The organism is Streptomyces sp. NBC_00989, assembly GCF_045162655.1.
Lineage (GTDB): Bacteria > Actinomycetota > Actinomycetes > Streptomycetales > Streptomycetaceae > Streptomyces.
Genome location: NZ_CP108728.1, coordinates 10,057,734 through 10,169,790 on the forward strand (window position 1 = coordinate 10,057,734; position 112,057 = coordinate 10,169,790).

109 protein-coding genes and 3 pseudogenes (1 of these 112 running past the window's edge) are annotated in these 112,057 nt (G+C 70.1%); 53 read left to right on the top strand and 59 right to left on the bottom strand.

Translation table 11 applies throughout. The annotated features are described in order from the left end of the window. Positions 1-51 precede the first annotated feature (51 nt). Positions 52-621 carry a hypothetical protein gene (locus tag OG714_RS45205; RefSeq protein WP_406129921.1) on the top strand — a complete coding sequence of 190 codons (570 nt, stop codon included), beginning with the start codon at positions 52-54 and terminating at the stop codon, positions 619-621. Between the two features lie 179 nt (positions 622-800). Then, on the top strand, positions 801-1,202 hold the full coding sequence (locus OG714_RS45210) for a hypothetical protein (RefSeq protein WP_406129923.1): 402 nt from the start codon (positions 801-803) through the stop codon (positions 1,200-1,202). A 19-nt stretch (positions 1,203-1,221) separates the two neighbouring features. Here OG714_RS45210 and OG714_RS45215 read toward each other — a convergent pair. From OG714_RS45215 to OG714_RS45225, 3 genes and pseudogenes are all read right to left on the bottom strand, one after another. Then, positions 1,222-2,014: pseudogene (locus OG714_RS45215) on the bottom strand (IS5 family transposase). Between the two features lie 152 nt (positions 2,015-2,166). Next, positions 2,167-2,556, bottom strand: a complete 390-nt coding sequence (locus tag OG714_RS45220; protein ID WP_406129924.1) for a hypothetical protein — start codon at positions 2,554-2,556, stop codon at positions 2,167-2,169. Continuing rightward, on the bottom strand, positions 2,553-2,804 hold the full coding sequence (locus OG714_RS45225; RefSeq protein WP_037756696.1) for a hypothetical protein: 252 nt from the start codon (positions 2,802-2,804) through the stop codon (positions 2,553-2,555). The genes OG714_RS45220 and OG714_RS45225 overlap by 4 nt, the downstream gene beginning before the upstream one ends. Positions 2,805-3,227: 423 nt before the next feature. On the opposite strand from OG714_RS45225, the gene OG714_RS45230 reads away from it, so the two are divergent. From OG714_RS45230 to OG714_RS45245, 4 genes and pseudogenes are all read left to right on the top strand, one after another. Beyond that, entirely contained in the window at positions 3,228-3,779 is a 552-nt protein-coding gene (locus OG714_RS45230) for a hypothetical protein (RefSeq protein ID WP_406129926.1), read from the top strand. A gap of 56 nt (positions 3,780-3,835) precedes the next feature. Continuing rightward, entirely contained in the window at positions 3,836-4,219 is a 384-nt protein-coding gene (locus tag OG714_RS45235) for a hypothetical protein (RefSeq protein ID WP_406129927.1), read from the top strand. A 293-nt stretch (positions 4,220-4,512) separates the two neighbouring features. Then, a pseudogene (locus tag OG714_RS45240) lies at positions 4,513-4,881 on the top strand (DDE-type integrase/transposase/recombinase); the annotation flags it as partial. Positions 4,882-4,946: 65 nt separating this feature from the next. After that, complete coding sequence (locus OG714_RS45245; protein ID WP_406132167.1) at positions 4,947-5,270, top strand: integrase core domain-containing protein; 324 nt, start codon at positions 4,947-4,949, stop codon at positions 5,268-5,270. Between the two features lie 273 nt (positions 5,271-5,543). On the opposite strand, the gene OG714_RS45250 is transcribed toward OG714_RS45245, so the two are convergent. Together OG714_RS45250 and OG714_RS45255 are read right to left on the bottom strand one after the other, a co-directional pair. Continuing rightward, a complete protein-coding gene (locus tag OG714_RS45250) occupies positions 5,544-6,338 on the bottom strand; it encodes a pectate lyase (RefSeq protein ID WP_406129929.1) in 795 nt (264 codons plus the stop codon). 32 nt (positions 6,339-6,370) lie between these two features. Next, positions 6,371-7,342 carry a polysaccharide lyase family 1 protein gene (locus tag OG714_RS45255; RefSeq protein ID WP_406129931.1) on the bottom strand — a complete coding sequence of 324 codons (972 nt, stop codon included), beginning with the start codon at positions 7,340-7,342 and terminating at the stop codon, positions 6,371-6,373. A 239-nt stretch (positions 7,343-7,581) separates the two neighbouring features. Between OG714_RS45255 and OG714_RS45260 the strand changes: the two genes are divergently transcribed. Next, positions 7,582-8,907 (top strand): PHB depolymerase family esterase, encoded by a 1,326-nt coding sequence (locus OG714_RS45260; RefSeq protein ID WP_406129933.1) that lies wholly within the window; start codon positions 7,582-7,584, stop codon positions 8,905-8,907. A gap of 76 nt (positions 8,908-8,983) precedes the next feature. After that, complete coding sequence (locus tag OG714_RS45265; protein ID WP_406129935.1) at positions 8,984-10,270, top strand: SGNH/GDSL hydrolase family protein; 1,287 nt, start codon at positions 8,984-8,986, stop codon at positions 10,268-10,270. A gap of 223 nt (positions 10,271-10,493) precedes the next feature. Here the strand turns inward: OG714_RS45265 and OG714_RS45270 are convergent, their stop codons facing one another. Continuing rightward, positions 10,494-11,861 carry a nucleobase:cation symporter-2 family protein gene (locus OG714_RS45270; protein ID WP_406129937.1) on the bottom strand — a complete coding sequence of 456 codons (1,368 nt, stop codon included), beginning with the start codon at positions 11,859-11,861 and terminating at the stop codon, positions 10,494-10,496. 137 nt (positions 11,862-11,998) lie between these two features. Further along, positions 11,999-13,345, bottom strand: coding sequence for an FAD-dependent oxidoreductase (locus OG714_RS45275; protein WP_406129939.1), 1,347 nt, complete (start codon positions 13,343-13,345; stop codon positions 11,999-12,001). Positions 13,346-13,572: 227 nt separating this feature from the next. Between OG714_RS45275 and OG714_RS45280 the strand changes: the two genes are divergently transcribed. Continuing rightward, on the top strand, positions 13,573-14,034 hold the full coding sequence (locus tag OG714_RS45280; RefSeq protein WP_406129941.1) for a DUF6214 family protein: 462 nt from the start codon (positions 13,573-13,575) through the stop codon (positions 14,032-14,034). A 9-nt stretch (positions 14,035-14,043) separates the two neighbouring features. Here OG714_RS45280 and OG714_RS45285 read toward each other — a convergent pair whose 3' ends face one another. Next, positions 14,044-14,787, bottom strand: a complete 744-nt coding sequence (locus OG714_RS45285; protein WP_406129942.1) for a TetR/AcrR family transcriptional regulator — start codon at positions 14,785-14,787, stop codon at positions 14,044-14,046. Between the two features lie 262 nt (positions 14,788-15,049). On the opposite strand from OG714_RS45285, the gene OG714_RS45290 reads away from it, so the two are divergent. Beyond that, the gene (locus OG714_RS45290) at positions 15,050-15,298 is read left to right on the top strand and encodes a DUF2630 family protein (protein ID WP_406129944.1); all 249 of its coding nucleotides are present in this window, start codon (positions 15,050-15,052) and stop codon (positions 15,296-15,298) included. Positions 15,299-15,440: 142 nt separating this feature from the next. On the opposite strand, the gene OG714_RS45295 is transcribed toward OG714_RS45290, so the two are convergent. From OG714_RS45295 to OG714_RS45320, 6 genes are all read right to left on the bottom strand, one after another. Beyond that, the gene (locus tag OG714_RS45295; protein WP_406129946.1) at positions 15,441-16,142 is read right to left on the bottom strand and encodes a Clp protease N-terminal domain-containing protein; all 702 of its coding nucleotides are present in this window, start codon (positions 16,140-16,142) and stop codon (positions 15,441-15,443) included. A gap of 105 nt (positions 16,143-16,247) precedes the next feature. Beyond that, positions 16,248-16,961, bottom strand: coding sequence for an HAD family hydrolase (locus tag OG714_RS45300; protein ID WP_406129948.1), 714 nt, complete (start codon positions 16,959-16,961; stop codon positions 16,248-16,250). Between the two features lie 9 nt (positions 16,962-16,970). Then, the gene (locus tag OG714_RS45305) at positions 16,971-17,495 is read right to left on the bottom strand and encodes a hypothetical protein (RefSeq protein WP_406129950.1); all 525 of its coding nucleotides are present in this window, start codon (positions 17,493-17,495) and stop codon (positions 16,971-16,973) included. Between the two features lie 45 nt (positions 17,496-17,540). Continuing rightward, a complete protein-coding gene (locus OG714_RS45310; RefSeq protein ID WP_406129951.1) occupies positions 17,541-18,185 on the bottom strand; it encodes a phosphatase PAP2 family protein in 645 nt (214 codons plus the stop codon). 92 nt (positions 18,186-18,277) lie between these two features. Further along, positions 18,278-19,213, bottom strand: a complete 936-nt coding sequence (locus OG714_RS45315; RefSeq protein WP_406129952.1) for a M56 family metallopeptidase — start codon at positions 19,211-19,213, stop codon at positions 18,278-18,280. Positions 19,214-19,307: 94 nt separating this feature from the next. Beyond that, complete coding sequence (locus tag OG714_RS45320; RefSeq protein WP_406129954.1) at positions 19,308-19,871, bottom strand: DUF5134 domain-containing protein; 564 nt, start codon at positions 19,869-19,871, stop codon at positions 19,308-19,310. A 219-nt stretch (positions 19,872-20,090) separates the two neighbouring features. Between OG714_RS45320 and OG714_RS45325 the strand changes: the two genes are divergently transcribed. The 3 genes from OG714_RS45325 to OG714_RS45335 all read left to right on the top strand — a co-directional run bounded on the left by OG714_RS45325 (position 20,091) and on the right by OG714_RS45335 (position 25,079). Beyond that, positions 20,091-21,806 carry an FUSC family protein gene (locus OG714_RS45325; protein WP_406129956.1) on the top strand — a complete coding sequence of 572 codons (1,716 nt, stop codon included), beginning with the start codon at positions 20,091-20,093 and terminating at the stop codon, positions 21,804-21,806. Next, positions 21,803-22,375 (top strand): MarR family winged helix-turn-helix transcriptional regulator, encoded by a 573-nt coding sequence (locus OG714_RS45330; RefSeq protein WP_406129958.1) that lies wholly within the window; start codon positions 21,803-21,805, stop codon positions 22,373-22,375. Before OG714_RS45325 ends, OG714_RS45330 begins: the two co-directional genes overlap by 4 nt. A 118-nt stretch (positions 22,376-22,493) precedes the next feature. Then, the gene (locus OG714_RS45335; protein ID WP_406129960.1) at positions 22,494-25,079 is read left to right on the top strand and encodes a cellulosome protein; all 2,586 of its coding nucleotides are present in this window, start codon (positions 22,494-22,496) and stop codon (positions 25,077-25,079) included. Between the two features lie 22 nt (positions 25,080-25,101). Here OG714_RS45335 and OG714_RS45340 read toward each other — a convergent pair whose 3' ends face one another. Both OG714_RS45340 and OG714_RS45345 read right to left on the bottom strand, forming a co-directional pair. Beyond that, entirely contained in the window at positions 25,102-25,869 is a 768-nt protein-coding gene (locus tag OG714_RS45340) for a VOC family protein (RefSeq protein WP_406129962.1), read from the bottom strand. A 108-nt stretch (positions 25,870-25,977) separates the two neighbouring features. Then, positions 25,978-26,370 (bottom strand): VOC family protein, encoded by a 393-nt coding sequence (locus tag OG714_RS45345; protein ID WP_406129964.1) that lies wholly within the window; start codon positions 26,368-26,370, stop codon positions 25,978-25,980. A gap of 76 nt (positions 26,371-26,446) precedes the next feature. Between OG714_RS45345 and OG714_RS45350 the strand changes: the two genes are divergently transcribed. Beyond that, positions 26,447-26,986, top strand: coding sequence for a GNAT family N-acetyltransferase (locus OG714_RS45350; protein WP_406129965.1), 540 nt, complete (start codon positions 26,447-26,449; stop codon positions 26,984-26,986). Positions 26,987-27,007: 21 nt separating this feature from the next. Here the strand turns inward: OG714_RS45350 and OG714_RS45355 are convergent, their stop codons facing one another. Then, positions 27,008-27,691, bottom strand: a complete 684-nt coding sequence (locus OG714_RS45355; protein WP_406129967.1) for a glycerophosphodiester phosphodiesterase — start codon at positions 27,689-27,691, stop codon at positions 27,008-27,010. Between the two features lie 406 nt (positions 27,692-28,097). Here OG714_RS45355 and OG714_RS45360 point away from each other — a divergent pair, with 406 nt between their 5' ends. From OG714_RS45360 to OG714_RS45380, 5 genes are all read left to right on the top strand, one after another. Next, the gene (locus OG714_RS45360; RefSeq protein WP_406129969.1) at positions 28,098-29,495 is read left to right on the top strand and encodes a DUF6421 family protein; all 1,398 of its coding nucleotides are present in this window, start codon (positions 28,098-28,100) and stop codon (positions 29,493-29,495) included. Positions 29,496-29,533: 38 nt separating this feature from the next. After that, positions 29,534-30,280: an SDR family NAD(P)-dependent oxidoreductase gene (locus tag OG714_RS45365; protein ID WP_406132168.1), complete on the top strand. Its 747-nt coding sequence runs from the start codon at positions 29,534-29,536 to the stop codon at positions 30,278-30,280. Then, complete coding sequence (locus tag OG714_RS45370) at positions 30,277-31,347, top strand: threonine aldolase family protein (protein ID WP_406129970.1); 1,071 nt, start codon at positions 30,277-30,279, stop codon at positions 31,345-31,347. Before OG714_RS45365 ends, OG714_RS45370 begins: the two co-directional genes overlap by 4 nt. Positions 31,348-31,444: 97 nt before the next feature. Next, positions 31,445-32,017: a transglutaminase domain-containing protein gene (locus tag OG714_RS45375; RefSeq protein WP_406129972.1), complete on the top strand. Its 573-nt coding sequence runs from the start codon at positions 31,445-31,447 to the stop codon at positions 32,015-32,017. A gap of 8 nt (positions 32,018-32,025) precedes the next feature. Then, a complete protein-coding gene (locus OG714_RS45380; RefSeq protein ID WP_406129974.1) occupies positions 32,026-32,718 on the top strand; it encodes a B3/4 domain-containing protein in 693 nt (230 codons plus the stop codon). Positions 32,719-32,722: 4 nt separating this feature from the next. Here the strand turns inward: OG714_RS45380 and OG714_RS45385 are convergent, their stop codons facing one another. After that, positions 32,723-33,451 carry a lysophospholipid acyltransferase family protein gene (locus OG714_RS45385; RefSeq protein ID WP_406129976.1) on the bottom strand — a complete coding sequence of 243 codons (729 nt, stop codon included), beginning with the start codon at positions 33,449-33,451 and terminating at the stop codon, positions 32,723-32,725. A gap of 186 nt (positions 33,452-33,637) precedes the next feature. Further along, positions 33,638-34,054 (bottom strand): DUF4395 domain-containing protein, encoded by a 417-nt coding sequence (locus OG714_RS45390; protein WP_399392548.1) that lies wholly within the window; start codon positions 34,052-34,054, stop codon positions 33,638-33,640. A 75-nt stretch (positions 34,055-34,129) separates the two neighbouring features. Here OG714_RS45390 and OG714_RS45395 point away from each other — a divergent pair, with 75 nt between their 5' ends. From OG714_RS45395 to OG714_RS45410, 4 genes are all read left to right on the top strand, one after another. Beyond that, entirely contained in the window at positions 34,130-34,543 is a 414-nt protein-coding gene (locus OG714_RS45395; RefSeq protein WP_318014728.1) for a thioredoxin family protein, read from the top strand. Positions 34,544-34,751: 208 nt separating this feature from the next. Next, positions 34,752-35,261, top strand: a complete 510-nt coding sequence (locus OG714_RS45400; RefSeq protein ID WP_406129978.1) for a flavin reductase family protein — start codon at positions 34,752-34,754, stop codon at positions 35,259-35,261. Positions 35,262-35,504: 243 nt separating this feature from the next. Continuing rightward, entirely contained in the window at positions 35,505-36,293 is a 789-nt protein-coding gene (locus OG714_RS45405) for an electron transfer flavoprotein subunit beta/FixA family protein (RefSeq protein ID WP_262062823.1), read from the top strand. A gap of 64 nt (positions 36,294-36,357) precedes the next feature. Then, positions 36,358-37,320, top strand: a complete 963-nt coding sequence (locus OG714_RS45410) for an electron transfer flavoprotein subunit alpha/FixB family protein (protein WP_406129980.1) — start codon at positions 36,358-36,360, stop codon at positions 37,318-37,320. Positions 37,321-37,385: 65 nt separating this feature from the next. Here the strand turns inward: OG714_RS45410 and OG714_RS45415 are convergent, their stop codons facing one another. Beyond that, positions 37,386-38,279, bottom strand: a complete 894-nt coding sequence (locus OG714_RS45415; protein ID WP_406129982.1) for an endonuclease/exonuclease/phosphatase family protein — start codon at positions 38,277-38,279, stop codon at positions 37,386-37,388. A 184-nt stretch (positions 38,280-38,463) separates the two neighbouring features. Here OG714_RS45415 and OG714_RS45420 point away from each other — a divergent pair, with 184 nt between their 5' ends. From OG714_RS45420 to OG714_RS45430, 3 genes are all read left to right on the top strand, one after another. Further along, positions 38,464-39,768 (top strand): DUF6986 family protein, encoded by a 1,305-nt coding sequence (locus OG714_RS45420; RefSeq protein WP_406129984.1) that lies wholly within the window; start codon positions 38,464-38,466, stop codon positions 39,766-39,768. 120 nt (positions 39,769-39,888) lie between these two features. Beyond that, positions 39,889-42,090 (top strand): serine/threonine-protein kinase, encoded by a 2,202-nt coding sequence (locus OG714_RS45425; RefSeq protein WP_406129986.1) that lies wholly within the window; start codon positions 39,889-39,891, stop codon positions 42,088-42,090. A gap of 56 nt (positions 42,091-42,146) precedes the next feature. Then, positions 42,147-42,617 (top strand): hypothetical protein, encoded by a 471-nt coding sequence (locus OG714_RS45430; protein WP_406129987.1) that lies wholly within the window; start codon positions 42,147-42,149, stop codon positions 42,615-42,617. A gap of 72 nt (positions 42,618-42,689) precedes the next feature. On the opposite strand, the gene OG714_RS45435 is transcribed toward OG714_RS45430, so the two are convergent. Together OG714_RS45435 and OG714_RS45440 are read right to left on the bottom strand one after the other, a co-directional pair. Further along, entirely contained in the window at positions 42,690-43,418 is a 729-nt protein-coding gene (locus OG714_RS45435; protein WP_406129989.1) for a hypothetical protein, read from the bottom strand. A gap of 7 nt (positions 43,419-43,425) precedes the next feature. Further along, positions 43,426-44,463, bottom strand: a complete 1,038-nt coding sequence (locus OG714_RS45440) for a LacI family DNA-binding transcriptional regulator (RefSeq protein ID WP_406132169.1) — start codon at positions 44,461-44,463, stop codon at positions 43,426-43,428. A gap of 206 nt (positions 44,464-44,669) precedes the next feature. Here OG714_RS45440 and OG714_RS45445 point away from each other — a divergent pair, with 206 nt between their 5' ends. Further along, complete coding sequence (locus OG714_RS45445; protein WP_406129991.1) at positions 44,670-45,623, top strand: ROK family protein; 954 nt, start codon at positions 44,670-44,672, stop codon at positions 45,621-45,623. 63 nt (positions 45,624-45,686) lie between these two features. On the opposite strand, the gene OG714_RS45450 is transcribed toward OG714_RS45445, so the two are convergent. Then, a complete protein-coding gene (locus tag OG714_RS45450) occupies positions 45,687-47,711 on the bottom strand; it encodes an NPCBM/NEW2 domain-containing protein (RefSeq protein WP_406129993.1) in 2,025 nt (674 codons plus the stop codon). Between the two features lie 194 nt (positions 47,712-47,905). Here OG714_RS45450 and OG714_RS45455 point away from each other — a divergent pair, with 194 nt between their 5' ends. The 8 genes from OG714_RS45455 to OG714_RS45490 all read left to right on the top strand — a co-directional run bounded on the left by OG714_RS45455 (position 47,906) and on the right by OG714_RS45490 (position 56,549). After that, positions 47,906-48,877, top strand: a complete 972-nt coding sequence (locus tag OG714_RS45455) for a TIGR01777 family oxidoreductase (protein WP_406129994.1) — start codon at positions 47,906-47,908, stop codon at positions 48,875-48,877. A 30-nt stretch (positions 48,878-48,907) separates the two neighbouring features. Then, entirely contained in the window at positions 48,908-49,102 is a 195-nt protein-coding gene (locus tag OG714_RS45460) for a hypothetical protein (protein ID WP_406129996.1), read from the top strand. Positions 49,103-49,245: 143 nt separating this feature from the next. Next, positions 49,246-50,286: an NUDIX domain-containing protein gene (locus OG714_RS45465; protein ID WP_406129997.1), complete on the top strand. Its 1,041-nt coding sequence runs from the start codon at positions 49,246-49,248 to the stop codon at positions 50,284-50,286. A gap of 250 nt (positions 50,287-50,536) precedes the next feature. Next, the gene (locus tag OG714_RS45470; protein ID WP_406129999.1) at positions 50,537-52,354 is read left to right on the top strand and encodes an ABC transporter family substrate-binding protein; all 1,818 of its coding nucleotides are present in this window, start codon (positions 50,537-50,539) and stop codon (positions 52,352-52,354) included. A 113-nt stretch (positions 52,355-52,467) separates the two neighbouring features. Continuing rightward, complete coding sequence (locus OG714_RS45475) at positions 52,468-53,454, top strand: ABC transporter permease (RefSeq protein WP_406130001.1); 987 nt, start codon at positions 52,468-52,470, stop codon at positions 53,452-53,454. Continuing rightward, positions 53,447-54,367 (top strand): ABC transporter permease, encoded by a 921-nt coding sequence (locus OG714_RS45480; RefSeq protein WP_406130003.1) that lies wholly within the window; start codon positions 53,447-53,449, stop codon positions 54,365-54,367. The genes OG714_RS45475 and OG714_RS45480 overlap by 8 nt, the downstream gene beginning before the upstream one ends. 32 nt (positions 54,368-54,399) lie before the next feature. Beyond that, positions 54,400-55,482 (top strand): ABC transporter ATP-binding protein, encoded by a 1,083-nt coding sequence (locus OG714_RS45485; RefSeq protein ID WP_406130004.1) that lies wholly within the window; start codon positions 54,400-54,402, stop codon positions 55,480-55,482. Continuing rightward, positions 55,479-56,549: an ABC transporter ATP-binding protein gene (locus OG714_RS45490; protein WP_406130006.1), complete on the top strand. Its 1,071-nt coding sequence runs from the start codon at positions 55,479-55,481 to the stop codon at positions 56,547-56,549. Before OG714_RS45485 ends, OG714_RS45490 begins: the two co-directional genes overlap by 4 nt. Here OG714_RS45490 and OG714_RS45495 read toward each other — a convergent pair. Genes OG714_RS45495 through OG714_RS45505 form a run of 3 tightly spaced genes read right to left on the bottom strand, consistent with a single transcriptional unit; the run spans position 56,522 to position 59,258 of the window. Beyond that, positions 56,522-57,577 (bottom strand): protein kinase family protein, encoded by a 1,056-nt coding sequence (locus OG714_RS45495; RefSeq protein WP_406130007.1) that lies wholly within the window; start codon positions 57,575-57,577, stop codon positions 56,522-56,524. The genes OG714_RS45490 and OG714_RS45495 overlap by 28 nt on opposite strands. 14 nt (positions 57,578-57,591) lie before the next feature. Then, positions 57,592-57,894 (bottom strand): DUF1905 domain-containing protein, encoded by a 303-nt coding sequence (locus OG714_RS45500; protein ID WP_406130009.1) that lies wholly within the window; start codon positions 57,892-57,894, stop codon positions 57,592-57,594. A gap of 8 nt (positions 57,895-57,902) precedes the next feature. Then, positions 57,903-59,258, bottom strand: a complete 1,356-nt coding sequence (locus OG714_RS45505; RefSeq protein ID WP_406130011.1) for a dipeptidase — start codon at positions 59,256-59,258, stop codon at positions 57,903-57,905. A 132-nt stretch (positions 59,259-59,390) separates the two neighbouring features. On the opposite strand from OG714_RS45505, the gene OG714_RS45510 reads away from it, so the two are divergent. Beyond that, a complete protein-coding gene (locus OG714_RS45510; protein WP_406130013.1) occupies positions 59,391-60,659 on the top strand; it encodes a geranylgeranyl reductase family protein in 1,269 nt (422 codons plus the stop codon). Here OG714_RS45510 and OG714_RS45515 read toward each other — a convergent pair. Further along, positions 60,649-61,098 (bottom strand): nitroreductase family deazaflavin-dependent oxidoreductase, encoded by a 450-nt coding sequence (locus OG714_RS45515; RefSeq protein ID WP_406130014.1) that lies wholly within the window; start codon positions 61,096-61,098, stop codon positions 60,649-60,651. The two genes, OG714_RS45510 and OG714_RS45515, sit on opposite strands and share 11 nt — an antisense overlap. A 180-nt stretch (positions 61,099-61,278) precedes the next feature. Between OG714_RS45515 and OG714_RS45520 the strand changes: the two genes are divergently transcribed. From OG714_RS45520 to OG714_RS45530, 3 genes are all read left to right on the top strand, one after another. Next, a complete protein-coding gene (locus OG714_RS45520) occupies positions 61,279-61,968 on the top strand; it encodes a TetR/AcrR family transcriptional regulator (RefSeq protein WP_406130016.1) in 690 nt (229 codons plus the stop codon). A 105-nt stretch (positions 61,969-62,073) separates the two neighbouring features. Next, positions 62,074-63,285 carry a sensor histidine kinase gene (locus OG714_RS45525; RefSeq protein ID WP_406130018.1) on the top strand — a complete coding sequence of 404 codons (1,212 nt, stop codon included), beginning with the start codon at positions 62,074-62,076 and terminating at the stop codon, positions 63,283-63,285. Next, positions 63,282-63,947: a response regulator gene (locus OG714_RS45530; protein ID WP_406130020.1), complete on the top strand. Its 666-nt coding sequence runs from the start codon at positions 63,282-63,284 to the stop codon at positions 63,945-63,947. Before OG714_RS45525 ends, OG714_RS45530 begins: the two co-directional genes overlap by 4 nt. Here OG714_RS45530 and OG714_RS45535 read toward each other — a convergent pair. Beyond that, the gene (locus OG714_RS45535; protein ID WP_406130022.1) at positions 63,908-64,195 is read right to left on the bottom strand and encodes a DUF6332 family protein; all 288 of its coding nucleotides are present in this window, start codon (positions 64,193-64,195) and stop codon (positions 63,908-63,910) included. The genes OG714_RS45530 and OG714_RS45535 overlap by 40 nt on opposite strands. 73 nt (positions 64,196-64,268) lie before the next feature. Then, positions 64,269-65,759 carry an MFS transporter gene (locus OG714_RS45540; protein WP_406130023.1) on the bottom strand — a complete coding sequence of 497 codons (1,491 nt, stop codon included), beginning with the start codon at positions 65,757-65,759 and terminating at the stop codon, positions 64,269-64,271. Positions 65,760-65,846: 87 nt separating this feature from the next. On the opposite strand from OG714_RS45540, the gene OG714_RS45545 reads away from it, so the two are divergent. After that, complete coding sequence (locus OG714_RS45545) at positions 65,847-66,224, top strand: MarR family winged helix-turn-helix transcriptional regulator (RefSeq protein ID WP_406130025.1); 378 nt, start codon at positions 65,847-65,849, stop codon at positions 66,222-66,224. A 39-nt stretch (positions 66,225-66,263) separates the two neighbouring features. Here the strand turns inward: OG714_RS45545 and OG714_RS45550 are convergent, their stop codons facing one another. After that, positions 66,264-67,004 (bottom strand): maleylpyruvate isomerase family mycothiol-dependent enzyme, encoded by a 741-nt coding sequence (locus OG714_RS45550; RefSeq protein WP_406130027.1) that lies wholly within the window; start codon positions 67,002-67,004, stop codon positions 66,264-66,266. A 20-nt stretch (positions 67,005-67,024) separates the two neighbouring features. Beyond that, entirely contained in the window at positions 67,025-67,993 is a 969-nt protein-coding gene (locus OG714_RS45555) for an alpha/beta hydrolase (protein ID WP_406130029.1), read from the bottom strand. A 211-nt stretch (positions 67,994-68,204) separates the two neighbouring features. Between OG714_RS45555 and OG714_RS45560 the strand changes: the two genes are divergently transcribed. Both OG714_RS45560 and OG714_RS45565 read left to right on the top strand, forming a co-directional pair. Beyond that, positions 68,205-68,660: a MarR family winged helix-turn-helix transcriptional regulator gene (locus tag OG714_RS45560; RefSeq protein WP_406130030.1), complete on the top strand. Its 456-nt coding sequence runs from the start codon at positions 68,205-68,207 to the stop codon at positions 68,658-68,660. A gap of 307 nt (positions 68,661-68,967) precedes the next feature. Then, positions 68,968-70,605, top strand: coding sequence for an MFS transporter (locus tag OG714_RS45565; protein ID WP_406130032.1), 1,638 nt, complete (start codon positions 68,968-68,970; stop codon positions 70,603-70,605). A gap of 125 nt (positions 70,606-70,730) precedes the next feature. Here the strand turns inward: OG714_RS45565 and OG714_RS45570 are convergent, their stop codons facing one another. After that, entirely contained in the window at positions 70,731-71,384 is a 654-nt protein-coding gene (locus OG714_RS45570) for a TetR/AcrR family transcriptional regulator (RefSeq protein ID WP_406130034.1), read from the bottom strand. A gap of 666 nt (positions 71,385-72,050) precedes the next feature. On the opposite strand from OG714_RS45570, the pseudogene OG714_RS45575 reads away from it, so the two are divergent. Then, positions 72,051-72,933, top strand: a pseudogene (locus OG714_RS45575) (beta-ketoacyl-[acyl-carrier-protein] synthase family protein); the annotation flags it as partial. A gap of 9 nt (positions 72,934-72,942) precedes the next feature. Here the strand turns inward: OG714_RS45575 and OG714_RS45580 are convergent. Genes OG714_RS45580 through OG714_RS45625 form a run of 10 tightly spaced genes read right to left on the bottom strand, consistent with a single transcriptional unit; the run spans position 72,943 to position 81,676 of the window. Then, the gene (locus OG714_RS45580; protein ID WP_406130036.1) at positions 72,943-73,551 is read right to left on the bottom strand and encodes a flavin reductase family protein; all 609 of its coding nucleotides are present in this window, start codon (positions 73,549-73,551) and stop codon (positions 72,943-72,945) included. A gap of 30 nt (positions 73,552-73,581) precedes the next feature. Continuing rightward, entirely contained in the window at positions 73,582-75,003 is a 1,422-nt protein-coding gene (gene hydA / locus OG714_RS45585; protein WP_406130037.1) for a dihydropyrimidinase, read from the bottom strand. Positions 75,004-75,026: 23 nt separating this feature from the next. After that, positions 75,027-75,407, bottom strand: coding sequence for a gamma-glutamylcyclotransferase (locus tag OG714_RS45590; protein ID WP_406130039.1), 381 nt, complete (start codon positions 75,405-75,407; stop codon positions 75,027-75,029). A 13-nt stretch (positions 75,408-75,420) separates the two neighbouring features. Continuing rightward, a complete protein-coding gene (locus tag OG714_RS45595) occupies positions 75,421-76,584 on the bottom strand; it encodes an NAD(P)/FAD-dependent oxidoreductase (RefSeq protein WP_406130041.1) in 1,164 nt (387 codons plus the stop codon). Beyond that, positions 76,581-77,954 carry an FAD-dependent oxidoreductase gene (locus tag OG714_RS45600; RefSeq protein ID WP_406130043.1) on the bottom strand — a complete coding sequence of 458 codons (1,374 nt, stop codon included), beginning with the start codon at positions 77,952-77,954 and terminating at the stop codon, positions 76,581-76,583. The genes OG714_RS45595 and OG714_RS45600 overlap by 4 nt, the downstream gene beginning before the upstream one ends. Further along, positions 77,947-78,240, bottom strand: coding sequence for a (2Fe-2S)-binding protein (locus tag OG714_RS45605; protein WP_406130044.1), 294 nt, complete (start codon positions 78,238-78,240; stop codon positions 77,947-77,949). Before OG714_RS45605 ends, OG714_RS45600 begins: the two co-directional genes overlap by 8 nt. Before the next feature lie 35 nt (positions 78,241-78,275). Further along, positions 78,276-79,043, bottom strand: coding sequence for an amino acid ABC transporter ATP-binding protein (locus tag OG714_RS45610; RefSeq protein WP_406130046.1), 768 nt, complete (start codon positions 79,041-79,043; stop codon positions 78,276-78,278). Continuing rightward, positions 79,040-79,768, bottom strand: a complete 729-nt coding sequence (locus OG714_RS45615; RefSeq protein WP_406130048.1) for an amino acid ABC transporter permease — start codon at positions 79,766-79,768, stop codon at positions 79,040-79,042. Before OG714_RS45615 ends, OG714_RS45610 begins: the two co-directional genes overlap by 4 nt. Positions 79,769-79,806: 38 nt before the next feature. Further along, the gene (locus OG714_RS45620; RefSeq protein WP_406130050.1) at positions 79,807-80,682 is read right to left on the bottom strand and encodes an ABC transporter substrate-binding protein; all 876 of its coding nucleotides are present in this window, start codon (positions 80,680-80,682) and stop codon (positions 79,807-79,809) included. Positions 80,683-80,689: 7 nt separating this feature from the next. Continuing rightward, positions 80,690-81,676: a dihydrodipicolinate synthase family protein gene (locus OG714_RS45625; RefSeq protein WP_406130052.1), complete on the bottom strand. Its 987-nt coding sequence runs from the start codon at positions 81,674-81,676 to the stop codon at positions 80,690-80,692. Positions 81,677-81,970: 294 nt separating this feature from the next. On the opposite strand from OG714_RS45625, the gene OG714_RS45630 reads away from it, so the two are divergent. Next, positions 81,971-83,008: a LacI family DNA-binding transcriptional regulator gene (locus OG714_RS45630; protein ID WP_406130054.1), complete on the top strand. Its 1,038-nt coding sequence runs from the start codon at positions 81,971-81,973 to the stop codon at positions 83,006-83,008. A 72-nt stretch (positions 83,009-83,080) separates the two neighbouring features. On the opposite strand, the gene OG714_RS45635 is transcribed toward OG714_RS45630, so the two are convergent. Further along, positions 83,081-83,626 (bottom strand): hypothetical protein, encoded by a 546-nt coding sequence (locus tag OG714_RS45635; protein WP_406130056.1) that lies wholly within the window; start codon positions 83,624-83,626, stop codon positions 83,081-83,083. A gap of 107 nt (positions 83,627-83,733) precedes the next feature. Beyond that, positions 83,734-84,366 carry a TetR/AcrR family transcriptional regulator gene (locus OG714_RS45640; RefSeq protein ID WP_406130058.1) on the bottom strand — a complete coding sequence of 211 codons (633 nt, stop codon included), beginning with the start codon at positions 84,364-84,366 and terminating at the stop codon, positions 83,734-83,736. Positions 84,367-84,471: 105 nt separating this feature from the next. Between OG714_RS45640 and OG714_RS45645 the strand changes: the two genes are divergently transcribed. The 4 genes from OG714_RS45645 (at position 84,472) to OG714_RS45660 (ending at position 88,500) form a co-directional block, all read left to right on the top strand. Then, positions 84,472-85,206: an SDR family NAD(P)-dependent oxidoreductase gene (locus tag OG714_RS45645; RefSeq protein ID WP_406130060.1), complete on the top strand. Its 735-nt coding sequence runs from the start codon at positions 84,472-84,474 to the stop codon at positions 85,204-85,206. Between the two features lie 50 nt (positions 85,207-85,256). Next, positions 85,257-85,880: an NADPH-dependent F420 reductase gene (locus tag OG714_RS45650; protein WP_406130062.1), complete on the top strand. Its 624-nt coding sequence runs from the start codon at positions 85,257-85,259 to the stop codon at positions 85,878-85,880. Between the two features lie 216 nt (positions 85,881-86,096). Beyond that, positions 86,097-87,671: an MFS transporter gene (locus OG714_RS45655; RefSeq protein WP_406130064.1), complete on the top strand. Its 1,575-nt coding sequence runs from the start codon at positions 86,097-86,099 to the stop codon at positions 87,669-87,671. A gap of 100 nt (positions 87,672-87,771) precedes the next feature. Further along, positions 87,772-88,500, top strand: a complete 729-nt coding sequence (locus OG714_RS45660; RefSeq protein WP_406130065.1) for a GntR family transcriptional regulator — start codon at positions 87,772-87,774, stop codon at positions 88,498-88,500. Between the two features lie 40 nt (positions 88,501-88,540). Here the strand turns inward: OG714_RS45660 and OG714_RS45665 are convergent, their stop codons facing one another. The 6 genes from OG714_RS45665 to OG714_RS45690 form a co-directional block, all read right to left on the bottom strand. Then, the gene (locus OG714_RS45665; RefSeq protein WP_406130067.1) at positions 88,541-88,864 is read right to left on the bottom strand and encodes an L-rhamnose mutarotase; all 324 of its coding nucleotides are present in this window, start codon (positions 88,862-88,864) and stop codon (positions 88,541-88,543) included. Next, positions 88,861-90,387: a sugar ABC transporter ATP-binding protein gene (locus OG714_RS45670; protein WP_406130069.1), complete on the bottom strand. Its 1,527-nt coding sequence runs from the start codon at positions 90,385-90,387 to the stop codon at positions 88,861-88,863. The genes OG714_RS45665 and OG714_RS45670 overlap by 4 nt, the downstream gene beginning before the upstream one ends. Continuing rightward, positions 90,384-91,427: an ABC transporter permease gene (locus OG714_RS45675; RefSeq protein ID WP_406130071.1), complete on the bottom strand. Its 1,044-nt coding sequence runs from the start codon at positions 91,425-91,427 to the stop codon at positions 90,384-90,386. The genes OG714_RS45670 and OG714_RS45675 overlap by 4 nt, the downstream gene beginning before the upstream one ends. Further along, positions 91,424-92,488 carry an ABC transporter permease gene (locus tag OG714_RS45680; protein WP_406130073.1) on the bottom strand — a complete coding sequence of 355 codons (1,065 nt, stop codon included), beginning with the start codon at positions 92,486-92,488 and terminating at the stop codon, positions 91,424-91,426. The genes OG714_RS45675 and OG714_RS45680 overlap by 4 nt, the downstream gene beginning before the upstream one ends. After that, positions 92,485-93,579, bottom strand: coding sequence for a mandelate racemase/muconate lactonizing enzyme family protein (locus tag OG714_RS45685; RefSeq protein ID WP_406130074.1), 1,095 nt, complete (start codon positions 93,577-93,579; stop codon positions 92,485-92,487). The genes OG714_RS45680 and OG714_RS45685 overlap by 4 nt, the downstream gene beginning before the upstream one ends. An 86-nt stretch (positions 93,580-93,665) precedes the next feature. Next, the gene (locus OG714_RS45690) at positions 93,666-94,757 is read right to left on the bottom strand and encodes a sugar ABC transporter substrate-binding protein (protein WP_406130076.1); all 1,092 of its coding nucleotides are present in this window, start codon (positions 94,755-94,757) and stop codon (positions 93,666-93,668) included. Positions 94,758-95,107: 350 nt separating this feature from the next. Here OG714_RS45690 and OG714_RS45695 point away from each other — a divergent pair, with 350 nt between their 5' ends. Next, positions 95,108-95,998, top strand: coding sequence for a helix-turn-helix domain-containing protein (locus tag OG714_RS45695; RefSeq protein ID WP_406130078.1), 891 nt, complete (start codon positions 95,108-95,110; stop codon positions 95,996-95,998). 15 nt (positions 95,999-96,013) lie between these two features. Here OG714_RS45695 and OG714_RS45700 read toward each other — a convergent pair whose 3' ends face one another. The 3 genes from OG714_RS45700 to OG714_RS45710 form a co-directional block, all read right to left on the bottom strand. Further along, on the bottom strand, positions 96,014-96,829 hold the full coding sequence (locus OG714_RS45700) for an SAM-dependent methyltransferase (protein WP_406130080.1): 816 nt from the start codon (positions 96,827-96,829) through the stop codon (positions 96,014-96,016). Positions 96,830-96,989: 160 nt separating this feature from the next. Next, a complete protein-coding gene (locus OG714_RS45705) occupies positions 96,990-98,177 on the bottom strand; it encodes an MFS transporter (RefSeq protein ID WP_406130081.1) in 1,188 nt (395 codons plus the stop codon). Positions 98,178-98,948: 771 nt separating this feature from the next. Next, a complete protein-coding gene (locus tag OG714_RS45710) occupies positions 98,949-100,730 on the bottom strand; it encodes a protein kinase domain-containing protein (RefSeq protein WP_406130083.1) in 1,782 nt (593 codons plus the stop codon). Positions 100,731-100,996: 266 nt separating this feature from the next. Here OG714_RS45710 and OG714_RS45715 point away from each other — a divergent pair, with 266 nt between their 5' ends. Then, positions 100,997-102,148, top strand: a complete 1,152-nt coding sequence (locus OG714_RS45715) for an acyl-CoA dehydrogenase family protein (RefSeq protein ID WP_033278440.1) — start codon at positions 100,997-100,999, stop codon at positions 102,146-102,148. Here the strand turns inward: OG714_RS45715 and OG714_RS45720 are convergent. From OG714_RS45720 to OG714_RS45745, 6 genes are all read right to left on the bottom strand, one after another. Continuing rightward, positions 102,142-102,672 carry a PaaI family thioesterase gene (locus OG714_RS45720; protein ID WP_406130085.1) on the bottom strand — a complete coding sequence of 177 codons (531 nt, stop codon included), beginning with the start codon at positions 102,670-102,672 and terminating at the stop codon, positions 102,142-102,144. The genes OG714_RS45715 and OG714_RS45720 overlap by 7 nt on opposite strands. Positions 102,673-102,688: 16 nt before the next feature. After that, positions 102,689-103,663, bottom strand: a complete 975-nt coding sequence (locus tag OG714_RS45725; protein WP_406130087.1) for an LLM class flavin-dependent oxidoreductase — start codon at positions 103,661-103,663, stop codon at positions 102,689-102,691. Further along, entirely contained in the window at positions 103,660-106,077 is a 2,418-nt protein-coding gene (locus OG714_RS45730; protein WP_406130089.1) for a GNAT family N-acetyltransferase, read from the bottom strand. Before OG714_RS45730 ends, OG714_RS45725 begins: the two co-directional genes overlap by 4 nt. Before the next feature lie 14 nt (positions 106,078-106,091). Beyond that, a complete protein-coding gene (locus OG714_RS45735) occupies positions 106,092-107,171 on the bottom strand; it encodes an amidohydrolase family protein (RefSeq protein ID WP_406130091.1) in 1,080 nt (359 codons plus the stop codon). An 85-nt stretch (positions 107,172-107,256) separates the two neighbouring features. Further along, positions 107,257-108,222 (bottom strand): electron transfer flavoprotein subunit alpha/FixB family protein, encoded by a 966-nt coding sequence (locus tag OG714_RS45740; protein ID WP_406130092.1) that lies wholly within the window; start codon positions 108,220-108,222, stop codon positions 107,257-107,259. A 56-nt stretch (positions 108,223-108,278) separates the two neighbouring features. Beyond that, the gene (locus OG714_RS45745) at positions 108,279-109,040 is read right to left on the bottom strand and encodes an electron transfer flavoprotein subunit beta/FixA family protein (protein WP_406130094.1); all 762 of its coding nucleotides are present in this window, start codon (positions 109,038-109,040) and stop codon (positions 108,279-108,281) included. Positions 109,041-109,203: 163 nt separating this feature from the next. Between OG714_RS45745 and OG714_RS45750 the strand changes: the two genes are divergently transcribed. The 3 genes in view from OG714_RS45750 to OG714_RS45760 are tightly spaced (at most 2 nt apart) and all read left to right on the top strand, a layout consistent with a single transcriptional unit that may run on beyond the window. Continuing rightward, positions 109,204-110,526 carry a phenylacetate--CoA ligase family protein gene (locus OG714_RS45750; RefSeq protein WP_406130096.1) on the top strand — a complete coding sequence of 441 codons (1,323 nt, stop codon included), beginning with the start codon at positions 109,204-109,206 and terminating at the stop codon, positions 110,524-110,526. Next, positions 110,526-111,257, top strand: coding sequence for a hypothetical protein (locus OG714_RS45755; protein WP_406130098.1), 732 nt, complete (start codon positions 110,526-110,528; stop codon positions 111,255-111,257). Before OG714_RS45750 ends, OG714_RS45755 begins: the two co-directional genes overlap by 1 nt. A gap of 2 nt (positions 111,258-111,259) precedes the next feature. After that, positions 111,260-112,057, top strand: the 5' portion of a protein-coding gene (locus OG714_RS45760) for an SDR family oxidoreductase (protein ID WP_406130100.1). The gene runs 114 nt beyond the window's last position; only the first 798 of its 912 coding nucleotides appear in the window; its start codon is at positions 111,260-111,262; the stop codon falls past the right edge of the window.

Here is a 112,057-nt window from a genome sequence, read left to right on the forward strand (position 1 = left end):
GCAGGTCAAAACCGCTCGGCCCGTCTGTGAGTGCCGTCTTATGGTTCCGGGATGAGTAACTCTGCTGCGGCTGCTGTCCTCACAACCGCCGACCTGCCTGAAGCGATACGTGCGGTGCGCGCCTTGCTGGACATCGCAGACATCGGTCAGGGAGAGGTCGACTTCGAAGCCGTGATCAGGTCGCCGGATGTCCTGTCACAAGTACGTCACGTACTGCCCGACCTCGAATGGTGGGCGTCGGTTGGCAAGGAGCACGGCTCGTCGGAGGCCGGCGACAACCCTGCAGACTGCCTGCCGATCCAAGTGTTCGACTGGGGTCGTCCGCTAGACCTCGCCGAGCCCTTCATCGCCGCTCTGGGGTCAGATCCCGCGGCTGTTCGGTGGGATCTAGACGCGTGGCCTGCGGTTCCCGAAGCGGGCCTGGAGGCGATCTCGCAGAAGTACGCATACCTCACGCTGACAGTGAATTCCCGGGACCTCTACCAGGATGAGCCGTCGCAGGACCACACCGTCCACGTGCACGCCCGGAACCGGAACGGTGACCAGACAGCCCGCGTCCATTGGCTCGCCAATCAAGTAGGCGGCCGGTTCACAGGCCGGGTGGAGTCGGCGTACCTGTAACCCCTCCGCAAACAGGCAATACCGCCGTCTCTATCTGCCTTTGTCACATGATCGGCCGGACAGCTCCTAAGAGCTCGTAACACGATCATGCGGCCCAGTCCCCGTAGTCGTGTCGTGGTGGAGCGTGGGAGCGTGGCCCTGGATCGTTGGTGGTGGCCTGTGTGGGGAGGAGGGGCTGGGTGAGCGTGGTGTGGGCGGCGACGTCGCCGGAATCGGGACTGTTTCATCCGGTTGAGAGACGTTCAGAGGTGGCAGATCTCTCAGACCGCTTCAACGACCTGCGTTCGCGTGGGCAGGGGTACGTCGAGGTTCGGTTGCCGAACAGGGAGTTCCCGGTGCTGACCCTGGCCTTCCGAGATGATCACGCGGTCGTCCATCTGATGAGTGACACCGAGCGGATGTCTCTGCTCATGGGCGACGGCACCGTGCCCTCGAGTGCCGAGGTCGAAGTCCCGATCATCGACGACCTCGCCGCGTTCACGGGCGACTTTGTCCTGGATACCGATCGGGCGTGGAACCTGGTGCACGACTTCACCCGGACGCGGGCGGCCGGCCCTCTGGGTGAGTGGTGTGAGCTGTAGCCAAAAGCTCGTGCCGCGATCATGACCGGTGCTTCTTCAGGCGCCTCCAGCAGATGAGGCCGCAGGCCAACGAGACGAAGGCGTCATGGAGTTCGGTCCGGCGTTCCCATCGCACGGCGAGACGCTCGAACTGGTGAAGCAGGGCGAAAGTCTGCTCCACGACGTAACGGAGCTTGCCCAGGCCCTTGATGTTCGGGGCGCGCCCTTGCGGGAGATGACCGGCAGGATCCGCCGCTTGCGCAGTTCCTCGCGGTGGGGGCTGGAGTCGTAGCCCTTGTCCCCGAGCAGCGCATCGGGGCGCCGGCGTGGCCGGCCGGGACGCCCGGCCACGGGCGGGATGCCGTCGACGAGGGCGAGGGTCTGGGTGACGTCGTTGACGTTGGCAGCGGTGGTGATGACCTTGAGCGGGGTGCCGCGCCCGTCACAGATCAAATGATGCTTGCTGCCCGTCTTCCGTCGGTCGACCGGCGACGGACCGGTGTCCGCTCCCCCTTTTTCGCACGGATGTGGGAGCCGTCCACACACGCGCGGGACCAGTCGAGTTCGCCGGCCGCATTCAGCTCGGCGAGCAGAATGCGGTGCAGCCGGTCGAAGACCCCGGCCTGCTGCCACCGCCCCAGGCGCCGCCAGCAAGTCTGTCCGGAGCCGAACCCCAGCTCCAGCGGCAGGAGTTGCCAGGCTATGTCGTTGTGGAGCACGTACAGGATGCCCTGCAGACACAGCCGGTCCGCCACCGGCCGAGGCCCCGGTGATCGCTCGGGCCAGGGCGGCAGCAGCGGCTCGATCAGCGCCCACAAGTCGTCATCCACCATCCACGGTCGAGTACTCACACTCTCCCGAACGGCCGAATCGTCACATCCGTCACGCCCGACCAGGGCACCTCAACAAGATCGTGTTACGAGCTCTTGGGGAAGTGCTGGGATCACATCCACGGGTGAAGTCCGCCCTGACCCGCGCGGACCGCTCAGGCAGAGAGGTCGAGCACCCGGACGTCGGCCCCGTCCCAGGCCTTGGGCTGGACGGTGGCGACGCGTGCCCCATCCAGGCGCTCGGGGCCGGGCATGGCCACATGGTGGGTGTGGCACCAGCCCAGAGACCGCTCGTGGCCCGAGGCAGCCAGGACGGCGGCGAGATCGAGCGGATGAAAAACCACCTGGTCCAGCATGCCGAGGTGGCCGGCGAGTCCGGTGCGTACCCGGTCCGCTTCGGCGAGTGCGGCCAGCGCGACATGGACGCGCCAGGCCCCGGTCTCGGCGGCCTGGTACAGAAGGCGGGAGGCCAGGACGTTGCCCGAGCCCAGAGCAAGCAGCGCGCTGTCGTCGAGGACTACATCGACAGGGGCGACAGGGTTCACGCGGCGCTGCCGAGCCGGCGCGTGAGCTCATCGTCCGCTGCGCGGTCCTGCTCGGGATCCGGGGCGTAGCCGGAGAGCGTGTGCAGGACTTCGAGGGTCTTCGCGACCTGCTCGTCCCGCTCGCTCTGCGTGAGGGTGTGGGTGGCGAATTCGCCGACGAGCCCCGCGATCGTGGTGTCCTTCTCGGCGGCCAGGATCGCCAGCCGGTCCCGGATGCTGCTCTCGACCTTGATCGTTGTGTGTGCCATGCCCGACAGAATACATCGGGTATACCCGCCCGGGGGAGGCGATTCAGGTAGCTGCTTGCGCCTCCTCGGTCGGGGGCCGAGGGGACAGCCGGTAGGTGTGTTTTCGCCGGCGAGAGCTCGGTGAGGAGTCGGTGGGGCGCACTGTTCACTGGCGCATGTGCTGACCTGCGAAGTCGTGAAATCCGTTCCGGGATTCAACCCTGTCCGTTTTGTGCGCCCGGGAGGGAAGCCCTCTGACCTGCGGCTACGGAGTTTTCTACAAGCCTCGCGGATGGTCGCCCGACACGCTGCCTTACCCGGCCAGGCCCGGCGAGCTTCATGGGCGCGTGCCCGCTCTGGACCGACCGCGCAGCGCCCGACCCGCAACCTCTGATCTGTGTCAAGTCCCCACCTCCTACCGGATGGTGATCCGACGATGAGGCCATGTCGCTCACACATCAGGTGACCGCAGGGGCGCGTATCCACTGGCGGCTGGTCATCCTCCCCGTCGGATTCACCCTCAATATCTGGGGAAACGCCCTCTTTGACACCTCGCCCGACGTCACCAACAGGGCTGCCAGCCTCCTCCTGTTCACCGTCGGACTGTTCCTCGCCCTGTACGGATGCCGGTTCTGGCGGAGCAGAGCAGAAAAGTGGTACGCCCTCCAGCGGGTGAGCCGCTGGATGTCCGGGAAGCGGAACGACACAGCGTGGCAGCATCGCTGGTGGCGCGTGAAAGTGACCGTGTGGGGCGTGGGCGTGTGCGGTGTCGTCCTGTACGCGGTGCGGCTCGTCAACGGTGTCGCCCAGCATCCTGACCAGGTGACTGAACATGCAGCCTCCGCCATGACGTTCATGTACGTGTGGGGTCTTCTCCCGATGTGGACGCAGGCGGTCGAACCGAAAGGCGCTTCCACACAGCAGCTGCTGGAGGACACGAGCAGGCGTGTCGGACGGGCAGCGATCGGCTGGACCCTCTCTGTCAGCCTTAGGTGAGACGCCCCGCTTTGTCGGGTTAGCCTGAGAAGGCATGACAGGAGAACCACCCCCTCATGACCAGCACCACGTCCGCCGGATCCGACCCGGCTCCCCGACCGAAGCGCCGCACTTTCAGCCCCGAGTACAAGCTGCGGATCGTGGCCGAGTACGACGCCGCCCCGAAGAACGAGAAGGGCGCAGTCCTGCGCCGCGAGCGCCTGTACCACTCGCACGTCAAGGAATGGCGGGCCGCGCGGGATGCCGGGGCCCTGGAGAAGCTGGTCGACCAGCGCACCAGTCCGGCGAGGCCGAAGAAGCCTGCCGACGAGGCGGAGAACGAGAAACTGCGCCGCCAGGTAGAACGGCTGGAGAAGGAACTGGCCCGGAACAAGGCCGCGTTGGAAGTCATGGGAAAAGCTTCCGCGCTCTTGGAAATGATCTCCGAGAGCGCGGACTGAACGCTGCCGCCGAACCGGTGGTCGACGACGCGTTCACCGGTGTCCAGGGCGAACTGGGCATCACGGCCGCGTGCCGGCTGACCGGCCGCTCCCGGGCCACCCACTACCGCCGGCTGCGGCCCCGGACCGAGCGAAAACCCAGAAAACCGCAGGTCCAGCCCTCATCCCTCACACCCGATGAGCGGGCGGCGGTCCTGGAGATGATGAACAGCGACGAGTACGCCGAGATGCCGCCCGCGCAGATCTGGGCCCGCGAGCTGGATGCCGGGCGTTACCACTGCTGCGTCTCCACGATGTACCGGATCCTGCGCGACAAGGGCCAGTCCGGCGAGCGCCGAAGGCAGGCCACCCACCCCGCCCGGGCGGTGCCCGAGCTGGTGGCCACCGCCCCGTCGCAGGTGTTTACCTGGGACATCACCCAGGCGGCCGGACCGGCCAGAGGCGTCTGGTATCACGCCTACGTCATCATCGACATCTTCAGCCGCTACATCGTCGGCCACACCGTTGAGCTCGCCGAATCGGCCCGGCGGGCCGAGGAGTTGATCCGCGAGAGCATCATCCGCAACCAGATCGTGCCCGAGACCGTGCACGCGGACCGCGGCACCTCGATGACGAGCAAGGAGGTCTCCCAGCTGCTGATTGATCTCAGGGTGACAAGGTCACACTCCCGGCCGAAGGTCTCCAACGACAACCCCTACAGCGAGCCCAGTTCAAGACCACGAAGTACATGTCGGACTATCCCGAACGGTTCGATTCCCTGGCCCACGCCCGCGAGTGGTTCGACGCGTTCATCGCCTATTACAACCACGAACACAGGCACCCCGGCATCGGCTTCCACACACCCGCCTCCGTCCACTTCGGGACCGTCGAGGAGGTCCGCGACCAGCGGGCCGTCACCCTCTCCGAGGGCATACGCCCGACACCCCGAACGCTTCGGCCGCCGCCCCCGACCACCCGAGATACCCCAGACCGCCTGGATCAACGACCCGCCCAAGCGCCGCGAACCCGCACCACAAACCTCATAGCGTCAAGACCGTCTCACTGGACTTGAAATCTTCCGCCACCAGCCTTGGCCAGGTTGTAGAAGGCGACCAGCGCCTGGTCTGCGCGACGGTCGTAGTCACGCGATTTGTCGTCATAAGTCCCCATGCGCATGCCGAAACCCCCTGAGAATCCCTGAGGCTGTGAGGGCCGTCGTCCGTGGCCGGATGACGGCCCCCTCTACTGCTGTGCGAGCCAGTAGTGGATCCACTATTGGTGCTGCTAAGAGCGGGTGAAGAGGTCAGTGTGCGAGATCATCCGCGCTGAAGCTGCGGCGCCCGGTCTACCGGTAGGTAATGTCGGAGGTGGAGTAACGGCAGTAAGTGCCGTCCGCGCCCGTGCCGTTGGTCGTCGGCTCCGCGCCCGTGTTGTTCCCGATGTACTTCTGGCAGGGGATCATCTTCTTGCTGGTGTCCCCGACGATCGTGATGGCCTTCAGGGTCGCGCTGTCACCGTAGTTGGTGTTGATGCCGACGAGCCGGCTGCCCTTGTAGGTCGCCTCGATGGTGTTGAGGTTGATCGTGCGCTTGTACTGCGTCTTGCAGTTGCCGCACGAGCGGACGAACGTACCGAAGGTCTGCGCCGCGAAGTTGGAGACGTTGAGCGTCCCGGCGCCGTTGAACTGGAACACCTTGTCGCTGGCCTCCTTCGCGCCACCGCCGGAGACGGTGTACACGTTGGACGACGAGGAGCCCAGGAAGGTCGCCGCGTCCTCGCCGACGTCTTCCCACCAGACGTTCTGCAGCGTGCAACTGCCCAGGCAGTGGATGCCGTCGGCGGCGGGTGAGCCGATGATGACGTTCTTGACGACGGCACCGGCGGCCAGCTCCAGGATGGGGCCCTGGTCCTCGTCCTGGCTGCCCGTGCCCAGGTCGCCGCTGCCGTACAGGCGCAGCATCCCGTAGTCCTTGGTGCCCGAGACCGAGATCGTCGAGGTCACCGCCTGACTGCCGCTCGCGGTGGGCCAGGTGGCGGCACTGGCCGGCGAGAGGGTGCCGGATGCCATGATCATGCCAACCGAGAGGCCGAAGGCGGCCAGTGCGCCGGTCAGCACACGTGATCGTGCGGAAGAAGTCATGTCCCGATTCCTTCTCCGAGGTGGGGGAGTGGTCAGAGCTTTCCGGTGCCCGCGCCCGCGGTCACCGAGGCGACGACGGTCGAGGCGGGCTCGGCGGTGTAGCTGTACGGCGGGCTGGTGAACGTGCCGACCTGCGAGATCTCGGTGGCGGCTCCGCCGAGGTCGTTGCCGCTGAGGTTGGCGTAGCCGTCCACGTCGCTGTCCCGGTTCGTCGTGACGGCGACCTCCGTGTCCCGGAAGACGTTGTTCTGGACGAACATCTGGGCGCCCATGCGCGAGTGCACGGCCGTCTCGGCGCCGACGACGTAGTTGTCGTAGAAGTGCCCGGTGCCGAAACGCAGGCTGGGGATACGGGAGTTGACCTGGTCGAACCAGTTGTGGTGGTACGTCACGCGCAGATGCCCGGTGTCCTCGCTCGCGTTGTTGTCGCTGTGGCCGACGAGCGAGCCCTTGTAGTGGTTCTTGAAGGTGTTCCAGGAGACGGTGACGTAGTCGGAGGCGTGGTTGATGTCGAGCAGGCCGTCGTAGTAGTCCTTGCCGTGGTCGAGGTCGGACGAGAAGGCGTTGTGGTCGATCCACACCTTCGTCGAGGCCTGCACGGTGATGCCGTCGGCCGGCGCGACCGGCTTGCTGATGTTCAGGTTGCGGACGACGACGTTGGTCACCTTCTTCAGCCGCAGTCCGCCGCCGGTGAACCCGGACGCCGAACCGACGCCCAGCACCGTCGTGTTGGACCCGATGTCGACCTGACCGCTCAGCGAGATCAGGCCGTTGACCTTGACCACCTTCGAACCGCTGCCGGTGACCGCCGACTTGAAGGCGTCCAGCGTCGACACCGTGACCGCCGTGGCGCTGCCGCCACCGGTCGTCCCGGCACCGAAACCGACCGGCGAGGCGTCGGCCGCCGACGCGGACTGGGGGAGTACGAGCACGGCTGCTGTGGCGAGCGCGGCCGCCGCCAGAGCTGCTCGTCGTGGATGTGCTTGTGGGGGGCGAGTACGCATGCGGGTGCGTCCCTTCCGGGGGAGTGGAGTGATCGTGTACGTGAACGATGTACGCAATGAAGGACCGCGCGGTCACACTTCTGAACGGAACGTAGGGTGCAAGCGCTTTCTAGTCAACGCCTTGTGCAGAAACTATTCGAAGCGTGGGAGCGCTTCCATGGCACCCATGTCCATGTCACGATGCCGATTGCTCTCCCCGAAAGATGCCGCACGAGCCGCGATCAGGAAGGGACGACGACGTGCGCCCCACAGCCGCCAACACCCTCAAGTCCTCGAGAAAACCGCCGCGTTCGGTACTCGTCGCCCTCTTCGGAGCACTGGTGCCGTTACTCGCGGCCCTGACCCTCGTCGCGCCCCCGGCCGCCGCCCGCACCGAGGCCGTCCCCACCGCCACCCTCACCGAGGTCACCGGCTTCGGCAGCAACCCCAGCAACCTCCAGATGTACGTGTACGTCCCCGCCGCCGTCACCGCGCACCCGGCGATCGTCGTGGCCGTGCACTACTGCGGGGGATCGGGCCCGGCGATGTACTCCGGCACCGAATACGCCTCGCTGGCCGACCAGTTGGGCTTCATCGTCGTCTACCCGTCGGTCACCCGTGCCAGCAAGTGCTTCGACGTCTCCTCGCCCCAGGCCCTGCACCGCGACGGCGGCAGCGACCCGGTCGGCATCAAGTCCATGGTCGACTGGGTGACCAGCACCTACTCAGCCGACACCTCCCGCGTCTTCGCGCTGGGCATCTCCTCCGGCGCGATGATGACGAACGTCCTGCTCGGCGACTACCCCGACGTGTTCGCGGCGGGCGCCGCCTTCGCCGGCGTACCGTTCGGCTGCTTCGCCACCACCGACGGCTCCGAGTGGAACACGGCCTGCGCGAACGGCACGGTCGTCCAAACCCCGCAGCAGTGGGGCGACTTGGTCCGGGGCGCCGACCCCGGCTACACCGGCCCGCGTCCCCGCATGCAGCTGTGGCACGGCACCGCCGACGACATCCTGCGCTACCCGAACTTCGGCGAGGAGATCAAACAGTGGACGAACGTGCGGGGCGTCAGCCAGACCCCGGCTGCCACCGACACCCCGGCGACCGGCTGGACCCGCACCCGCTACGGCGCCACCGGTGACCAGGCCCCCGTCGAGGCGATCAGCCTCCAGGGCGTCACCCACAACCTCTACGCCTACGGCATGGGCGCCCGCGTCCTCACCTTCTTCGGCCTGACCGGCGGCGGCACCACACCCCCGCCCTCGACCGGCCCCTGCAAGGTGACCGTCACGACCAGCGCCTGGAACACCGGCCTCACCGCCTCCGTGACCATCACCAACACCGGTACAAGTGCCGTCAATGGCTGGCAGTTGGGCTTCACCCTGCCCACCGGCCAGACCATCACCAACGGCTGGGGCGCCACCTACACACCGGCCTCCGGCACGGTGACGGCCACCAACGCGTCGTACGACGGCGCGATCGCGCCCAACGCGAGCGTGACCATCGGCTACCAGGCGAACCACACCGGCAACAGCGCGGCGCCGACGGCCTACGCGCTCAACGGGACGACCTGCACGGTCGGTTGACCCACCTCCGGGTGCGTGCCCGACGCCTCCGGCACGCACCCTCGCCCCCAACTCCCGTCAGAGGAAGGCCGGTTCCGTGCAGCCAACGAGACGGACAGCGATCGTCGCGACGACAACGACGGCCCTGTCGGCCCTGGTCGCCACCAACCCCGCACGCGCCGAGGGACGTTCGGCTCCTCCCACCGCGCACTGGGTGAACACCTGGACGGCGATGCCCCAGCTCACCGAGCCCGGCAACCTGCCACCCGCGCCCTTCACCGGGACCAAGTCGGTGTTGGTCGACACCACGCTGAGGCAGACACTCCGGGTCACCACCGGCGGCCGAAAGCTGCGCCTGCGCTTCTCCAACGCCTACGGCGACACCCCGCTCCCGCTCACCGCGGTGACGCTGGCCCTCCCGCAGGACGGCAGGGCGGGAGCCGGCGCGATCGTCGCCGGCAGCAGCAGACCGGTCACGTTCGCCGGACGCAGATCCACGACCGTCCCCGTCGGCGCCCAACTGGTCTCCGACCCACTGGACTTGGACCTGCGTCCCGCGTCCGTCCTGACCGTGACGACCTACCTGGCGACGGGCCAGCCCTCGCTCGCGCTCACTTCGCACCCGGGCTCGCGCACGACGTCGTACCTCCGCACCGGCGACCACACCGAGGACCAGGACCTGCTGCCCGGGGCGACCCCGGTCGACCACTGGTATCTGCTGAGCGACGTCGAGGTCCTGGCCCCGCGTGCCACCACGGCCGTAGCCATCCTGGGCGATTCACTGACCGACGGCCGAGGCTCCACGACCAACGCCAACGACCGCTGGCCCGACCAGCTCTACGACCGCCTCCGCACCCTCCCCGCCACCGCGGCCGTGGCGATCCTGAACCAGGCCGCCGGCGGCAACCGCGTCCTCAACGACGGCCTCGGGCCCAACGTCCTCGCCCGCCTCGACCGCGATGTCCTCTCCCGCAGCGGGGTCACGCGCCTCATCGTCTTCGAGGGCGTCAACGACATCGGCACCGCCGACGCGACCCCCGCCGCCCAACACCAGCTCACGGAAGACCTGTTGGCCGCCTACGGCCAGATCGTCGTCCGCGCCCACGCGCAGGGCATCCGCGTCTACGGCGCGACCCTGCTCCCCTTCGGCGGCAACACCTACGACGACCCGGCGGGCGAGCGCGAGTCCTCCCGCCAGGTGGTCAACTCCTGGATCCGCACGGCCGGTCGCTTCGACGCGGTCCTCGACTTCGACCGCGCCGTACGCGACCCCGCCGACCCGCGCCGTCTGCTCGCGGCCCTCCAGGTCGGCGACTGGCTGCATCTCAATCCGACGGGGTACGGCGTGCTGGCCGCGACGGTCCCCGCCGGACTGCTGCGCTGATCGTGGCGCAGGACATCGGTGGTGTCTGATCGGCGCCGGTGAGCGGGGCGTCGTGCCCGCGGACGCAGGGCGGAGCGGACGCTGACATCAGCGGCTGCCGCCGCGGGCACCGACAGTGGGGGACTCGGCGACCGACGGCGACGCCGCTGGGGCCCATGCGCTTTGGGCAGCGAGGGAGTGCGTGTCACGCCCCGCGTCTGCGACAGAGTCCGCCGGACGGGCCCTAGACGACCGGCTCCTCCGCGACAGCGCCGGCCGGAGCCTCGGTGCTGGTTGCCGGTGAACTCCCCTTCGACGGAAGGTGGTTGAAGAGCAGGTTCAGCACGATCGCCGTCAGACAGCCCGCGCTGATGCCGCTGTTCATCACCGTCTGGAACCAGTCCGGGAACTGGGCGTAGATCGTCGGCACCCCGACCGGGAGCACGCCCACGGCCACCGAGACGGCGACGACGGTGAGGTTGTGGTTGTCCTTGAAGTCGACCTGGGTCAGGGTGCGCAGACCACTCGCGGCGACCGTACCGAACATGACCAGGCCCGCGCCGCCGAGCACCGGCGCCGGTATCGCCGCGACGACCGCGCCGAGCTTGGGCAGCAGACCGAGGACGACGAGGATGCCACCGGCCACGGCGACGACCCAGCGGCTGCGGACCCGGGTCATGCCGACGAGGCCGACGTTCTGGGCGTACGCCGTGTACGGGAAGGTGTTGAAGACGCCGCCGAGGACGGTGGAGAGGCCGTCGGCGCGCAGACCGTCCGCAAGGGAGCGCGGCTCGATCTTCCGGTCGGTCATCTCGCCGACCGCGATCAGGTCACCGGTCGTCTCGGTCATCGTCACCAGCGCCACCACCAGCATCGACACGATCGCCGAGGCGTGGAAGGTGGGCGTACCGAAGTGGAACGGCGTGCTGATGCCCACCCAGTCGGCGTCCCCGACCCCGCTGAAGTCCGTGAACCCGAACACCACCGCGGCCACCAGCCCCACGGCCATGCCGATCAGCACCGCGATCCGGCTCAGGAAGGCGGGCGCGAACCGCTGCACACCGAGGACGACCGCGAGGACGAACGCGGCGAGCGCGATGTTCTTAGGTTCACCGAAGTCCTTCGAACCCTGCCCGCCCGCCGCCCAGTTGCCCGCCGCGGGCAGCAGCGACAGACCGATGATCAGGATCACCGTGCCGGTGACCAGCGGCGGGAAGAAGCGCAGCAGCCTGCCGAAGACGGGGGCCAGGAGCGCGATGGCGAGCCCCGCGATGATCACGGAGCCGTAGATCGCGGGCAGTCCGCCGCCCGTCGTACCGATGAGCACCATCGGCGACACCGCGGCGAACGTACAGCCCTGCATGATCGGCAGCCGCACGCCGAACCGCCAGAAACCTATGCACTGGATGAGCGTCGCTATCCCGCACACCAGCAGGTCCGCGGTGATCAGATACGCCAGATCGGCGGCCGACAGCTTCATCGCCCCGCCCACGATCAGCGGCACCGCCACCGCACCCGCGTACATCGCGAGCACGTGCTGGAGCCCGAAGGCGGCCAGTTGCCGTACGGGTGGCACCTCGTCGACGGGATGCACGGGTGTGGTCGTGGCCATGGGCACTCCTGAGCGGCGGAGAGGGGGGAACGTGCGAACAGTTCGAGACCGTAGGCGCCTTGAACAGTTTGTTGATTTCTGGGTTGTTGCCGCTGTGTGTCTTGCCCAGCTGCTATGTGTGCGCCCCCCCCATATCGCTATGTGTGTGCCCCACGTACCGCCGCCAGCAAGGCCTCCCAGTCCGGCAGTTTGACCACACCACCCCGCCCGAGCGAAGCCCCCAACTCCGCCTCGGCCCGCTCGATGGCCTCCCACCCGACCCACTCGACCGGCTCGAACCCCTCGGCGCGCAGCACGGCGAGGGGATCTTCGGAGACTTCCTCCGCTACGAGCATGGAGGCGTCCGCGAGCAGGGACGTCACCGTCTCCTTGGCGTCCGGGCGGTTGGTGCCGATGACGCCGGTCGGGCCCCGCTTGATCCAGCCGGCCACGTACTCGCCGGGTACGGCACGCCCTTCGCGTACGACACGGCCGGCTTGGTGCGGCACGGTGCCGTGCTCGGTGTCGAACGGCAGCCCGTCCAGCGGCACTCCGCGATAACCCACCGAGCGCAGCACCAACTGCGCCTCGATCTCCTCGAATTGGCCGGTGCCGACCACTCCGCCCCGCCCGTCCGGCGCGGTGCGTTCGAAGCGCACGGCGCCCACCCGCCCCGCGTCGGCGAGGAGTTCGACGGGACGGAGGAAGAAGCGGAGGTGGATACGGCGTGGGGCACCCCGGGGAGGGAGTACGGCCCAGTTGCGAAGTGCCTCGACGTTGCGCCGCTGGGCGCCGGGCAGCGCGGAGAGGTCGAGACAGCCCGGGTCGAGCGCCAACTCGGCCGCGTCCACGGTCACTTCGGTGTCCGGGAGCCCGCCCAGTTCGCGCAGCTCCTTCGTGGTGAAGCGGGCCTGCGTGGGGCCGCGCCGGCCGACCATGTGGATGTCCGTGATCCCGCTGGCGGCCAGTGCGGTGAGGGCGGCCTGCGGGATGTCGGTACTGCTCAGCTCGGCCGTGCCGCGCGCCAGTATCCGCGTGACGTCCACCGCGACATTGCCCACGCCGATGACGACGGCCGTACGCGCGCCGAGCAGGAAACCGTCGGCGGTGGAGTCCGGGTGGGCGCTGTACCAGGACACGAACTCGGTCGCCGACCAGCTGCCCGGCAGCTCCTCGCCGGGAATTCCCAAATGGCGGTCGGTGGCGGCGCCCACGCAGTACACGACCGCGTCGTACAACTCCCGCAGCCGGGCGGCCGACAGCCCGCCGGGCCCGACGAGCACCCCGCCGAGGAACCGCACCCGCCCGTGCTCCAGGACCGCGCGCAGATTGTTCTGAAGCGACTTGATCTTCTCGTGGTCCGGTGCCACGCCGTAGCGCACCAGACCGTACGGGCACGGCAGCCGGTCCAGGACGTCGACCAGCACCCCGGGCTCCATCTGGACCAGACTCTGGGCGGTGTAGACCCCGCTCGGCCCGGAGCCGACGACGGCGACACGCAGCACGGCGGAACTCCTCACCTGTCAGGCACACAGGAGATCGCTGATTCGCCAGATCACTGACACCTCCAGGATCGCACCCCGGGTGCTCCGCTGACAGGGTGCCGAACGCACCCGTACGCACTGGGGGCGCGCGTGTCCGTTCGTATGGAAAGTGATCATGCGGTTACGTTGCGTATGTGCTAGAAGCATCCTTTGTTAATCTTTCCGATCGCTCCCCGGCGGACGGTGCGGTGTCCGTGTGGCCCGCGTGGGAGGTTCAGGAGCACGACGGCGCCACCTCGTGGTTCCACGTCCGGCTGGCCTTCCCCGACGGCGCCCGGGTCGACGCACTCGCCGTGGTGTGCGAGCAGAACGTCTCCGTCGAGGACGTACGGGCCCAACCTGCCCTGTCCCTCGATGACTTGACGGTGCTGGCCGACTGGATCGAGGGGCCGCTCTTCGAGGCGTGCGGGCTGCAATCCGGGGCGGAGGAGGTGGAGTCGGGCGGAGCGCGCCGGGCGCGGCCGGCCTGGCCGCGCGGCATCGAGGGGCGGTGGCAGATCGCCCAGGAGTATCGCGCCGCGCAGGAAGAGGGAGTTGATCCCGTCCTCGCGGTGATGTGTGCGACCGGGCACAGTCGGCGCCGGTCCCTCCGGCTCATCTCGCAGGCGCGGGACGCGGGATTTCTGACGCCTCGTCATGCTCGGCGCTGAGTACGGCCGTTACACGTCGGAGGGCTCGGTCGGCCGGTCGTCGGCCGAACTCTCGGGCGTGGGTGCGGGCGCAGGTACGGGTGCGGGCCTGGGCGTTGACCTGTCGTCCGTCGCGAAGAACCGCGACAGGTCCGTGTCGGCCGCCCCGGCCCGCGCACGGGCTTCCGGCGGGATCCCCAACTCCTGGTCGAGCCCGTACCGTTGGAACAACTCGGTCCGCAACACCGGAATCGACATCGGCACCCCCGGCACGAGTGCCGCGTAGACCGAGCCCATGAGCAGGGCGCGCAGCATCGGGTAGTCGGAGGGCACGTTCCCCGACCCGTACTGCGCGATGGTCTGCCCGAGCAGTTCGGACAGGCGCCGCTGCTCCGGGCACTGCACGAAGCCCTCGCCCTGGAGGAGCCCCGCCATGTGCTGGCGCATCAGCACGGGCCGGTCGTGAGCGAGGCCCAGAATCGCGTCGATGGCCCGCGCCATCCGCTCCTGCCCGTCGTCGGTCCGGGGCTCGCGCTCCAGGGCCTCCTCCAGGGTGCGGTGCATCAGGCGGTGCACGGCGGACTGGACGAGCTGGCGTTTTCCGGGGAAGTAGTACGACACCAGTCCGCGCGCCGAACCGGCCCGGTCCGCGATGTCGCCCAAGGTCGTGGCCTCGTACCCACGCTCACTCACCAGCTCTACGGCCGCCTGTAGCAGCCGTTCCCGGGAACGCCGTCGCAACTCTTCATTGACCGAGGCGCTTCGCGGGGACATGCTGTAACTCCTGCGTTGACTGGCTATCAGCCAACTATACTCAGGACGTCCGGGTCTCCCGTCGAGGGGGCCTGGCGCATGCTGCCGTCCGTCTGGGGCGACGCGGGGGATCGTCTCAGGCGGGCGGCTCCTTTTCACCCCAATGGTTTCCTTGGGCGACTTTTGACCCGGCGCTCGGCGCCGCCTTCTCGCACATCTGTCGCACGGCACGTGAACCGTCCCTAGAGTGGGCACGGGTGTCGAGCCGAGGAGGCGCACGGGCATGGAGCAGGACCAGCAGATCTTCGCGCGGATCAACGAGATGGTCGACGACGAGCGCAAGCTCCGGGAGGCCGTCGCGTCCGGCACGATCGACAGCGCCACGGAGCATCAGCGCCTCGGGCAGCTGGAACGTGAACTCGACCAGTGCTGGGACCTGTTGCGCCAGCGCCGTGCCAAGGTGGAGTTCGGGGAGAACCCGGACGAGGCGCGGGTGCGGCCGGAGTCAGAGGTCGAGGGCTATCAGAGCTGAGTCGGGTGAGTTGACGTCCGTCGGCGTGCGTCGGCGTGGGTTGACGGGAGGGGAGGCCGCGTCGGCCCGGTCCGGCGCGACCGTTGATCGTTTCCTCCTGCCGCGTTGCGGCTGAACGTCTCCACCGCTGATCGCTTCGGTGCTACTTGCCGCGCCCGGCAAGCCTGTTGGCGATCTCGGCCTCGACCGTCTCCCGCAGTTCGTCCGGTGTGAAGCCGAGGTTGCGGAGGATCTGCGCGGCCGGGCTTTCCTCGACGCGGATCAGGCCCAGCAGTGTGTGTTCCGTGCCGACCCAGTCATGGCCCAGGTCGGCCGCCGCGCGGCGCGCCTGCTCGATGGCCTCCTTGCTCTCCGGCCGGAACGCGATGTGACCCCGCAGCGCCTTCTCCCCGGCCGGCGGCAGCGCCTCCGTGATCGCGTCGCGGACGCGCTGCTCCGACTCGGTCTTCGCCACCAGCACCTCGTACGCCAGGCCGCGCGGTTCGCCGAGCAGGCCGAGCAGGAGGTGTTCGGTGCCGATGGAGTCGTGCCTGTGCGTTCGGGCGGCCTCCTGCGCCAGCACGATGCTGTGCCGGTTCAGGTTGGTGTACCGCTCGAAGGGGCCGGGTGCGTGCCGTTGCTGGGCGGCCTGCTTGGACACTCCGATGGCGTCGCCGATCTCGGTCCACGACGCGCCGACCTGCTTGGCCTTGCTGACGTAGTGGTCGATGAGCTGGTCGCCGAGGTCGGACAGGGTCTGGGCGCGCAGTCGCGCTTCGCTGATGCGGGCCAGTGCGTCGGTGTCGGGGAGCTCCTCGTCGAGACGGGCGATCAGATCGGCGAGGCTGATGTCGAGTGGGCTCATGCGTCAACTTTAAATTGACGATCCCCAATCGTCAATCTGTAATTGACGATTGCTTCGAGGGTGCTCCGCCTGCTGTTCCGAGGACGGTCCCGCGTACTGGCAGGGTCAGCCCCGAGGCCCGCCCTGTTCCCGCTCAACCAGCTCAAGCACTGGCCGCAGACCGTCCGGCCGTTCCGTCACCAGTCGGTGGTCCACGAAGTGCACCTCGCACCCCAGAGCCGCCGCCCCGCCGTCCGCCCACCGGTCGTCGCCGACCATCAGCACGTCCTTCGGGTCGACACCGAGGGCCTCGCAGGCGACCGTGAACAGTCGCGGGTCCGGCTTCTGGACGCCGTGTTCGTAAGACAGGACGTACGCGTCCACGTAAGCGTCGAGCCCGTGGTCGCGGAACACCGGTCGGAGATCCCAGCCGATGTTGCTGACCACGCCCACGCCGATCCCGCGCTCGTGCAGGGTCCGCAGCACGTCCTCCGTGTCCGGGTACGGCGTCCACGCGTCCGGCGTCATGTGCCGGTCGTACAGCGCGTCGTGCAACGCCGGGTCGGGGAGCGGGACTTGGCGTGAGACGCCGGTGTACGCGGCCCGGTGCAGCGCGGAACTCTCGTCCCGGATCGCCCAGATCTCGGCGAATTCCTCGGGCAGTTGCTCCGGCTGCGCCCCGCCCGGCATCGCCCCGGCCGACTCCAGCGCCCGCGCCGCCTCGGCCAACTCCGGTTCTGGCAGCGCGATCCCTGTCTCGCGCAGCACGGCACGCAGCCAGGACTCGGTGGACTCGATGCGGAAGAGGGTTCCGGAGAAGTCGAAGAGGACGGCATTCATGCGGTGATCTTACGCAGCGACATTCCACTCGGCGGGAAGACCGCTTCCGCAGAACACGCAGACGAAATCGCCCTCGCGCACGATGTTGATCTCCCGGCACGGTGTACAGCGCCGGAACACCACGGCGTGCGTGAAACCGGCAGGGCGGCCGATGCCGGCCAGGTCGAGGGCGCGTGCCACCGCCTGCCACGAGTCGAGGTGCGGACAGTAACCGGTGGACAGGTTGCTGACCTCCCGGACGACCCAGAACCCCGTCGCCTGCTCGAATCCCATCTCTCCCGCACCCAGCACATCGGCGCCCCCGGCACACGCCACATGCTCACTCCGGCGCGGGGCGAGGCGCAGCAACCCGTCCAGCCCGACGACGTAGGTGAAGGGTTCGGCCAGCTCGGCCGTCTCCTGCCCGGTCAGCCAGGCGTTCAGCTCCCCCGCCGACCGTACGACCCGGCCCTCCGCGCCAGGTCGCACGGCGGCGAGCAACTCCGTCGGTCCGACATAGGCATGCCGCCGTCCGGCCGCGCTCACAACCGCCACCGCCGCCCAGTGGTGTTCATACCCGCCACCGCCGCCCGGCCGCGCTCACACCCGTCGCCGCTCGTACACCGCGACGGCAAGCGCCACCACGAGCGCCCCCAGGAGCCACCCGCCCAACACGTCCGACGGCCAGTGCACACCCAGCCACACGCGGGTCAGCCCCACACCCACGACGGAGATCACCGCCAAGGTCATGGCCGTACGCCACACAACGCGTCCGGTGCCGTAGTCGTGGAGCAGCCACAGCAGCAGGCCGCAGACCACCGTGGCGGTCATGGCATGTCCGGAGGGGAAGGCGGCGTAGTGGGCCGAGTCGACGGGGTCGGGCCATACCGGGCGGGGTCGGCCGACCAGCGCCTTCAGGGCCTGCTGCAACAGTGTGCCCAGCGCACATGTGGCCGCCAGCCATAGAGCTGTCCACCATGCCGAGCGCCGCCACACCAGCCACACCATGGCGGCGGCACATACAAGGCGCATGGTCAGGGGGTCCCAGACCCAGTCCGTCAGGATGCGGAACGCATGCGTCAGGCCGTGATCCTCGACCGCCCAGCGATGCGAGGTCCGGGCGATCCGCTCGTCGACGTCGATCAGCGGATGCCACTCGACCGCGACGAGGGTGAGGAGCAGCGCGGAGCACAGGGCGAGGGCGATGCCGGTCTGTCGGAGCGTCGGGCGGGGAGGGTAGTGCATGAAGTGATCCTCGCCGACTAGCGGTGCGCGGAGCGAACCCCGCCCCGGGGTGGCGTCCTCCCCGCCCCCGCCTCAGCCCTGCGGGCCCTTCCTCAGCCGAGTGCCCGCAATCCCGGCACGAACGCCACCAGGACCGGAACCACCGGCACCAGCGCCGCCGTCGCGGTCAGGCCCAGGCGGCGCATCGCCGTGAGGCGGTCCGGGGGAGTGAGCAACCGGTGCACCCGCTGCGGGACATGGGCGTGCGGAGTGGGGCACGGCCCGAACACCCCGCGGTCCTCGTTGAGTTCGACCAGTGCGAGCGCGGTCGTGAGGCGGCCGAAGCGCCGGGACGCCATGTCGTCGGCGGCGAGTTCGACCAGCCGGTGCATCTCGGCCCGGAACGCGGCGAACACCGGTACCTGCGGAAACCCGTTGGCGAGCGCGCCCGAGCAGTGCAGCAGCCAGTCGTGCCGGGCCTGTGCGTGCCCCTGCTCGTGCGCGAGCAGCGAGTCCAACTGCCGCCCCTTGAGGCGTCTCAACGCGGCTGTGGTGATGACCAGTTGGGGCGCGGTACCGGCCATCCACCAGGCGTCCGGTCGCTCCCCCTCCAGGATGACCAGCGGCTCGGCACCAGGCTCCTCGCCGGGCAACACCGGGGCGCGCACGAGGAGTTCGGCCCTCCGCAGCCGACGTCGCGCCCGGGCCCGTACGACCTCACGGACCAGCATCGCCGCGGTCCACGCCCCGCCGCAGGCGAGGGCCACCGCGGTCGTGGCGGCCCAAGGCCCGGTCGTCACCAGGGGATAGGCGTCCACGACCGCGTGCGGCGCACTGGCGAACACATGGCCGCGCACCGCCTGCCACGCGGCGGCGGCGCTGAGTGTCATCGACAGGGCGCAGCACAGGAGCACGGCCACCACCACGCACTGCCACACCCACAGCGCGACCACCGGCTCGTGGTCCGCCCAGTCGGCCCGGGCGAGCAGCCGTGGGGCGACGACGGCGGCCAAGGCGCCGAGCAGCAACAGTGCCGCGGGGACCATCATGGGAGCACCCTATGAGCGCCGCGGTGATCAGGGGTACGGCTTGTTACGGCAAAGTGACGCAGACCACGATTTCGTACAACCGCGCCGGTCCTGCCTAGAGCGTCAGCAACATCGCGACCATGCCGATCCCCATCGACAGCCGGCACGCCCGCGCCAACTCCGGCCGGTCGCCCCAGCCGACGCTTCCGCTGCCGACGGCCGCGCCCGTGCCCCCGCTGGTGACGGGCACCAGCCGGATGCCGGACAGCAGTACGTATCCCGCGAAGTAGAGGAGCAACGCGCCCGTCACGAGCGGGACTCCGGAGTCGCCGTGTTCGTGGTGGTGCGCGGGTGAGGCGGCCATCGCGAGCGCCATGTAGACCATGGCCGCGGTGCCCAGCAGATGGTGCACGTGGTGCGGGCTCCTGCGCGCCGACCACAGGGCGCGCAGCGCCGCCGCGCCGAACACCGCCGCGTAGACGGGCCACGCCCACGACGGCGGTGTGAACACCGCCGCGGGTACGGCCATCGCGGCCATGCCGAAGCCCATCAGCGCCTCGCCGCCCGCGGCCCGGCGCTGTTCCTCGACGGGGCTGCGCATCCGCAGCAGGCAGTAGGCGCCGGTCGCCGCGCACAGCGCGACCAACAACCAGCCGGGCGAAGCCGGTCCACCATGCACGCGCGTCCCCCGTTCCGCCTCGGATATCGCTCTCCGTCGACGTTCGGTCACAGGATGCCCGTGCCGCACGGGGCGCAATCGAGCGCAACGGTGTACACGGGGAGCACTCGGCGGCGCGTGGCAGGTCGATGGCGTCCCGGAGGCGTGGCGGGAGGCGTGGCGGGAGGCATGCCCTTTGGAAATACTTCACAAGTAAAACACCTGCTAATCTTATGTCCCATGAGCAGTGCGACCCCCGCCCCCACCCCGCGCGTCCGACGTCTCCCGCTCACCGGCGTGCTGCGTCTCGGGCGGCCCTCCGACATCTGGTTCAAGCCCGCGCTCAGCGCGGTCGCCTCGGTCGCCCCGCCCAACCTGACCCTGCTGGCACTCGGCCGCCTCGACCTGGCGATGTACACGATGGCCGGCTCCTTGTGTGCGCTCTACGCCCACAACAAGCCCTACGCCGCCCGGGCCCGCGCCCTGGTCTGGGTGGTGCTCGGGATGATCGCCGGTCTCGCCGTCGCGCTCGTCACGGCCTCCCTCACCACGAACGCCGTCGTGCTCGTCACGGTCGGTGCCGCCCTGGCCGCCGTACAGAAGGGACTGTGCGACGCGACCCGGATCGGCCCGCCCGGCAACGTGGTGCTCACCTTCATCAGCTCCGCCTCGCTCTTCGCACCGCAGACGCTCGACCAGGTCCCCGGCCACCTCGCGCTCGCCGCCGCCGCGGGCGCCTGGGCGTGGCTCGTCGGCATGGCCCCCGTACTCGTCCGCCCCCACGGCCCCGAGCGCCGCGCCACGGCCGGCGCTCTCAACGCGGCCGCCACGTACGCCGCCCCACAGGGCACCGAAAAGAGCCATGCACGCGCGCGTGCCGATGACGACCACCCACGCGCGCGTGCCATCGCCGCAGCCGCCGTCCACGCGGCCTGGCAGTCCCTCCTGGCCACCGGCGTCCGCACCCCACCCCGACGCGCTCTCGAACGCCTCCTCGTCCGCGCCGAGGTCGCGCTCGCCGCGCCCGCCGACGCCGACCCGGAGCGGCTGCGCGCGTGGGCCCGCGAACTGCGCGGCAGGGGGCCGGTCCCGCAGACCGACGTCCCGGCGGGCGCCGTAGCCGAACTCCTCGGTGTGGATGCCGAACTGGCCGCCCCCGCGCGCCCGTTGGGGACCAGGCTCGGTCCGCTCACCCCGCTCGTGCTGCGTACGGCGCTCGGGTGCGCGCTCGCCGGATACGTGTCCCTCGCGCTCGGTGTCGGCCGGCCCTACTGGGCCCTCGTCACCGCGGCCTCCCTCTACCAGGCCAACATCACCCTCACCTGGGGCCGGGGTGTGCAGCGGGTCGTCGGCAACCTCGCCGGGGTGCTGGTCTTCGCCGTGGTCGCCCCGCTCGCCCACGCGCACCCGGCGGCCCTCGTGCTGTGCTGCCTCGCCTTCAACTTCGGGGCCGAGGCACTGATCGGCCGCAACTACTGGCTCGGCAGCGTCTGTGTGACCCCGATGGCGCTGCTCATCACGGAGTTCGCGCGGGCCCAGCAGCCCGGTGAGCTGATCGCCGAGCGGGTCGTCGACACCCTCGTCGGCGCCCTGGTCGGGCTCGTCGCCGCGGCCGTCGTCACCAACCGGCGCGCGACCGACCGTATCGAGGAGGCGCTGACCGCGGTGGAACGGGCCCGTGAGCGGGCCACTCGCCTGCTGGCGGACCCGGCTCCCGCGCGCGGGAGCCTCGAATCCGCCCACCGCGCGCTCGCCGCCGCGCTGGTCGAACTGCGGGCCACCGTCGACGCCGCGTCCGGCGAGTGGTGGCAGCGCGCCCTGCCGCAGGAGCGGGTCGTGCTCGCCGAACAGTCCGGACACCGTACGCTCGCCGCGACGGTTCGACGCCGGGAGTCGCACTCCTGGTCGACCGCGGATCGGCGCACGGGCGGAAAGACGGAGGGCGTACGGGGATGACGGCATTGAACGGACGGCCGGTTGACGGGGACGGCGCGGCCCGCCAGGCCCCTCCGAGTGCGACCCGGCGCGACACCGTCGCCGCGGTCGTCGGGCAGTGGCAGGCCGTGCACCCCGACCTCGACACCGGCCCGATGGAGATCATCGGCCGGATCAACCGATGCGCGGCCCTGCTCCAGCAGGCCGAGGACGCGCCGCTGCGCCGGGCCGGGCTCAGCCGCCCCGAGTTCGACCTGCTCGGCGCGCTCCGCCGCACCGGGCACGAGCTGACGCCGAGCGAGCTGACCCGGGAGACCTTCTCCTCGGGCGCCGCCGTCACCAAGCGCCTCAAGCTGCTGACCGAACGCGGGCTGGTCGAGCGCCGGGGCGACACCCGCGACCGCCGCGTCGCCCACGTCCGACTCACGGACACCGGCCGCGACCTCGTCGACGCGATCCTGCCCGAGCAACTCGCCTACGAGACGACCGTGCTCGCCGGCCTGGACACCCCCGGACAGGGCGAACTCGCCACCCTGCTCGGCGAGTTGCTGGTCCAGCTGGAAGGCCGACTGGGCATGCTGCGTGTCTGATCCGTCGTACGCGGGCGCCGACGGACCGTTGACGCGAGTCGCGTGATCTCCCTACGTTCGATCAAGCCGGTTCGGGAAGCCGACTGACGTACGACATGTCGAACAAGGGATTGATGCCGTGGCAGCCGCAGTCTCCGCCGCTCCCACCTCCGGGAACCTCACCGTCGACCTCGGCACCGACACGGGCCCCTTCCACGGCGGCGCGAGCGGCACGCTCTACGGCCTGTACGGCGACGGCGTCCCCAGCCGCAACGCCGTCGAGGGCATGTACGTCCGCACGGTCTCCACCAAGGCCCAGGACGGCACCCAGCACCCGGGCGCCGACGCCCTGGAGATCCTGCGCCCCTTCGTCGAGGCGGGCGGCAAGGACGTCTACGTCTACATGACCGACATCTACCGCGGCTTCCCCTACGAATGGCCCGGCGACACCGGAGCCGAACGCCTCGCCGACTTCATGTCCCGCGTCCGCCGCCAGGTGGAGCAGGTGCTGACGCTCGGCGCGTACAAGTCCCATGTCGTGTACGTCCCGTTCAATGAGCCCGAAGGCAACATGTTCGGCACGGGAGAGTGGGGCTACGACCAGGTCTCCTGGCGCACCGAACCAGCCCACTACTTCACCGCCTGGCGGGACATCCACCGCCTCATCAAGGAACTCGACCCCGGCGCTCGCATCGCCGGCCCCAACACCTGCCTCCTGTACGACGAGGTCCGGGGCTTCCTGGAGTTCGCCAAGACCGAGGACGTACTGCCCGACGTCATCACCTGGCACGAGCTGACCACGCCCGACGAGATCCGCACGAGCGTCGCCAAGTACCGTGCGCTGGAAAGGGAGTTGGGCATCGGCCCACTGCCCGTCAACATCAACGAGTACGCCCACAACTACCACTTGTCCGTGCCGGGCCAGATGATCCAGTGGATCGCCGCGATCGAGGAGTCCAAGGTCGACGCCGACATGGCGTACTGGAACATCGACGGCAACCTCAACGACTCGGTGGTGGAGGCCAACAAGGGCAACGGCCAGTGGTGGCTGTTCAACGCCTACGGGCAGTTCACGGGCAACACCGTCCAGGTCACCGCGCCCCACCCCAACGTCCAGTACACGCTCCAGGGCGTCGCCGCGCTCGACCGCGCCAAGCGGCAGGCGCGGGTGCTGCTAGGCGGCGCGGGCGGCTCCGCGGACGTCGTGTTCGAGCACGTCGACCCTGAAATCTTCGGTACGACCGTCCATGCGCGGCTCCTTGAGATTCCCTGGACGGGGCAAGTCGGGGCCTCCGCGCAGCCGTTGAGGCTCGCTGATCACGAACTCCCTGTCGTGGAAGGCGAAGTGACGCTGCGTCTGACGGACCTGGAGGAGATGTCGGCGTACCAGGTGATCCTGTCTCCGGGTGGCAACGGGGCTGTAGCGCTGCCGCCTTCGACCGGCTGGCGGCGCTCGTACCAGGCGGAGGACGCGGCCTACATCGGTGACGGCCACTCCCTGAACGGGCCCGAGGGGTCCCCGTCCGACGTCGACAGGTTCGCGGGCTCGACCGGCTATCACGTGGGAGGACTCCGGACCGGCTCCGACGGCGTGCTCGTGTTCTCCGTGGAGGTCCCGCAGGACGGGACGTACGACGTGAGTGTCTTCGCCAACTCCTGCAACCTGGCCGACGCGGTGCGCGAGCAGGGACCCACCAACGTCTTCCTCCGCGTCGACGGCGGTCACCCACAGGAACTCCGGCTGCCGCTCGGCTACAAGTGGGCGGTGTGGGGCCACGCCGACACCCGGGTCGAACTGACCGCCGGCGCGCACACCATCACCCTCGCCGCCCAGGACCCCGACCTCGGTGTCACGCGGGGCGACGCGGTCGTCGACCGGCTCGACCTCGCCCTGCGCGACGACCAGGTGACCGAACCCTCGCTGTACGACGCGGAGTTCGCGGCCCTGGGCGGTGGCGCTCGCGTCGATTACGGGCGGGTCGGTGCGTCGGGTCCCGGTGTCGCCGTACTGCCCTGGAGTGGCACCACCACCTTCTGGGTGCACGCGGCGGAGGACGGGGAGGCCGCTGTGACCGTCGATCGGATCGGCTCCGGGGAGGGCGAGTTGACGATCAACGGGGAGAACGTGGGGATTGTTCAACGATCCTCCGTACCTCTGTTCCTCACGTCGGGCATCAACAAGGTGACCGTTACCGCCACGTCGGACCAGCTAGTCCTGGACCGCCTCCAGGTAGGCCCTTCCCTGGGACTCCTCCCCACCTCGACGCACCCGGCCGAGGAAGGCACCACGACCGGCAGCGCCCGGGTCACCGGCGCCCACACGTTCGCCACGGGCGGCAAGGCGGTCGACGGTATCGGCGGCGGCCCCGCGAACGCGCTCACGCTCACCGTGACGGCGGAGCGGGCCGGCCGTCACGCGCTGACGATCCGCTACTCCAACGGCGAGCAGGCACCGGCCACTCACTACAACCCGGACCCGGTCTGCCGCCACGCCGATATCTCGATCAACGGGTCGGCCCCACAGCGCGTGTTGTTCCCGACCACCTTCCACTTCAACAACTTCCACGACCTCTCCGTCCCCGTCACTCTCGTCGAGGGCACCAACACCCTCACCTTCACGGCGGACGAACTCCCGGACCACGACGGCCACTCCAGGAACCAGTACGGCCAACGTTCCGCGTACGCACCGGTGATCGACAGGGTGACGGTGACGCGACTGGCGTGAGGACGGGACGTGGGCGGGTGACTCAGTGCTCCTCGTCGCCCTCCGCGTACACCCCGAACATCGCCCCCTGCGGATCCCGCAGCACCGCGATCCGCCGCACGTCGCCGATGGACGTCGGCTCCATGAGGACCGTGCCGCCCGCCGCCGTAGCCGATGCGGCGGTGGCGTCGACGTCCGACACGGCGAAGTACGGCAGCCAGTGCGGCGGCACTTCCGGTGGGAACTTCGCGTCCATCGTCATCATGCCGCCGAAGTCGGCGCCGTCGATGGCCCATTGCGGGTAGCGCTCCGAGGGGCGGACGGTCCAGCCGAACACGGTCGTGTAGAAGCTCTCGGCCCGCTCGGGCGCCCGTGTCAGCAGTTCCACCCAGCCCAGCGCGCCGGGCGCGTTGAACAGCCCGGCGCCCGGGAAGGTCCGCGCCTGCCACATCTGGAACGCCGCGCCGCCCGGGTCGAGGGCGACCGCGAAGCGCCCGATGTCGAACACGTCGATCGGCTCCATCAGGAGGGTGCCGCCCTCCGTCCGTACGGTCTCGGCCGTCGCGTCGGCGTCCGCCACCGCGAACGACACGTTCCACGCCACCGGCTGCGACTCCTGGAACAGCGGTGTCAGCGCGGCGACCGCCGCGTCCCCGATGTGCGCGACCGTGTAACCGCCCGCTTCCGGCCGGGGATCGGTCTCCGGACGCCAGCCGAACACGTCCGAGTAGAACCGCTTGGCCGCCTCCAGATCGCTGGTCCCGAGCTCGGTCCAGCAGGGCCCGCCGGTCACCGGCCTGTCGAGCTTCATGGCGTTCCTTCCGCAGAAAGCTCCCCTCCCAGCACGCTAAGCCCGGGCCGCGACCCCGGCCATCCGGCACGGAAAGGGCGCCATGGCCGCCGTAGACCCAGGACCTGCCTACATCCCCGGCCGGTACCTCAGCGGATGATCCGCCGGCACCTCCACCACCACGATCCGGATCCCGTCCGGATCCGAGACCCACATCTCCACCAGCCCCCAGGGCTCCTTCACCGGCGGCCGCACGACCTCGACCCCCTTCGCCCGCAGCTCCTCGTGCGCGGCCCGCGCGTCCGCGACCTGCAACCACAGTTGTACGGCGGGGGAGGGCGGGGTGTCGGAGCGCCCGGAGACCTCCAGGAAACCGCCGCCGAGGAAGTAGACGGTCCCGCGTTCCGGGCCCGTGCCGAACTCCCGGTAGACGGGCAGGCCCAGCTGCTCGCCGTAGAAGGCGCGGGACCGCTCGGGATCGGTGGGGCGCAGCAGGATACGGCTGCTCAGTACGTGCACCATGCGGCCGGAGCCTAGTGGCCGGGGCCGCGTTACCCTCGTCTCTGCCTGAGCCGCGCCCTGATCGGAGCTGTGCACCATGGACACCACCGCCACCGGACTGACCTTCCGCGACGCCACCGACGCCGATGTGGACGCGCTCGTCGTGCTGATCGAGTCGGCCTACCGGGGTGACGACAGCCGGGCCGGCTGGACCACCGAGGCGGACATCCTCGAAGGGCAGCGGACCGATCCCGAGGGCGTGCTCGCGGTCATCAAGTCGCCCGACAGCCGGCTGCTCGTCGTGGAGCGCGAGGGCCAGGTGGTCGCCTGCTGCCAGCTCGAACACCGGGGCGCGCACGCCTACTTCGGGATGTTCGCCGTCAGCCCGCAGCTCCAGGGCGCCGGTCTCGGCAAGGTGATCATCGCGGAGGCGGAGCGCACGGCCCGGGAGGCCTGGGGTGTGCGGGAGATGCACATGACGGTGATCTCCGTACGGAACGACCTCATCGCCTGGTACGAGCGCCGCGGCTATCGCCGTACGGGCCGGATGACCCCGTTCCCGTACGGCGACGAGCGGTTCGGCATTCCGCAGCGCGACGACCTGCAGTTCGAGCTGCTGGTCAAGGAACTCGCGTAATTCCTACGGCCGTTCGGTCCGCTACGCCGTGAAGCGGCCCGTGCGTTTGATCTCCGGGTAGTCGGTCGTCGCGCCGTCCAGCCCCAGGGCGCGGACGAGCCGCAGCTGGTCCTGTGTGTTCACCACCCAGCCGATGATCTTCAAGTCCGCCTTGCGGGCGGCCTCGACGACCTCCAGGGTCAGCCTGCGGATGTTGAGACAGACCGTCTCGGCGCCGGCCTCGGTGGCGCGGTCCACCACGTCGGGGCCGAAGCGGCTGGCGATCAGCGCGGTCCGTACGCCGGGCACCAGACGGGCGATCTCGGCGATCGCCTCGTCGTGGAACGAGGACACCTCGACCCGCTCGGCCAGGTTCCGCCGGTGCATGACCTCGGCCAGCGCCCGTGCGGCAGCGAGGTCCTTGATCTCGGCCTGGATCGGCGACCTGACCGCGTCCAGTACCTCTTCGAAGACGGGCACGCGCTCGCCGCGGCCCGCGTCCAGGGTGCGCAGCTCGCCGAGGGTCCGCTCGGCGATCGGGCCGGTCCCGTCGGTCGTACGGTCCACGTCGGCGTCGTGCATGACGACGAGGGCGCCGTCCTTGCTCAGATGCAGATCGAGTTCGATGACATCGAGGCCGGCCTGCTCGGCGGCGACGAAGGAACGGAGAGTGTTCTCGGGTTCGAGACCCATGACTCCGCGGTGACCGATGGTAAGGAAGTTCAAGGTTCAACTCGCTTCCGTCGACGGCGGCTCGGCACGCGCGCGTGGGCGCGGCCGGACACCGGCGTCCACGCGGCAGAGCCGCAGCCTAATGGCCGGGCCCGGCGATGTACCCGCGCGTACACGGGGGATTGGGGGCGACGAGCGGGGTGTGCCTGGAGCGAACGGTCCGCAGCCGTCACTCCGCCGTGGGCGAGTCCGGCGGGCATTGACCGAAACCGGCCCTCGGCGGCAGGCAGTCGCCCGCCTACCCCGTCACGGCGGAAGTAATCGCCTTCTTTGTGTCCGGCAGGAAAAAGAGCGGTGACGAACAGGAGGTGCAGGATAATTTGCGGAGCCCTGCCTTGCTAGGAGAAACCATGAACGCATACGGTGTCCATACGCGAGGTTCTCCCGTGGAGGATGGGACATGACGGAAATTCTTGTGCAGGTGGGTTTTGAGGAGCGGTTTCCTCCCGTGACCAGGGTGGTGGAGCATCCGGCGTGGCCCGTGCTCAAGGATGCCGTGGAGCGGATCCGGCCATGGCAGTCGAAGGACGGCTCGATCGACTTCGCGGCCGAGGGTGCCCCGGGCCGCGCGGAGGCCGAGTCCGCCGTGCGCCGCGTGACGGGCGCCGTCGAGGAGCTTTCCCCGCTGCTCCCGCATGATGCGGCCTACCACGCCGCCCTTGTCGGGGATCTGGAGCAGTGGGCCGACGGCGGCTTCCAGGTGCCGGACTTCCTCGACTCGCTCCTGGCCTTCCAGCCCGCCGCGAACCGCCGGGACGGACTCCAGCACCTGGTCGTCTTCCCGATGTACACGCAGAACGGCAACCCGGACCGCAACCTCGAAGCGGTCGTCCTGCGCATGGTCTGGCCCGACTGGCTGGCCGACCTGGAGGCGACCCGCTACGACAACCCGCTGTTCTGCGGCATCACCTTCGAGGACTTCACGTCCGGCTACGACACCAACTCGGCTGTGCTCTTCCCCGAGACCATCGCCGTACGACAGGCGCCGGAACGGTTCTCCTGGGGTGGCATCTTCTGCGACCGCGAGGCCGCCCGCTTCCGCCGGGTCACCGAGGCCGCCGTCGACATCCTGGGCATGCGACTGCCCGAGGACGTCGCCACGATGGTCGACGACCAGAAGCGCTGCGAGGAGGCCTTCGTCCTGTGGGACATGGTCCACGACCGCACCCACAGCCACGGCGACCTGCCCTTCGACCCGTTCATGATCAAGCAGCGCCAGCCGTTCTGGATGTACGGCCTCGAAGAGCTGCGCTGCGACCTCACCGCCTTCAAGGAGGCCGTGAAGCTGGAGGCCGACGGCGTCCCCCAGGCCCGTGACGTGCAGTACGCGGTCCTCTGCGACCGCATGTTCCGCTTCCCGGTCACCGGCGAGCGCGTCCGCAACTACGACGGACTCGGCGGCCAGCTCCTCTTCGCCTACCTGCACAAGCACGACGTCGTCCGCTGGACCGACAACAAGCTGCACATCGACTGGCAGCGCGCCCCCGAGGTCACCAACCAGCTGTGCGCCGAGATCGAGGACCTCTACCGCGCGGGCATCGACCGCCCCAAGCTCGTCCACTGGTTCAAGGCCTACGAGCTGGTCGCGACCTACCTCGCCCCGCACCCGGGCTCCCGCTGGGCCAAGGGCCCGGACGCCCTGGACCTGAGCCAGCCGCCGCGGAAACTCGTGGACGACGTGCTTCCGGACGAGTTTCCGCTGAGCATGTTCTATGAGGCACTCTCCAAGAAGCTCAAGAACGTGATCGCGTCGACCCGGGGCATCACGGCGGAGAACGCCGAGCGGATCGCAGCGTGAGCGACCGTACGACCGAAGTGGCTCAGGAGGCGAGGACCATGGGGAACGGGGCGCTCAACGGCGCGGTGATCACGGTGGCCGGAGCGGGCGGGCCCGCGGGCCGTGCCGTGCTGCTGCGGCTGGCCGAGGCCGGTGCGACCGTCGTCGGCGCGGACGCGCATCCCGAACGCCTGGCGGAGGCCGTGGACGCGGCCCGCTACGCGCACGGCGGCGCCACCGTCGTCGGGGACACCGTCGACCTGCTCGACCCGCAGGCGACCCGCGACTGGGCCGAGCACATCGAGAAGGACTTCGGCCGCGTCGACGGCCTGGTCCACCTCGTCGGCGGCTGGCGCGGCAGCGCGTCCTTCACCGACACCGACCTCGCCGACTGGGACCTGCTGGAGAAACTGCTCATCCGCACCGTCCAGCACACCTCCCTGGCCTTCTACGACGGCCTGGAGCGCAGCGACCGCGGCCGCTACCTCCTGATCAGCGCGGCGGGCGCCAGCAAGCCCACGGCGGGCAACGCGGCGTACTCCGCCTCGAAGGCCGCCGCCGAGGCCTGGACCCTCGCCATGGCCGACGGCTACCGCAAGGCGGGCGGCGAGGACGGCCCCACCTCCGCGGCCGCCGTCATGGTGGTGAAGGCGCTGGTGCACGACGCGATGCGCGCCGAACGCCCGAACGCGAAGTTCGCGGGCTTCACCGACGTCAAGGACCTCGCCGAGGCCATCGCGGGCGTCTGGGACAAGCCCGCCACCGAAGTGAACGGAAACCGTCTGTGGCTGACCGAGAAGCCGTGAACCCTCCGAAGACCGACGCCCGTCGCCACCACGACCCGGAGATCCGCGGCTTCGCCAGCGACAACTACGCCGGCGCCCACCCCGAGGTGCTCGCCGCCCTGGCCCTCGCCAACGGCGGCCACCAGGTCGCGTACGGCGAGGACGACTACACCGACCACCTCCAGGGCATCATCCGCAGCCACTTCGGGGCCACGGCGGAGGCCTTCCCGGTCTTCAACGGCACCGGCGCGAACGTCGTCGCCCTCCAGGCGGTCACCGACCGCTGGGGCGCGGTCATCTGCGCCGAGAGCGCCCACATCAACGTCGACGAGGGCGGCGCCCCCGAGCGCATGGGCGGCCTGAAGCTCCTCACGGTGCCCACTCCCGACGGCAAGCTCACACCCGAACTGATCGACAAGCAGGCCTACGGCTGGGACGACGAACACCGCGCGATGCCGCAGGTCGTGTCGATCACCCAGAGCACCGAACTCGGCACCCTCTACACGCCCGACGAGATCCGCGCGATCTGCGACCACGCCCACGCGCACGGCATGAAGGTGCACCTCGACGGCTCCCGGATAGCCAACGCGGCGGCCTCACTTGACGTCCCGATGCGGACGTTCACCAACGCGGTCGGCGTCGACATCCTCTCCCTCGGGGGCACCAAGAACGGCGCGCTGTTCGGCGAGGCGGTCGTGGTGATCAACCAGGACGCCGTCAGCCACATGAAGCACCTGCGCAAGCTGTCCATGCAGCTCGCCTCCAAGATGCGCTTCGTTTCGGTGCAGTTGGAGGCGCTGCTCGCCAAGGACCTGTGGCTGCGCAACGCCCGCCACGCGAACGAGATGGCCCAGCGCCTCGCCGAGGGCGTGCGCGCGGTGCACGGCGTGGAGATCCTCTACCCGGTGCAGGCCAACGGCGTCTTCGCCCGCCTCCCGCACGACGTCAGTGAGCGCCTTCAGAAGCGTTTCCGCTTCTACTTCTGGGACGAGGCCGCCGGCGACGTCCGCTGGATGTGCGGCTTCGACACGACCGAGGACGACGTGGACGCGTTCGTGGCGGCGCTCAAGGAGGAGATGGCCCGCTAGGCCTGTCGGCTCGGAGGCGGGTCGCGTTGTGCATAGATATGCGATTACCTGAAAAGTCATTGACTCTCGGGTGATCGCTTTCCTATGCTCTGAGGTCATGGAGCTGATCCAGAACGCCCCCGACCTGTCCGCCTACTTGGCTGCCGACGAGGTCATCGACCATGAGCATCCCCTCGTACGGGAGACGGCCGCGCGGCTGGCCAGGAGTGCCGAGGACTCGTATGGCTATGCACGGCTGGCGTTCGAGTTCGTCCGCGACACCATCCCGCACTCGCAGGACTCCGGCGATCCGCGCGTCACCTGGCGGGCCTCCGACGTCCTGGAGCAGGGCACCGGCATCTGCTACGCCAAGGCGCACGCGCTGGCCGCGCTGCTGCGAGCCGAGGACATTCCTACGGCGCTCTGCTACCAGAAGTTCGACGTGGTCCACGGGTTGGTCGCCGTGCGGTTCAACGGGGCCTGGCACCGGCAGGATCCGCGCGGCAACAAGCCGGGAGTGGACGCGCGGTTCTCGCTCGACGGCGAGCAGCTGGCCTTCGTGACCGACCCTGAGTTCAATGAGCTGGACTATCCGGTCCTGTATGCTGAACCGCACCCGGTCGTGCTCCGCGCCCTCAAGGCCGCCCCCGACCGGTCGCACCTGTGGCAGACACTCCCGACCGCACTCTGAGGCACACCATGACCCTCAACCTGACCGTGTCCGACGAAGTCCGCGCCCTCGCCCCCGGGTTCACCCACGTGGCGATCGAGGCGACCGGACTGGTCAACGGGCCGAGCACCGACGCGAGTTCGGCGCTCCTCGACGACGCGGCCCGCCGACTCGCCGTACGGCTGGACGGGCGCGCGCCGCACGAGGATCCGCACATGGTGGCCTGGCGCGAGGTGTACACGGCGTTCGGGTCGAAGCCTTCGCGGACCCGCAACTCGGCCGAGGCGCTGGCCAAGAGGGCGCTTTCGGATGCCGGGCTGCCCCGGATCAACGTGCTGGTCGACCTCTACAACGCCATCAGCGTGGCCCACTTGATCCCTGTGGGCGGTGAGGACACCGACCGTATCCAGGGTGGGATGACCCTCCAACGGGCCACCGGGGACGAGGAGTTCGTGACCGTCGCGGGCGGCGAGGAGGCCGTGGAACATCCCGACGCGGGCGAGGTGGTGTGGCGGGACGCGGCCGGTGTCACCTGCCGTCGCTGGAACTGGAGGCAGGGGCCGCGCACCAGGCTCACGGAGGAAACGGCCTCCGCCGTCTTCCTGTTGGAGAGTCTGGCGCCGATGCCCGTCGCCGAGGTGGAGCGTGCGGGCGCTGAACTGGCCGAACTGCTCGAGAAGTTCAGCCCCGGGGCGCGGATCACCGTCCACGCCCCGGCGTGACGATTCAGCGCGCCTCGGCCGCCTTGACCTCTTCGGGAGTCGGTGCCGTGCCGCCGAGATGGGCCGGCATCCACCACGTGTCGTCCGGGCCCTTGGGCCGTACCGGATAGGCGCGTTGGGCGGCTTCGAGCAGCTCCTGGACGCGCTCGCGCAGCCGGCGGGTGATCGCGCCCGCGTACTGGTCCTGGGGAGCCTCCACCGGCTCGCCGACCCGGATGGTGATCGGGGTGTGGCTGCGCTTGAAGTTCTTCGGGTGGCCCTTGGTCCACAGGCGCTGGGTGCCCCACAGCGCCATCGGGATGATCGGGACGCCGGCCTCCTGGGCCATGCGCGCCGCACCGGACTTGAAGCTCTTCAGGGTGAAGGACTGCGAGATGGTCGCCTCGGGGAAGACGCCGACGATCTCGCCGGACCGCAGCGACTCCAGCGCGTGCTGGTAGGCCGTCTCGCCCTGCTCGCGGTCCACCGGGATGTGCTTCATGCCGCGCATCAGCGGACCCGAGATCTTGTGCCGGAACACCGACTCCTTCGCCATGAAGCGCACCAGGCGCTTCTGCGGCAGGGCGGCCAGGCCGTCGAAGATGAAGTCCAGGTAGCTGATGTGGTTGCTGACCAGCACGGCACCGCCCGAGCGCGGAATGTTCTCCGACCCCTTGCAGTCGATCTTGAGGTCCCAGGCCTTGAACAGCGTTTGGGCGAGACCGATGACGGGGCGGTAGACAAGCTCAGCCATGGACGGGGTGGACCCTTCTCTCTGCCTGGAAGGGGTTCTCCGGGCGGGAAAGCTACGCAGCCGTAGGTTTACGGCATTGCGCAGATCGTGCCCCAAGAACGAACGACTGGCCAGCCCTCGTGCCGCAGAACGGCGAGATCCTCGTCACGTCGATCGCTTGATCCACCTCGGCCTTTTAAGCGGCCTTTACTGTGCGCGTACCGTCACTCGACGCACGAGCAGGTACATCTCGCACCCCAGGCAGTACCCGAACGCGGCGTTGAGGAACGCGGCCGCCAGCGCGGCCCCGGTCGCGGCGAGTCCCAGCCAGTCGGGACCCAGGCCGAAACCGACCAGACCCACCCCGGCGAAGACCAGTCCGACCGCCTGCGCGAACCGCGGCGGCTCCGGTGACTCGAACTCGGTCGGCGGCCCGATCCGGGGCCGCACGGCCTTCCGGAACAGCCAGCCGTACGGCGAACGGCCCACCCCGCCCGCCGCGCCCAGCGCGAACGCCAGGGTCTGCCAGGCCAGCAGCCAGAAGCTGCCGGTGATCAGCACGACCGCCAGTACTGCGGTCGTCAGGGCCGCCCCGAAGCGCGGTCCTCTTACGTCGATGTCCATGAATCAAGGATTCCGCAGGGGAAACGATTCTGAGTGCCGGGAATCTTTGCAGTCTCGTGAACGCTGGAAGGGTCGATGAGCGGACTTGTGGTGTGCGTGGTGGTGCTCGCGGCGGCGAGCGCCTACGGAGTGCTGCATCGGCGGCGGAGCGGGAGAGTACGCGTGCGTGGGCGCGACGGCGGAAAACGGCTCGGTGCCGCGGAGCTGGGTGGCGACCTCGGCGAAAAGGCCACCCTGGTGCAGTTCTCCAGCGCCTTCTGCGCGCCCTGCCGGGCCACGCGCCGGGTGCTGGGCGAGGTGGCCGGCATGGTCCCCGGTGTGAGTCACATCGAGATCGACGCCGAGGACCATCTGGACCTCGTACGGGAACTCGACATCCTGAAGACCCCCACCGTGCTGGTTCTCGACGCCGACGGGCGGGTCGTACGGCGTGCCACCGGCCTCCCCCGCAAGGCGGATGTCATCGCGGCTCTGGGGGAGGCGGTCTGACGGTCGTGACGACGACGGTGAGTCATCTCCCATATGCCGGAACGTACTTGACTGTGCGCACCACCTATCGTCAATCTGACCGTATGCCTTCGGAACTCCTTCTCTACGGGCGGGTGCACGTCGACCTGGCCCGCACCGCGAGCGCGCGCTGTCCGGGCTGTTGAGCAGCCACGGTCCCGCTCGTCGCCTCCCCAAGAAGGACAGTTCCATGACGGCCACGCCCGATCTCGGCACTTCTCGGCTCGCCTCTCCCGACCTGCTGCGTTCCGTCTTCCGGCAGCACGCGGCCGGTGTGGCGGTGATCACCGCGCGCGGTGAGAACGGCCCGGTCGGCTTCACCGCCACCTCGCTGAGCTCCGTCTCCGCGCAGCCCCCGATGCTGTCCTTCGGGATCAGCACCGGCGCCTCCAGCTGGCCGGCGATATCCGGGGCCGACCATGTCGGCGTGCACATACTCGGCGAGCACCAGGAACAGTTGGCGGCCACCTTCGCCCGCAGCGGCGCCGACCGGTTCGGGGCGCCCACCGTCTGGCACGAGGGTCCCGAGGGTGTGCCGGTCCTCGACGGCGTGCTCGCCTGGCTGGTGTGCCGGGTCGTCGCGCGCGTGCCCGCCGGGGACCACCGCATCGTGCTGGCCGAGGTCGTTCTCGGCGACCCCGCGGGCTCCGGCCGCCCGCTCCTCTACCACCAGGGGCGCTTCAACGGGCTGCGTGACTGAGGCCACTTCGGGTGGGTGACGGGCCACCCTGCGGAAGCGTCGAGTTCCGATTACGCTGCGTTGCACAGGTCACAGTTCAAAGCGCTTGCTTAGCGGGCACCCCTTGGGGGAGCGTAGGAGTGCGTACTGGCGAGTAATATTTCGCTCGGAGCACCGATCGCCCCCACCGGGAACGGCCGTTCAGGGCGCCTATGCTGCCTGGAAGTAGGCAGCCGAAAATGACGATGCAGTAGGAGAGCCGGCGTGAGCTTGAGGATCGTTGTCACTGTGAAGTACGTGCCCGACGCCACTGGCGACCGGCACTTCGCCGATGACCTGACCGTCGACCGGGACGACGTGGACGGTCTGCTCTCCGAGCTCGACGAGTACGCGGTCGAGCAGGCGCTGCAGATCTCCGAGAACTCGGACGACGACGTGGAGATCACCGTCCTGACCGTGGGCCCGGAGGACGCCAAGGACGCCCTGCGCAAGGCGCTGTCCATGGGCGCCGACAAGGCGATCCACGTCGAGGACGACGACCTGCACGGCACCGACGTCATCGGCACCTCCCTGGTGCTGGCCAAGGCGATCGAGAAGGCCGGCTTCGACCTGGTCGTCTCCGGCATGGCCTCCACCGACGGCACCGCCGGTGTGATCCCCGCCCTGCTGGCCGAGCGCCTGGGCGTCCCGCAGGTCACGCTGCTCTCCGAGGTCTCCGTCGCGGACGGCGTCGTCAAGGGCCGCCGTGACGGCGACACCGCCAGCGAGCAGCTGGAGGCGTCCCTGCCGGCCGTCGTGTCGGTCACCGACCAGTCGGGCGAGGCGCGTTACCCGTCCTTCAAGGGCATCATGGCCGCCAAGAAGAAGCCGGTTCAGGCCTGGGACCTCTCCGACCTGGAGATCGACACCGACGAGGTCGGCCTCGAAGGCGCCTGGACCGCCGTCGACTCCGCGGCCCAGCGCCCCGCGCGCACCGCCGGCACGATCGTCAAGGACGAGGGCGAGGGCGGCAAGCAGCTCGCCGAGTTCCTCGCGGGCCAGAAGTTCATCTAAGGCCCCCAAGGCCCAACTCGCTCACCGCCCCTCAGACTTCGCAAGCACGCAGGAGACCATTCCCATGGCTGAAGTTCTCGTCTACGTCGACCACGTGGACGGCGCCGTCCGCAAGCCCACCCTGGAGCTGCTGACCCTGGCCCGCCGCATCGGCGAGCCCGTCGCGGTCGCCCTCGGCCCCGGTGCCGAGAACACCGCCGCCGCGCTCGCCGAGCACGGCGCGGTGAAGGTCCTCACCCACGACGCCGCCGAGTACGCCGACTACCTCGTCGTACCGAAGGTCGACGCCCTCCAGGCCGCCTACGACGCCGTCTCCCCGGCCGCCGTCCTGGTGCCGTCCTCCGCCGAGGGCAAGGAGATCGCCGCCCGCCTCGCGGTGCGTATCGGCTCCGGCATCATCACCGACGCCACCGACCTGGAGGCCGGCGACGAGGGCCCCGTGGCCACCCAGTCGGTGTTCGCCGCCTCCTTCACCACCAAGACCCGGGTCTCCAAGGGCACCCCGGTCATCACCGTGAAGCCGAACTCGGCCGCCGTGGAGGCCGCTCCGGCCGCCGGCACCGTCGAGGCGCTCGCGGTCACCTTCTCGGACAAGGCCACCGGCACCAAGGTCACCGCGCGCACCCCGCGTGAGTCGACCGGCCGCCCGGAGCTGACCGAGGCCGCGATCGTCGTCTCCGGTGGCCGCGGTGTGAACGGCGCGGACAACTTCGCGATCATCGAGGCCCTCGCCGACTCCCTCGGCGCGGCCGTCGGCGCCTCGCGTGCCGCCGTCGACGCCGGCTGGTACCCGCACTCCAACCAGGTCGGCCAGACCGGCAAGAGCGTGTCCCCGCAGCTGTACATCGCCAACGGCATCTCCGGCGCGATCCAGCACCGCGCAGGCATGCAGACCTCGAAGACGATCGTGGCCGTCAACAAGGACGCCGAGGCCCCGATCTTCGACCTCGTCGACTACGGCGTGGTCGGCGACCTCTTCGACGTCGTCCCGCAGCTCACCGAAGAGGTCAACTCCCGCAAGGGCTGATCCCGGGCTGACGCCTTCAGGCTGTACGAGGCTCCCGCGACCCATGTGGTCGCGGGAGCCTTCGTTCATCCCAGCGTGATGGTCGACTGCACCGGCAGATGGTCGCTCGGGAACTGGCTGTTCTCGGAGAAGGTGTTGAGGACCGTCCGGCGCACGGTGACTCCCGGGGAGACCAGGATCCAGTCGATGCGCGGACCTTCCGGCACGAGCGCGCGGTAACCGTGGAAGCTGCCGTAGAGCTGCCCCCGCGCGGCCGCCGCGTCCCAGGTGTCCCTGAGGCCGGCGTCCAGCATCGTGGAGTAGACCGAGGTGGTGTACGCGGCGGTGTTGAAGTCGCCGGTCACCACGAGCGGCAGGGAGCTGTCCAGGTGGGCGACGCGTTCGGTGATGAGTGTGGCGGCACGCTCGCGTGCGTACTGACTCGCGTTGTCCAGGTGGGTGTTGAGGACGTAGAACTCCCGGTCGCCGTCCCCGAGATCGCGGAAGCGGATCCAGGTGGCGATGCGCGGATGGGCGCCGCCCCAGGTGTTCGACCCGATCACGGCGGGCGTGTCGGAGAGCCAGAACTGGTCGTACTCGACGGGGGCGAGGCGGCGGGTGTCGTAGAAGATCGCCGTCTCCTCGTCGAAGCTGCCGCCCTTGCGGCCGCCGCCGATCCAGTCGTAGTGCGGTGCCAGGTCCTGCTTGATGTCCTGGAGCTGTGCGTAGAGGCCCTCCTGGGTGCCGATGATGTCGGGGGCCGCGCGGAGCAGCAGGTCGCGCATCACCGGGCGGCGGACCTTCCAGCTGTTGGGCTCGTCGGTGCTCGCGTAGCGCAGGTTGAACGTCATGACGTCCAGCAGGCGGATCTCGTTCCGGACGGTGCCGGAGCGTACGGTTCCGATCAGTGGCAGGGCAATGGCGGCCGCCACCAGTGTGGTGAGCCCCGCGCGACGGGTGACCGTCCTGACAGTCGGCATGTGCGGCCCCTCCCTTTGCGAGTCAGGATGAAGGGGCGAAGGGCTGGGCGGAAGAGGGCCTCGGGGCGGGGGTGAACGCCCGGGTTCACGGCGTGGACAGGGTGTTGACCGGCGGGAAGCTCCATGGATAACTTCGTTCTACGGATTGTTGATTCCGTAGAGCGGAAAACTGGAGGGTGTGGGAATGGGACACGGCGAGCAGGAGAAGGTGGCGACGAGCCTCGCGGGCGCGGTCAGCGAGGAGATCAGCGCGTCCCTGGCACCGGTCGACGCCGAACTGGAGCGCCGCTACCCCGGCGACCCCGGCACCCGCCAGCCCGTCCACACGGTCTACGTCCCCGGTGACGTCTTCGCCGCCGACACGATCCGCACCTGGGGCGACCGGGCCCTGGCCGCCCTCGACGAACATGCCCCCGACGCGGCCTCCTTCGCCGCCGTCCTCGGCCTCTCCGACGACCTCGCGGAGCCCGTCCACGCGCGCGTGCGGGCCAAGTTGGAGCGCGAGCCCATCGAGGACCTGCGCGTCGACTTCGAGGACGGCTACGGCCCCCGCCCCGACGCCGAGGAGGACGAGGCCGCCGCCCGCGCGGCCCGCCTGATCGCCGAGGCGTACGAGAACGGCACGGCGGCGCCGTACATGGGCATCCGTATGAAGTGCATGGAGGCGCCGGTGCGCGACCGGGGCATCCGTACCCTCGACATCTTCCTGACCGGGCTCATGGAGGCAGGCGGGCTGCCCGAGGGGCTGGTCCTGACGCTGCCCAAGGTCACGTACGCCGAGCAGGTCACCGCGATGGTGCGCCTCCTGGAGGCCTTCGAGAAGGCGCGCGGGCTGGAGCGGGGCCGGATCGGCTTCGAGATCCAGATCGAGACCAGCCAGTCGATCCTCGCCACCGACGGCACGGCGACCGTCGCCCGCATGATCCAGGCCGCCGAGGGCCGCGCCACCGGCCTGCACTACGGCACCTTCGACTACAGCGCCTGCCTCGGCGTCTCCGCCGCCTACCAGGCCAGCGACCACCCGGCCGCCGACCACGCCAAGGCGATCATGCAGGTCGCCGCGGCCGGGACGGGCGTGCGTGTCTCGGACGGCTCGACGAATGTCCTTCCGGTCGGGCCCACCGCGAAGGTCCACGACGCCTGGCGGCTGCACTACGGCCTCACCCGGCGAGCCCTGTCCCGTGCCTACTACCAGGGCTGGGACATGCACCCCGGCCACATCCCCACCCGCTACGCGGCCGTCTTCGCCTTCTACCGCGAAGGCTTCGAACAGGCCGCCGCCCGCCTCGCCCGCTACGCCAACCACGCCGGCGGCGACGTCATGGACGAGCCCGCCACCGCCAAGGCCCTCAGCGGCTATCTGCTGCGCGGCCTGGACTGCGGCGCGCTCGACATCGCCGAGGTGGCCCGGGCGACCGGGCTGACCCGGATGGACCTGGAGGGCTTCGCGGCACCGCGCCGGGGCGATCTGACGGCATCCGCCAAGTAGCGGACCTGTCACAGGTGTTGGCGCCGGCTTCTGTTGTCACTGCCGCCCCGTAGGCTGTACGGCGTTCATGGTTGTGCCACAGGGACGGAGCGGGCGGTGCCTTCGGGGGAGAGCGGACGCGTGGACGGGGTCGACCGATTGCTGGCCGGGCGCTATCGCGTCGTGGCCCAACTCGGGCGTGGCGGCATGGGCGTTGTCTGGCGGGCCGTCGACGAGGTCCTCGGCCGCGAGGTCGCCGTCAAGGAACTGCGCACCTTCACCGACGCCCACGGACCCGAACTGGCCGACCTGCGCCTGCGGATGCAGCGCGAGGCGCGGGCGGCGGCGCGGGTCCGCCATCCCGGCGTGGTCGCCGTGCACGACATCGCCGAGGTCGACGGACGCCCGCTGATCGTCATGGAGCTGATCGACGGTCCCTCCCTGGACGACGTGCTGGGGGAGCGCGGCCCGATCGACCCGCGCGAGGCGGCCGGGATCGGCGCGAAGGTGATGGAGGCGCTGGCCGCGGCCCACTCCGTCGGCGTCCTGCACCGAGATGTGAAGCCCGGCAACATCCTGTTGGACCACTCGGGCCGGGTCGTCCTCACGGACTTCGGCATAGCGACGATGGACGACCCGGGCGACGGTTCCGCCACCCACCTCACGCGCAGCGGCGAACTCATCGGCTCCCTGGACTACTTGGCCCCCGAGCGTGCCCAGGGCGCGGACCCGGGCCCGGCGTCGGACGTCTGGGCCTTGGGTGCCACGCTGTATGCCGCGGTCGAGGGCGCGTCCCCGTTCCGCCGCACGTCCACGTACTCCACCCTCACGGCGATCGTCTCCGAGCCCTTGCCGGAATCCCGGCGGGCGGGTCGGCTCGGGCCTGTCCTGCGGCAACTGATGGAGAAGCAGGCGGAGTTGCGGCCCGGGGCGGATGTGGCGCGGGAGCTGTTGGAGGGGGTCGCGGGGGCGCCGGGGGTGGATTTGCCTACGGCTGTGCTGCGGGGAGCAGGGGGCGGGGTTCCTGCGGTGCCGCCGGGGTTCGGAGCGGTGGAGTCGCGGGGGAGTGGGAGTGCGGGGGCGGGAGCGGGGGTTCCGGAACCGACGGGGTCGAAGGAGTCAACGGAGGCGCGGGCGGCGGGACTTGGGGCGGCGGGGGCGGCCCTGGCAGATACTGATCTCGGTGCTGGCACCGGTGCTGGAGTCCGGGGCGCGGGCGCCGCTGAGCCTACGGAGAGTGGGCAGGGTCTCGGGGCTGTGCGCCATGCGGCTCCAGCCGGGCAGGGGTTCGGTACCGGCGAGCCGGCCGGAGGCAGCAGCGGACCGGGGAGCGGTGGCTCGCCCGAGGACGCGGGACCGGAGGGGGCCGGGGTCGACGCCTCGGGCTGGTCCGGATCGGGAGGGTCAACACCTGGGTCGCCAGGGCGACTTGGAGCCGCCGCGTACGGAGTGGGTGCGGCAGGCCTGCCCGGAGCGGGAGTGCAGGGCCCTGATTCTTCGGAGCGACCGGCAGCGGACGCGTCCGCTGCCACGCCCCTTCCCACTCCCACGCTGACTCCCACTCCTACCTTCGTGCCCCATGGGTTCGGCCCACCCCTCGCTCCGGTGTCCCCCGTGGCCCCCGCGCCTCACCCCTCTCCGCCGACCGGTCCCATGACCCACCCGCCGGCCGCGCCTCGCCGCAAGGCCCGCATCCTGATAGCCGCCGCTGCCGTGGTGGCCGTCCTCGCCGGTGCCGGAGTGGTCGTCGCCCGTATGGTCAACTCCGCTGACACCAAGGTCACTTCGCAGCCCAGTGCCTCATCCCCGGCCGGTGCCGGTGTCGGCCCCGCCTCGCCCAGCGGACGTACGGACGCCGACCGCTCGATCGAGGCCGAGCCCACCGGGCAGGGCGGCGACGGGACCCAGGCGCCGACGCAGCGGCACACCGGCAAGGGGGAGAACACGGCGGCGGGGCAGGATCCCACCGTCGCGCCGAGCAAGTCCATGTCCTCCGGCGGCGGAAGCACCGGCGGTGGCGCCCCCGCGACGGGCGGAGCCACTCCCAGTTCCAGTCCCGCCTCCGTCTGTCAGTCCATCGGCGGTGGCAAGTACAACTGTCAGGTGTGGCGCAGCGCCAAGTCCTACACCGCGTCCGGCACCGAAGCTGGCGTCCTCGGCGCCGGTACCAACTATTTCTTCTGCCAACAGCACCTGGGCCGCCGAGAGACGTACGGTCAGTGGACCAACGTCTGGTGGGCCAAGACGGACGACGACAGCGGCAACACCGACGTCTATGTCAGCGACGTCTACCTCAAGGGCGGGGGCAACGACGAGCCGATTCCGGGGCTGCCGGTCTGTTGACGTACCTCTCTCGGAACTGTCGGAAGTCCCGGAATCGATCGCAAGAGGTGACGGTGGTGGACAACGTCCCGTCCGCGGACGCGGATCGGCAGAAGCAAGGCACCCTCGTGGTGTCCAGGGCACCGGACGGTGGCCGTGATCAGTTCCGGCGCTACAAGGTGTTCATCGACGACACCCAGGTCGGCCTGATCGGCCGCGGACAGACCTTGCGTCTCGACCTGCCGGTCGGCCCCCATCGGCTGCAACTGAGGATCGCCTGGTGCTCCAGCCCGACCCTGACAGCCATGGTGGAACCGGGGGAGACCACTTACTTCCGCTGCGCCCCCGGTGGTGAGCCGGCCGAGGCGCTGAGTGCCGTGACCGTGGGCGCAGCCGACTACATCGCGCTCCAGCAGACCGACGGGCCGATGGAGGCGACCAGAGCTCCCCGGAACGGCACGACCCGCTTCCAGCTGGCGACCGCGCTGGGTTTCCTCGGTGGCTGCCTCGCCCTCATCGCGGCCTGGACCTGGCACTGGGCCGGCTGAAGAACTCGGCCCCGCCGACACGACCTCACGCACGCAAGACCAACGACGTGTACGAGGTGCGCGCATCGTCGCTCACCGTTCCAGGCCCGACGTCGTCACCAGCCCCTCCTCCCGGAACAGCCGAGTACCCCGCTCGCACAACTCCCGGTCCCCGCGCGCCCGCTCGCAGAACTCCTCCGGCGTCGGCCCGAACAACCCCCTCAACGCCGCCGAGCTACCCAGCAGTTCGGTGAGCAGCGCCCGCTCGCCCGGGTGCCGACGCGGCACGCCCGTGCCGTCGTGCAGGACACCATGCCGGTTGACGTAGACGTACGCGCCTCGCAGCGACGTCCCGGAGTCCGGCTCCAGACGGAACTCGGGCCCGGCCAACCACGTCCGGTCGTACGCCCCCTCGCTCGCGTCCACCACCGCGAGCTGCCGCGCGTCGAACCACGTCACGAACAACTCCCGTACAACACCCGGTGCCTTGACCGGCGACGCCGACACATATCCCACGCGGCTCACGTGCGCGGAGACGCCGACGTCGATACCCGTGACGCGTGTCTTCACCATCGGGACGGGAGACGTGATCCCGAACTCGGCCATCTTGTGCCGCAGTTGGCCGGGGCAGGCGTTGGAGCCGATGGCGAGGACCGGCGTGCGGTCCGCGTACGTGGTGTGGTCGTCGAGGGGCAACAGCCGGTCTCCGACGAGGAGTCCGGACGTAGAAGGCCATGTGCCCGGATAGCTGAGGGGATCCTCGCGCGGCGCCCGAGCCAGCCCCAGGCCCTCCAACGTACGGTCGCCCACAGGGTGGTTCACCCGCCGCTCAGTCCGACGGCGGCAGTTCGCCCGAGCCCCGGGTGATCAACCGGGTCGGCAACTCGATCCGCTCCGGAGCGATCAGCGTGCCGTCCAGCTGGCGGAAGAGACGGTCGGCTGCCGTACGGCCGAGGGTCGCCGCGTCCTGCGCGACGACGGTCACGCCCGGCTGGAGCAGGTCGGCGAGTTCGAAGTCGTCGAAGCCCACCAGGGCGATCCGGCGGGACTGTTCGGCGAGGACGCGGACGACGGTGACCGTCACGCGGTTGTTGCCGGCGAAGATCGCCGTGACGGGGGACGGACCGGTCAGCATCTCCTCGGCGGCCCGGCGCACCCGGACGGGGTCGGTCACGCCGAGGGACATCCAGGCGTCCTCGACCGGTATGCCCGCGTCCTCCATCGCGGCCCGGTAACCGCGCAGTCGCTCGACGGCCGTGTGGATGCGGGGCATGTCGCCGATGAAGCCGATGCGCCGGTGGCCGTGGGAGATGAGGTGGGTGACGCCGTCGCGCGCGCCGCCGTAGCTGTCGGACAGGACGACGTCCGCGTCGATCTGCCCGGCCGGACGGTCCACGAACACGGTCGCGACGCCCGCCTTGATCTCCGGCTCCAGGTAGCGGTGGTCGTCCCCGGCCGGGATCACCACAAGGCCGTCCACGCGCCGGGCGCACAGCGCGAGCACCAACTCCTGCTCGCGGTCCGGGTCTTCGGCGCTGGAGCCGTTGATGAGCAGGGCACCATGGGCGCGGGCGACCTCTTCGACGGCGCGGCTGAGGGGGCCGTAGAACGGGTCGGCGAGGTCCTCCAGGACGAGGCCGATGCTGGCCGTGCGGCCCTTGCGCAGGACGCGGGCGCTGTCGTTGCGACGGAAGCCGAGGGCGTCGATGGCCTCCTGGACCCGGCGCTCGGTGTCGGGGGTGACGCCCGGTTCGCCGTTCACCACGCGCGACACCGTTTTCAGGCCGACACCCGCGCGTGCGGCCACGTCCTTCATGGTCGGACGGTTGCCGTAGCGGTTCTCCGGGCGGCGGGCGGTCTCTGGCACGATGCGCTGTCCTGTCCTGTCGTCCACGGGGGATGCATAGGTCCATGGGTTTGTATGAGGATGTGGCGTCGAGCATAGAGCCTGGACAACGTTGTCATATGCGAGAGAGACTGTCCACCGAATATCTCCGGCCTGCGCCCCCACCGCGAGACCGGCCCAACTCACCTTCTGGTGGTTCTCATGTTTGACGGGGAGATCTGACACTGATGCACACCGACCTCGTGGCCGCGCTCGACATCGGCGGCACCAAGATCGCCGGGGCGCTGGTGGACGGCCACGGCAAGATCCTGGTGCGAGCACAGCGCCCGACGCCCTCGCAGGACGACGGCGACACCGTGATGCGAGCCGTGGAGGAGGTGCTCGCGGAGCTCACCGCATCACCCTCGTGGTCCCGCGCGAGCGCCCTCGGCATCGGCAGCGCGGGTCCCGTGGACGCCTCCGCCGGCACCGTGAGCCCGGTCAACGTGCCCGGCTGGCGCGACTTTCCGCTGGTCGAGCGGGTGCGTGCGGCGACCGGGAGCCTGCCCGTCGAGCTGATCGGCGACGGCGTGGCGATCACGGCGGCCGAGCACTGGCAAGGCGCCGCGCGCGGGCACGCCAACGCGCTGTGCATGGTGGTGTCCACGGGAGTCGGGGGCGGCCTCGTCCTCAATGGGCAGTTGCATCCCGGGCCCACCGGCAACGCGGGCCATATCGGCCACATCAGCGTGGACCTGGACGGCGACGCCTGTCCGTGCGGTTCGCGCGGCTGCGTCGAGCGGATCGCCAGCGGTCCCAACATCGCCCGGCGGGCGGTCGAGGGCGGCTGGCGTCCGGGCCCGGACGGCGATGCCTCGGCCGCGGCCGTCGCCGCCGCCGCGCGTGCCGGTGACCCGGTCGCCTTGGCCTCCTTCGAGCGGGCCGCGCAGGCTCTGGCCGCCGGTATCGCGGCCACCGCGACCCTCGTCGAGATCGACATCGCCGTGATCGGCGGGGGAGTCGGCAAGGCGGGCGACGTGCTGTTCACGCCGTTGCGGAAGGCGCTGAGCGACTACGCGACGCTGTCCTTCGTGCGGCGGCTGACGGTGACGCCGGCTCAGATGGGTACGGACGCCGGGCTGGTGGGAGCGGCCGCGGCCGCGCTCGCGGGACAGGCGAGCGCGACCTCGGCCGGGGTGTGAGGAACGGACCGGCCGAAACGTTCGTTCAGCGGCCTATGCCCCTTGACATGCGATGTGCCCCGCTCAGCACGTGAGTTGGGCGTCCGCCCAGTCCGCGTGGTCCGAGTCGATTCCGTCGCCGCCGTCGGTGACGACGAGTCGGACCACCTGGGCGCCGGTCACGTCCGCCGTGACCGGCTGGGCGGGCATCGCGTTGGTGAGGACGCCGGTCGAGGCGACCTTCGTGCCGTCCGCCCAGATCTCGAAGGCGACGGTTCCGTTGGCGCCCTTCTCGTCGTCCACACCGACGTCCGCGGTGACCTTCTCGCACGTCTTCCCGGTGTAGTACTCGACGTCGCTCTCGGCGTGGACCCCAAGTCCCCTGGCGTACACCACTCCGCCCAGGGTGATCGGATGACCGTCCCCCGCCGCGCTCTCCCCGTTGCTCGTGTTGCGCTCGACGGGCCCCCAACCATTCGCCGTTGACATCCACGGAAGGTCACCGAGGTACGAGGTGCCCGCAGGGGGAGCGACCACCACGGACGCGGTGAACGGCAGTGTGCCGCTGACACGCGTACCGCTCGGCGAGCGGTAACTCGCCTTGAGCGTCAGGTCGTACGACCCCGTCGGCGTCCCCGAGGGAGCGGTGACCGTCCACTTCGTGCGCAGCGACTTGCCCGTCCGTACGGCCCTCGCGGTCGTCGACGACTTGGCGCGGACCTTCCAGCCCGCGGGCCCGGTCAGGCTCACGGAGACGTGCTCGGCGGTCGTACGGCCCAGGTCTGTGACCGTCGTCGTGAGCGGGGCCGGGGTGGCCGCCTGGACCAACGGGGCGCTGTCCAGGCCGAGTTCGACGGCCGGCGGGTTCTTGAGCGCGTGCCGGTCGGCGGAGACCCGTACGAGGACCGTGCCGTGGGCCGGGACGGTCGCCGAGATCGTGCCCGCGGTGTTGTAGCTCCTGTGCTGCCACAGGTCGCGCAGGGTGTACGCGTGGGCGTTCGGGAGGCCGACGGCCGCGGCGGTCGTGGCGATGCGCTGGGCGCTGCCGGTCTCGTTGAAGAGCGCGACCGTACGGCTGCCGTCCTTCATCTCCTTGGCGACGACCCAGCGTCCGCCCTCGGAGGTGACAACGTTGCCCTGCTTGCCCAGCGGGTCCTGGTCGACTGCGATGACCTCCTTGTTGTCGAGGATGTCGAAGGTCGCGGGGGTCGCGGTGCGCAGGTCCGAGCCGATGAGGAGGGGCGCGGCCATGATCGACCACATCGAGAAGTGCGAGCGGTACTCGGTGTCCGTCATGCCGCCGTTGCCGACCTCCAGCATGTCCGGGTCGTTCCAGTGCCCGGGACCGGCGTACGGAGCAAGTGGCAGGTTCTGCTTGAGGATCGACAGCATCGAGCCCCAGTTGTCGCTGATGTCACCGGTCGTGCGCCACAGATGTCCGACGTCCGCTGCCCACTCCCAGGGCTTGTTCTCGCCCCACTCGCAGATGCTGAAGACGATCGGGCGGCCGGTCGCCTTCAGGGCGTCGCGCATCGTGTTGTAGCGCACCTTGGCGTCCACGCCCTGGTTGTTGCAGTTGTCGTACTTGAGGTAGTCCACGCCCCAGTCGGCGAACTGCTGGGCGTCGCTGTACTCGTGGCCCAGGCCGCCCGGGAAGCCGGCGTCGTTGCACGTCTTCGTGCCCGCGCTGGTGTAGATGCCGAGCTTGAGCCCTTTGGAGTGCACGTAGTCCGCGACCGCCTTGATGCCGTGCGGGAAGCGGACCGGGTCGGGGACGAGCTTGCCGTCGGCGTCACGGGACGGCAGGGCCCAGCAGTCGTCGAGGTTGACGTACTGGTAACCGGCCGCCTTCAGGCCCTTGTTGACGAAGATGTCCGCGATGCCCTCGACCATGGACTCGTTGAACTCGGCACGGCAGTTGGTGGAGTTCCAGTTGTTGAAACCCATCGGAGGGGTGAGCGCCTGACCGTCGGCCAGGGCGGGGGAGACGGGGTCCTGTGCGGGAGCGGCCACAGCCGGCGCGGCGAGGCCCGCCGTGCACAACAGGCCCGCGGCGAGCGCTCCGACCACTCTTCGGCGGGTCGTGCGGGTGTGGGGGTGACGCGTCATTACGTTCCTCCGGACTCGCAAAAGATGGGATCACTTCCTGTGCATGCCATGTGCGCGATTACGGTAGGACGTGTCGAACTCTGTTGGAAGAGTTGCGTATTTATTGTTCGACTTTCCATCGCGCAAGTTTTGAACGCGTTCAACTTTCTGCGCTAGGCTCACTCCCGAGCAGCCCGAACGGAAGGGGGAGCCCGGTGAAGATCGTCATTCCCGGTGGCACGGGACAGGTGGGCGCGATCCTGGACCGCGCCCTGACCGAGGCCGGTCACGAGGTCGTCGTCCTGACCCGGCGGCCGTCGCGGGACCGCGAGGTGTGGTGGGACGGGGAGAACCTGGGCTCCTGGGCCCGGGAGATCGACGGCGCCGACGCCGTGATCAACCTGGCGGGCCGCAGCGTCAGTTGCCGCTACACCCCCGCCAACCTCAAGGCCATGATGGACTCGCGCGTGCACTCCACCCGGGTCGTCGGCGAGGCCGTCGCGGCCGCCGCGAGCCCGCCGCGCGTCTGGCTGCAGATGAGCACCGCCACCATCTACGCCCACCGCCACGACGGCCCCAACGACGAGGCCACCGGCGTGATCGGCGGCGACGAACCCGACGTACCCGACTACTGGTCGTACAGCCTCGGGATCGCCAAGGCCTGGGAGCGCGCGCTGGAGCAGGCCGACACCCCGCACACCCGCAAGGTCGCCCTGCGCGCCGCCATGGTGATGAGCCCCGACCGGGGCGGTGTCTTCGACGTCCTGTCGGGGTTGGTCCGGCTCGGCCTCGGCGGGCCGGTCGCGGGCGGTGCCCAGTACGTCTCCTGGATCCACGACCAGGACTTCGTCCGCGTGGTCGAGTTCCTCCTCGACCGGGACGACATCGCCGGGCCGGTGAACCTCGCCGCCCCCGGACCGCTCCCGCAGCGCGCCTTCATGCGCGTCCTGCGCGCTGCCCGGGGCGTTCCCGTCGGGCTGCCCGCCACGAAGTGGATGGCGGAACTCGGCGCCTTCGCGCTGCGCTCGGACACCGAACTCCTCCTGAAGAGCCGCCGGGTGGTCCCGGGACGGCTGTCGGCGGAAGGGTTCACCTTCGACCATCCGCAGTGGCCCGAGGCGGCCGTGGACCTGGTGCGGCGGGCGCGCGACGGCGCGGTTTCCATCCGGCGGGCCGTCCGGGCGTGACCCCGGCGCGCTTCGTCAGTTGAACGGGGCATGAAGAAGCGCAGCATGCTGGCCATCGCCTCCCTCGCCACCGGGTTCGTCGTCGCCGCGATCTCCCCGTCGCACTCCCACGACCACGAGGTGCTCGGCGATCTCAACGTCAAGGACACCGTGGGTGCCATGGATCACCTCGTCAGCGACGGCAGCTTCGCCGCCGACGAGGGTGTCCTGGGGCAGAACACCTGATACCAGTAGTAAAGGTGCGGCGCCGGTGCCCTGTCGGAGGGGGCACCGGCGCTGTCGTATGTGCCCTCTCAACTGCGGCTGGTTTCCGTGGCAGGGTGGAACGGGCAAGCCTCAGGGGGCCAATAGAAGAGGGGGAACTGTCCGTGATCGTCTGGATCAACGGCGCGTTCGGTGCAGGCAAGACCACCACCGCACGGGAACTGATCGAACTGATCCCGAACAGCACGCTCTTCGACCCCGAGGTCATCGGCGGAGCACTGCCGTATCTGCTCCCGCCCAAGCACCTCGCAGAGGTCGGCGACTTCCAGGACCTGCCGATGTGGCGGCGGCTCGTGATCGACACGGCGGCGGCCATGCTCGCCGAGTTGGGCGGGACCCTCGTCGTCCCGATGACCCTGCTGCGCCAGGAGTACCGCGACGAGATCTTCGGCGGTCTGGCGGCCCGCCGGGTCACGGTCCGGCATGTCCTCCTGGCTCCGGCGGAAACGATCCTGCGCGAGCGAATAGCCGACCGGGAGGTCCCACCGGACCTCCCCGACGGCGAGATCCGGACACGCCAGTGGGCGTACGACCACATCGAGTCGTACCGCGCCGCGCTCGGCTCCTGGCTCACCGCCGACGCCCATTTCGTCGACACCAGCGCGCTCACCCCGTACGAGACGGCGGCCAGGATCGCCGGGGCCGTCGGCAGCGGGGCCGTGCCCGTGTGCGACATCGTGCAGACCCCGGAGCCCACCTCCGAGACCCTCGCGGCCGGAGTGCTCCTCTTCGACGAACAGGACCGCGTGCTCCTCGTCGACCCCACCTACAAGGCCGGCTGGGAGTTCCCCGGCGGTGTCGTCGAATCCGGCGAGGCACCCGCCCGGGCCGGCATGCGCGAGGTCACCGAGGAGACCGGCATCGTGCTCGACGAGGTCCCCCGACTGCTCGTCGTCGACTGGGAACCGCCCGCACCACCCGGCTACGGCGGGCTGCGCCTCCTCTTCGACGGCGGCCGGCTGGGCGCCGCCGAGGCCGGCCGACTGCTCCTGCCAGGACCGGAGCTGCGCGGCTGGTGCTTCGCCAGCGAGGAGGAGGCCGCCGATCTGCTGCCGCCGGTCCGTTACGAGCGGCTGCGGTGGGCGCTCAGGGCGCGTGAACGCGGGGCCGCGCTCTATCTGGAGGCGGGCGTACCGCTCGGCTGACGATCCGTCAATTTGCGTCCTGATCAACGATGTTGGACGTGGCTTTGCCTTTTCGGGGACACCACCTGGGGACTTTGCGGGGTGCGGGTCATTCCGATAACAAAGCGAGGGTGAATTGTCGCCTTCCCGGTATGAACAAGAACGTGAAGAAGGTACATCGGAGCTCTAACGTCTTTGCGCAGCTCAGTTCTCTCGCGGCCGCCGGCCGCCTTGACGGGACCGGACCTTCCGCCGGTCGAAGGAGAGGAACATGCGCGCGCCATCCTCGGCCCTCACCCGGGCCCTCACACTCGCCGCCGGGCTCACCCTGGTGCTCACCGCCTGCAGCAGCAGTGGCGGGGGCGGCGGCTCCGGCAAGGGCAGCTCGGCCGGGCTCACCTCCTGCAACACCGTGGGCAAGGCCAACACCTGCAACTCGGCCACCACCAAGTCCGGCGGAACGTTCACCTATGTGCTGGAGAAGAACATCCAGCAGTGGAACGTCCAGGACGTCAACGGCAACACCTTCGAGAACGGGGAGGCCCTGGAGGTCGTCCTGCCGCAGGTGTTCATACCCCAGCCGGACTTCACCGTCGCCCTCAACACCGACCTGGTGACCTCGGCGACGCAGACCAGCACCAGCCCGCAGACCATCGTCTACAAGATCAACCCGAAGGCGGCGTGGAACGACGGCACGCCCATCACCGCCGACGACTTCATCTACTACTGGCGCACCAACAACGGCAAGGACTGCCCGCCGCCGCCCGCCAGCGACGCCACGCAGACCAAGGGCTGTCTGCCGCAGAGCACCGCCGGCTACGACCGCATCAAGTCCCTCACCCCGTCCGACAACGGCAAGACCTTCACCATGGTGATGTCGAAGCCGTACTCGGACTGGAAGTCCCTGTTCGGCGCGGGCTATCCGCTCTATCCGGCCCACACCGCCGAGAAGCTCTCCGGGGCCAAGGCCGGTGACGCCGCCGCCATGACGGCCACGCAGATGGCGCAGGCCTGGCAGTACTTCCTGAAGACGCCGCCCACCAAGTACCCCACCGCGGGCGCCTACAAGATGCAGCAGTGGGTCGACAACGACCACGCCACCTACGTGCCCGATCCCAAGTGGACCGGCGCGAAGAAGGCGACCCTCCAGCGGCTGATCTTCAAGGTCATCTCGGACGCGACCCAAGAGCCGACAGCCTTGAAGAACAACGAGGTTCAGGGCATCTACCCGCAGCCCGAGGTGGACCTGGTCAACCAGGTCAAGGACATCCCCGGCGTCACCTACACCATCGGCAACGGGCTGACCTGGGAGCACTTCGACCTGAACCTGCACGACCCGGTGATCGGCAAGTACCTGGCGCTGCGGCAGGCGATGTTCACGGCGATCAACACCAAGGACATCATCGCCAAGACGGTCGGCCAGTTCGACCCGGCCGTGAAGCCGCTCGGCAACCACAACTTCGTTCCCGGGCAGGCCGGTTACAAGGACGTGGTCTCCGGCACCGGTCAGGGATCCGGTGATCTGACCAAGGCGAAGAAGTACCTCACGGACGCCAAGTTCACCGGTGTGGGTACGGCGTTGAAGACTCCGGACGGCAAGGCCGTCGGCCCCTTCAACTGCCGCTACACCACCGGCAACCAGATCCGGCAGAGCGAGTGCCAGATCCTGCAGAGCCACCTGGCGAGCCTCGGCATCAAGATCACCATCAAGCCGATCGGTGCCGCCGACCTCGGCACGGTCCTCGCCGGGCACCAGTACGACATCATCGTCTTCGCCTGGGTCGCACCGCCGTTCCCGAGCAGTGGTGCCCAGCAGAACTGGTTCACCGGCGGTGGCGGCAACTACGGCGGGTACAGCAACAAGACGGTCGACTCCCTGATCTCCCAGGCCATCGGTGAGACCGACGCGACGAAGGCCGCGGCGCTCCTCAACCAGGCCGACCAGCTCATGGTGAACGACGCCTACGTCCTGCCGCTCTACCAGAAGCCGACGTTCCTCGCCGTGCAGACGCGGTTCGTCAACATGCGGAACAACTCGTCGAACGTGGGCCCGGCCTACAACACCGGCACGTGGGGCCTGAAGAAGTAGTCCTACGGCTGACAGCTCCACCGGCACGCCCGTCGAGCCCGGCCCCGCGACACCGGGGGCCGGGCCCGGCACGGACGGCATCTCCGATCCGCCGGCCTCCGAGAGAAGACCGCATGCTCGCCTACACCGTGCGCCGCATCCTCGTCTCGATCCCCGTCCTCGTCATCTCGACGTTCATCGTGTTCCTGGTCGTCATCAACTCCGGCGACCCGGTGGCGAACTTCGCCACCTCACGACAACCCGCGCCCAGCAAAGCGGCGGTGGCCGCCTTCGCCCGGCACATCCACGCCAACGAGCCGGTGATGGAACGCTATTGGAACTGGATCACCGGCGTCCTGCACGGCGACTTCGGCCCCTCCGTGCAGGCCAACCTGAACATCGGGCACGACCTGTTCACCCGGTTCAAGGTGACCATCACCCTGGTCGCCGCCGCGATGATCCTCGCGCTGATCCTGGCCGTCGTGTTCGGCGTGTTCAGTGCCATCCGCCAGTACTCCGCCGCCGACTACACCATCACCTTCTTCGGCTTCCTGTTCCTCGCCATGCCCGTGTTCTGGTTCGCGGTCCTGCTCAAGCAGGCCGGGATCTGGTTCAACCAGCAGACCGGCAGCCAGTTCCTCGGCACCATCGGCGAGAAGTCGCCGTACCTCGAAGTCGACACCACCTGGAACCAGTTCACCGACCACGTGGGCCACCTCATCCTGCCCACCATCACCCTCGCCCTGGTCTCCTTCGCGTCCTGGACCCGCTACACCCGCGCCTCCATGCTGGAGGTCCTCAACAGCGACTACGTACGGCTGGCCCGCGCCAAGGGCCTCAGGCGCGGCAGGGTGATGACACGGCACGCGCTGCGCACCGCCCTCATTCCGCTCGCCACCGTCACCGCGCTCGACATCGCGATCATCCTGGGCGGCGCGGTGATCACGGAGACGATCTTCCAGTGGCACGGCATGGGCGAGATGCTGGTCCAGGCGGCGACCACCCTCGACGTCTACCGCACCATGGCCTGGCTGTTGCTCTCCGCCGTCGTCGTCATCGGGTTCAACCTCATCGCCGATCTGCTCTACGCCGTTCTCGACCCGAGGATCCGCTATGACTGACATCGAGGCACCGGGGTCCGCGGGCACTCAACTACCGCGCGGGGACCACGAGTTCACCGTACGGCAGCGCACCCAGACCCAGCTGGTGCTGCGCCGCTTCGTGCGCCACCGGGCCGCGATGGTCAGCCTGGTCGTGTTCGTGCTGATCCTGCTGTGGGCCTTCATCGGCCCGCACCTGTGGCACTACTCGTACGAGAAGTACACCGACGACAACTCCAAACCCCCTTCCCTGAAGCACCCGTTCGGCACCGACTCCTCGGGGTACGACGGCTACGCGCAGGTCATGCGCGGCACCCAGACCTCGCTCAAGATCGCCATCATGATCGCGCTCGGCTCGACGCTGCTCGGCGCGATCTGGGGAGCCGTCGCCGGCTTCTACCGGGGCATCGTCGACGCGGTCATGATGCGCATCGCCGACCTGGTGCTGACGCTGCCCCTGTTCGCGATCGCGCTGGTCATCTCCTCCCGCACCGGCGGCTCCTGGTACTGGATCGCCATCGTGATCGCCGGACTCACCTGGGCGTACGTGGCCCGGGTCGTGCGCTCCTCGGTGCTGTCGCTGCGCGAGAAGGAGTTCATCGAGGCGGCGCGGGCGCTCGGCGCCTCGGACACGCGGATCATCTTCCGGCATCTGCTGCCGAACGCCCTCGGCCCGATCATCGTCAACGCGACGATCCTGGTGGCGACCGGCATCCTCACCGAGACCGCGCTCTCCTTCCTGGGCTTCGGCGTCCAACCCCCGGACACCTCACTGGGGTTGCTGGTCTCCCAGGCGCAGACGGCGGTCGACACCCGGCCCTGGCTCTTCTACATCCCCGGCGCGTTCATCATCGCCATCGCGCTGACCATCAACTTCATCGGCGACGGACTGCGCGACGCCTTCGACCCCCGGCAGCAAAGGGTGCGACAGTGACGACCACGAGTCATGGAGTACACGAGGTCCCCGTGACGTCCGCCGTGCTCGAAGTCGAGCACCTCAGCGTGGAGTTCGCCACCGAGGACGGACTGGTGCGGGCCGTACGCGGCGTCGGTTACCGGCTCGACCGGGGCGAGTCGCTGGGCATCGTCGGCGAGTCCGGGTCCGGGAAATCGGTCACCGCCCTCGCCGTGATGGGGCTGCTGCCGACCGGTGCCCGGGTGCGCGGCTCGGTCCGCTTCGAGGGCACGGAGCTGCTCGGGCTGTCCGACGCGCGCCTGTCCGACCTGCGCGGCAGCGGCATCGCGATGATCTTCCAGGACCCGATGACCTCGCTCAACCCCGTCTACAACGTGGGCTATCAGATCAGCGAGACCCTGCTCCGCCACAACCCCGGGATGAAGCACAAGGACGCCCGCAAACGGGCCGTGGAACTGCTCGGCACGGTCGGCATCCCCAGCCCCGAGCGGCGCGTCGACAACTACCCGCACGAGATGTCGGGAGGCATGCGCCAGCGCGTCGTCATCGCCATCGCGATGGCCAACGACCCGGACGTGATCATCGCCGACGAGCCGACCACCGCCCTCGACGTCACCGTGCAGGCGCAGATCCTCGAAGCCCTGGAGACCGCCCGCGCCGAGACCGGCGCGGCGCTCGTCCTCATCACCCACGACCTCGGTGTGGTGGCCGGCCACACCGACCGGGTCGCGGTCATGTACGCGGGCCGGATCGTGGAGACCGGCTCCGTCGAGGATATCTTCTACACCCCGCGCATGCCCTACACCCTGGGCCTGCTCGGCTCCCTGCCCCGCCTCGACCGCGAGGAGGAACGGCTCACCCCCATCAGCGGATCACCGCCGAGCCTGCTCAACCTGCCGCCCGGCTGCCCCTTCTCACCGCGCTGCCCCATGCGCCGCGACGTGTGCGACACCGACGAACCCGCCCTGCGCAGGGCCGGCGGCGATCTCCACCACAGCGCCTGCCACTTCGCCGACGAACTCGTCGACATCGGTGCCGGCCAGGTCTTCGACGCCGTCGGCGCGGACACCGAGGCCCTGGCCCGCTTCGCCGACGCGGCCGCCACCACGAACCCCGAGGAGGACGCCGTATGACCGCGCCCGCGCAGGCCGCCACCCCCCTGCCGCCGCTGCCCGGCCACGGCGGCACCGGTGAACCGGTCCTCCAGGTAAGGGACTTGGTCAAGCACTTCCCGGTGATGTCCAAGGGCGTCATCCGCCGCCGCGTCGGCGACGTGCACGCGGTGTGCGGGGTCTCCTTCGACCTGCACGAGAACGAAACCCTGGGCCTGGTGGGGGAGTCGGGCTCGGGCAAGACGACGATCTCCCGGACGGTCCTCGGCCTGGAACGCGCCACCTCGGGTCAGGTCCGCTACGGGGAGCACGAACTCACCGAGCTGAGCAGACGTCAGATGCGGCCGCTGCGGCGGGAGTTGCAGATCGTCTTCCAGGACCCGTACGCCTCCCTCGACCCGCGGATGACCGTCCACGAGATCGTCGCCGAGCCTCTGCGCATCCACGGCCGGTACGGCGCCGGGGCGGCTGGTGAGGTGAGCGAACTCCTGCGCCTGGTCGGACTCAACCCCGAGCACGGCAACCGTTTCGCCCACGAGTTCTCCGGCGGACAGCGCCAACGCATAGGTATCGCACGGGCGTTGGCCCTGCACCCAAAGGTGATCATCCTCGACGAGCCGGTGTCGGCGCTCGACGTGTCGATCCAGGCGGGTGTCCTCAACCTGCTGATGGACCTGCAGAGCGAACTCAGCCTGTCGTTCCTGTTCGTGGCCCACGACCTGTCGGTGATGCGTCACGTGGCCGGGCGGGTGGCCGTCATGTACCTGGGGCGGCTGGTCGAGATCGCCCCGGCCCGGCAGCTGTTCGCCCGCCCGGCGCACCCGTACACCCAGGCCCTGGTCTCCGCCATCCCGCTGCCCGACCCGCGCAAGGAACGCGCCCGGAAACGGATCACCATCCAGGGCGACGTCCCGAGCCCGGTCCGCCCGCCCAGCGGGTGCCGCTTCCGCACCCGCTGCCCCAAGTTCGCGAACCAACTCACCGACAGCGAACGGACGTCGTGCGTCGAGGAGATACCGGCGCTGGTGGACCGGGGTGGGGGGAATCCGGTCGCCTGTCACTACGCCGAGAGCGTCGAGTTGTTGTAGTCGAGCCCGAGTTCCTCGGCGGACGGGTACGGGGTCAGCCTGCTCCCCTGCTCCAGTCGGCGGTTGAAGTCGCCCACCGTCGCGCCGAGTTGGGCGTACCGGGAGATGAGCCCGGCGGCGGCCCCGGGGATGCCCTCGGGCCGTTTGCCGTCGGCGCACGCACGGATGAAGTCCTCGCGCTCGTCCCTGCCGTAGCCGTAGAGGTCCACGACGAGCCAGTGCACCAGGTAGGAGAAGGCGTAGGCGTGGTCGTAGTGCCGGTGGCGGTCGTAGAAGTCGCGTTCGTCGGCCGCGAGTCGGAAGCGCGGGGAGAGCGCGAGGCCGTAGTCGGCGAGGTAGAGCTGCTGTCCGTCGGTCAGGATGTTCCTGAAGTGGACGTCGAAGTGCAGGAGTTGCTGCTCCCGGAGGGAGCCGGTGACGGCTTCGAGGCCCTGCTCCACGAGGGCGCAGGCGGTGTCGGCGTCGTCGGTGCGTAGCTGGGCGGAGAGCCAGTCGTGGAGGGTGTGCGGCTGGTGTTCCATGAACAGCGTCAGGCTCGCGGACGCCGTGCGCAGGGCCTCGATGTGCTCACGCCCGCCGCCCCAGTAGGCCACGTTCCGCTCCACGTCGGTGAGTTCCTCGGGCAGCGACTGCTCCGGGTCGGGCAGCACACGCCAGTGGTGCAGCAGCGGAAAGCCCGAAAAGCGGCCGGAGAGAACCCAGTTGGTCGTCATCTCGTGCACGGCCAGGTCGCGCCAGACGCCGAAACCGGGGTTGGGGACCGCGCCGATGCCGTAGTGGCAGTAGGCGGGTGCCCCGAACACGTTGGCCGTCGACCGAACGTTCTCCGGCCGCCGCTCCACATCCGTCAGCGGCATCCGCTTCACGAACACCCTTCTGCCGTCCACCTCGATCAGCGCCGAGCGGCCCCCGATACCGGACCCCAACGGCGTACCGGCCTCGACCAGTTCGGCGAGTTCGTGGTCGGAGAGGAGGGCGAGGGACGTGGCGATGTCACTGTGGGCGACGAGGCGTGAGGTGGGAGCCATTGCCCCATCCTCCGTCAGCCGGCACCGAGTTGGAGCCGGACGGTCATCGCCACGGTCACCTCGTCGTCCGCCGCGAGACCCTGCGGCTCGCGCACGGCGTTCTTGAGCGGCAGCAGGTAGCCGCCGTCCTTGGGGAAGAGCGACGTGGCGAACACCACTTCGCCGATCGTGGCCTCGACCGGGATCACACCCCAGCCGTACGAGGCCATCGCGGCGACCTCGCGGATGTCCGCCGACTCCTCGGCCGGCACGGGGACGAAGTAGTACGGCGAGGGCCCGCGCCACTCGATCACCCGGCCGGTGAAGACGAACCGCATGGACGCGCTCAGTTGCCCGCGTAGTTCTGGAGGAACAGCGCCTCCGCGACCGACAGCCGCTCCAACTCCTCAGGGGACACGCTCTCGTTGAGCGCGTGGATCTGGGCCTCCGGCTCGCTGAGGCCGATGAGGAGGATCTCCGCCTCGGGGTAGAGGGCCGCGAGGGTGTTGCACAGCGGGATGGATCCGCCCTGGCCGGCGTACTGCATTTCCTGGCCGGGGTAGGCGACCGCCATCGCGTCGGCCATCGCCGTGTACGCCGGGCTGGTCGTGTCGGCGCTGAACGGCTGGCCCTGGCCGATCTGTTCGGTGCGGACGCGGGCGCCCCACGGGGTGTGGGCCTCCAGGTGGGCCTGGAGCAGCTTGGTCGCCTCGGCCGCGTCGACGCCCGGCGGGACGCGGAGGCTGACCAGCGCGCGGGCACCGGCCTGCACGGACGGGGTGGCGCCGACGACCGGCGGGCAGTCGATGCCGAGGACCGTGACCGCCGGACGCGCCCAGATGCGGTCGGCGACCGCGTCGGAACCGATCAACTCGACGCCGTCCAGCACCTTCGCGTCCTCGCGGAACTGCTCCTCGTCGTAGGCCAGCCCCTCCCAGGTCGCGTGGGCCGCGAGTCCGTCGACCGTCGTCGAGCCGTCCTTGCCGCGCAGCGAGTCCAGGACGCGGATCAGCGCGGCCAGCGCGTCGGGCGCCGCGCCGCCGAACTGGCCCGAGTGCAGGTTGCCTTCGAGGGTGTCGACCTGCACGCGCACCATGGTCATGCCGCGCAGGGTCGAGGTGACCGTGGGCAGACCGACCCGGAAGTTGCCTGTGTCGCCGATCACGATCGTGTCGGCGGCGAGGAGGCCGGGGTGTGCTTCCGCGTACCGCTCAAGCCCGCCGGTGCCCTGCTCCTCAGAGCCCTCGGCGATCACCTTCACGTGTACCGGGACACCGCCGTTGGCCTTCAGGGCGCGCAGCGCGAGCAGGTGCATGATCACGCCGCCCTTGCAGTCGGCGGCACCGCGCCCGTACCAACGGCCGTCGCGCTCGGTCAGTTCGAACGGCGGGCTCGTCCAGCCGGCCTCGTCCAGCGGCGGCTGCACGTCGTAGTGGGCGTACAGGAGCACGGTCTTGGCGCCCTCGGGGCCGGGCAGGAAGCCGTAGACGGACTGGGTGCCGTCCGGGGTGTCGAGCAGGGCCACGTCCTGGAAACCCTCGGTGCGCAGCGCGTCGGCGACCCAGTTCGCGGCGCCCTCGCTCTCGCTCTTCGGGAACTGGTCGAAGTCCGCCACCGATCGGAAGGCCACCAGCTCGGTGAGCTCCGTCCTCGCCGTGGGCATCAGCGAGGCGACGGTCTCGGCGACCGGATGCGACGACATGGGCACGCTCCTCGTGGGTGCGACGTTGTACGAATGATGCCGTCGATCCTCCCACAGCGGTCTGTGGCGATGTCCGCCGTAGGATGCGGGGGACAGGTGCGGCAGCGGCTTGATCGGGAGCAGTAGACCATCGTGAGCAGCGAGAACTCTTCGGCGGACGACGAACAGCGGGTGTGGGACGTCGTCGTGGTGGGCGCGGGACCCGCGGGGGCCTCGGCCGCCTATGCGGCGGCGGTCGCGGGACGGCGCGTGCTGTTGCTGGAGAAAGCCGAGCTGCCCCGCTACAAGACATGCGGCGGCGGCATCATCGGACCCTCTCGCGACTCCCTCCCGCCCGGCTTCGAACTGCCGTTGAAGGACCGGGTGCACGCCATAACCTTCTCGAACAACGGGCGGTTCACGCGCACCCGCCGGTCCCGGCAGATGCTGTTCGGGCTGATCAACCGGCCCGAGTTCGACCAGCAGCTCGTCGAGCACGCGCAGAAGGCGGGCGCCGAGCTGCGGACGGGTGTCACAGTGACACGAGTCGAGCAGCACGGCTCCGCGGTCCCGGACCGGCGTACGGTCGCGGTCGTCCTCCAGGGCGGCGAGACGGTGCTCGCGCGGGCCGTCGTCGGCGCCGACGGCAGCGCCAGCCGCATAGGGGCGCACGTCGGGGTCAAGACCGACCAGGTGGACCTGGGCCTGGAGGCGGAGATCCCGGTGCCGGAGACGGTCGCCGAGGACTGGAAGGGCCGGGTGCTCATCGACTGGGGCCCCATGCCCGGGAGTTACGGCTGGGTCTTCCCCAAGGGCGACACGCTCACGGTCGGGGTGATCTCCGCGCGCGGTGAAGGCGCCGCCACGAAGCGGTACTTGGAGGACTTCATCGCCCGGCTCGGCCTCGCCGGCTTCGAACCGAGCATCTCCTCAGGGCACTTGACCCGCTGCCGGGCGGACGACTCGCCGCTGTCACGCGGGCGGGTGCTCGTGTGCGGCGACGCGGCGGGACTCCTTGAGCCGTGGACCCGTGAGGGCATCTCGTTCGCGCTGCGGTCGGGACGGCTCGCGGGGGAGTGGGCGGTCCGGATCGCCGAGGCGCACGACGCCGTGGACACTCGCCGCCAGGCGCTGAACTACGCGTTCGCGATCAAGGCGGGGCTCGGCGTCGAGATGAGTGTCGGCAAGAGCATGCTGGCGATCTTCGAGAAGCGCCCCGGTCTGTTCCACGCCGCGCTCACCGGATTCCGGCCGGCCTGGAAGGCCTTCATGGACATCACCAGGGGCTCGACGACGCTGGGCGAGCTCGTGCGCAGCCATCCGATGGCACAGCGCGCGCTGACCGCGATCGACCGCAGGAACGCGGAGCCGGTGGAGCGCGCGGAGCCGACGGAGCCCGTGGAGGGCGAGGTCAGCTCCTGACCGTGACGTTGAACACCGGGTGGTCGGGGGCGATCCGGCGCAGCTCGTCGTCGGAGGAGTCCGGGCCGACTCCTCCGAAGAACACCCCGACCTCGGCCTTCCACCGCTTGAGGTAGGCGCGCAGCAGCGGCACCTTGTCGTCGCCGGTGACCTCGGTCGCGGTGAACGCGTCCACCTTCTTGCCGAGCCGCAGCTCGCCGCCGCCCGCCGCCCGCATGTTGTGCGTCCACTGGACGTGGCCGCGCGGGGCGACGAGGTACTGCTGTCCGTCCACCGTCAGCAGGTTCACCGGCGTGGTCCGCCACTCGCCGCTCTTACGGCCGCGGACCGCCAGCACCCGTGAACCCCAGACGCTGAGACCGCGGCGGGTGAACCAGGCGACGGCGCGGTTCATGACGTTCACGGTGAACCAGCCGGGCTTCTGGACGTGCGTGCTCATGATGACTCCCTGGGCGAAGAAGGCGGATGGGGAGAATGGTGCTCGCTTTTGTGAGCACTGCTCTCGCTCTGGGGAACAGTCTGCATCGGCTCGGCGCTCCAATGCAAGAGCGGTGCTCTCTTTTTTGTTCGCTGCTCTTGTTTGTGTGCGCTGCTCTGATTCCGTGCCACACTGGCTCGTATGAGCACCACACAAGGCGCCCGCGCCCGAGCCCGGATCGAGGTCACCGCGGCCATCAAGGACGAGGCGCGCAGACAGCTCGCCGCGGAAGGGGCCTCGAAGCTCTCGCTGCGCGCCGTGGCGCGTGAGCTGGGCATGGTCTCCTCCGCCCTGTACCGGTACTTCCCGAGCCGTGACGATCTGCTGACCGCTCTCATCATCGACGCGTACGACTCCGTCGGGGAGACCGCGGAAGTGGCGCACTCCGGTGTCGTGGACGCGGGTCCGGTGCGGCGCTGGATCACTGTGTGCGAGGCGGTACGTGGCTGGGCACTCGCGCATCCGCACGAGTACGCGTTGATCTACGGTTCACCGGTCCCCGGGTACGTCGCTCCCGAGACGACTGTTCCGTCTGCCGCGCGGGTCGCTCTGCTGCTGATCGGGATCGCGCGGGATGCCCACGAGGCCGGCACCTTGACCGAACCTCCGCTCCCGGCGGATCTTCACCCCGAGGCTGAGCGTATGGTCGCGGACTTTGCCGGGGACCTTCCGCCCGCGGTGGCTGTGGCCCTTGTGGGCGCCTGGGCCGAGCTGTATGGGCTGGTCAGCTTTGAGCTCTTCGGTCAGTTCCGGCGTGTGGTGGAGGACCGGGGGCCGTTTTTCCGGCATGCGGTACGACGGCTCGCGCTTGGGGTGGGGCTTGCGGATTGATACAGCCCCGCGCCCCTGAAGGGGCGCTGTACTCCCCGGGGAGTACGAGTGATCACCCCGTCCGGGTGACGTCGTCGGTGCGGTGCGGCGTCTAGCGTGACGTGCATGGACGAGCAGTGGGTACGCGGTGGGGGACCGCCCCAGTGGTGGCGGCACGGACCGCCGTGGGGTGACTCGGCGCGGTGGCCCTGGCGTTCCACGTTGCTGGTCACCGTGCTTGTGCTGGGCGGCAGCAACTTCGCCTCGCACAGTCAGCCCGACCGCGTCCCGCTCGACCTCTACGCGCGCGTGCTGCTCATCGCCGGGTCGGCGCTGCTCCTGTGGCGTCACCGGTACCCCGTGTGGGTGGCCTTCGGGACCGTGCTGGTCACCGTGGTCTACTTCGGCGCCGGATATCCGTACGGCCCGGTCTTCGTGCCCGTCGCGCTCGGCTGCTTCAGTGCCGTTGTCGCCGGCCGTCGCTGGGCCGCCTGGACCGCGCTCGGTGTTCTCTGGGCGGCGCATCTCCTGGTCGCGCACTGGCTCTACCGGTGGCTGCCCCCGCAGCACGACCACGGAATGCCGTGGGGCCGTGAACTGGCCGTCGCCACCTGGGTGGTGGCCGTCGCCGCGATCTCCGAACTGGCCCGCACCCGTCGCGAGCAGTGGGCCCGGGACCGGGCCGAGCGTGCCCAGGCGGCCCGGCGCCGCGCCGACGAGGAACGGCTGCGGATGGCCCGCGAACTGCACGACGTCCTCGCGCACAGCATCTCCGTCATCAACGTCCAGGCGGGCGTCGGCCTCGCGCTCCTCGACTCCGACCCCGAGCAGGCCCGCACGGCCCTGACCACCATCAAGGCCGCCAGCAAGGAAGCGCTCGGCGAGGTCCGCCAGGTCCTCGACACCCTGCGCGCCCCGGGCGACGCCCCGCGCGCCCCGGCCCCGGGCCTGGACCGGCTGCCCGAACTGGTGCAGCAGGCGGCGAGCGCGGGCCTGACCGTCGCGATCGACGGAACGCCGCCCCGTCTGTCGCCGGGCACCGACCTCGCCGCCTTCCGCATCGTCCAGGAGGCGCTCACCAATGTCGTACGACATTCCGGTTCGCGGCACGCGCGCGTGCACGTCGAGCACGACCCCCGGGAGCTACGGCTGCGCATCGACGACGACGGGCCCGCGACCGGCGCGGACGCCGGGGGCAGCGGCAACGGGCTGGCCGGGATGCGGGAGCGGGCCGCCGCGCTCGGTGGCACGATCGAATCGGGTCCGGGCCCGGACGGCGGCTTCCGGGTGCTCGCCGTACTGCCGTTGAAGGTCACGCCGAAGGAGGACGACCGGTGATCCGGGTACTGCTCGCCGACGACCAGGCCCTGGTCCGGGCCGGCTTCAAGGCCCTGCTGGACGCGCAGCCGGACATCGAGGTGGCCGGTGAGGCGTCCGACGGTGAGGAGGCCGTGCGCGCGGTGGGCGAACTGCGCCCGGACGTCGTCCTGATGGACATCCGCATGCCGCTGCTCGACGGTCTGGCCGCGACCCGCCGCATCACCGGGGACAGCGGCTTGAAAGACGTGAAGGTGGTCATGCTGACGACCTTCGAACTCGACGAGTACGTCTTCGAGGCGATCCGCTCGGGCGCCTCCGGCTTCCTGGTCAAGGACACCGAACCGGACGAACTCCTGCGCGCCGTAAGGGCTGTGGTGGACGGCGACGCGCTGCTGTCACCCGGGGTGACCCGGCGCCTGATCGCCGAGTTCGCCGCCCGCTCCAAGGAACCCGCGACCGCCGACGCCCTCACCCAACTCACCGAGAGGGAACGGGAGGTGATGGCCCTGGTCGGCATCGGACTCTCCAACGACGAGATCGCCCGCCGCCTGGTCGTCAGCCCGCTGACCGCGAAGACCCACGTCAGCCGCACGATGGTGAAACTGGGCGCCCGGGACAGGGCCCAACTGGTCGTGCTGGCCTACGAGTCGGGGTTGGTACGCCCCGGCTGGCTGGGCTGAACCGCTCCCTGCCGATACCGGTACAGCACGGTCACCACCCGGACGAGGAACACGACCGGCACCAGCACGAGCGCCCCGCGCACCAGCAACGTCTCGACGGCACCCGGCAGTTCGAACAGCAACGCCGGACCGGCGACCGCCCCGAACAGCACCGCCGCCACGAACGCCGCGCTGACCAGCGCGTACCCGATCTCGACGGTCATCGCGTCCCGCTCGGCCTGCGTGCGCCGTCCCCCGGTCGTCGTCATCCCGAAAGTCTCACACGTGTGCGCCCGGCGGAGCAATCGGCTCCGCCGGGCGCACACTCAGGGAGGCGTCCCCCTAGTCGCGGACCGCCACGCGCTCCGCTTCCGCCTCCGTCACAGTGGACTTGGCTACGACGATGGACTGTCGGGTACGGCGGGTACGCAGCCCCGGCAGCGTGATCAGCAGCCCGGCGAGCGCGATGAACGTCACCACGACCAACCCGGGGCGGTAACTGTCCAGCACCGCCTGCGGGGTGGCGTGCGCCGGGGCGTGGGCGGTCACCACCGCCGTGACGACGGCCAGGAAGATCGCGCCGCCGACCTGCACCGAGGTGTTCAACAGCCCGGAGACCATGCCCTGTTCGTGGTCGTCGACCCCGTTGGTGGCCTGGATGTTGAGTGAGGGGAAGACCAGCGCGAAGGCCGCGCCGATCAGCAGCATCGAGGGCAGGATGACCGACGCGTACACGGGATCGACGCTGACCCGCAGGAACAGGGCGTACCCCACGACCATCAGCGCGAAGCCCACCACGATCAGCCGCTGGGTGCCGAACCGGTCGACGATCGCACCCATCTTCGTCGAGGACGCCGCCACCAGCGCGCCGGCCGGCAGGAAGGCGAGCGCGGTGTGCAACGCCGACCAGCCGAGCAGCTGTTGCATGTACAGCGTGACCAGGAACTGGAAGCCGACGTACGACCCGAAGAGGGCCATCGCGCCGAGCTGGGCGCGGATCTGGTTGCCGGAGCGCAGCACACCGAGCCGGATCAACGGCCCCGCGGAGCGCCGCTCGACGAACACGAAGACGGTCAGCAGGACGGCAACCGCCAGGAAGGAGAGGAGAGTTCGGGCCGACGCCCAGCCGGCCTCGGAAGCCTGGACGACGGTGAACACCAGCAGCAGCATCGACGCGGTGCCGAGGACGGCGCCCGGGATGTCGTAGCCGTTGTGGTCCTTCTCGCGTTCGCTGCGCGGCAGCAGCTTCAGGCCGGCGAGGAGGGCGAGCAGCGCGATCGGCGCGGGCAGCAGCATGGTGAGCCGCCAACTGGCCTCCGTGAGCAGGCCGGAGAGGACCAGGCCCATCGAGAAGCCGGTGGCCGCGCAGGTGGTGTAGATGGACAGGGCGCGGTTGCGCAGCGGGCCCTCGGCGAAGGTCGTCGTGATGATCGACAGACCGGCCGGTGCGGTGAAGGCCGCGCTGAGGCCCTTGATGAAGCGGCTGGCGATCAGCAGCGGGCCCGAGTCGACGAGCCCGCCGAGCAGTGAGGCCACCGCGAAGACACCCAGGGCGACCAGGAAGACCTGGCGGCGGCCGAGCAGGTCGGCGGTCCGGCCGCCGAGGAGGAGCAGGCCGCCGTATCCCAGGATGTAGCCGCTGACGATCCATTGGAGCGTCGAGGTGGAGAGGTCGAGTTCGGAACCGATGGAGGGCAGGGCGACACCGACCATCGACACGTCGAGCGCGTCCAGGAACATCGCGGCGCAGAGCACCAGCAGGGTGCCCCACAGCCGGGGGGTCCAGCGGACCGCCGAGGACGGGGCCGCGGGAGGGGAGAGCGGAGAGGTCATGCCGGAGACAATACATGCGCATGCATCGAATGCAAGAGCATTTAATTCCGATGCAACAAACGTGTTTCTCTGCTACGGTGCGCTGTCATGGCGGCGAAGAAGGCCGAGCAGGCGCTCGTGGACCAATGGCGGGAGATGCTGGCGCTGCACGCCCGCACACAGTGCGAACTGGACCGCGCTCTGCATCAACACGGCTTGTGCGGCAGCGACTTCGAGGTTCTCGACGTGCTGTCCGGCGAGTCCTGCGCGTTCCGTGTCCAGGAGATCTCCGAGCGCGTCCACCTCAGTCAGAGCGCTCTGTCCCGCCTGATCGCCCGGCTGGAGAAGGACGGCCTCGTCGAGCGCGGCATGTGCGCGGAGGACCGGCGGGGCGTCCGCGTGACCCTCACGGACAAGGGGCGCGCGCTGCACGGTGAGGTACTCCCGCTGCAGCGTGCGGTGTTGACGAAGATGCTGGCCGGCTGACGCGTCGTCGGCTCCGGATCCGTCGGTCCCGGACCCGTTTCAGTTCCAGGTGACGGTGGACTTCTCCCGCCACAGCGCTGCGAGCGACACGTCACCGGTCACGCCGGGGAACGGCCCCCGGTTCCACAGCGCCCGGTACAACTGCCCGGCGGGACCGGCCAGTTCGCAGTCGGCGCGCCCGGTGCCGTTCCGCTCGGCGGCGGGCGGTTCCTGGGACAGCCGCACGGTCCACACGGCGCCGTCCGCGTCCGTCGCCCGCACCCGCAGCACCCGGGGCTCCTCGCTGCGGACCCTGCTCTTGCGGCGGCCGTGGAAGCCGCGCAGCAACTCGTCGATGCCGTCGGCCGCGAAGTCCGGGGCGGTCCCGCCGGCCACTCCGCCGCGCGCCGCCTCGGCGTCCATCCGGTGCACGGTCGTCTCGTGCGCCTGGCGCCGCGCCCAGAACGCGAGCGGTGACGGCGCCGGCAGGAAGTGCCAGCACTCCACGTCGGGCGGGGCGGCGGAGAGGGTGTCCACGAGGGAGCGGTGCCCCGCCCGGAACCAGGCCAGCAACTCGGCGCCGTCCAGGTCCGGGAGGCCGCCGTCGGGGTGGTACTCGGTGTATCCCTCGGCGACGAACCCGGTCGCCCAGCGATGCACCATCCCCGTGTGCCGCAGCAGGTCCCGCACCTGCCACCCGGGACAGGGCGGCACCTCGGCGTCCACGCCCGCCGCCTCCGCTGCCGAGGCCAGCAGGCCGCCCTCCCGGTCCAGGGTCCGTACGAACGCATCGGTGTCCATGCCGCCGAGTGTGCCGTAGATCAGCCGGAGGCGAGCGCCTTGCGCAGGACGGTGACGGCCATCGTGATCGCGGCCTCGGCGGCGTGCGTCTCGCGCAGGGCGTTGAGCATCACGAAGTCGTGGATGATCCCCTGGAAACGGACGGCGGTGACGGGGACTCCGGCCTCGCGGAGCTTGTTTGCGTAGGCCTCGCCCTCGTCGCGCAGCACGTCGGCCTCGCCGGTGATGACGAGGGCCGGGGGCAGGCCGGTGAGCTGCTCGGTGGTCGCCCGCAGCGGGGAGGCGGTGATCTGGGCGCGCTCGGCCTCGTCGGTCGTGTACTGGTCCCAGAACCACTGCATGCCGTCACGGCGCAGGAAGTAGCCGGTGGCGAACTGGCCGTAGGAGCCGGTGTCGAAGTTCGCGTCGGTGACCGGGTAGAACAGCACCTGCTGCACCAGGGGGACATCGCCCCGCTCCTTGGCCATCAGGGTCAGCGCGGCCGTCATGTTGCCGCCCACCGAGTCGCCGACCACCGCGATGCGGGCCGGATCGAGGTCCTTGGCCGCGCCCTCCTGGACGACCCACCGGGCGACGGCGTAGTTCTGCTCGATGGCGACCGGGTAGCGGGCCTCGGGGGAGAGGTCGTACTCCGGGAAGACCACGGCGGCGTTCGCGCCGACGGCCAGTTCGCGCACCAGCCGGTCGTGGGTGTGGGCGTTGCCGAAGACCCAGCCCGCGCCGTGGATGTAGATGATCACCGGGAGCGTGCCGGTGACTCCGGCCGGGCGGACGATACGGGCCTTGACCTGCCCGGTCGGGCCGCCGGACACGGTGATCCACTCCTCGTCGACGGTGGGCTTCGCGATCTCCCCGGACTGCACCTCGTCGACGGCCTTGCGGCCCTCCGCCGGGGCGAGGTCGAAGAGGTACGGCGGGTTCGCGGTCGCCTCGACGAAGGCCTGGGCGGCGGGTTCGAGGACGGGGCGGGGTGCGGTGCTGTCGGTCATGGCGATCTCCTCGGATCGGGTGCCGCGGCGGGTTCCGGGCGGGTCTCGACCGGTGGTGCGGCACGAGGATGAGAGTAGCGTGCGATTTAGTCGTGCACAACTAAAGTGCGCTCGATAGAATCGACTGGACCTGAACGATAAGGTGGTGAATGCCCTGAAGGGCGCCGTAGCCGCCAATGACGCCATAGACGTCGGAGCGAGGAGTCGCGCCATGAGCCCAGCCGCCGCGGAACCGGCCGAGGGATCTCTGCTCCTCGACGACCAGTTGTGCTTCGCGCTGTACGCGGCGTCCCGCGCGGTGACCGCCCGCTACCGCCCACTGCTGGAAGAACTCGGCCTGACCTACCCGCAGTACCTCGTCATGCTCGTGCTCTGGGAGCAGGACTCGATCTCCGTACGGGACCTGGGCACCGCGCTCCAACTGGAATCCAGCACCCTCTCCCCGCTCCTGAAGCGGCTGGAGGCGAGCGGTCTGCTGCGCCGCGAACGCCGGCGCGACGACGAACGCTCGGTCGCCATCCGGCTCACCGACGCGGGGGAGCGGATGCGCGAACAGGCCGCCGCCGTACCCCTCGCCATCGGTGACGCCATGGGCCTGACGCCCGAGCAGGACGCCCTGGCCAAGCAGCTCCTCCGGCTGATCACCGCCAACGTCGCCGCCGGCTGAACCGCCCGCCACCTGCGCGTTCCCGCTCGACGAGGCGTCCTGACGTCGCCGCTGTTCAGCTTAGTTTGCAGGTCCAACGGCATCTCCTGGACCGGGTCCCCGGTATACGGTCCGAAGCGATTTCCCGAAAAGAAATGGCTGACGTCAATGGAGATTCAAGCCGTACAACCAGGTCAACTTCCGGACCACGGGCCACGATCGACGGAGTCGGCACCGGCACCCCCACCGTAGCTGCGCACAGAACGCACAGAGCGCCACGCGCAGTTCACACCCGGTCAACCCGCCCCGTACGTCGTTGAGAGGTGCCATGCCGACCCTGGTCTCCGAAGTCTCGCCGCCGGCCCCGCAGCCGGACAGTCCGTCCCGGAACGTCACCGCCACCATCGTCCTGGCCTGCGTGGGAGTGTTCGTTTCCTACCTGCCCGTCGTCGGGGTGTCGGTCGCGCTTCCGGTGATCCAGCAGGCGCTCGACGCGTCCACCACCGGGCTCCAGTGGATCACCGACGCCTTCATCCTGCCGACCGCCGCACTGCTCCTGACCTGCGGTGTCATCGGCGACCTCTACGGCCGTAAGAAGATGTATCTGATCGGCCTGACGCTGTCCTGTCTCGGCTGTCTCGTCGCCCTCACCGCGCACGGCGTCGTGCAGGTCTGCGTCGGCCAGGCCCTCACCGGCGTCGGCACCGCCGCCCTGCTGCCCGCGACCCTCGGTCTGATCAGCCACGTCTGCCCCGACCACCGCAAGCGGGGCGCAGCGATAGCCCTGTGGACGGCCGCCCTCGGCCTCGGCCTGACCCTCGGCCCCCTCTTCAATGGCCTGATCGTGGAACACGCGAGCTGGCGCTGGATCTTCCTGCCCACCCTTGCCATCGGCGCCGTCACGGTCCTGGTCGGCGCCTTCACCCTGGTCGACTCCCGCTCGGACCGCGAGCGCCACCTCGACATACCCGGCCAACTCCTCGCCGTCGTCGCCATCACCGCCATCGTCTACGGCGTCATCGAGGGCGGCGGCGCCGCGGGCTGGGGTTCGGCCGAGGTCGTCACCGCGTTCGTCGTGGCGGCGCTCGCCCTGCCGGCCTTCGTCCTGGTCGAACTGCGGTCGCGCTGCCCGATGTTGGACATGCGGCTGTTCACGTCCCCGGCGTTCTCCGGGGCCGCGTTCGTCATGGCGCTCACGCTGTTCGCGCAGGTCGGTCTGGTGTTCTCGCTCAGCGAGTACTTCGGCCTCGTCCACCACGCCTCGACCTGGGACATCGGGCTGCGCCTGATCGCGCTCAACGGCTTCACCGTCGTCCTCGGTCCGGTGGTCGGTCGGCTGATGCACCGGTTCTCGCCCGGCCTCGTGCTGGTGACCGGCCTGCTCGTCGGCGGCATCGGGGCGCTCCTGGTGAGCCTCTTCGACGCGAGCACCGGAACCGGCGAAGCGGCCCTGGTCATCGCGGTGTTGGGCGTCGGCATCGCGCTGGCGATGGCCCCTATCACCACGATCGCCATGAACAGTCTGCCGCGCCGGCTGGGCAGCACCGCCGGTGCCGCCAACAGCGCCCTCCGCCAGATCGGCAGCGCCCTGGGCCCCGCCATCTTCGGCGTCGTCCTCACCCACCGCACCCTGGAAACGCTGCCGGGACACGTCGCCGCGTCCGGCCTGAACCCGGCCGACCAGGGCCAGGTCATCGGCATGGTCAACGGCGCCGGCATCCAGGCGGGCGCCTTCCTCCACCTGAACACCGGCGAGGCGACGGGTCAGGCCCTGGCCGCCTACGGAGCGAGCTTCACGGACGCGCTGCACACCTGCGCCCTCGTCGGCGGCATCGGCATGCTGGTGGCCGCGGCCGTCGCCCTCCTCACCATCGGCATCCGCGCCCGCGCTCCGCACGGCGAGGCGGAGGCTGCCGCGGCGACACATCCGGCCGCCGGGGTGACGGCAGTTGGTGAGGGTGCCTGAGCAACGGCAGCCGTGTGGGCGGTAGTTGTCCTTCAGTCGGAGGGGGGGCTGAAGGGCAACTACCGTTGCTTTACGCCCTGTTGGTGGATGCCTGTGCCGACATGGCCGACGTGCACGGCCACCCGTCAGCTGACGGCGCCGTCGTTCTCCAGCGCGGGGGCGAGGAGATGGCAGAGGGAGTCGGCCAGCAAATGCAGCGGGTCGGCGGTCTCCAGCGGCCACTCGACGGCGATCCAGGCGGCGAAGAACGACTCGGTCTGCAGCACGGCCATCAGCGCCCGTTGACGGGCCTCCCCGGGATCGACACCGCGCCAGCGCTCCGGCGGGCCGACCAGCATCGCGACATAGCGCTCGTGCGCGTCGACGTACTGCACCCGGCCCTCGCCGAGGCTGCGGAGCGCCGCCGGAGCCGCCGCGTTGGCGACACGGCGGACGGGCGCCATCTCGCGCCAGCGGGCCGCGGCCTCGTCCAGCCAGGTGCGGATGCCGGCCCGGGTCCAGCGCGGCAATGCGGCCAGGTCGGCGTAGGCCTCGCCCATCACGCCGTACACGTGGTCCACCAGCGCGTCGACGATCTCGGCCTTGCCGGGGAAATGGGCGTAGACCGTGGCCCGTGTGACCCCCGCCGCCTGCGCGATGTCCTCCATGCGTGCGTCGAGGAACGGCTTCTCGGTGAAGACCGTGACGGCCGCGTCGAGCAGTCGGCGATGCGTGAGGATCTTCTGCTCTTCGCGCAGGTTCCGGCGGGGCGTCGGCTCCATCCGCCCGGTGTCTTGCATGGGTCGACTCTACTTCGTGCGCGGAGCGCCTTCGAAATCCTGTTCCGGCGAACTTGTCACGACGTCATGCGAAATGTTTTCCGTCTCTTGGTGAGTGCCGGAATCCGCGTGCATGGCGGCTCTGTGGCGCAGTGTGCATAGATCACCGCAGGTGGCGGGGCTTGCGAGGGGTTGCACCATGAAGAGCGTCGGCGAATTCCTGGAATGCGGCGCACATATGGGGGCTGCTCGGATTTCCAAAGGGCGGCCGACGCGATACTGCTCGGATGCGTGCAGACAGCGGGCGTACCGTCGTCGCAAGGCCCTGGGCGCGTGGGGCGACCACGTCCGGGACGTACGGTCGAGACGGCCGGAACCCTGCGGAGCCGGACCGATGCCTTCGTGGGGCGTCGGCGGGAGCTGGCGGAGATCGACGAACTGCTCGCCCGGGCCAGGGTGGTCACGCTGAGCGGCCAGGCGGGGATCGGGAAGACCAGGCCGGCTCTTGAGTACGTGAAGGGCGCCGGTGCACGGTTCACGGAGGTGCACAGTCTCGACGTGGAGACGGCGGGCGACGAGGATCTCGCTCCGGGTTCCACCTTCCTGGCCGCTCTCCACGACGCCTTCGCGCGAGGGCGGTCGGGATGCGTGCGGGCCGTGGCCGAGGGAGCACCGCCGAGTCCTGGGGGCGGCACCCATACCTTCGAAGAACAGCACCAGGTGCTGCTGGCGGAGAAACCGCTGCTGCTCGCGATGTACCTGCCCAACATGCCGGCCGGACAGGTGGCGATGGAGTTCGGCGCGCGAGGCCCCAACCTGGTCGTGGCCACCGCCTGCGCCTCCGGTGCCACGGCGATCGCCACCGCGCGCGACCTGCTGGCGCTGGACCGCTGCGACATCGTCCTCACCGGCGGCAGCGAAGCGCTCGTCACCCCGCTGATCATGGCGGGGTTCGCCAGGATGGGCGCGCTCTCCCGGCGCGGTGACGATCCACAGGGCGCCTCCCGGCCCTTCGACGCCCACCGTGACGGCTTCGTCGCCGGCGAGGGTGCCGGTCTCCTCGTCCTGGAGCGGACCGCCGACGCACGGGCCCGCGGGGCGCGCGTCCGGGCGGATCACGGGGCACGGCAGCAGCGCCGACGCCCACCACATCACCTCCCCGCACCCGGAAGGACAGGGCCTGGAACAGGCGATCCGGCAGGCCCTCGCCGAGACGGGCGCCGCGCCCCGGGACGTCGCCCACGTCAACGCGCACGGCACCTCCACGCCGATGAGCGACCTGGTCGAGGCCCGCACCCTGCGCCGGGTCCTGCCCGACGGGCCGCCCGTCAGCTCCGCCAAGGGCGTCACCGGGCATCTCCTCGGCGCCGCCGGAGCCGTCGAGGCCGCCTACACCGCGCTCGCCGTCCAGCACGGCGTCGTCCCGCCCACGGCCGACCACACCACCCCCGATCCGGAGATCGACCTCACCCTGACCACGACCGGGACGCCCCGCAGGATCGGTCTGGCCCTCAGCAACTCCATGGGGTTCGGCGGCCAGAACACCGTGCTGGCGGTGAGCCCCGCATGACCTCCCGGCTCAGCTCGACGCGGGCCAGTCGGCGTACCGGATACGACGCAGGTCGCGGACCTCGCCGACGGTGCTCCACTCGTCCTTGCCCAGACGCGCCAAGGGGCGCAGCCGGGTGACCTCGGGATGGCCGTCCTCCAGGACGCTCTCGTCGATCGCGATGTGCACCACCCGTCCGAAGACCACGGTGGAGTCGCCAAGCCGGAGCGTGCTGTGCAGTTCGCACTCCAGCGCCACGGGGGAGCGGGCGACACGCGGTGCCTTCACCCGGGTACTGGCCTCGCGCTCCACTCCCACGGCGTCGAACTCGCTGACGCCGTGCGGGAAGTCCGTGGCGGTCCTGTTCACCTCGTCGATGAGCGGCTCCGGGGCGAGGTTGACCACGAACTGCCCGGTGGCCTCGACATTGCGCAGCGAGTCCTTACGGCCGACCGAGGTGAACTGCACGATGGGCGGCGCGACCGACGAGACGGTGAAGAAGGAGTGCGGGGCGAGATTGTCGACGCCGTCGGCGGAGACGGTCGACACCCAGGCGATGGGGCGCGGGACGACGGTCGAGTTGAGCAGGCGGTAGACCACGACCGGTTCCAGCTGGGCCGGGTTGAATTCAGTGCGCATACCAGCGATATACCAGACGCCCGCGAGAGGTCAGCAGACCAGGGACCGGCTCAGCGGGCCCGAGCGCAGATGACGCCCCCGGGCTTCGCCGTCCGTCAGCCGGCCGGCCTCCACGACGGGACGGCCGCCCACCACGACGGTCTCCGGCCAGCCGGTGACCGCCATGCCCTCGTACGGCGTGTAGTCCGTCGCCATGTGCAGGCCGGTGCTGCGGACGGCCCGGGTGGCCGCCGGGTCCCAGATCACCAGGTCCGCGTCCGAGCCGGGCGCGATGACTCCCTTGCGGGGGTAAAGACCTTTGAGCCGGGCCGGGTTGGCGCACATCAACTCGACGAAGCGGCCCACCGGCAGACCGCCCTTGACCACCAGCTCGCTGAAGATCACGGGCATACGGGTCTCAACTCCGGGCAGGCCGTTGGGCATCGCCCGTACGTCGTGGCTCACCGACTCCTTCTGGGCCGTGTCGTAGCAGCAGTGGTCGCTGCCGATCGTCGCCACCTGGCCCATGAGCAGCCGGGAGCGCAGTCCGGCGACCGTGCCGGCGTCCCGCAACGGCGGGCAGCACACGAAGCGTTCGGGATGCGGGCCCGCGTATGCGGAGTCGTCCAGGACCAGGTGGTGGGCGACCGTCTCCGTGAACGCCCGCACTCCCCGGCCGCGGGCGCGCGCCACCAGGTCGACCGCCTCGGGCGTCGACTGGTGGACGAAGTACACCGGGGCCGACACCGACTCCGCGATGGCGAGGATCTCGGCGACCGACGCGTTCTCGGCCAACTCCGGCCGCGTACCCGCGTGATGGGACGCGCCGATCGACCCGGCCGCCTCGCCGCGCTCCTGCGTGTCCGCGATGATGTGGTCCGCCTCGCAGTGGATGACCACCATGCCGCCCAGGTCCCGCAGCGTGGTCATCACGTTGAGGATGGTCTTCTCGTCGGCCATCGTCTCGCCGCGGTACGTGGTGAACATCTTCACCGTGACGATGCCGTCGGAGGCCAGCGACCGCAGCTGCTCCGGCACGGTGTCGTCCCACTCGACCACGCACCCGTGCAGCGCGCTGTCGCACAACCCCTGGGCCGCCTTGGCGCGTTGGACCGCCGCGACGTCGGCCGGGTTCTCGCCGGGGCGCGGGATGGCGAAGTCCACGATCGTGGTCGTACCGCCGAAGACCGCCGCCGTGGTGGCCTGCCGGTAGTCGTCGAGGGAGGTGAAGTCCCCCGAGGTGAAGCCGACATGGCAGTGCGGGTCGACGCCGCCGGGCAGCACGAGGCGTCCGGAGGCGTCCAACTCGGCGGTGGCGGCGGCTTGTACGGCGCGGTACGCGCCGGGCTCCACCACCCCGAGCACCTTGCCGCCGCCCACCAGGACGTCCGCGGCGCCCTGCCAGTCGGCGTTGACCACGGTGCCGCCCCGGACGACGAGGTCGACGGGTTCGGTCGATGAGGGGTGGGACATGGCGGACCTCCAGCGAGTAGGTGTCAGAGAGAGGCGAGGTAGGCGTGCCAGCCGCCGTGGCCGGTGATGTCGACGACCCCGGGTGCCGTCAGCGCGGAGGCGCGCATGCGCATCGAGAAGGAACCCGAGCCGTCCGCAAGGGCGATCACGCCCAGTTCGAGTTCCGCGGGCTCCTCGGGCAGCAGCCGCTCGCGCAGCACCTCGTAACTGACCTCGTACACCTCGCCGTTGATCGACGCGCCGCCCTCCGCGACCGGGTGCAGGCCGGGGAACTCGTCGCGCACGGAGAGGAAGCGGTACGCCGGTGCCGTGCGGGCGGGACCCAGCAGACGGGCCTCGCTCAGCGCGTGGTTGAGGGTGCCGCCGGACATCGCCTGGCCGTTGACGAACATTCTCAGGGTCATGGGGGAGTGCCTTTCAGGGCGATACGGGAGTGGTGGCGTCGTCGTGCAGCAGGCGGCCGGGGCCGAGGTCGTCCACCGGGTCGGCCGGGGCCTCCCCGGCGATCTGGCGGGCCAGCGTGTCGCCCCACACCGGGGCGAGGGTGAACGCGTAGGTGCCGCCCGCGACGAAGAACCCGGGGTGGCCCGGGACTTCACCGATCACCGGCATCTCGTCCGGGGTCGCGGCCAGCGGCCCGGCCCACATGCGCAGCAGCCGCAGATCGCCGAGGAACGGCAGGATGCGCCCGGCCTGGGCGATGTTGCCGGCCATGCTGGGCACGCTGACGGTGCTGCGGCCTTCCATGTCGAGCCTCGCCGCGGGCCAGCCGCCGCCGATCAGCAGGTTGCCCGCACTGACCTGCTTGACGGACATGCCCTCGCCGATGTGCTGGACCAGATGGCGCATGACCGGCGGGACCCGCACGGTCACGTGCATCTGGATCGCGACCGGTGACATCCGGATGTGGATCCCGGCCAGCGCGGAGGTCTCCGTGATCCACGGACCGGCCGTGTTGACGACCACGGGGGCCGTCCAACTCCGGTCGCCCGACAGCACCTTGTAGTCGTCGCCGACCCGCCGGATGCCGGTCACAGGGGTGAAGGCGTGCAGTTCTGCACCGAGGCGGCGGGCCGCTGCCAGATAGGCGGGGGTGATCAGGAGCGGGTTGGCGTAGCCGTCGAGCGGGCACCAACTCGCGGCGCGTACCCGGTCGGAGAGCAACGGCAACTGCTTGCGGGCCTCGTCTCCGGTGACCACCTCGGTGGGAATACCCGCCCGCCGCTCCCACGCGTGCTTCTCCCTCAACTCCTCTTCCTGTACGGCGGTCTCGGCGACCATGAAGCCGCCGCCGCGCCGCAACTCCACGTCCGCGCCGAGCCGTTCCTCGATCTGCGACCAGTGGTCGGACGCCCGGCGTTGCAGGGGCAGCAGACGGGCGCTGTCGACCGGCACGTCCTGGCCCGGACGGCGGGTGTGGATGGCCTGGATGTGGAGGTTGCCCGCGGTGGTGCCGGAGCCCTCGCGGTTGGGCGCGCCGCGCTCCAGCACCACGACCCGGTAACCGCGTTCGGCCAGATGGAAGGCGGCACTCGCGCCGAGGATGCCGGCGCCGATGACGACGACGTCGGGCCGGGTCACAGGACCTCCTGCCCTTCGACCGGCGCGGCCATGGGCAACGGCCGTATCGGCATGCGGGCCGCGAAGCACTCCGCCACGCCCTCGCTCCGTCCGGCCAACGCCGCGACGATGTGGCCGCATTCACGGCCCTGGCAGGGACCCATGCCGGCGCGGGTGGCGGCCTTGGTGCCGTGCAGGTCGTTCCAGCCGGTCGCGGCGGCCTGCCGGATCTCGCCCGCGCTGACGCCCTCGCAGCGGCAGACCTGAGTGGCGTCGGGGATGTCGGCCGCGGCCGGCAACGGGTAGAGGCGGTCGGCCAGTTCGGCGAAACGGTCCAGGGCGCGGGCCCGGCGGCGCAGGCCGGTGACCCGCGCGGGCGCGCGTTCGGGGGCCAGGCGGCGCAGGATCGCGTGGGCGGCCAACTGCCCTCGTACGCCCGCCGCGTGCACCCCCGCGATACCGGCACAGTCCCCGGCGACGTACAGGCCGTCCACCGAGGTCGCGCCGTCCGCGTCCACGACCGGGAGCCGCTCCGTGCCGGTCGGGTCCGCCTGCGTACGGCAGCCCAGCAGCCGGGGCAGTTCGGTGCTGGGGCGGAAGCCGAAGCCCACGCACAGCGCGTCGGTCTCCAACTGCCGTACGCCGCCGTCCTCCTGGCCGATGTCCACGGCGGTGACCTGGGTGTCGCCGTGCGCTGCCAGGACGCGGGCGCCCTGTTCGACGCGGACGCCGTGCCGGGCGAGGGTCAGCAGATAGCGGGCCGCCTCCGCCAGCCGGGCGGGCTGTCTCAGGGCGCCGCCGACCGAGGAAATTCCGGGCCGGTAGGGGTGGTTGAGCTCGACCAGCGCCTCGATCCGGGCGCCCACCTCCAGCAGCGCGCAGGCGACCGGGAGGAGGAACGGCCCGGTCCCGGCGAGCACCACCCGCTGGCCCACGGGAACCCGGTCCATGGTGGCCAGGTGCAGGGCGAACCCGGGGGTGACCACGCCCGGCAGGGTCCAGCCCGGGAAGGGCAGGGAGCGTTCGTACGCGCCCGTCGCGGCAAGCGTGGTCCGGGCGTTGACCCGGCCGAGGGCGCCCGTGCGGACGTCGGAGGTGAACAGGGTGCGGCCCGCGTCCTCGGCGCCCCAGACCAGGGTGCCGGTGCGGACGTCGACCCCGGCGGCCCGCACCTGGTCGATCAGTTCGGTGCCGCGAGGCCGGAAGTCGCCGAAGGCGGCGGCCAGTTGCTCGGCCCGGCGCTTGTAGTACTGGCCGCCCAGGGTGTCGGACTCGTCGAGCAGTACGACACTCAGCCCGCCCCGGGCCAGGACCAGCGCCGCGTGCAGCCCGGCCGGTCCGCCGCCGACCACCGCGACGTCCGCCGCCGACTCCGCGATGACGTCAGCCATGCGCGGCCGTCGGCAGGGGCTCGGTGTGGGTGCGGATGTCCATGCCGTCGGTGACGTGCGCGGTGCAACTCCGGGAGCCGGGGCGGCCGTTGATGGTCACCTCGCACTCCAGGCAGACGCCCATCCCGCAGAAGGGGCCGCGCAACTGGCCGTTGACCGGGTTGCGGCGCAGCGGCCAGATGCCGGCGGCGACCAGGACGGCGGTCACGGACTGACCCGCCCAGGCCTGGCCGGGGGTGCCGTCGATGGTCACGGTGACCGTCTGCGGCGGGGAGTTGGTGCTCATGGCTGTGCTCACAGGGATCAAGAGGGGTGGGGGGTTCACAGGATGCGGTCCAGGAACTGGCGGGTGCGTTCGTGTTCCGGCGCGGAGAAGAAGACGTCCGGGGACTTGTCCTCCACCACCAGGCCGTCGGCGATGAACGCCACCCGGTCGGCCGCCGCCCGGGCGAAACCCATCTCATGGCTGACGACGATCATGGTCATGCCCTCCTCGCGGAGCCGGACCATGACGTCGAGGACCTCGCCGACCATCTCCGGGTCCAGCGCCGAGGTGGGTTCGTCGAAGAGCAGCAGCTCCGGGCGCATCGCCAGGGCGCGGGCGATGGCCACCCGCTGCTGCTGGCCGCCGGAGAGTTGCGAGGGGTAGGAGCCGGTCTTGTCGGCGAGTCCCACCATGGCCAGCAACTCCCATGCCGCGCCACGTGCTTCGGCCTTGGAGACACCGTTCACGTGCACCGGACCGGACGCCACGTTGTCCAGCGCGGTCATGTTCGGGAAAAGGTTGAACTGCTGGAACACCATGCCGGTGCGCCGCCGCTGGACGGCGATCCGCCGCTCCCGCAGGGCGAGTTGGCGGCCGCCCCGCTCGCCGTAGCCGATCCGCTCGCCGCAGATGCTGACGGTGCCCGAGTCGGGGGTCTCCAGGTGGTTGAGGGTGCGCAGGAAGGTGCTCTTGCCCCCGCCCGAAGGACCCAGGACGAGCACGACCTCCCCTTGCCGGACGGTCAGGTCGATGCCCTTGAGAACTTCGACACCGCCGTAGGACTTGCGTACTTGGCGCGCTTCAACGACCGTCTCGGTGGTCATCGGGTCTCCAATTCGAGTGCCGGCAGGGCCGCGCTCTTGATACGGCGGCCACGGCTCGGCCCGGTCTGGTGGCCGCGGCCGACCCGGATCTCCAGCCACCGCTGGACCAGTCCCCACAAGGTGGTCATCGCCAGGTAGTACAGGGCCGCCGCTGTGAGTCCCTCCAGGACGCGGAAGTTGGTCTGGACGGCGAACTGGGTGCGGCGCAGCAGCTCTTCGACGGAGATCACCGAGACGAGCGTGGTCGTCTTGAGCAGTCCGTTGAAGCTGTTGCCGAGCGGCGGGACCATCACCCGCAGCGCCTGCGGCATGACCACCACCCGGAACACCTTCCAGGGCGGCATGCCCAGTGCGCGGGCGGCCTCGGACTGACCGCGCGGGACCGAGAGGACCCCGGCGCGGACGATCTCCGAGAGGTACGCCGCCTCGTTGAGGACCAGGCCGGTCAGGGCCGCGCTGATCACGCCGAGGCGCAGGCCCAGCTGGGGCAAGCCCGTGTAGATGATGACCAGTTGGACCAGCAGCGGCGTGCCGCGCATCAGCCACACGTAGAAGCCCGTGACCAGCCGGACCGGCCTGAAGCGGGACGCTCTGCCGACTGCCACGAGCACGGCGAGCGGCAGGGCGAGCGCCATGCTGACCGTGGTCAGCCAGATCGTCGTCCAGGCTCCCTGGACGAGCTGGGGATTGGTGAGGAAGTCGAAGAAGGCATCCCAGGACCACATGGCTCTCGCCCTTCGCTGGTTACTTGGCGCTGATCGGGTTACTTCGCGCTGATCGCGCCGGTGGTCACCTTGAGGTCGCCGGTGTAGGCCGTGACGCCGTACTTCTTGAAGAGCTTGGCCAAGTACCCGTTGCCGCGAAGGGTGTTGAGCGCGTCCGCGACCGCGTCGGCGGGCTTCTGCTTGCCGAAGCCGAAGGCGAGCGGGGCGGGGTTCATGCCCTTGACCGCCGTCTCGAAACGGCCGTCCTTCTGGTAGTAGCTGGTGACCGCCTCGACGATTGCCACGCCCTCGACCTGGCCCGCGGACAGCGCCTGGTAGGCGTCGGCGGTGGTGGTGAAGGTGCGGACGGTGACCTGCTTCTTGCCCGCCGCCTTCAGCTCCTTGTTCAGCGCGGTGAGGGTGTCGAACTCGTAGCCCGGCGCCTCTACGGCGATGGTCTTGCCGGACAGGTCGTCCTCGGAGGTGATCTTCTTCGGGTTGCCCTTGGCGACGGAGATCGAGACGCCCTGGACCTCGTAGGGGACGAGTTTGACGGTCTTGGCGCGCTCCGGTGTGTAGAACATGCCGGTGTCGATCATGTCCCAGCGGCCGGACTGCACGCCGGGGATCTGCGCGTCGAAGGGGATGTTGACGAACTTCGGGGTGAGACACAGGAGTTTGGCTATCTCGTCGCCGAGGTCCACCCGCATCCCGACGATCTTGTTGGAGGCGTCCAGGTACTGCATGGGCGGCAGGGTCGCGTTGGTCGAGATCGTCAGCGTGCCCGCTGTCACCAGGTCCGACTTGGCCACCTTGGGCGTGCAGCCGGTCGGGGCCGCGGCGGCGGACGACGAGGACGAGTCCTCGCTGCCACAGGCCGTCACGGTCAGGAGCAGGGCGGCGGCGGAGGAGGCCGCGATGAGAAGTCTGCGCACGGTCGGTTCACCTTTTTCCGGTGCTGATGGAATTTCCGGTGGTGGCGGAATTTCCGGTGCTGGTGGAGCGGGAGTGCAGCCCGGCCTCGTCGAGCGCCTCGGACAGGCCGAGCAGCGCGGACGGGTCCTCAAGGGGGAGCAGCGGGGGGCGTACATGCCCTCCGGGCTGCCCGAGCAGCCGCATGGCGGCTTTGAGCTGCGAGGTGGGTGAGGCGAACCGTGAGCTGTAGTCGTCGTTGACGAGCAGGTTCACAAGACGTTCGTAGCGTGCGGACCATTCCCGGGCGAGGGGCAAGTCGCCTGCCCAGTAGGCCTCGTAGAAGGGGACGGCGAAGCGGGCGCCGAGGCCGCCGCCGTCGATGTTTCCGGCGCCGCCGAACTCGGCCATGACGGCCATGCCCCGGCGGTGGATGAAGCGGCCGAAGACCTGGACCTTGCCGGACAGGGCGGCACAGGTGTCCGCGACCTTCAACTCGTCGCCCGAGCTGTCCTTGACGGCCACCACGGTGTCCAACTCGGCCAGCCTGGCGAGGGTTTCGACGGTGATGTCGACGGCGGTGCCGCGCGGCCAGTTGTAGACCATGAGCGGCAGGTCGACCGCCCCGGCGAGGGTGGCGTAGAAGGCGTGGATCTCGTCCTGGCTCGGATGGACGTAGGGCGGCGGGGTGGTGAGGATGCCGTCCGCGCCGATCGAGCGGGCGTGCTCGCCGTAGCGTGCGGACTCGGCCGCGGTGTACGCGCCGCAGCCGATCACCACGGGTATCTGTCCGGAGAGTTCGGCGACCGCGATCTCGGCGACCCGGCGGCGCTCCTCGGGGGTCTGGGAGAACCACTCGCCGGTGGTGCCGTTCACCAGGACTCCGTGCACGCCGTTCTCCGCGTACAGCGCGAGCAGTGCGCGCCAGGCGCCCTCGTCGAGGGAGCCGTCGGCGGCGAAGGGGGTGGGTGCGGCCGGCCAGTAGCCGCGCCAGGGGGCGGCGACCGAGGTGTTCATGGGTGAGCTCCGATCGAGTGTCCGCCCGCTGGGGGCGCCACCTAGTGGAATCAATCCGTTGGATCGGTCCGTGGGATCCCGCTGTGGGATCGGTCCGTGGAATCAATCCGTGGGATCGATTGCACAGCACCGTGGCATCGGCCTGGGGCGGGGGTCAACCTCGTTCTGGCCGGAAACTGCTGGCGAAACGCATTGTTTACGCCACCGACTCGACCACGTCTGACATGATGGCGATCACGGCTCGGCGGGTGAGGCGGGCTGTATGGGATCGATTTCATGATCGGGGGTGGGCCGGTGGCCGTCACCTTGGACCAGGTGGCCGAGGCGGCAGGGGTCTCCAAGAGCACGGCCTCGCGGGTGCTCAGCGGTTCCAGTCGGGTCAGCGCGCAGACGAAGCGCGCGGTGCAGTCCGCGGCGGAACGCCTCGGCTACCGCCCCAACCGGATCGCCAGTGGACTGCGCACCAGGCGCAGCAACCTCGTCGGGCTGGTGATAACGAACCTGGTGAACGCCTCGTTCCACCGCATCACCGAGGTGCTCCAGCAGCGGCTCGACGAACGCGGCTACCAAGTGCTGCTGTGCGTCACCGACTCCGATCCGGCGCGCGAACGCCGTTACCTGGACATGCTGTTGGACCACCGAGTCGACGGCCTGATCATCGTGGGCACGGGTGACAACACCGCGACGGTCCGGGAGGTGAGCGCGGCCGGCATCCCCGTGGTCAACCTGATGCGTACGCCCGAGAGCGCCCCCGGCGACTCGGTGATGGCCAGCGACCGGGACGGCGCCGAACTCGCCGTCCGTCATCTCCTCGACCTCGGTCACCGGAACATCGCCTTCATCGGCGGCCCGCCCCACGTCGACTCCGGGCGCGACCGCTACGCGGGATTCACCGCGGCCCTGACCACCGCGGGACTCGAACCCGATCCGGCCCTGTGCGCACGCGGCCCGTACACCGTGCCGTTCGGAGCGGAGGCGGTCATGCGGCTGATGGCCGCGGACAACCCGCCCACCGCGCTGTACAGCGCCAACCACGAAGCGACGTTCGGGGTGCTAGGAGGTCTGGTGCAGCTGGGGGTCCGGGTGCCGGAGCAGCTCTCGCTGGTGTGCCACGAGGAGGCGCCCTGGTTCCCGTACTGGCACCCGCCGATCACCGTCGTCGACAACGGCGCCCGCGACCTCGGCGAACTCGCCGCCGAGCAACTGCTGCGCCGCATCGACGGCCGCCCCGACCACGGCGACCCCGCCCCGGAGACCGCCGGCCGCCTCATCCGCGTCGGCTCCCGGCTGGTGGTACGCGACTCGACCGCGGTCCCGGGGCGGCTGGGCTGAGGGCGGCTCTGCCTCGCCCCCAACCAGCGGAACTACACCCGCACCGCGTGCTGGCGAGCTTCGATCAAAGCCTCAGCGGACTCTCCACTCGGTGGTCGGAACGCAGTCGTGCACCGTGTTGGCCCAGCCCTCGAACGTCGCGAAGAACGCGCGGGACAGCAGGACGTCGCCCGCCCGCTGCGCGCGCAGCATGAAGCCGAGTTCGTCTGCTGCCGCGTCGCCCTCGACGGACAGCGTGGGGCTCATGCCACGCGCGGTCACGTAGTCGAAAACCCGCCCGGTGAGCTCGGACGGTACCTGTCCGACCAACCCGAGGCTGTCCAGTCGGACCTGCGGACCGCACAAGGCGTCGACGGTCACGCACGTCAGGAGGTCAGGGACCCGGTAGTACACCGTGACAGCGGTCGACCATCCCGGTGCGGCCGCCGCTCGGAAGTCGGCCCGTCGCGTCAGGGCGCCGTGCCTCGTCTCGCTCTGGAGCACGGTGGAGACGAACCCCTGGGCTTCCATGGCCACGGTCGCCTGCTCGTGGCTCATACCGAAACGCAGCGGTCCCACGTTCACGAACGGGGTGTAGTCCCACCGCGCACGGTCGGCCTCGTCGACAAGCGGCCACACCCGGCACCAGCCCCTTTCGTCCCAGACCCCTTCGTCCCAGACCCCTTGTTGTTCCGAAAGGTCAGCACCCTACGGACCGCAAGGGCGTGGGCCGCACAACCCCAGCCTCACTCGAAACGAACCGCACCCTTTTCGCTTCCCCGGTCCCCGTCAGTCGCGGGGAGGGCGTTGTCGATGAGGACGGCGGCGATGGCGGCGGCGGTGGGGAAGGATTCGGCGTTGAGGACTCGGGTGCGGGCCGAGGCGCCGTCGAGGAGCAACGCCAGCTGTTCGCCGAGCTGTTCGGGGTTGGTGGCACCGGCCTCGCGGGCCGTCTCGGCGAGCCGCGCGGCGATGGCGAGCTTGTAGTCGCGTGCGTATTGGGACGCGGGGTGTTCGGGGTCGTGGATTTCGACGCTCGCCGCGATGTAGGGGCACAGGGGCGTGAGCTCCTCCGGGCCGGACGCGGGGACCTCGAAGGCGGCGAGGAGTCGTTCGCGGGGTGTGAGGTCGGTGCGGTCGAACACTCCGGCCATGATCTCGGGATCGAATCGGCGCAGGTATTCGGCGACCAGGTCGTCCTTGCCGGTGAAGTGCTGGTACGCCGTGCGCTTCGAGACCTGGGCCACTGCGCAGAGTTGGTCCATGCCGGTGCTGTTGATGCCCTGAGCGCGGAACAGTTGCTGTGACGCGCTGAGGATGCGCTCGCGCGCACCCCTGCCGCGGCGCCGGCCTTGGGGGCCCATCTCCAGCTTCGTCATGACTCCATCGTAGCCCAGCGCGGTACCGATCGGTGTACTTAGCTTGCGCTCCCGCTCGATCGTCGCCTACGTTAAGTACACAGCTCGGTGTACAAAGGAGTGATCGTGGGAAAGCTCGATGGCAAGGTCGCGGTGATCACGGGCGGGTCGACCGGCATGGCGCTGGCCGGCGCGAAGCTGTTCGCCGAGGAAGGGGCTCATGTCTTCATCACGGGCCGGCGGCAGGAGGCACTGGATGACGCAGTCAAGGTGATCGGGCGGAACGTGACCGCCGTGCAGGGTGATGCGGCCGACCTGGCCGACCTGGACCGTTTGTACGAGACGGTCAGGCGGGACAAGGGCTCGATCGACGTGCTGTGGGCGAGTGCCGGCATGGGTGAGCAGGGCAAGCTCGGCGAGATCACCGAGGAGCAGTTCGATCGCGCGTTCTGGCTGAACGCGCGCGGCACGCTGTTCACGGTGCAGAAGGCGTTGCCGCTGCTCAACGACGGTGGCTCGATCTTCATGACCGGGTCGAACGCTTCACTCAGGGGTTTCCCCGGATGGAGTGTGTACGCGGGGAGCAAGGCCGTGCAGCAGGCCTGGGCCCGTGTGTGGCTGAACGAGCTGCGGGACCGGCGGATCCGGGTGAACGTGCTGACCCCCGGCCAGGTCGCCACGGCCAAGCAGGAGGAGTTGTTCGACGAGGAGACGAAGCGGCAGTTCGAGTCCCTGATCCCGCGGGGCGAGATGGGCCGTCCCGAGGAGATCGCGACGGTCGCGCTGTTCCTCGCCTCGGACGACTCGAGCTATGTGAACGGGCTGGAACTGACCACCGACGGCGGCACCACAGTGATCTGAACGGACACAGACAAAGCGAAAGTCCGAGAGCAAGGAAGAGAGCACACCTCATGAGCAGCATCAGCATCATCGGCACGGGGAACATGGCCCGAACCCTCGGCGCGCTGGCGATAGCGGGGGGCAACACCGTCGAGGTCATGGGCCGCGATCACGCCAAGTCCACCGACCTGGCCAAGGCTCTCGGCGACGGTGCCACGACAGGGGAGTGGGGTGCCGTCCCGGCCGGGGACATCGTCATCGTGGCCCTGTTGTTCGACGGTGTCGTTCCGGCCGTCGCCCACTACGGAGACGCCCTCGCGGGCAAGGTCATCGTCGACATCAGCAACCCCTTCAATTCCACGGCGGACGGTCTGGCCCACCGCGAGGTCACCTCGATCGCGCGGGAAGTCGCCGAGGTGGCCCCGGCCGGTGCCAGTGTGGTGAAGGGGTTCAACACCGTCTTCCGTCATGTCCTGGAGAACGGCCGGCCCGACATCTTCATCGCCGGCGACGATACGCAGGCCAAGGCGGACGTGGAGGTGTTCGTCAAGAGCCTCGGGATGCGCCCGATGGACGTCGGTGGCCTGGAAATGGCGCACTGGCTGGAAGGAGCGGGCGTGCTCACGATGGGCCTCGCCCGCCACGGGGTGGGCGGTTGGGACTTCGCCCTCGGCGTCACGGAAATTGCCGCCTGAGCTGCCCTGGAGGGGTGCGCGGGCCGGGTCGCAGTGAGATCGAGGCGCGTGGCCGAAGGCGATGAACTCCCCTTCATGGTGGTCGGGGTACTCGCCGCCACGGCCACCCGACTGCCGTGCCTCGACCGGATCCGCCCGTGTGGCTATACGCCATGTATGGTGAACCGATGTCGCTATACATGGCGTATAGCGAACCGGTGCCCTGGAGTCCGTCTGATGAGCACGGCAGTGAACGAGTCGAGTCCGTCGGACACGTCCCCCGCGGCCCGCCGGAAAGTGTTGAAAGCCCTCAGCGGGCTGCTGCTCGCCCTGTTCGTCTCCACCCTCAGCAGTACGGTCGTCTCCAGCGCACTGCCGAAGATCATCGGGGCGGTGCACGGGTCGCAGACGCAGTACACCTGGGTCGTCACCGCGACGCTCCTGACCACCACGGCGACGACGCCGATCTGGGGCAAGCTCGCCGACCTGTTCAGCAAGAAGACCCTCGTGCAGGTGTCCATCGCCGTCTTCGTGCTGGGTGCCCTGGCATCCGGGGTGAGCCAGACCGCGGGGCAGCTCATAGCCTCGCGGGCGCTGCAGGGGGTCGGGGTCGGAGGCGTGCAGGCGCTCGTCCAGATCACCCTCGCGGCGATGATCCCGCCACGCGAACGCGGCCGCTACAGCGGCTACTTGAGCAGTGTCACGGCGACGTCGACCATCGGCGGGCCGCTGCTCGGCGGCGTGATCGTCGACACCTCGTGGCTGGGGTGGCGCTGGTGCTTCTTCATCGGCGTACCGATCGCCGCCGTATCGCTGTTCATGCTCCAGCGGACGCTGAGCCTGCCCGTCCTCCGCCGTGAGAACGTCAAGATCGACTACCTGGGCGCGACCCTGATCGCCTCGGGCGTCAGCGTGCTGCTGGTGTGGGTGTCGTTCGTCGACAACTCCTTCGGCTGGGCCTCGTGGCAGACCGCGCTCATGGTGGCCGGCGGGCTGGTGCTGATCGGCGCGGCCGTGTGGGTGGAGTCGCGGGCCGCCGAACCCGTCGTACCGCTGCACATCGTGCGGCAGCGGACGACCGCGCTGGCGATCGTCGGCAGTCTCGCCGTCGGTACGGCGATGTTCGGTGCCGCGGTGTTCCTCAGCCAGTACTTCCAGCTCAGCCGTGGGCACAGTCCGACCGAGGCGGGTCTGCTGACGATTCCGATGATGGCCGGCATCCTCGTCGCCTCCACGGTCGCGGGCCGACTGATCAGCCGGACCGGGAAGATCAAGCCGTTCATCATCACCGGCGCCGTCCTCCTCACGGTCGGATTCGCCGTGCTCGGCACCATCGACTCCCGGACACCCATGCTCCTGCTGGGCGTGGCGATGCTGTGTGTCGGGATGGGCGTCGGCATGACGTTGCAGAACCTGGTGCTCGTCGTGCAGAACACCGTGCCGCTGAAGGACATCGGCTCGGCCAGCTCCACGGTGTCGTTCTTCCGGTCCCTCGGCGGCACGATCGGTGTCTCCGTCCTCGGCGCCGTACTCGCCCGGCACGTCCAGGACCAGATCGCACACGGACTCGCCTCCGCGGGACTGCGGACCACGGGCTCCGCCACGGATGTCTCCGCGCAGCCCGCCGCCGTACAGGAGATCATCCGTGTCGCCTACGGCGACGCCACCGCGCGGATCTTCCTCCTCTCCGCCGCCGCTGCCCTCCTCGCGGTGGTCGCCGCGCTCCTGCTGAAGCCGGTCAGCCTGCGCAGCAGCCTCGACCTGACCGAGAAGAGCGGGGGAACGGCGACCGTCGCGGCGGAGGCGGGGTGACGGGCCGAACCTGTCGTCGATGTTCTGCGGGCGGCCCTCTCTCACCCCGTCCACCTGGGTAAACTGTCGGGAACGTCAAGTGCCTTGAGAGGGAGTCGGGATGCCGCCGCACAGTCCTTCCGCGGCCGGGGTCCCGGACGAGGGCGAGGGTGACGAGCGGAGCGTGCCGCCCGTCCGGCAGGCGCTGTCGGACAGCGTGTACGAGCGCATCAAGGCGATGGTCATGGACCACGAGATCGCCCCCGGCGCCCGCGTCGGAATCGAGGCGCTGGCCCGCACCCTCAAGGTCTCGCCGACGCCCGTCCGGGAGGCGCTGGCCCGGCTGGAGGCCGACGGTCTGGTGGTGAAGCGGGCGCTCTCCGGATACCGGGCCACGCAGTTGCTCACCCGGCAGGGGCTCGGCGAACTCTTCGAGATGCGGCTGCTGTTGGAGCCGAAGGCCGCCGCGCTGGCCGCCGTCAACGCGACCGAGGCGCAACTCGACGGCCTTGAACGGATCGTCGAGGAGATGCAGGCCCACCCGAGCCCGAACGAACGGTACGCGTCGTACCGCGACTTCGCCGCCCTCGACCAGCGCTTCCACGAGGCGATCGGACAGGCCGCGCACCGACCACTGCTGGCGGACGCGGTGGAACGGCTCCACGCGCATCTGCACATCTTCAGGCTCAGCAAGGTGGTTGGCGCCTGGGGCCCCACCGTCGCCGAACACGAGCGGATCGTACGTGCCGTTCTGCGCCGCAACCCCGAGCGGGCGGCCGAGGCGATGACGGAGCACCTGACGCGCAGCCTGGAACGGCAGATCGAGGACGGCGAGGCGTCCGTCTCCTGAACGGCCGCCACAGAAACCGGAGTTGGGAGCCTGCCCCCGTTCACTCCATGAGGAACACCTGTTCCGCCGTGGCCCACCAGTCGCCGGGCGCCGCCTCCGGCACGGGCACCTGACAGGGGGCGGTGAGTTCCCACCACCGCTGTGTGGCCTCGTCCTCGGCCATCAGGGCCAGGTCCGCCGCGAGATCGTCGCCGTGGTACTCGAAATAGCTGAACAGGCGGTCGCCCAGCAGATGGATCGAGTAGTCGGAGATGTGGCTGCGCCGGATGCGGTCGAGCACCGGCTGGGGCACAGCGCGGTGCAACTCCCGGTATTCGTCCAGCCTTTCCGGGTGTACGGCGATGACCTGGGCCACGCGCTTCATGAGCGCACCGCGTCACGGTCGTGGATCAGGCGGATGACCCGGCCGCTCATGCGGTCGTAGTCGCGGTCGTTGTCGAGTTCGCCGCGGATGCGGTGGTCCGTCATGACGACGATGCGGTCGGCGAGGGTGACCATCTCCGCGAGGTCGCTGCTGATGAGGAGGATGGGCAGGCCGTCGCGGGCCAGGTCCCAGATCAGTTCGTGGAAGGCGCGCTTGGTGCGGACGTCGACACCCACCGTCGGCTCGTCGATGACCAGCAACCGGGTATCCGCGGCGAGCCACTTGGCAAGGCTGACCTTCTGCTGGTTCCCGCCCGACAGCTCACCCGCGTTCTGCCCGAGCCCCGAGACACGGATGCCGAGCCGGTCGACGAGGTCCTGCGCGACATCCCGCTCCTCGCGCGCGGAGACGAACCCGAGGGCCTTGGCGAGCCTCTTCCACACCGTCACCGTGATGTTGCGGACGATGGGCTGCTCCAGGAAGACGCCCTCCTCCTTGCGGTTCTCGGTGACGTAGCCGATGCCGAACTCGTGCAGGGCCTGGCGGGGTGAGGTGATGCGGACCGGGCTGCCGTGGACGCGGACCTCGCCGCCCGTGACGCGATCCAGGCCCAGCACCGCCTTGACCAGTTCGCTGCGCCCGGCGCCGACCAGTCCGTACAGACCGACGATCTCGCCGGGCCGGACCTCCAGGCTGATGTCACGGTGTCCGCCAGCCGTGGAGACCTTGTCCAGTACGAGAGTTGGGGTGGCGGTGCGGTCGACCGTGCGGGGGCGCATCTCCGTCGCCGCGTGGGCGCGGCCCACCATGAGGCCGACGATGTCGTCGTGGGTGTGGTCCGACAGGGGCGAGGACTCCAGGACCGACTTGCCGTCGCGCAGCACCGTGACCGTGTCGCAGACCGCGAAGACCTCCTCCAGCTTGTGGCTGACGAAGACGACACAGGCGCCACGGGCGGCCAGCCGCCGGATCACCTCGAAGAGGCGTTCCGTCTCCTGCGGGGAGAGGGACGCGGTCGGTTCGTCCAGCAGGAGGACCCGGCTCTCGGTGTAGAGGGCCTTGGCTATCTCCACCAACTGCTGTTGCGCTACGGACAGCTCACGCACCGGCCGTTGCGGGTCCAGGTCGACGCCGAGCTCCGCGAGGCACGCGAGGGCCGGTGCGGTCATGGCCTCGCGGTCGACCAGGCCACGGTGGGAGGGCGGGTTCTGGAGGGTAATGTTCTCCGCCACCGAGAAGCCCGGGATCAGGTTGCGTTCCTGGTGGACGACGCCGATGCCGGTACGGGTCGCCTCCAACGGCGAGCGCAGATGGACCTGTTGGCCGTTCCAGGCGAGGCTGCCGGCGTCGGGGGAGTGGACGCCGGTGAGGACCTTGATGAGGGTCGACTTGCCGGCGCCGTTCTCACCTAGGAGCGCGTGCACGCTGCCGGCGGTGAGCCGTAGACCCACGCCGTCCAGCGCCCGGACGCCGGGGAAGACCTTCACCAGGTCCTCGCATGCGAGAAGAACCGTGCCGCTCACTGGGCACCTCCGGTCTGCGGCAGGACGGCGCCGTCGGTCGTCGCGGACTTCTCCAGGCGCGTCTGGTGCAGCCGGCCACCGGCGACCGTGCCCAGCACGACCAGGCCGATCAGCAGGTTCACCCAGCTCGGGTCCAGTGAGAACTGGGCTCGCGCGGCATCGATCAGCCGCGTCACGAAGGCCGCAAGTACCGTGCCCAGTACGGCGATTGAACCGCCGGTGAGGGCGACGCCCCCGATGATCGGCGCGGCGAAGCTCGGCAGCAGCCAGTCGCCGCCGACGCTGCGGTTGACGCCGGGCAGCGAGGCCGTGGCGGTCACGGCGGCCACGCCGATCAGCAGCCCGGACAGGGTGTGCGCGGCCACGATCTGCCGGTCGGTGGAGATGCCGGACAGCCGGGCCGCGAGGGGGTTGCCGCCCGCGGCGAGGAGCCGTCGGCCCGCGACCGTGCGGTACATGAACGCGGCCAGCAGCGCCGCCGCGACGAGCGCGGTGACGAAGACGAGCGGGATGTTCAGCGGTGCGGCCGTGCCGAAGTCGCGCAGGGTGCGCGAGTATCCGTCGACGGTACGGGTGCCGGTGAGCCGGTACTGCGCCCCCAGGAGGATCGTCATCGTCGCGAGGGTGACGATGAACCCGTTGATCTGGGTGGCCACGATGGCGACACCGGTCGCCAGTCCGATGGCCGTCGCCGTCAGCAGGCCCACGATCACGGCGACTCCGGCGGGCACACCGTGGTCGGCCATGAGGACGCCCATCAGACAGGCGGTGAACCCGCCCAACGCGCCTACGGCCAGGTTGAGTTGACCCACGCACAGCGCCACCATCTGGGCCAGTCCGATGAGAATGGGAGTGGCCAGGTACTGGAGGAAGACCCGCACCGAAGGACCCTCGAAGAACGATCCCGACGAGGCGATGCCCAGTGCCAGGTATCCCGCCACGACCACGCACAGCAGCATCGCCGCCGTGGAACGGGAGAACCGGCGCAGTGCCGTGCCGCCCCAACTCCCCTGACCCGGCGTCACGTTCAAGCGGTTCATGTCGAACGCACCACCTTGCGATAGGACACCACCGTGCGGATCCGGTCGGCCGACAGGGCCAGCAGGAGGACACAGCCGAGATAGATGTTCAGGCTCTCCAGGCCCACGCCGAGCAGGTCGAGGCCCTTGCGGATCACACCGACCAGCGCGGTGCCGAGCAGCGTGCCCAGCACCGACACCACCCCGCCGGTCAGCAGGGTGCCGCCGAGTACCGCGCCCAGGAAGGAGGGCAGCATGAAGTCGTCGCCGATGGAGGCCCGGAACGTGCCGGTGCCGGCCGCCGCCATGAACCCGGCGAGCGCCGCGAGCAGCCCCGAGAGGGTGTGCGCCAGCAGGACCCGGCGTCCGGTGGGAATGCCGGACAGTTCCGCGGCGGCCGGATTGGCGCCGGTGAGCAGCAGTTCCCGGCCGATGCGCGTACAGCCGTAGAGGAAACCGAGGGCGAGCATTGCGAGGACCGTGAACTGGGCGATCTGCGGGACGGCGGGGGAGCCGCAGATGGGGCCCGCGCAGATGTCGGCGAGGGAGTAGGAGCGCAGGGCGTCGATTCCGGCGGGGTGGGTGGTGAAGGCGGCGTCGTCGGTGAGGGACGAGTACATGAGGGAGACCAGGCCCAGGAGGGCGAAGTCCATGGCCAGGGTGACGACGAAGGAGCTCACTCCGGTGCGGGCGATGAGCCAGCCGGTGACCGCGCCGATGGCGGCTCCGGCGGCCAGGCAGAGGAGCAGCCCGACCTGCATGGGGAGGCCGAGGCGGTCGTAGCTGAGGCCCGCGAACATGGCGCCGAAGGCGGCCATGCGGCCGACCGCGAGGTTCATGTGGCCGACGGACAGGGCGACCATCTGCGCGAGCGCGACCACGGTGAGAGTGGCGACGTCGCGGAGGAGGGGGAAGAGCACCAACTGCTGGTCCAGGAAGGCCGGTCGGAGTACGCCGAACAGGACGCTGAGCGCGATGACCAGGACCAGCAGGCCGAGTCGCTGGTTGACCCAGAACGGCATGCGGTGAGGGGCCGCCTTCTCCTCCGGGACGGTGTCCGGCGGGCTGATCGAGGTCGTCATGCCACCCTCCGGTCGTCCAGCGCGTCCGGGTCCCAGTCGATGCCGAGGCCCGGTACGTCGGGGGCCACTGCCATGCCGTCGCGGATGGTCAGTTCGGTGCGGGTCACCGCCCTCAACTGCGGGATGTACTCGACGTATTGGCCGTTCGGTACGGCGGCGGCGAGGCTCACGTGCAGTTCCATCAGGAAGTGCGGGCATACCGCGACGTTGTGGCTCTCCGCCAGGTGCGCGACCTTCAGCCACGGTGTGATGCCACCGATCCGGGCGGCGTCGACCTGAACGACGGACGCGGCACCGGCCTCCAGGTAACTGCGGAACTGCATGAGCGAGTACATGGACTCGCCGACGGCGACGGGGATGCGGGTCGCCGCCGCGAGCCGCGCGTGCCCGCTGATGTCGTCGGCGGGCAGCGGCTCCTCCAGCCAGTACGGGTCGTACGGCTCCAGCGCGGCCGCGAGCCGCAGGACGGAGGACGCCGTCTGGGACTGGTTGGCGTCGGTCATGATGTGCAGCGAGGGGCCGACGGCCTCGCGGACCGCGCGCAGGCGCTCCGCGTCCTCGGCGGGGTGCGGCCGGCCCACCTTGATCTTGACGCCCGCCCACCCCGACTCCTGGGCGCGCAGGGCGCTTTTGACCAGTTCCTCGGCGCTCAGATGGAGCCAGCCGCCCTCGGTGTCGTAGACCGGCACCTCCTGGTGGTGTCCGCCGGCCAGCCGCCACAGCGGTTCGCCCGCCCGCTTGCACCGCACGTCCCACAGGGCGGTGTCGACGGCGGCGAGGGCGAGTGAGGTGATGGCTCCGGTGGTGGTGGACCGGGTCAGCGCGAACAGCCGTTGCCACAGCGCCTCGACGTTGCGGGCGTCCTGCCCGACGAGCGCGGGCAGCAAGTGGTCGCGCAGCAGGGCGAGTACGGAGCTGCCGCCGGTGCCGATCGTGTAGGAGTAGCCGGTTCCCGCGAGGCCGTCCGCCGTCACCAGGTCGACCAGGACCGTCTCCTGTTTGACGAACGACTGCACCGCGTCGGTGCGGTCCTGCTCGACGGCGATGTCGGCCAGCCTCGCGGTCGCGGCCGTGATGATGCTGCTGCTCATTCAGCAATTCCGGTTTCTGTCGTGGGAGTTGGCCATCAGCGGTGCTTGGCCGCCGGCGGTGACCAGCCGTAAGGGGCGGCCGGCCGTCAGCCGCAGGAGAGGATCCTGTCGGCGAACTGCTTCTTCAGGTCGGCGGTCTTCGCCTGCCGCGCCTTGTCGTAGCCGGCGACGTTCGCCTTGGTGACGACGAACGAACCCGAGTCCACCTCCACGCCGGGAGAGCGCACCGTGCACTGCTTCGTCTGGAGCAGCGCCAGCGCCCAGACCCCGATCTCGGCCTGGCCGACCGGGTTCTGCACGACGGTGGCGGTGACTGTGCCCTGCTTGATGCCGCTGAGGATCTTGGCGTCGTCGTCGATGGCGATGACCTTCGCCTTCGACCCGGACGACTTGACGACGTCGGCCGCGGCGACGGCCGGGTTGTAGGCGGTCGCGACAATGCCCGTGATCTGACTGCCCTTTGCCGCCATCAGGTCGGACACCGCCTTCTGCGCGGTCTGCAGGTCCGTGTCGATGTCGGTGATGGTCTGGAGGAGCTTCACCTTGCCGCCCGACTCCTGCACGGCCTGGGCGACGCCCTTGATCCTCAACTGGGTATTGGCGTCTACGTTGTTGCCGGTGACGTGGACCAGGGTGCCCTTGCCGCCCATGGCCGCGATCGCCGCCTTCGCGGCTTTGTAGGCGGCGAGTTGGACGTCCGTGGAGAGACAGAAGTCGGCCTCGTCCTTGTCGCCCGCCGGGCACGAACCCAGTGAAGCCACCGGGAAACCCTGCGACTTGAGGTCCGTGAAGGTCGAGTTGATGTCGGTGGGGGAGACGCCGAACACCCCGAACGCGTTGTAGCCGCGGGCCGCGAGCGTGGACAGCAGGTTGTTCTGCTTCTGCTGGTCCCACTCCGCCGTCTCGTCGAAGGCGACGGCTCCGAGGCCGTACGTCTTCATCGCGGCGGCGCCCGTGGTCTTCCAGGGCTGGAAGTACGGGTGGGCGCCGCCGGGCACGAGGGCGACCTTGGTCCCGGAGCCGTCCACGAGTTCGGCGCCGGCACCGGTTCGAGCGGCCGGCGTGGCCTGACTGCCCGACTGCGCACCCGAGTTCTTGTAGGTACAGGCCGCTGTTCCCGAGGCCAGCAACACGGCCGCGACAACTCCGGGCAGGACAGATCTGGTTGGGAAGCGCATGACCCACCCCTGCGGATTCAGATAGAAATCAGATAGGAAATCGATGCGGCGATCGTGAGGGAGGAACCTGCGCCCGTCAAGACTTCCGGCACGAACAGGTGTGATGGCTAGGTAGTTTGTGGCTCTGGGGGCGCGCACCCGTACCCCTCGTCAGGTAAGGCCAGGCCGCAAATCATATAGGAAATATCTACAGGTCGGCCTGGCCGTAAAGGTGCAGATCATTCCCGCAACTCGAAGATCGCGGGCCCGGCAACCCTCTAGGATGGCTGGCTTCAGCGTTCGCGGTCGGGCAGGTCGCAGACGTGCAAGTCGTGGGTGTGCAGGGGCAGTTCACCGCAAGGAGTTGGCGCATGGGTTCCGATGAGGTCTTGACCACGCCGTTGGACGGGTTGTCGGCCGGCCCCGTGGTGCCGCGGCTGGTGCTGGGCGCACGGCTGCGTGAACTCCGGGAAGAGCGGCCCATCTCCCGCCAGGCCGCGGGCGACGCCATCCGCGCCTCCCGCTCCAAGATCAGCCGCCTGGAGGCGGGCCGCCACCGCTTCAAGCCGCGCGACGTGGCCGACCTGCTCACGCTCTACGGCGTCACGGACGACGCCGAGCGTGCCACCCTGCTGGCCCTCGCGGAGGAGGCCAACTCCCCAGCGTGGTGGCAGCACTTCAACGACGTGGTGCCCACGTGGACGCGCGCCTATCTCGGGGCCGAACAGGCGGCGAGCCTCGTCCGCTGCTTCGAGGTCCAACGCGTTCCCCACCTGCTCCAGACCCCCGACTACGCGCGCGCCTCCCTCAGGCTCGCCCACTCGGGCGCCGACGGGGCGGAACTCGACCGACGGGTCAAACTACGGATGACACGGCAGCGGATTCTGCGCCGACGGCCGGCGGCACAGCTCTGGGCCGTGATCGACGAGGCTGCGCTGCGTCGCCCGGTGGGCGGGATCGCCACGATGCGCGCCCAGTTGAGGCATCTCATCGAGATCTGCCGGCTGCCGCAGGTCACCGTCCAGGTGATGCCGTTCCTCGCGGGCGGACACGCGGGGGAGGCCGGGCCGGTCACCATCCTGCGGCTGCCCGGGGGCCGGCTGCCCGACATGGTCTACCTGGAGCAGAGGGTCACCGCGCTGTATCCCGACCGGCCGACCGAGATCGAGTGCTACTGGGACGTCATGAACCGGCTGGTGGTGGAGGCTGAATCGCCGGAGGAGACTCCGACGATCCTGCATCGCATCCTTCAGGAGACGTGAACTGCCGGGCGGAATCTAGCGCTTGAGGGCGACCCCGCCGTACTGGTGCACCTCGGCCGGCAGGCCCCAGGCGCTGTCGTCGGGGCGCCAGCGGGAGCAGGACGCCACGCCCGGTTCGAGCAGTTCCAGCCCCTCGAAGAAGCCCGCGATCTGCTCGGGGCTGCGCAGGATGTACGGGATCGAACCGCCCTCGTTGTACTGGCGGATGGCGTCGACGTAGGCCTCGCTGGTGTCGGTGCTGTCGTAGTGCACGAGGTAGCTGCCGGAGGGCAGGGCGTCCACCAGGCGTCGTACGATCGCGCGCGCCTCGTCGTAGTCCTCGATGTGGCCCAGGATGCCCATCAGCATGAGGGCGACGGGCTTGTCGAAGTCGAGTGTCTTGCCGGCCTCGCGGACGATGGTGACCGGGTCGCGCAGGTCGGCGTCGACGTAGTTGGTGACGCCCTCCGAGGAACTGGTGAGCAGCGCGCGGGCGTGGGCCAGCACCAGCGGGTCGTTGTCGACGTAGACGATGCGGCACTCGGGGACCACCCGCTGGGCTATCTCGTGGGTGTTGTCCACGCTGGGCAGCCCGGTCCCGATGTCCAGGAACTGCCGGATGCCCTCCTCGGCGGCGAGATGGCGGACGGCGCGGGCGAGGAAGTACCGGGCGGCACGGGCTCCGGTCTCTATGCCGGGGAAGATCTCGCGGAACGCGTCGCCGGCGACACGGTCCACCTCGTAGTTGTCCTTGCCGCCCAGCCAGTAGTTCCAGATCCGGGCCGACTGCGGCACGGTGGTGTCGAACCTGGCGAGCGGATCCTGCTCGGAGTTGTCTGCCGCTTCGGTCATGGAAGCTCCTGTGCGTGCGCGGTGAGAACCACGGAACCGTCGAAGATCGGCCGTGGGTACCCACGTTATTCCCCTGTGGCGCGACCCGTGGGCCTCGTCGGCCCCAACTGCGTGTACCGGCCCGCTCGTTGGCTTGTTCACTGCGCCCGGTGACGTGGAATCAGCCTTCTGCCGCGTGCCGGGTCAGGAATCCGATGCCGGCCGCGACGGCGGCGAGTACGGCGACGCTGGTGAGGGCGGCGGGGAGGGAGTACCAGTCCGCCATGAAGCCGATGGCTGGCGGTCCCAGGAGCATGCCGCCGTAGCCGAGGGTGGAGGCGATGGCGACGCCGTCGGGGCCGGCGAGGGTGCCGGCGCGTTCGACGGCGACGGGGAAGAGGTTGGCGAGGCCGAGCCCGGTGATGACGAAGCCGAGGACGGCGGCCCACAGGGTGGGCGCGAGGGCCCCGAGCAGCATGCCGAGGGCGGCGGTCGCGCCGCCGGAGACGAGGGTGCGGGTGCGGCCGAGGCGTTCGAGGAGCCGGGTGCCGGTGAGCCGGCCGGCGGTCATGGCGAGCGCGAAGCAGGAGTAGCCGAGGGCGGCGGCGCCGGCGGTGGCGTCGAGGTCCTGTTCCAGGTGCAGGGCGCTCCAGTCGGCGAGGGCTCCTTCACCGAAGGCGGTGCAGAGGGCGATCAGGCCGAAGGTGAAGACGAGGCCGCGGGTGCGGGGGTCGAGGCGGCGGGGGGTGGTCTCCTGCTTCGGGGAGTCCTTGGGGGGATCGGTGGGTTCGGGGAGTGCGGGGGGCTGGAGGCGCAGCAGGTCGCGTCCTACGACGGCGGTGACGAGCAGGCCGATCATGGTGAGGCCGAACAGGTGCTGGGTCGGGGTGAGGAACCCGGCGACCAGTCCGCCCAGCCCGGCGCCGACCATGCCGCCGAGGCTGAACGCGGCGTGGAAGCTGGGCATGATGGGCCGCCGCATGGCCCTGACCAGGTCGACCGCCGCGCTGTTGAACGCGACGTTGATCCCGCCGTAGGCCGCGCCGAAGACCAGCAGGACGAGGCCGAGGGTGAGCGGTGAGTGGGTGAGCGGGGGGAGGGAGACGCTCAGGGACAGCAACACGGCGCAGACGACGGTGACTTGGTGGTTGCCGTAGCGGTGGCAGAGGCGGCCGGTGAGCATCATCGTGATGACGGCACCGGCGGAGACGCCGAGCAGGGCGAGGCCGAGGGTGCTGGCGGAGGCGCCGGTCTGTTCCTTGATGGCGGGGATGCGGACGACCCAGCCGGCGAAGATGAAGCCGTCGAGGGCGAAGAACGCGGTGAGGGTGATCCGGAGGCGGGTCAGGTCGGTGGGGGTGCCCGGCACGGCGTTGTGCGTTCGGGGTTTGTTTATTTGCGGCACAAAGTCAGGCTAGGCGGGGGTCGCGTCCAGGGCAAGGGGGTCGGTGGGCACCTTGGGCGAGGCGCGGCTCGCCCCAGGCGTTGCCCGTGGACCACCTCGGGGGCGTCGGCAGCCGGATCTGGAGAGGCATGAACGGACGGGTGTGTCCGCCGACTCGTCGGCCTCCCGCGGCGATGGTGAGGACCACGAGTTCGGCCGGGACAACCGGTCCCACGGGCGGGGCGGGTCGGGGCGGGTCGGGTCGGTCCGACCGGCGGCGGGTCCAGCTCGGCCTCGGACCGCGCGAACGCCTCACTGCGGCCCCGCATGCAGCAGACCATTGGAAAACGCGTGTCTCCGCCCCGTACGCCTACGTAAAGACACCCCGCCGAACAATCCCGCGGGAAGGGTGGAGCGTCGTGCTGTACGACCTCATGCATCCGATCGTCAGCCGTCGCGATCCGATCACCCCCGACTGAAGTCGCCGGTCGGGCGTGATCGCCGTAGCCGAAGGGCGTCCGGTGCGACGCCCGGATGATCGTGACAGTGGTGGCTCGGGAGCGGGTGCCACCCTGCCGGGCAGGGCTGGATGACGGCGTCCTGGGCGTCGCGGGCCCACCACGAGCCGTGTGCCGTGACGATCAGGGGGAGCGCGGGAGTCGGCCGGTCGGGTGCCGTGGACAGCGCACCACCGCGCGGGGTTTCGCCGACGGTACCGCTCCGGGGATCCTTGAACGCCGTGTTACCCAGGTCGGGTCACTCCGTACTGCGCAGGGCGAGCCAGGTCGCGTGCTTCACGATGCCGTCGGCGTCCAGCAGTCTGTCGCTCTGGAAGCTCCGCACCGCCGACTCGGTTCCGGCGCCGAAGTCGCCGTCCACGCCGGTGCTCCCGACGTCGTATCCGCGCTTCGTCAGCATGCACTGCACCTGGAGCACACGCTTGCCGCTGTCTCCGAGGCGCGTGCGTCCGTTGCCGCGGTAGTACGTGCAGTCCGAGATCCAGGCCGGGGTCGCGGGTTCTGTGGTGGGCGGACTGCTCGGGGACGAGGAGGGAGTCGCGTCGGCCGGGGCACTGGGATCGGCGTCGGTAGCGGAAGGAGTGGCGTGCACCGCCGATGCGGCGGAGCCCGAGTCCTCGGGGTGCGAGGCCGCGCCGTCGGGGTTCGCGGCGCCGTCGGCGCTCTTGCCGGAGGCGGCTTTGGCGTCCGAGGCCCCGGGCGTCGGTGAGAAGGCGGTGCCGCCGGGCAGGGTGCGGCCGGTCGTCGTGGCGGACCCCGGGGCGGAAGCGGCGGGCGGGGCGTCCTGGCGGCTGAGCACGAAGCCCCCTGCGGCCACAGCGCAGACGGCGAGGCCCGCGGCGACGGCCCGTACCGACTTCTTCCGTGCCCAGGTGCGGACCCGGCTCTCCTGGGGGCGTGCCGACGGTGTGCCGGAGGCGGCCTCGGCGGCCACCACCAGTGGTTCGAGAACGGGCGGACCAGGTCGGCCGTCCTGCCCGGCCGGTGCCGACGGCATCGCCACCGGCCGTTCGTCCGGAGACCGTAACCGGGCTTGCGGTGCGCCGGGGAGGCGGTACAGCACCTCGTACGCCCGCTGCCGGGCCAGCAGTTGGCCGGCCAGCGGCTCGGGCCACACGGTCGTCTCGGTGCGTGACCCGGCCGCGTTGACCAAGTCCTGCCCGGTGGGCCGCCGTTCGGGCTCCTTGGCCAGGCAGGCGGTCAGCAGCGAGCCGAGCGCCGCGTCCGCCGCCGAGATCTCGGCGAGCAGCTCGGGGTCCGGCTCCTCGAACGCCACCCGGTGCATCACGTCGATCCCCGTACCGTCGCCGAAAGGGGCACGCCCCACCGCCGCGTACACCAGGGTCCCGGCGAGTGAGAACACGTCCGACGCCGTGTCGGATCTGCCGGTCCTCAGGTGTTCCGGCGACATGTAGGCCGGAGTTCCCACCCGGACACCCGTGCCGGTGATCGTGCTGGCGTCCATGGCCTTCGAAATGCCGAAGTCGATCACATGCGCGCCTCCGACGGACAACAGCACGTTGGACGGCTTCAGATCCCGGTGCACGATCCCCGCGGCCGCGAGGTCGGCCAGCGCCTGCCCCAGCTCCGCCACCAGACGCCAGACCGCGGCCGTCTCCAGGTCGCCGTGCTCACGTACGGCGTGCGCCAGATCGAGCCCCGGGAGGTACTCGGTGGCCATCCACAGCAACTCGTCCTGGAAGCCCGTGCCGCACAGCCTCGGTGTGTGCGACGTGCTGACCCGTTCGTGCACCGATGCCTCACGCTCGAACCGGCGCCGGAAGCCGGGATCGTCCGCGTACTCCGGCCTGATCACCTTCACCGCGGCCAGACCGGGGCTGCCGTCCGCTGGACGCGCGAGGTAGACCCGCCCCATACCGCCGCTGCCGAGCAGGGCCAGCGGCGCATAGGGGCCGATGCGATCCGGGTCGCCGAGGCGCAGGGGTGCGGCACCGGTCTGCCGCAGTGCGGCGGCCTCGTTCGTCGCCAGGTCCGATGGCAGCGGCCGCTGTTCTGACACGGATCCCCCGAAGTGATGTGCGCCGTACGTCAGTTCGGCCCCAAGGATTGACGAGGCTATCCGAGCCGTGGCGTCCGGTCAGGGTTTCCCGCACTTCCGTTGCCCCAGGGCTGTTCGGGGTGCCGCGATCAAGTCCCCCGGGAAGGGGACTTCTCCACCAGTGCCGAGTTCCTCAAGCGTGGGAGGTGCATTCCTATCAGGCCACCCTATCCGCTAACATAGAATAATTAGCTAGATGAATAGCCTAGTGCTGTCGAGGAGTGGCCGTGGACTTCGGGCTGACCGACGAGCAGGACCTGTTGCGCGCGACGGCACGGCAGTTCGTCGCCGACGTGTGCCCGGCCGAGAAGGCCAAGCGGTGGGACGAGGAGGGCGTCGTGCCGCCCGAGTTGTTCCGCGGCATGGCGGATCTGGGGTGGTTCTCCCTCCCGTTCAGTGAGGAGGAGGGCGGCGACGGTGGCGGCCCGCTCGAACTCATCCTGATCGCCGAGGAGTTGGGGCGGGCCAGTTTCGACGTCGCGATGTGCTACATCGGCGTGCTGATCCCGGGGATCACCGTGTTCCGGTGGGGGAGCGAAGCACAGCGCGACTTCATCCGTGAGCAGGTGATGACGGGGCGCCACCGGCTCGCCGTCGGCCTCAGCGAGCCGGACAGCGGGTCCGACGCCGCCGCCCTGCGTACCACCGCCGAGGATCACGGCGACCAGTTCCTCGTCCGCGGGCAGAAGGCGTGGTGCACGGGCGGCGGCCTGCCCGACACGACCATCGCGACCTATGTGCGGACCGGGCCCCGCGAGCCCAAGCACGGCGGCATCAGCCTGCTGCTCGTGGACCCCGCGACGGACGGCGTCGAGGTGCGGCGGACGCCGACGCTGGCCCGGCACATCCTCGGCACCAACGAGGTCTTCTTCAACGACGCCCTGGTCCCCAAGGAGAACCTCGTCGGACCGCGCGACGAGGGCTGGAAGGTCATGCTCTCCAACATCGAACTGGAGAAGGTGATCATCACCGGCGGGTATCTGGGCGCGGCGCAGGCCACGTTGGACGAGATGCTGGAGTACTCCCGCACGCGGCACGCCTTCGGCCGGCCGATCGGGAACTTCCAGGCCCTCGCCCACGCCATGGCCGACCTCCAGACGGAGATCGACTCCGCCCGGCTGCTCGCGTACCGCGCCGCCTGGCTGCTCGCCCAGGGCAAGCCGTGCACCCGGGAGGGCTCGATGGCCAAGCTGAAGGGGTCGGAGACGTATGTGGCGGCCGCCCGGCTCGGGATGCAGGTGTGTGCCGGGCACGGCTTCTCGACCGAGAGCGTGATGAGCTTCCGCTACCGGGAGTCCATCGTGGCCACGATCTCCGGGGGAACCAGCCAGATCCAGCGCAACGGGATCGCCCGGAGCATGGGGCTGCGGTCCTACTGACCCGCGCCCTCGCCCTTGGCCTCCTGGGCGGCCAGCCACTCCTCGTGCCGCGCGAAGTGGCCCTGGTCGCGGGTCACCCAGATCCCGGAGGCCCGGGCCAGCACGGCGCGGGTCGGCAGCAGCACCATCTCGCCCGCGATGTACCAGCGCCGGCCCTCCCGGCGTTCGACCCGGGCCCGGACCTCCAGCGGCCGTTCCACCGGCACCGGCTTCACGAAGCTCACGCTCAGTTCCGCCGTGACGCTCAACACCCGGTGCAGCAGCGGGAGATGACCGAGACAGTCGTCCAGTACGGCCGCCGTCCAACCGCCGTGCGCGACATTCGGGCCGCCCTCCTGCGAGCGCGGGCAGACGAGTCCGAAGCACGCCACGCCGTCCTCGTCGAGCCGCTCGCGCTCCACGCCCAGGCGACAGGAACCGGTGACACGGCAGGCACCGCACAGCGCCACCCCACCCTGGGTGCGCGGCGGCTCCAGAAAGTCCGACCCGGCCCACACTCCGGTCTCACCGGTTCCCATCGACATGCTGTGACTCCTCGGGTCAGACATCGGCAAGCAGCGGGCGCAACTTCCCGGCGATCAGCTGGACCTGGCGGGCGACCATCTCCTCGGGCATCCCGGCCAGCGAGGCCCACAGGAACACCCCTTCCACCGGCAACCCCGCCACGTACGCCTTGACGGCCTCGGCGACGTCCTGCGGGGTGCCGTACAGGAACTGACCGACACCGGACGCCCGCAGCCCCGTCTCCCGCCACTTCTCGGGGTCGATGGGGCGGGGCGCGGGCTGGTCGGTCCCCTCGACCATGTACCGGCGATAGCTGTCCCACTGGTACGCCAGGTGTTCGCGCACCACCGGCCAGTCGCCGTCGGGGTCCTCGGTCACGAACGTGGTGAACGAGCCCTGCATCCGGGCCGTCGACCCGTCGTAGCCACTCTCGGCGAGCCCCTCCCGGTACGGCGTCAGCAGGGCCGGGTTGAGGGACAGCAGCCCGGTGCCCAGCCGTCCGGCCCGGCGTGCGCCCTGCGGGCCCTGGTAGCCGAGCCAGATCGGCAGCGGGTCCTGGACCGGGCCGGGGGTGACCAGGGACTCGGACCACAGGCCGCGGATCTCCCGGACCCGCTGGTCCGTCGTGGAGTAGCGCTTGGCGAGGTCGGCGCCGTACAGCCGGTACTCGGGTACGCGGTAGCCGGTGCCGAGCCCGAGGTCCAGGCGGCCGTCGCTGATGATGTCGACGATCGCGGCCTGTTCGGCGATCTCGGGGGCCGCGTGCAGGGGCGCGGGGATGACGGCGGTGCCCAGCCGGACTCGGCGCGTGCGGGCCGCGGCCGCCGCCGCCATGGTGAGCGGCTGCGGGAGGTATCCGTCCTCGAAGCCGTGGTGTTCGGAGAACCAGACCGAGTCGAGGCCGAGCCGGTCCGCCTCCTCGCACATCTCCAGGGCGAACCCGTAGACGCGTGACCAACTCCGCTGCCAGGGCGGGGGATTGCGCATGTCGAAGTAGATGCCGACCTTCATGAGGGGACGCCTCTCCTTGTGTCGTCGGTGAGTTGGATCGTCGCGTGGGCCACGGCGACTCCGTCGCCCGGCGGCAGCAGCCGTACCGGACGCAGTTCCATCGACTCGATCTCGGGCAGGTCCTCGACCATCGCGGAGATCCGCAGGACGGTCTCTTCGAGGGCCGTCAGGTCCACGCCGGGGCCGCCCACCCGGCCGTCCAGCAGTGGTGCCGCCCGCAGCGAGCGGATCATCTCCCGGGCGTCGCGGTCGCTGAGCGGGGTGATCCGGTGGGCGACATCGGCCATGAGGTCGGCGTAGTCCCCGGTGAGACCGAACGCGATCACCGGGCCGAAGACGGGGTCCGCGCGGACGGAGAGGAACGCGTCCGGTCCAGGGGAGACCGCATCCCGTACGGGGATGCCGTAAGAGTCCAGCAGGTCCGCCGCTGTCCGCGCCGGGACGGTGCCGGGCGCGCACTCGGCGACCAGTGCGCGGGCCCGGTCCGGGTCGACTCCGGCGAGGTCCGGTATGACCCCTGCGGGGGTGCCGCGCCACGCCTGGTACGCCGCCGCGTGGCCGAGCGAGGCCGCCGCGGACTCGGGGAACGCGTAGGTCGGTACGACGAGTTCGCCCCGGTGCAGGAGATCGGCGACGCCCGCGCCGCCCAGGAAACTCGCGAGCACCGGCTTCCCGGGCGCGGCCTCCGCCGCGTCGAGGATCGCCGCCGCCACCTCGTCCGGCTTGTCCGCCAGCGGGGGCATGAAGAGGACCACGGCCGCGTCGATGCCGTCGTCGGCCAGGACGGCGTCCAGCGCCTGCCGGTAGTGCGCGGCCGTGGCCACGGGGGTGAGGTCGATCGGGTTGGCGACGTCCGCGCGGGGCGAGAGCGCCGTACGGAGGGTGTGACGTACGCGCTCATCGAGTGCGGGCACCCGCAGGCCGCTCGCCTCGCACGCGCCGACGGTCAGCGCGGCGGGACCGCCCGCGTTGGTGATCACGGCGACCCGGTTGCCCGGCGGGGGCGGCTGGTGGGCCAGCAGGAGTGCCACGTCGAAGAGTTCCTGGAGGCTGCGGGTGCGGATGACGCCGGACTGGGCGAAGAGCGAGTCGACCGCCGCGTCCGCGTGTCCCGGGTGCACCGCGACGATCGGCTTGCGCGGCGCGACCCGGCGCGCGATGCGGGCGAACCGGCGCGGATTGCCGAAGGTCTCGACGTGCAGCAGGACCACCGAGGTCTCGGGGTCCTCCTCCCACCACTGGAGCAGGTCGTTGGTGGAGACGTCCACCGCATGGCCCACCGACACGAACCCGGAGAAGCCGAGCCGCAGCCGCCGCGCGAAGTCGAGCACCGCGAGCCCGAGCGGCCCGGACTGGCTGGACATCGCGACCCGGCCCGGCACCGGCAGCGCGGGCGAGAAGGTCGCGGCCAGCCGGGCGGCGGGCGTCGTGTTCACCACGCCCATGCAGTTCGGGCCCACCAGCCGCATCCCGGAGGCACGGGCGAAGCGCGCCAGCTCCAGCTCGGTCGCCCGGCCTTCGACTCCCGTCTCCCCGAAGCCCGTTGAGACGACGACCACCGCCTTGACGCCGGCCTCCGCGCACTCTCGTACGACATCGGGCACCGCCTCCGCCCGTACGGCGACCAGCGCCAGGTCGGGCACCTCGGGCAGCTCCCGGACGCTCGGATACGCCCGTGTCCCCGCGACCTGTTCGGCCCGCGGATTGACCGGGAACACGGGGCCGCGGAAACCGCCCCGCAGCAGGTTGGCGACGATCTCGTGGCCGATCGTCAGGGGGCCGCGGTTCGCGCCGACCACCGCGACCGAGCGGGGTTCGAGCAGCGGTCGCAGGGAGCGCCGTACGGCCGTGTGCTCGCGGCGTTCGGCCCGGGCGACGGCCTGGGCCTGCGGGTCGACGGCGATCTCGAAGTGGACGATCTGACCGGGCGGCCCGGACTCGACCCGGAAGCCGGAGCCGAGGAACACGTTGATCATGCGGGTGTTGTCGGCGAGGACGTCGGCCTCCAGGACCCGGATGCCCCGGGCGCGGGCGGCAGCGGCGATGTGCTCCAGGAGCAGCCTGCCGAACCCCTCGCTCTGGTGGTCGTCGCGGATGGTGAAGGTGACCTCGGCGTGTTCCGGTTCCCCGGGATCGCGGACGTAGCGCACCAGGCCCGCGATCTCGTCACCGGACAGCGCGACGAGCGCCAGTTCGTTCAGGTAGTCCACGTGGGCGCCGCGCCGGATGACGTCGTCGCGGGCGCGGACCACCGGGCCGAGCGAGCGATAGGCCAGGGTCGCCCGGGACAGCCCGCCGACGAACGCGACCAGACGGTCGGCGTCCTCCGGCCGGACGGGCCGGACGAACGTCGACCGGCCGGTGCGCACGAGGCCCGGTCGTTCCAGATCCTCGGGATACGGCGGACTGCTCATCGGGGGGTCGCCGCTCAGACGGCCGCCTCCTGGGGAGTCTGCTCGGGCAGGCTGAACAGCTCGTCGAAGGTGCCGCGGGTGACGCGCTCGCGGATGTCGGCGGGCACGCCGTCGAACAGCTCGTGCAGGGTGGACTGGGTGTGGCCGTAGGTGCCTTCGAGGTGCGGGTAGTCGTCGCCCCACATCACGTTGCGGTAGCCCGTCGACTCGACGATCTCCACCGAGCTCTTGTCGTGCTGGAAGGAGGCGTACACCTGCTGCCTGATGATCTCGCTGGGCAGCCGGCTGAGCTTCGGCCGGACGAACATGCCGTGCTGACGGTAGGCCTCGTCCATCCGGTCGCCGATGGCCGGCACCCAGCCCGCGCCGCCCTCCGCGATCAGGATCTTCAGGTCGGGGTGCCGGTCCAGGGCGCCGCCCGCGACCATGTGGGACACGACGCGCATGCCCGGGTAGGTCGTCTCCATGTAGTTGACGACCGCGCCGCCTGGCCCGCGGAAGACGACGTTCTCGCCCCCCGTGCCGATGTGGAAGCCCAGCACCAGACCGGCCCGCTCGGCCGCCGTCCACAGCGGCTCCCAGCGGTCGAGGGCGTACTCCTCGCCCGGCCGCGTCTGGCACGGCAGGAACACCGACTGGAAGCCCATCTCCGCCACGCGCTCCACCTCGGCGACCGCGTCGTCGACGTCGGCGGTCGACACGCAGGCGGGGGTGATGATCCGCCGCTGCTTCCCGAGCACCTCGGAGTGCGCCCAGTCGTTCCAGGCCCGTACGGTCTCCCGGGCCAGCTCGCGGTCGGTGATCGACACCAGCCAGAACCCCATGGAGGGAAAGGCCAGTTGACCCCACACGCCCTCCTGGTCCAGGTCCTTGAGCCGGACCTGGAGGTCCCGGGCACCCGGCGGACGCATGGCGTCCATGAAGTCGTTGAGCTGGCGGTCGATGCGCTCGCCGTCGATGTACAGCACCTCGTACTTGTCGCCGCGCTCACTGCGCGGCGCCCGGTCGGCGAGGCGCGGCGGCAGCGCCTGCACCCACAGGTCGTCGGGCTCCATCACATGGGAGTCCCCGGAGTTGACCCAGATCTTCGTCATGGCGCTCCTTCGGGTCAATGGATGTAATCAGTTAGCGATTTTAGTGGTATCGGTCGCCAGGCGGAAGGCCGGGCGGGGACGGAGATCAGCTCCGCCGCCGCTCGATCTCCTCCACCAGCTGCGGGAGCACCTGGAAGAGATCCCCTACGACGCCGTAGTCGGCGAGTTCGAAGATCGGGGCGTCCGCGTCCTTGTTGACGGCGACGATGGTCTTGGAGGTCTGCATGCCCGCGCGGTGCTGGATCGCCCCGGAGATGCCGGCCGCGAGATAGAGCTGCGGGGAGACCTGGGTGCCGGTCTGGCCGACCTGGTGGCTGTGCGGGTACCAGCCCGCGTCGACGGCGGCCCGGGACGCCCCGACCGCCGCGCCCAGGGCGTCGGCGACGCGCTCGATGACGGCGAAGTTCTCGGCGCCGTTCACGCCCCGGCCACCGGAGACGACGATGTCGGCCTCGGCCAGCTCAGGGCGGTCGCCGCGCTCGCGGGGGGTGCTGGACAGGACCCGCACGGCGGCCGAGGCCGGGCCGAAGACCACGTCCCACTTCTCCAACTCGGGTGTGACGGGGGCTGGTTCGGGTGCGGTGGCGTTCGGCTTCACCGTGATCACCGGAGCGCCGTGGGTGACGTGCGCCGTCACCTGGTACGTCGCCGCGAACGCGGACTGCTCGGTCACCGGGCGGCCGTCCGCGCCCGCCGTGATGTCGACGGCGTCCGTGATCAGCCCCGACCCCAGCCGGAGCGCGACCCGGGCGGCGGTCTCCTTGCCGTCCGGGCCCGACGGCAGCAGGATCGCCGCCGGGGTGGTGCTCTCCGCGATCTGTGCGAGGGCGTCGACGGCCGGAGTGACGAGGAACTCCTCGACCTCGGGCGCGTCCACGACGTACACCTTGTGAGCGCCGTACCGGCCGAGGGTCTCGGCCGCGCTGTCCGCGCCGGAGCCGAGGAAGACGGCCGACGGTTCGCCCAACCGGCGGGCCAGGGTGAGGAGTTCGAGGGTCGGCTTGCGGACGGTGCCGTCCAGGTGATCGACGAGTACGAGGATCTCGGCCACGGTGCTGGGCTCCTTGGGGCGGTCAGGCGAACGTGTCGGTCGGACGAACGGGTCGGTCAGGCGAACTTCTTGGCGGTGAGGAACGCGGCCAGTCCGATGCCGCCCGTCCCGTCGTCGGAGACGAGTTCTCCCTTGGTGCGCGGCGGACGCCTGGTCGCGGTGTCCACCGCCGACCGCGCGGCCGTACGGCCGACCTGCCCGGCGTCGATCCCGAGGTCGGCGAGGCCGAGGGTCTCCAGGGGCTTCTTCTTCGCGGCCATGATCCCCTTGAAGGAGGGGTACCGGGCGTCGCCGGAACGGTCGGTCACCGACACGACGGCCGGCAGGCCGCTGTGGACCCGCACGGTCGCGGTGTGGCCCTCGCGCCGGCCGGTCACCGTGCCGTCCTCGACGGTCAGTTCCTCGATGTGGGTGACGGCCGGGACGCCGAGCCGTTCCGCGAGCAGCGCCGGTACGACGCCCGCGCCGCCGTCCGTCGACGCCATCCCGCACAGCACGAGATCGAAGCCGTGCCGTGCGATCGCCCCGGCCAGCACGAGCGAGGTGGCGAAGACGTCACTGCCCTCGATGTCCTCGTCGGCCACGTGCACCGCCGAGTCGCCGCCCATGGCGAGCGCCTTGCGCAGCGCGTCCTTCGCGTCGTCCGGGCCGACGGTGAGGTAGCAGATCTCCATGTCCGGGCCCGACTCAGCGATCCGCAGGGCCTGTTCGACCGCGTACTCGTCGAGTTCGGACAGCAGCGAGTCGACCGACGCGCGGTCGGTGGTGCCGTCCTCGGTGAAGGTGCGGTCCGCCGTGGCGTCGGGCACGTGCTTCACGCAGACAACGATCTTCACATCGCCCTCCCGGAGCTCTAATGAGTGCTAATAGTTAACTATATGAATCGAGCGAGCGTGAGACTTCCCCGAGATTCAGTCGAATTAGTTGACTGATTGCGCTGATAGCTGGAAGATCTGGGCAGCTGAGCCGCGAGGAGGCGTCATGGCCGGGGACAGGGACACCGCTGACAGGTACTTCGAGCCACAGGTGGAGACCATGGCCAGGGACCAGCTGCGGGCACGGCAGGAAGAACGGGTGGTGGAACTCGTCGAGTACGCCTACGCCAACTCCGCCTTCTACCAAGCGCTTTGGGACGAGCACGGGGTGCACCCGCGCGACGTCCGCACCCTGGACGACTTCCGGGCCCGCATCCCGTTCATCACCAAGGACATGGTCCGCGCCCACCGGGCCCGCACCGGCGACCCCTTCGGCGGACTGCTCTGCGTCCCGGCCGAGGAACTGACCTCCGTCTCCTCCAGCTCGGGCACCACCGGCGATCCGGAGTTCTTCGCCGAGATCTGGGAGGGCGCGCCGCCGCTGGTCACCGCGCAGGTGCGTGACCTGTGGGAACTCGGCCTCAGGCCCGGGGACCGGGTGCTGAGCCCGCCCGGCACCTTCCGCAACCTGATGGACGCCGGCTTCCAGGCGCTGGGCGCGGTGGTCATCGAGGTGGACACCTGGATGGGGAACATGCCCGAGGTCGTCGAGGCCCTGCGCACCTACCGCCCCGCCTACCTCCAGATGATGTATCCGCAGATGGTGGAGCTGGAGCACCTGGCCGGCACGACGGACCTCAAGGAGGCGTTCTCCTCCCTCAAGGGCGCCTCCTGCGCCGGCCAGCCCCTCAGCCGGAAGATGCGCGAGCGGATCCGCGAGGACTGGGGCATCGACGTCTACGAGTACACCAGCGCCGCCGACACCGGCACCGCCTGGGAGTGCCGCGAACACGACGGCTTCCACCTCTGGGAGGACACCGTCTTCGCGGAGTGCGTCGAGGTCGACGAGCACGGCTGGCGCGACGCGGCGGAGGGCGACCTCGGCGAACTGGTCGCCACCGATCTCGACAACCGGGCCGCGCCGCTGATCCGCTACCGCAGCGAGGACCTCGTCCGCCTCTCCCGCGACCGCTGTGGCTGCGGACGCACCCACGCCCGGATGTGGGTGGCCGGCCGACGCGGCGACGAGACCCTGGTCCAGGGGCGTTCCGTGGTCCTGCGCGACATCTGGCAGGCGGTCGAGGACCAGCCCGAGACCGTGGCGGGCGTCTTCCAGATCGTCCGCGCCGGACGCGAGGTCGACGAACTGCGCCTGCGCGTCGGCTACGACCCCCGTCTCACCGGCGACGTCGACGCCCTGGCCGGACGGCTGGGCGAGGCCGTGCGGGAGCGGACCGGCGTCAAGCCGGTGCTCGACATGCGCACCGAGGAGGACCTGTTGAAGACCATGACCAGCGTCGCCAAGTTCCCCCGGGTGGTGAAGAGTTGATGGCCCGCGCCGACACCCTCGCCCGGGCCCGCACCCTCGACCGGCCCGAACTCGCCTACCTCGTACGCTTCCCCACCGCCGACGGCATCCGGGACATGGAACTGACCTGGACGGAACTCGCCCGCGACACCGACTGGGTCACCGCCCGGTTCCGGGACCACGGACTCGCCGCCGGACAGCGGGCGTTGCTGACCACCTCCGGCTTCGAGGGCTTCTGGGGCCACGCGGTGATCGGCGCCCTGGGCACCCTGAAGGTGACCTACGGCATCGCCGAGGCGATGGGCTGGGACCACCGAAGGACCGCGGTCTTCCACCGCGAACTCGACCCGCACGCGGTCATCGGCCTGTCGGCCGAGACCCTGGAGGGGCTGGCCGGTGCGGCCGACGTCGGTGAGATGTTCCGGACGACGCCGGCCGTACTGGCCCGGCCCGCCGCCGTACCGGTGCTGCGCGGGGTGGGCGTGTCCGCCGCCCTGATCGCGACCGTGGGACCGGCCCTCGCGCTGGAGTGCCCCGAGCGCGGCGGCGCACACGTCAACGCGGCCGAGTGGCGGGTCGGCGCGCGGGACGGACAACTGTCCGTGGCAGCGGGGGAAGCGCGCACCTCGGAGCTTCCCGAGACCCCGCTCGGCATCGCCGGACGCGTACTCACCGGCCGCTGCGCCTGTGGCAGCGAGGACCCGCGGGTCCTCTTCGCCGAGGCCAACCAGTCACCGTCATCGAGGAGTTGAGGATGTCCGAAGGAGTGGTCGACGGCCGGGTCGTGGTCGTCACCGGCGCAGGCAACGGGATCGGCCGGGCACACGCCCTGGCGTTCGCCGCCCACGGCGCGAAGGTCGTCGTCAACGACCTGGGCGGCGGACGCGACGGCGGAGGCGCCTCGGCCGGGCCCGCCCAGACCGTGGTCGACGAGATCGTCGCGGCCGGCGGCGAGGCGGTGGCCAACACGGACGACATCTCCGCCTGGGACGGCGCCGGCCGACTCGTCCGGCAGGCTGTCGACACCTACGGCGGCCTGGACGTGCTGGTCAACAACGCCGGCATCCTGCGGGACCGGATGATCGTGTCGATGACCGAGCGGGACTGGGACAGCGTGATCGCCGTCCACCTCAAGGGCAGCTTCGCCACCCTGCACCACGCCGCCGCGTACTGGCGCGAGCGCGCCAAGTCCGGTCACGACAACGACGCCCGGGTGATCAACACGACCTCCCCGTCCGGCATCTTCGGCAACCCCGGCCAGTCCAACTACGGCTCGGCCAAGGCCGGCATCGCGAGCCTCACCGTCATCGCGGCCGCCGAACTCGCCCGCTACGGCGTGACGGTGAACGCCATCGCGCCCACCGCGCTCACCCGGCTGACCGAGGACATCGAGATGATGAGACAGGCCGCCGAGGCCCAGGACCTCACCCCCGAAGCCATCTCCCCGCTCGTGGTGTGGCTCGGCTCGGCCGCCTCGCGCGAGGTCACCGGCCGGGTCTTCGGCGTCGTCGGCAACCGCATCACGGTCCTGGAGGGCTGGGTCAACGGCCCC

What these genes read in the sequence shown, in the direction of transcription:
- OG714_RS45390 (WP_399392548.1), bottom strand. Translation starts at nt 34,054, where the DNA reads ATGGACATCGACGTAAGAGGACCGCGCTTCGGGGCGGCCCTGACGACC.
- OG714_RS45235 (WP_406129927.1), top strand. Translation starts at nt 3,836, where the DNA reads ATGACCAGCACCACGTCCGCCGGATCCGACCCGGCTCCCCGACCGAAG.
- OG714_RS45730 (WP_406130089.1), bottom strand. Translation starts at nt 106,077, where the DNA reads ATGAGCAGTCCGCCGTATCCCGAGGATCTGGAACGACCGGGCCTCGTG.
- OG714_RS45290 (WP_406129944.1), top strand. Translation starts at nt 15,050, where the DNA reads ATGGAGCAGGACCAGCAGATCTTCGCGCGGATCAACGAGATGGTCGAC.
- OG714_RS45445 (WP_406129991.1), top strand. Translation starts at nt 44,670, where the DNA reads ATGCACACCGACCTCGTGGCCGCGCTCGACATCGGCGGCACCAAGATC.
- OG714_RS45755 (WP_406130098.1), top strand. Translation starts at nt 110,526, where the DNA reads ATGGCCCGCGCCGACACCCTCGCCCGGGCCCGCACCCTCGACCGGCCC.
- OG714_RS45590 (WP_406130039.1), bottom strand. Translation starts at nt 75,407, where the DNA reads ATGACCCTGAGAATGTTCGTCAACGGCCAGGCGATGTCCGGCGGCACC.
- OG714_RS45500 (WP_406130009.1), bottom strand. Translation starts at nt 57,894, where the DNA reads ATGCGGTTCGTCTTCACCGGCCGGGTGATCGAGTGGCGCGGGCCCTCG.
- hydA (WP_406130037.1), bottom strand. Translation starts at nt 75,003, where the DNA reads ATGTCCCACCCCTCATCGACCGAACCCGTCGACCTCGTCGTCCGGGGC.
- OG714_RS45750 (WP_406130096.1), top strand. Translation starts at nt 109,204, where the DNA reads ATGGCCGGGGACAGGGACACCGCTGACAGGTACTTCGAGCCACAGGTG.
- OG714_RS45525 (WP_406130018.1), top strand. Translation starts at nt 62,074, where the DNA reads ATGGACGAGCAGTGGGTACGCGGTGGGGGACCGCCCCAGTGGTGGCGG.
- OG714_RS45385 (WP_406129976.1), bottom strand. Translation starts at nt 33,451, where the DNA reads ATGGCTGAGCTTGTCTACCGCCCCGTCATCGGTCTCGCCCAAACGCTG.
- OG714_RS45325 (WP_406129956.1), top strand. Translation starts at nt 20,091, where the DNA reads ATGAGCAGTGCGACCCCCGCCCCCACCCCGCGCGTCCGACGTCTCCCG.
- OG714_RS45420 (WP_406129984.1), top strand. Translation starts at nt 38,464, where the DNA reads ATGGGACACGGCGAGCAGGAGAAGGTGGCGACGAGCCTCGCGGGCGCG.
- OG714_RS45520 (WP_406130016.1), top strand. Translation starts at nt 61,279, where the DNA reads ATGAGCACCACACAAGGCGCCCGCGCCCGAGCCCGGATCGAGGTCACC.
- OG714_RS45650 (WP_406130062.1), top strand. Translation starts at nt 85,257, where the DNA reads ATGAGCAGCATCAGCATCATCGGCACGGGGAACATGGCCCGAACCCTC.
- OG714_RS45295 (WP_406129946.1), bottom strand. Translation starts at nt 16,142, where the DNA reads ATGAGCCCACTCGACATCAGCCTCGCCGATCTGATCGCCCGTCTCGAC.
- OG714_RS45245 (WP_406132167.1), top strand. Translation starts at nt 4,947, where the DNA reads ATGTCGGACTATCCCGAACGGTTCGATTCCCTGGCCCACGCCCGCGAG.
- OG714_RS45225 (WP_037756696.1), bottom strand. Translation starts at nt 2,804, where the DNA reads ATGGCACACACAACGATCAAGGTCGAGAGCAGCATCCGGGACCGGCTG.
- OG714_RS45640 (WP_406130058.1), bottom strand. Translation starts at nt 84,366, where the DNA reads ATGACGAAGCTGGAGATGGGCCCCCAAGGCCGGCGCCGCGGCAGGGGT.
- OG714_RS45615 (WP_406130048.1), bottom strand. Translation starts at nt 79,768, where the DNA reads ATGTGGTCCTGGGATGCCTTCTTCGACTTCCTCACCAATCCCCAGCTC.
- OG714_RS45655 (WP_406130064.1), top strand. Translation starts at nt 86,097, where the DNA reads ATGAGCACGGCAGTGAACGAGTCGAGTCCGTCGGACACGTCCCCCGCG.
- OG714_RS45560 (WP_406130030.1), top strand. Translation starts at nt 68,205, where the DNA reads ATGAGCCCAGCCGCCGCGGAACCGGCCGAGGGATCTCTGCTCCTCGAC.
- OG714_RS45410 (WP_406129980.1), top strand. Translation starts at nt 36,358, where the DNA reads ATGGCTGAAGTTCTCGTCTACGTCGACCACGTGGACGGCGCCGTCCGC.
- OG714_RS45470 (WP_406129999.1), top strand. Translation starts at nt 50,537, where the DNA reads ATGCGCGCGCCATCCTCGGCCCTCACCCGGGCCCTCACACTCGCCGCC.
- OG714_RS45605 (WP_406130044.1), bottom strand. Translation starts at nt 78,240, where the DNA reads ATGAGCACCAACTCCCCGCCGCAGACGGTCACCGTGACCATCGACGGC.
- OG714_RS45285 (WP_406129942.1), bottom strand. Translation starts at nt 14,787, where the DNA reads ATGTCCCCGCGAAGCGCCTCGGTCAATGAAGAGTTGCGACGGCGTTCC.
- OG714_RS45365 (WP_406132168.1), top strand. Translation starts at nt 29,534, where the DNA reads ATGGGGAACGGGGCGCTCAACGGCGCGGTGATCACGGTGGCCGGAGCG.
- OG714_RS45255 (WP_406129931.1), bottom strand. Translation starts at nt 7,342, where the DNA reads ATGCGTACTCGCCCCCCACAAGCACATCCACGACGAGCAGCTCTGGCG.
- OG714_RS45340 (WP_406129962.1), bottom strand. Translation starts at nt 25,869, where the DNA reads ATGAAGCTCGACAGGCCGGTGACCGGCGGGCCCTGCTGGACCGAGCTC.
- OG714_RS45460 (WP_406129996.1), top strand. Translation starts at nt 48,908, where the DNA reads ATGAAGAAGCGCAGCATGCTGGCCATCGCCTCCCTCGCCACCGGGTTC.
- OG714_RS45610 (WP_406130046.1), bottom strand. Translation starts at nt 79,043, where the DNA reads ATGACCACCGAGACGGTCGTTGAAGCGCGCCAAGTACGCAAGTCCTAC.
- OG714_RS45565 (WP_406130032.1), top strand. Translation starts at nt 68,968, where the DNA reads ATGCCGACCCTGGTCTCCGAAGTCTCGCCGCCGGCCCCGCAGCCGGAC.
- OG714_RS45230 (WP_406129926.1), top strand. Translation starts at nt 3,228, where the DNA reads ATGTCGCTCACACATCAGGTGACCGCAGGGGCGCGTATCCACTGGCGG.
- OG714_RS45490 (WP_406130006.1), top strand. Translation starts at nt 55,479, where the DNA reads ATGACCGCGCCCGCGCAGGCCGCCACCCCCCTGCCGCCGCTGCCCGGC.
- OG714_RS45495 (WP_406130007.1), bottom strand. Translation starts at nt 57,577, where the DNA reads ATGGCTCCCACCTCACGCCTCGTCGCCCACAGTGACATCGCCACGTCC.
- OG714_RS45695 (WP_406130078.1), top strand. Translation starts at nt 95,108, where the DNA reads ATGGGTTCCGATGAGGTCTTGACCACGCCGTTGGACGGGTTGTCGGCC.
- OG714_RS45555 (WP_406130029.1), bottom strand. Translation starts at nt 67,993, where the DNA reads ATGACCGACAGCACCGCACCCCGCCCCGTCCTCGAACCCGCCGCCCAG.
- OG714_RS45600 (WP_406130043.1), bottom strand. Translation starts at nt 77,954, where the DNA reads ATGGCTGACGTCATCGCGGAGTCGGCGGCGGACGTCGCGGTGGTCGGC.
- OG714_RS45700 (WP_406130080.1), bottom strand. Translation starts at nt 96,829, where the DNA reads ATGACCGAAGCGGCAGACAACTCCGAGCAGGATCCGCTCGCCAGGTTC.
- OG714_RS45400 (WP_406129978.1), top strand. Translation starts at nt 34,752, where the DNA reads ATGACGGCCACGCCCGATCTCGGCACTTCTCGGCTCGCCTCTCCCGAC.
- OG714_RS45505 (WP_406130011.1), bottom strand. Translation starts at nt 59,258, where the DNA reads ATGTCGTCGCATCCGGTCGCCGAGACCGTCGCCTCGCTGATGCCCACG.
- OG714_RS45625 (WP_406130052.1), bottom strand. Translation starts at nt 81,676, where the DNA reads ATGAACACCTCGGTCGCCGCCCCCTGGCGCGGCTACTGGCCGGCCGCA.
- OG714_RS45675 (WP_406130071.1), bottom strand. Translation starts at nt 91,427, where the DNA reads ATGAACCGCTTGAACGTGACGCCGGGTCAGGGGAGTTGGGGCGGCACG.
- OG714_RS45580 (WP_406130036.1), bottom strand. Translation starts at nt 73,551, where the DNA reads ATGCGCACTGAATTCAACCCGGCCCAGCTGGAACCGGTCGTGGTCTAC.
- OG714_RS45315 (WP_406129952.1), bottom strand. Translation starts at nt 19,213, where the DNA reads ATGATGGTCCCCGCGGCACTGTTGCTGCTCGGCGCCTTGGCCGCCGTC.
- OG714_RS45270 (WP_406129937.1), bottom strand. Translation starts at nt 11,861, where the DNA reads ATGGCCACGACCACACCCGTGCATCCCGTCGACGAGGTGCCACCCGTA.
- OG714_RS45300 (WP_406129948.1), bottom strand. Translation starts at nt 16,961, where the DNA reads ATGAATGCCGTCCTCTTCGACTTCTCCGGAACCCTCTTCCGCATCGAG.
- OG714_RS45375 (WP_406129972.1), top strand. Translation starts at nt 31,445, where the DNA reads ATGGAGCTGATCCAGAACGCCCCCGACCTGTCCGCCTACTTGGCTGCC.
- OG714_RS45680 (WP_406130073.1), bottom strand. Translation starts at nt 92,488, where the DNA reads ATGACGACCTCGATCAGCCCGCCGGACACCGTCCCGGAGGAGAAGGCG.
- OG714_RS45480 (WP_406130003.1), top strand. Translation starts at nt 53,447, where the DNA reads ATGACTGACATCGAGGCACCGGGGTCCGCGGGCACTCAACTACCGCGC.
- OG714_RS45350 (WP_406129965.1), top strand. Translation starts at nt 26,447, where the DNA reads ATGGACACCACCGCCACCGGACTGACCTTCCGCGACGCCACCGACGCC.
- OG714_RS45395 (WP_318014728.1), top strand. Translation starts at nt 34,130, where the DNA reads ATGAGCGGACTTGTGGTGTGCGTGGTGGTGCTCGCGGCGGCGAGCGCC.
- OG714_RS45720 (WP_406130085.1), bottom strand. Translation starts at nt 102,672, where the DNA reads ATGTCGATGGGAACCGGTGAGACCGGAGTGTGGGCCGGGTCGGACTTT.
- OG714_RS45330 (WP_406129958.1), top strand. Translation starts at nt 21,803, where the DNA reads ATGACGGCATTGAACGGACGGCCGGTTGACGGGGACGGCGCGGCCCGC.
- OG714_RS45310 (WP_406129951.1), bottom strand. Translation starts at nt 18,185, where the DNA reads ATGCACTACCCTCCCCGCCCGACGCTCCGACAGACCGGCATCGCCCTC.
- OG714_RS45250 (WP_406129929.1), bottom strand. Translation starts at nt 6,338, where the DNA reads ATGACTTCTTCCGCACGATCACGTGTGCTGACCGGCGCACTGGCCGCC.
- OG714_RS45550 (WP_406130027.1), bottom strand. Translation starts at nt 67,004, where the DNA reads ATGGACACCGATGCGTTCGTACGGACCCTGGACCGGGAGGGCGGCCTG.
- OG714_RS45345 (WP_406129964.1), bottom strand. Translation starts at nt 26,370, where the DNA reads ATGGTGCACGTACTGAGCAGCCGTATCCTGCTGCGCCCCACCGATCCC.
- OG714_RS45570 (WP_406130034.1), bottom strand. Translation starts at nt 71,384, where the DNA reads ATGCAAGACACCGGGCGGATGGAGCCGACGCCCCGCCGGAACCTGCGC.
- OG714_RS45380 (WP_406129974.1), top strand. Translation starts at nt 32,026, where the DNA reads ATGACCCTCAACCTGACCGTGTCCGACGAAGTCCGCGCCCTCGCCCCC.
- OG714_RS45360 (WP_406129969.1), top strand. Translation starts at nt 28,098, where the DNA reads ATGACGGAAATTCTTGTGCAGGTGGGTTTTGAGGAGCGGTTTCCTCCC.
- OG714_RS45475 (WP_406130001.1), top strand. Translation starts at nt 52,468, where the DNA reads ATGCTCGCCTACACCGTGCGCCGCATCCTCGTCTCGATCCCCGTCCTC.
- OG714_RS45515 (WP_406130014.1), bottom strand. Translation starts at nt 61,098, where the DNA reads ATGAGCACGCACGTCCAGAAGCCCGGCTGGTTCACCGTGAACGTCATG.
- OG714_RS45665 (WP_406130067.1), bottom strand. Translation starts at nt 88,864, where the DNA reads ATGAAGCGCGTGGCCCAGGTCATCGCCGTACACCCGGAAAGGCTGGAC.
- OG714_RS45690 (WP_406130076.1), bottom strand. Translation starts at nt 94,757, where the DNA reads ATGCGCTTCCCAACCAGATCTGTCCTGCCCGGAGTTGTCGCGGCCGTG.
- OG714_RS45450 (WP_406129993.1), bottom strand. Translation starts at nt 47,711, where the DNA reads ATGACGCGTCACCCCCACACCCGCACGACCCGCCGAAGAGTGGTCGGA.
- OG714_RS45540 (WP_406130023.1), bottom strand. Translation starts at nt 65,759, where the DNA reads ATGACCTCTCCGCTCTCCCCTCCCGCGGCCCCGTCCTCGGCGGTCCGC.
- OG714_RS45535 (WP_406130022.1), bottom strand. Translation starts at nt 64,195, where the DNA reads ATGACGACGACCGGGGGACGGCGCACGCAGGCCGAGCGGGACGCGATG.
- OG714_RS45685 (WP_406130074.1), bottom strand. Translation starts at nt 93,579, where the DNA reads ATGAGCAGCAGCATCATCACGGCCGCGACCGCGAGGCTGGCCGACATC.
- OG714_RS45205 (WP_406129921.1), top strand. Translation starts at nt 52, where the DNA reads ATGAGTAACTCTGCTGCGGCTGCTGTCCTCACAACCGCCGACCTGCCT.
- OG714_RS45545 (WP_406130025.1), top strand. Translation starts at nt 65,847, where the DNA reads ATGGCGGCGAAGAAGGCCGAGCAGGCGCTCGTGGACCAATGGCGGGAG.
- OG714_RS45735 (WP_406130091.1), bottom strand. Translation starts at nt 107,171, where the DNA reads ATGACGAAGATCTGGGTCAACTCCGGGGACTCCCATGTGATGGAGCCC.
- OG714_RS45660 (WP_406130065.1), top strand. Translation starts at nt 87,772, where the DNA reads ATGCCGCCGCACAGTCCTTCCGCGGCCGGGGTCCCGGACGAGGGCGAG.
- OG714_RS45415 (WP_406129982.1), bottom strand. Translation starts at nt 38,279, where the DNA reads ATGCCGACTGTCAGGACGGTCACCCGTCGCGCGGGGCTCACCACACTG.
- OG714_RS45725 (WP_406130087.1), bottom strand. Translation starts at nt 103,663, where the DNA reads ATGAAGGTCGGCATCTACTTCGACATGCGCAATCCCCCGCCCTGGCAG.